This is a genomic window from Streptomyces sp. JJ66, from assembly GCF_019303495.1.
In the GTDB taxonomy this organism is placed as follows: Bacteria; Actinomycetota; Actinomycetes; order Streptomycetales; family Streptomycetaceae; genus Streptomyces.
Window position 1 is genome coordinate 172,009 of sequence record NZ_JAEVFI010000005.1, and the last position, 113,959, is coordinate 285,967.

A 113,959-nucleotide genomic window follows, 5' to 3' on the forward strand; every position below is an offset into this window, starting at 1 on the left:
GGCGTCACCGTCGTCGTCACCGGCACCCTGGAGCAGTACACGCGGGACGGCGCGAAGGAGGCGCTGCAAGAGCGCGGCGCGAAGGTGACCGGCTCGGTGTCGAAGAAGACCGGCTTCGTCGTCGTCGGCGACAACCCCGGCTCCAAGTACGACAAGGCCGTTCAGCTGAGGGTGCCGGTCCTGGACGACGCCGGGTTCGCCGTGCTGCTGGAGCAGGGCCCGGACGCCGCCCGGGAGGTCGCCGTCAACCCGCCGGAGGACACGCCCGCGGACGCGGGCTGAGGCGTCCCGGGCGGGCATGGCCGACGGGAGCCGCCGGAGGCCGGGCGGGACCAGCGAGGCGGGACCAGCGAGGCGGGACCGGCGGGGTGAGGCGAGGCCCGAGGGGGTGGGGGCGGCGGGGCTGGCGCGCTGCCGACCGGTTACCCGACGCACCGTCCGAACGACCGTACGAGGTAGGAATCCCTTCGGTAACCGCCCGTTCCTGCACGGTAGGTGACGGACAATTAGCCAACCTGGCGGCTAACCGTGGTCGATCGGTGCCCCTGACACCGTTTCACGCCTACTGTGGAAGACGGGCGCCTGCCGTGGCGCGGTGCACCGACGGCCGTGAGAGGGACGCGCATGCAGCAGACACCCGAAGACCGTGGCGGCGGCCAGAGCCGTCCGCCCCGGCCCCCGGCCGCGCCCGCCCTCCCCGCCGTACCGTCGCCCGGCCCCTCCGGCCCCGCCCCGGTCCGCGCCGAGCTCCGCCGCAGCGAGCTGACCCGCACCGGGCAGTGCCCCGGTACCGGCCGGAGTAGCCCGGCCGAGCACGGCTCGTGGATGCGGCGTGCCCTGCTGGCCCGGGTGCCCGGCCTGCCCGGTGCCGTGCTCCTGGCCGCGGGTCTCGTGCTGGTGCTGTGCGGCTACCAGGCCGGGCGCGGGGACGCCCTCTTCCCCGGCTCCCGCGCCGGCTGGGCGCTGGCGGTGCTCAGCGGCCTCGTCGTGGCCCACCTGGTGCTGGTCGGCCGGGCCCGCTGGTGGGGCGGCACCGGTTCCGGCGCCGCCCTCACCCTCGCGATCCTGCTGCTGTATGGGTGGATGCCCGCGGTGCTGGTCAGCGTCGCCGTCGTCTTCGTCGCCGGTCTGGCCCGGCACCGCCGCCCGGGGCAGGCCGCCCTGCACGGCGCCGTGGACATCCTCGGCCTCGCCGCCGCCGCGCTCGTCATGGCCGCCTTCGGCCACCACACCTCGGTGGACCGGCCGTGGACCCCGGACACCTGGCACTGGGCCGCCGTGCCCGAGATGACGGCCATCGCCTGCACCTACCTCCTGGTCACCCGGGCCCTGCAGTGGTACAGCGTGAACCCGCGCCCCGCGCTGCCCAGCGCCGCCCGCACCGCCCTCCTGCGGCACGGCCTGACCTGTGTCGCGCTGATGGGCATCTCGCCGCTGATCGTCGTCGTCGCCCACGCCCGGCCGGTGGTGCTGCCGCTGTTCGCCGTCCCCTTAATCGCGCTGGACTCCACCTTGCGGATCGCCCGCGTCCGGGCCGAGGAGCAGCTGCGTGACCCGCTGACCGGCCTGCCCAACCGGCTGTGGCTGATGGAACGCACCTGGTCCGCCCTGCACGATGCCGACCGGGCCGGTGCCCGCGCCGCGCTCGTCCTGATCGACCTCGACCGCTTCCGCTCCGTCAACGACACCCTCGGCCACCTCGCCGGGGACCGGCTGCTGCTCCAGGTCGCCGACCGGCTGCGCAGCGCCCTGCCGCGCGGCGCGGAGGTGGCCCGGCTTGGCGGGGACGAGTTCGCGGTGCTGCTGCCGCTGGCGGTCTCCACCACCAGCGCCCAGCGCGCCGCCCGCACCGTCGTCAGCGCGCTCAGCTCACCGCTGCACCTGGACGGGCACAGCCTGGTGCTGGAGGCCAGCGCGGGCGTCGCCGTCTTCCCCGACCACGCCCGCGAGGCCGAGGGCCTGCTGCGCCGCGCCGACGTGGCGATGTACGAGGCCAAGCGGGACCGCAGCGGCGTCGAGGTCTACGACGTCACGCGCGACGGCAACACCGTGGACCGCCTCGGCCTCCTCGGCGACCTGCGGCGCGCGCTGGAGGTGGGCGAGGTGGAGCTGCACTACCAGCCGAAGGTCCGCTTCGACGGGCAGGTCACGGGGCTGGAGGCACTGGTGCGCTGGAACCACCCCGAGCGCGGCCGGGTCGCCCCGGACACCTTCATCGCCATCGCCGAGAGCTCCGGCCTGATGCCGCGCCTGACCGAACACGTGCTGGAGACCGCGCTCGGGCAGGTCGCGCGGTGGCGGGCGGCCGGGCTCACCGTGCCCGTCGCCGTCAACGTCTCCCCGCGCGACGTCCACACCCCGGGGTTCGCCGGGGCGGTGGCCGCCCGGCTGGCCCGGCACGGCGTGCCCGCGTCCGCGCTCCAGCTGGAGATCACCGAGCACGTGCTACTGGAGGAGCCCCGGCAGGCCGCCGACACCCTGGCCGGGCTGGCCGGGCACGGGGTGAAGATGTCGCTGGACGACTTCGGCACCGGCTACTCCTCGCTGGTCCACCTGCGCAGACTGCCCGTCAGCGAGCTGAAGATCGACCGCTCGTTCGTGGCCCGCCTCGCCGTGGACAGCCAGGACGCCGAGATCGTGCGCTGCACCGTCGATCTCGCCCACTCCCTCGGCCTGCTCGTCGTCGCCGAGGGCGTGGAGGACGACGAGACCTGGGAACGCCTGCGGGACCTGGGCTGCGACGCGGTGCAGGGCTGGCTGGTGGCCGCGGCGATGCCTCCGGCGGAGACCACGGCCTGGCTGCGCGCCCGCGAGGTGGCGCCCACGGCCACCGACGCCCACCCCTCACGCCCTTCCCGTCCCGCGGGCCTCACCACCCATGCCAAGGGGACCACGGCGTAGCGGCAGCCCCCGCCCGGGGACGGGCGCCGCGCGGTGCGCACGATCCCGGTCAGCCCGCCTGGCCTCCCACGCTGCTGTCGGCGTCCCGGGCCAAGCGGCACCGCGCATAGGATTGGGGCGCAAGCTCATGCCCGTAACCCCTTAAGGAACCGCCGCATGCCTGGCATCACCCGCGAGGAGGTCGCCCACCTCGCGAAGCTGGCGCGCCTAGAGCTGAGCGCCGAAGAGCTCGAACACTTCGCCGGTCAGCTGGACGACATCATCGGAGCGGTCGCCGCCGTCTCCGAGGTCGCAGGCGAGGACGTGCCGCCGACCTCCCACCCGCTGCCGCTGACCAACGTCATGCGCCCGGACGAGGTCCGTCCGGGCCTGACGCCCGAGCAGGCGCTCTCCGGCGCGCCCGCGCAGGAGCAGCAGCGCTTCAAGGTGCCGCAGATCCTGGGTGAGGAGTGAGCGAGATGACCGATCTGACCAAGCTCACCGCGGCGCAGACCGCCGAGCGCGTCGCCAGCGGCGAGAACACCGCCGTCGAGGTGACCGAAGCCCACCTGGCCCGCATCGAGGCCGTGGACGAGAAGGTGCACGCCTTCCTGCACGTGGACCGCGAAGGCGCGCTGGCCGCCGCCCGCCGCGTGGACGACAAGCGCGCCGCGGGCGAGCGGCTGGGTCCGCTGGCCGGGGTGCCCCTGGCGCTGAAGGACATCTTCACCACCGAGGGCATGCCCACCACCGTCGGCTCCAAGATCCTCGAAGGCTGGCTCCCGCCCTACGACGCGACGCTCACCCGGCGCCTGCGGGACGCCGACGTCGTCATCCTGGGCAAGACCAACATGGACGAGTTCGCCATGGGCTCCTCCACCGAGAACAGCGCCTACGGCCCCACCGGCAACCCGTGGGACCTCACCCGTATCCCGGGCGGCTCCGGCGGCGGTTCCTCGGCCGCGCTGGCCTCCTTCCAGGCGCCGCTGGCCGTCGGCACCGATACCGGCGGCTCGATCCGCCAGCCCGCCGCCGTCACCGGCACCGTGGGTGTCAAGCCGACCTACGGCGGCGTCTCCCGCTACGGCATGGTCGCCTTCTCCTCCTCCCTCGACCAGGGCGGCCCCTGCGCGCGCACCGTGCTGGACGCCGCGCTGCTGCACGAGGTGATCGCCGGGCACGACCCGCTGGACTCCACCTCCATCGACGCGCCCGTCCCGGCCGTGGTCGAGGCCGCCCGCTCCGGTGACGTGCGCGGGCTGCGCGTCGGCGTCGTCACGGAGTTCTCCGGTGAGGGCTACCAGGCCGGGGTGATGCGGCGGTTCACCGAATCGGTGGACCTGCTGCGCGAACTGGGCGCCGAGGTGGTGGAGATCTCCTGCCCCTCGTTCACCAAGGCGCTCGCCGCCTACTACCTCATCGCGCCGAGTGAGTGCTCCTCCAACCTGGCCCGCTTCGACGCCATGCGCTACGGCCTGCGCGTCGGCGACGACGGCACCCGCTCCGCGGAGGAGGTCACCGCGATCACCCGCGCGGAGGGCTTCGGCGCCGAGGTCAAGCGCCGCATCATGCTGGGCACCTACGCGCTCAGCTCCGGCTACTACGACGCCTACTACGGCTCCGCGCAGAAGGTGCGCACGCTGATCACCCGCGACTTCCAGCGGGCGTTCGAGTCCGTGGACGTCCTGGTGTCCCCGACGACGCCGACGACCGCGTTCCCGATCGGCGAGCGCGCCGATGACCCGATGGCGATGTATCTCGCCGACCTGTGCACCATCCCGTCCAACCTGGCCGGCAACGCCGCCATGTCGCTGCCCTGCGGCCTGGCCCCGGAGGACGGGCTTCCGGTGGGCCTGCAGATCATCGCGCCCGCCATGGCTGATGACCGTCTCTACCGGGTAGGCGCCGCCGTCGAAGCCGCCTTCCACACCCGGTGGGGGCACCCGCTGCTTGAGGAGGCACCCGTCCTGTGAACGCCATCAAGAAGGCCCGCCGCTACAAGAAGTCCAAGGCTGGCACCTACATCTCCATCGGCACCTCGCTGTTCGGCGCGATCAGCGTCGCCAAGCAGGTCAAGCAGGCGCGCAGCGACAAGGACACGCTCGTGCTCGCCGACGCCGTCATCTCGGCCGCGGCCATCACCACCGGTGTGCTGATCCTGCTGCGCGAGCTGCGCAACTGGAACAGCGACGACATCCTCACCGGCGACTGACCCGGAAAGGCTCCACCACCGTGACCGTCACCGACCTGGTGTCGTACGAGGACGCCCTGGCCTCCTACGACCCCGTCATGGGCCTGGAGGTCCATGTTGAACTCGGCACCCGTACCAAGATGTTCTGCGGCTGCGCCACCGCCCTCGGCGCCCCGGCCAACGCGCAGACCTGCCCCACCTGCCTCGGCCTGCCCGGTTCGCTGCCCGTGGTCAACGCCACGGCCGTCGAGTCCGCCGTGCGCATCGGCCTGGCGCTGAACTGCTCGATCGCGCAGTGGTGCCGCTTCGCCCGGAAGAACTACTTCTATCCGGACATGCCGAAGAACTTCCAGACCTCCCAGTACGACGAGCCCATCGCCTTCGACGGCTACCTCGACGTGCAGCTGGAGGACGGCGAGGTCTTCCGCGTCGGCATCGAACGCGCGCACATGGAGGAGGACACCGGCAAGTCGACGCACATCGGCGGCGCGACGGGCCGCATCCACGGCGCCTCGCACTCGCTGCTCGACTACAACCGGGCCGGTATCCCGCTCATCGAGATCGTCACCAAGCCGATCACCGGCGCGGGGGAGCGGGCGCCACAGGTCGCGCGTGCCTACGTCGCCGAGCTGCGGGAGCTGATCCGGGCGCTGGGCGTGTCCGAGGCCCGCATGGAGATGGGCCAGCTGCGCTGCGACGTCAACCTGTCGCTGATGCCCAAGGGCGCGGAGCGCTTCGGCACCCGCAGCGAGACCAAGAACGTCAACTCGCTGCGCAGCGTCGAGCGCGCCGCCCGCTACGAGATCCAGCGGCACGCCGCCGTCCTCGGCGGCGGCGGCGTCATCGTGCAGGAGACACGCCACTTCCACGAGGACGACGGCAGCACCACCTCCGGCCGGGTCAAGGAGGAAGCGGAGGACTACCGCTACTTCCCCGAGCCCGACCTCGTGCCCGTCGCGCCGTCACCCGAGTGGGTGCTGAAGCTCAAGGGCGGCCTGCCCGAGCTGCCCCGGCTGCGCCGCAACCGGCTGCGGGAGGAGTGGGGCATCTCCGAGCACGAGATGCAGTCCGTGCTCAACGCCGGTGCGCTGGATGCGATCCTGGCCTCCATCGCCGCCGGTGCCCCCGCCGACCAGGCCCGCAAGTGGTGGATGGGCGAACTGGCCCGGCGCGCCAACGAGGACGGCACCGAGCTGTCCGCGCTGCCCATCACACCCGAGCAGGTCGCCCGGGTGTGCGCGCTGGTGGCCGAGGGCTCGCTCAACGACAAGCTGGCGCGGCAGACCATCGAGGGCGTCCTCGCCGGTGAGGGCGACCCCGACCAGGTGGTCGAGGCGCGCGGGCTGAAGGTCGTCTCGGACGAGGGCGCGCTCGGCACCGCCGTGGACGAGGCGATCGCGGGCAACCCGGCGATCGCCGACAAGATCCGCGGCGGCAAGGTCGCGGCAGCCGGGGCGCTGGTGGGCGCGGTCATGAAGGCCACCCGGGGCCAGGCCGACGCCGCCCGCGTCCGCGAGCTGATCCTGGAGAAACTGGGCGCCCAGGGCTGACCGGCACGCACCCCTGGAACACCGGACGGGCTGGACCGCTGGGTCCAGCCCGTCCGGCGTGCGCGGAGCCGCCCCGCCGCCCGCCGGGCGCCACCCCGGCAGTGCCGCGTCAGTCAGGGTTTGCCCGTTAAGGAGCGGCGTCCGGTGCGGTGCATCGCAAGGCGCCGGATCGGCCTCGTAGTGGGCCTACTCGGTCGATTCGGCAACGCCGCGAGGCGCCGTGCCGGGCGTCGCGACGGGGCGAACCTTGGCTGACGCGGCACTAAGACCTAAGGCACGCCGCCGCCTCACCTAAGGCGTCCTGGGCACCAAGATCGGGCAGTCACCCGATCCGCCGTGGCTACCTCAGAGCGCAGTCTTGACGGTGTCACACCGCAAGCCTGACGAGGGGGAGCCACCATGTATCAGGAGATCCTGGCCCACCAAGCCCGCATCGCCCAGCTGCGTGCCGAGGCCGAACAGCAGCGTCTGATCAACACCGTACGGCGGCAGCGCAAGGACACGGCACGGCAGGAGAGCCTCGCCGCGCGCCTGCGCGAGCGCTGGACCAAGGCCGCCTGAGCGCTCCGCCCGGCGCGAAAACCCTTGCCCCGATGTCCGCGCCCTATGCGATGCTCGGCGACGTGCACGCCTCCAGCATCAGCCCCGTGTTCGTCGGCCGAGACGCCGAACTGACCCAGCTCACCGACGCGCTCGCCCGCGCTGCCGCGGGCGAGCCGCAGGTGCTGGTGGTAGGCGGCGAGGCCGGGGTGGGCAAGACGCGGCTGCTGGAGGAGTTCTTCACCGCCGCCCGCCGCACCGGCGCCGTCACCGCGCTCGGCGGCTGCATCGAGATCGGTGCCGACGGGCTGCCGTTCGCCCCCGTCTCCACCGTGCTGCGCTCGCTGCACCGCGGGCTGGGCGACGAGCTGACGGCCGCCGCGGCCGGGCAAGAGGGCGAGCTGGCCCGGCTGCTGCCCGAAGTGGGCGAACCCACCCACCAGTTCCACGACGAGGACGGACGCGCCCGCCTCTTCGAGCTGACCGCCCGGCTGCTGGAGTCCCTCTCCCGCGAGCGCACCCTCGTGCTCGCGGTGGAAGACCTGCACTGGGCCGACCGCTCCACCCGCGAGCTGCTGGCCTACCTCTTCCGCTCCCTGCACCACGCCCGCCTGGTGCTCGTCGCCAGCTACCGCTCCGACGACATTCACCGCCGCCACCCGCTGCGCCCGTTCCTGGCCGAGGTGGACCGCCTGCGCACCGTGCGGCGCCTGGAGCTGCCCCGGCTGAACAAGGAGGAGGTGCGCGGCCAGATAGCGGGCATCCAGGGCGTGCCGGAGCCGCCCCGCGAGCTGGTGGACCAGATCTTCCAGCGCTCGGAGGGCAACCCGTTCTTCGTCGAGGAGCTGACCGCCACCTGCGCCAGCTGCGACATCAGCGACTCGCTGCGCGACCTGCTGCTCGTGCCGCCGGGAAGATACGCCCTTGAGGCTGTTGACCAGCTTGGACACGGCGGCCTTCGGCGGGAAGTTCACGAGCAGGCGGACGTGGTTGTTTCGCCGTTGAACTCGACCAGCTCGGCCTCGAAGTCCTTGCACACGGCTCGCATGATCTCCTCACACCGCGTCAGGTGCCGGGCGGTGAAAACCTTGTGCCGGTACTTCGTCACCAAACCAAGTGGACATGCATGCGGAAGACACAATGACGACTAGCACGAACGTTCTCATCAGTACCCATAAACCAATTGTGTAGCGTGATCCGTGTGCAGCTTCGGTACAGCTTCCGCTTGTACCCGAGCGCCGGTCAGTGCACGGCGCTGGCGAGGGCGTTCGGGTGTGTGCGGGTGGTCTACAACGACGCGCTTCGCGCTCGGGAGACCGCTCGCAGCGAAGGCATGCCGTTCCCGAAGACCGGGGACCTGTCGAAGCAGCTCATCACAGAGGCGAAGAACACCCCGGAACGGGCGTGGCTCGGCGAGGTCTCGGCGGTCGTCCTCCAGCAGTCGCTGCGCGACCTGGATACGGCGTACCGGAACTTCTTCGACGGGCTGAAGGGCAAGCGCCCCCGCATGGGCGCACCCCGGTACAAGTCGAAGCGGGACACCCGGCAGTCGGTCCGGTTCACGGCGAACGCCCGCTGGTCGGTCACGCCGGGCGGGAAGCTGCGCCTGCCGAAGATCGGCGACGTCAAGGTGAAGTGGTCGCGGACGCTGCCCTCCGTGCCGTCTACGGTGACGGTGGTCAAGGACAGCGCGGGCCGGTACTTCGCGAGCTTCGTCGTGGAGACCGGCCGGGAGGAAGTTCTTCCCGAGGTCGCGCCCGAGGTGGGTATCGATCTCGGGCTCGGGCACTTCGTGGTCCTCTCGGACGGGACGAAGATCGACAGCCCGCGCTTCTGGCGCCGGGCCGAGAAGCGCTTGAAGAAGGCCCAGCGTTCCCTCTCCCGCAAGGAGAAGGGCAGCAAGAACCAGAACAAGGCCCGGCTGAAGGTCGCCCGCGCTCATGCGAAGGCGGCCGACGCACGCCGCGAGTTCCACCACCAGCTCTCCACCCGGCTGACCCGCGAGAACCAAGCGGTCGCTGTGGAGGACCTGGCGGTGAAGGGACTCGCGCGTACACGTCTGGCCAAGTCCGTGCACGACGCCGGATGGTCGGCGTTCGTGTCGATGTTGGAGTACAAGGCCGCCCGGTACGGGCGCACCTTCGTGAAGATCGGCCGGTTCGAGCCGACTTCCCAGGTGTGCTCGCGGTGCGGCAGGAAGGACGGCCCCAAGCCGCTGAACGTCCGTGTGTGGACGTGTGGGGCGTGCGGGGCGGTCCTGGACCGGGACATCAACGCGGCGGTCAACGTCGCCAAGGCGGCCGGACTGGCCGTGACAGCCTGTGGAGCGCAGGTAAGACCGGGACTCCTCCCGGCACCGCGCAGGGAAGCAGGAACCCACCCGACACCGCAGCCTTCAACGGCGCGGTAGGCGGGAATCGCCGCCCCTCAGGGCGGCGAGGATGTCAACTGGACGTGATCGAGGTAGCGAGGTAGCGAGGCACTGCCGACGCTGCGCATGCTCCGCTTCCCCGCCGGGCGGCCCTCCCCGAGGGAGCCGGAACCCGGCCCCGCGCGGGGGCACGCGGGCCGCTACCCGCGCGGCAGGACGGTGGACAGTACGGCGGGCAGTGACGTCCAGTCGGTGCTGGCGATCGTGGCGTGCGCCCCGGCCAGCTGGGCCACCCGGGACTGGGCCGCCTGCCGGTCCGGCTGACGTGGGTCCAGCGCGGGCGGCACCGCGTGGGCGTCCGTCATCACCAGCAGGTAGCCCCGGTCGGCGTACCAGCCGGTGTCGATGGAACCGGTGGTGTAGGCGGTGGCGTCGCCGTCGAAGACGACGAACCAGGGCCGCAGCGACGCGTCCTCGTACCGGGCCCGGGGGTCACCGGCGGTGGCCCGGTGCACGGCGGGGAACGCCGTCGCCGACCCGGCGGTGCCGTTCGCGGCCAGGGAGCGCAGGTGCCGGGCGTACTCGACGTCGGTCCACAGCGAGTCGAACGGGTTGGCCTGCTCCACCGTGCCCGGTATCAGGTGGATGAGGAACTTCCCCGCCAGCGCGTCCCGCGTGGGCCAGGCACCGGCCCGCGCCGCCGCGTCCAGCGTGGCGTGCTCGCCCAGCAGGTCGCCGGGGCGGAACAGCGCGTCGCCCAGTTCCCGGTCCACCAGCGCGTCGAACGCGGCCGGGCCGCGCCCCGCCAGGCCGTTGAAGCCGTCCTTGAGCTCCACCTTGAGCAGCACCGGACGGTGCCCGGGGTTCGCCTCGTGCCAGGCGCGCAGGTCGGACAGGCAGCCGCCCAGGTTCTGGTCGCGGGCCTTGCTCCGCAGCTCGGCGGCGGTGTCGGCGTCCACGCAGTTGTTGTTGTTCCACAGCGGCGCGGCGTGCGAGACGCGCCAGCCCGGGCCGAAGCTGTTGGTCCACACGTCCAGTTCGAGCATCGCCGCGCCCGAGTCCAGGGCGTCGGCGAAGTAGGGGTAGCGGTCCTCCTCGTACGGGTTGTGCACGCCGACGCCGGTGGTCTGCGCGTAGGGCAGGGCGCCCGGGTCCGTCGTCCGTGGCGCGGCGTGCGCCGGGACGGCGGTGCCGGTAACGGTCAGCGCGGCCCCGAGCGCCGCTGCGGCCAGGGGGAGGGACGTACGCACGTATCTGCCGCCTTCGCTGTCGGTCCACGGGCCGTCGCGCTGCGAAGCGACCCAAAACAGCGTCAGGCTAAGCCAGTTGCCGTGAACGGGGGAGAGCGCCCCCGGGAACCTCCCCCGGAAACCCCACGGAACCCCCGGAAGTTCGCGCGGGGAACAGGGGTGTGGCACGTCCGTGCCCGCACCGAACGCCGGTCAGCCGAAGGTGGGTTGCCGGTGGACGCCGGGCGGCCCGGGTGCTCCCGCCCGCTGCCGGTGGCCGGTCAGGCCGCGCTCAGGGCGTCCTGCGGGGCCGGGAGGCGTACGCCCAGGTCGCGGCAGACCGCGTCCGCCGCGCGGGCCGCCGAGCGCAGGGCGCCCTGCGGTGTCCCGGTGTCCCGGTGGTCACCGCACAGGTACAGGCCGGTCAGGACCCGCACCGCGCGCCGGGCGTCGAATGGCGCGGGCATCGCCGGTACCGCGTCCGCCTGGTGCCGGGCCGCCAGCAGCTCCCAGCGCTCGGCGTCCACCCCGTGCAGCGCCGACAGCTGCCCACGCGCGGCCTTGTCCAGCACGCTGGGCGGGTCTTCGGCGTGCTGTCCCAGCACCACCGACGTCACCAGCGTGCGGCCCGGCCGCGCCCGCGAGGGGTCCACGGCCGAGGCCACCATGGTGTGCGCCACCGGGCCGCGCCGCTCGCCGTCCAGTACCAGGGAGGGGTCGGCGGGCGGCGGGGCGGCGTCCGCGGCGTGGTGCAGCACGGTCACCGGGTGGTAGGACGGCACCCACACGCCCGGCAGCAGCCGCGCCGCGTCACGCGCGCCGGTCGCGATGACCACCGCGCGGCACCCGAGCCGCCCGTGCGCCTCGGTCTCCACCGCGTTCGCCGACACTCCCACCGCGCGGACCGAGGTGCGCACCGTGCCCGGCGGCAGGCCCGCCGCCAGCCGCAGGGGCACCGCCGCCGCGCCCCCGGCGGGCAGGCACAGGCCGCGCCGGGCGAAGCCGCGCAGCGCCAGGTCCGTCACTCTGCTGGAGGTGGCCAGCTCCGGGTCGCCCAGCAGCGCGGCCACCAGCGGGCGCAGCAGGGTGTCCACCGTGCGCGCCGGTATGCCGCGCGCCGCGAGCGCGCGCGCGGCCGGAAGCTCCGGGCGCGCCCGCAGCCGCTGCGGCTCGGTGGCCGCCAGCCGGGCCAGCTGGCCGCGCAGCCGGGCGGCGTCCAGTGCTGTGCCCAGGGCGCGCGCCGGGTGCCGTGCGGCGACGCCGTTGCCCCCGTCCGGACGCACGGCCCGTGCCCCGCTGATCCGCACCGTGCGCTCGCCGCCCCGGATGACGACGCCGGGCGCGAACGGGCGCAGCGCCAGCCCCGCCAGCCCCGGGCAGGCGCGCAGCTCCGGCCAGTCCGCGCACAGCAGGTGGCTGCCGCCGTCCAGCCGGTAGCCGCCGGTGTGCTCGGTGTGCATGCGCCCGCCGACCCGTTCGGCGGCCTCCAGCACCGCGACCGCCAGCCCCGCCCCGGCCAGGTGCCGGGCGACGGCCAGCCCGGCCAGACCGGCTCCGATGACGACGACGTCCACGTCGTCCGTGCGAGGTGTGGGTGCGGTGCCGAACACGTGCCCTCCCGAGGTCGAAAGCCGTACCGGAGCTGTTCGAAACGGTGGCGCTTGCCCTGCTCATGCCCCCGACAAGGCGTGGCCAAAGCTTCCCCCGGGCCTCGACCCTACGAAGGGCGCGGGACCACCGGACACGCGCACGCCCAGTGCACGGGCGCACACCGGTCGCACGCCTGTGCGCCCCACCCGCGCACCGCGCGCCCCCCGCCGCGCCCGCTCGGGTACGGGTGCCGCCCGGTTCCGCCATCACCCCGCCCCGGGGGCGTGCGCCTCGCCCGGCAGCTGGCTCAGCCGCGCGCGGCGGCGGCGCGCACCGCGTCCTCGATGCCCGGGAAGGCGAAGACGAACCCGGTGTCCAGCAGGCGCCGGGGCAGGACGCGGGTGCTGGTCAGCACCTCCTCGGCGAAGTCACCAAGGACCAGGCGCAGGGCGGGCGCCGGTGCCGTCGCCAGGGTGGGGCGGCGCAGGACGCGGCCCATCGTCGCCGTCACCTCGCGGTTGGTGACCGGCTCCGGCCCGGTGAGATTGACCGGCCCGCTCAGCTCGGGCACCTCCAGTACGTGGCGCAGCGCCGCGACGTGGTCGTGCAGCGCGATGAAGCTCCAGTACTGCCGCCCGTCACCCAGCCGCCCGCCGAGCCCCGCCCGGAACAGCGGCAGCAGGCGCTTGCCCCAGGCGCCGCCCGTGCCGGAGACGACCATCCCGGTGCGCGCGTGCACGGTGCGCACCCCGGCCTGCCGCGCCGGTTCCGCCGCCGCCTCCCACTCCTGGCAGACGTCCGCCAGGAACCCGGTGCCCGGTGGGGCGCTCTCGTCCACCGCGTGCTCGCCGGTGTCGCCGTAGTAGCTGATGCCGCTGGAGCACACCAGCACGCCCGGCGGGGCGTCCAGCGAGGCGATGGCCTTCGCCAGCGTCCGCGTCCCCAGCACCCGGCTGTCGCGGATCTCGCGTTTGTAGGCCGCCGTCCACCGCCGGTCGCCGATGCCCGCGCCCGCCAGGTGCACCACGGCCTCGACGCCGACGAGCCCGGCGGCGTCCACGTCACCGCGCCCGGGCTGCCACTCCACCTCGTCACCCGCCTCGGCCGGACGGCGCACGAGGCGCAGCACCTCGTGGCCGTCGCGGCGCAGCGAGTGCAGCAGAGCGGAACCGATGAGACCGGACGACCCGGTGATGGCGACGCGCATGCACCCATCCTGCGCGCTGGGTGCCGGTGGCGGAAGCAGGTCCGGGGCGTTGACGGCGTGGCGTGGCGTTGACGGCGTGGCGTTGCGTCGGGCTCCGGGCTCCGGTGGCGCGCGGCCCGGCCTGACCTGTCCTCACCTCACCCCACGGAGCGCGGCATCAGGTGCGGAAGCGTGCCCACAGCTGGGGGAAGCGGGCGGCGAGCGCCCGTTCGTCCTCGAAGTCCAGTGGCGTGCCCTCCGGCTCGGGCGGGGGTTCCGCGAGGCCCAGCTCCGGCAGCTCGGTGCCCAGCAGCTCCTCGTACGCCTCGTCGGCCGCGTAGCCCAGGTCTTCGGCGTCGCCGTCCACGTCGGGGTCGAAGTCCTCCAGGAGTTCGGCGAGGGCGTCGGGGTCGCGGTGCAGAACCCCTTCGAACACCGCGCGGCCCTGGCCGATGAGCCAGCACCGGAACGCGTCGAAGACGTCGTCGCTGGCACCGTCGAGCAGGACCCAGGCCGCGCCCCACACGTCCCAGCGGTAGGCACGCTGGTAGCGGGCCTCGAAGTGGCGGGCGAAGTCGGTGACGGTCTCCGGATCGAGCTGGGTCAGCCGCTCGACGAGCAGCTCCGCGTGGTCGTCCGGGTCGCCCTCGGCCGCCTCGCGGGTGCTGTCGATCAGCTCCCAGAACTCGTCCTCGTGCAGCGTCACGGGACCAGCATCCGCCCCGCCCGGCCGCGTCGCACGCGGAATGCCCCGGACGGATCAGTCGCGTCAATACCCGACAGCAGATGTCCGCTTTCGGTGCGAGGGTGTCACCGAGACACTGACGAGGGAGCGGAGCCGTACATGACGACGCAGGACCACACCGAGGACGCGGGGACGCGGGAGGAGCAGCCACTCGCGGGCAAGGTGGCGCTGGTGGCCGGGGCCACCCGGGGCGCCGGGCGGGCGATGGCGGTGGAACTCGCCCGGGCCGGGGCCACCGTCTACGCCAGCGGACGCACCACGCGCGAGCGGGTCAGCGAGATCGGCCGGAGCAGCGAGACGATCGAGGGGACCGCCGAACTGGCGGACGACGCGGGCGGCGGCACCGGCACGGGCATCGCCGTACCGACCGACCACCTGGAGCCCGACCAGGTAGCCGCCCTGGTCGCCCGTATCGACCGGGAGCAGGGCAGGCTCGACATCCTCGTCAACGACATCTGGGGCGGCGATCACCTGATCGAGTGGGACCAACCCATGTGGGAGCACGACCTGGCCGCCGGCCTGCGCGCGGTGCGGCTCGGCGTCGAGACACACGTGATCACCAGTCACTACGCCATCCCGCTGCTCATCCGCCACCCGGGCGGGCTGGTGGTGGAGGTGACCGACGGCACCACGGAGTACAACCGCACCTACCGCAAGCCGCTCTACTACGACCTGGCCAAGAACGGTCCGCTGCGCGTGGCCTACGCCCTGGGCGAGGAACTCGCGGCGCACGGCGCGACCGCGCTCGCCCTCACCCCCGGCTGGCTCCGCTCGGAGACCATGCTCGACACGTACCACAAGGTGACGGAGGAGACCTGGCGCGACGCCCTCGCGGCGACCCCGGAGTTCGGCATCTCCGAGTCCCCGGTCTACGTGGGCCGCGCGCTGGTGGCGCTCGCCGCCGACCCCGGCGTCGCGCGGTTCAACGGGCGCTCCGTGTCCAGCGGCTGGCTCGCGCGCGAGTACGGGTTCACCGACGCGGACGGTTCCCGGCCCGACGCGTGGGGCTACCTCCGGGACAAGGCGGCAGGCCGCGCGGGCGCTCCCCTGGACTACCGCTGAGCCGCGCGAGGGCCAGCCCCTGACCGGGCGGGCTGACCAGGCAGCCCGCCCGGGGGCCTCCCCACGGCAGCTGGGAGTGAAGGCTGGCGCCGGAGGCGGGCCACCCGCGTGGCGGGAGGCCCGACGCGGGGTGGCTGCCAGCCACCCGGCTCGCGAAGAAGGCGGGTTTCCCGGTCGGGGCTGGGGAAAGCTCAGGGGCCTTGGCGCTCCGTGTAGCGGGCCGCCATCGCCCGGGACGCGGCCGCGAACCGGGCCCGCAGCGCGGGCGGCGCCAGCACCTCCGCTTCCGGCCCCAGCGCCAGGAGCTGCGAGAACGCCACGTCGTGGGACTCCACTGGCAGCGTGACCGTTACCGTGCCGTTCGCGTCGGCGGGCGCCCGCGCCAGCGCCTCGTCGGCCGCCGCCCGGTCCCCGGTGACGTACCGCAGGCGACGCGCACCAGCCGCCGTCAGCCGGACGACGACCTCCTCGCGCAGGATCGAACGGGCGAAGGCGGCGGCCTGCTGTGCCCAGAACGCGGGCAGGTCGAACCCGGCCACCCGGGTGAACGGTGCGCCCGGTTCGGCGGACGCGACCCGGTCCACCCGGTAGACCCGGAAGGCGCCCTCGACGCGGGCGGCCAGATACCACACGCCCGCCTTGAGCACGAGCCCGTACGGCTCCAGTTCGCGCACCACCGGGCCGCTTGAGCGCCGGTAGGTGACGGTGACGCGGCGGTCGTCCCACACCGCCTGCGCCAGCTCGGGCAGCAGCGCCGGCACCGTCGGCTCCTGCCACCAGCCGGGGGCGTCCAGGTGGAAGCGCTGGGCCACGCTGCGCTGCGCGTCGGCCAGCTCGGGCCGCAGCGCCGCCAGCACCTTCAGCCCGGCCGCGGACGCCGCGTCCGCCAGCCCCAGGTCGTGCAGCACCGACGGCACGCCGGACAGGAACAGGGCCTCGGCCTCGCTGCGTCCCAGCCCGGTCAGCCGGGTGCGGTAGCCCCCGAGCAACCGGTAGCCACCCGTACGGCCCCGGTCGGCGTACACCGGTACCCCGGCCTCTGCCAGCGCGGCGACGTCCCGCGTCACGGTCCGCTCCGAGACCTCCAGCTCCGTGGCCAACTCGGCCGCCGTCATGGCCTGTCGGTTCTGCAGGAGCAGCACCAGCCGGATCAGTCTCGCCGCGCGCATGGCCGCATTGTGCCCCGGCGTCAGCCGTGCCGCGCAGGCCGGGGCCTGGTGTCTCGTCAGGGCGTCCCGCGCTCGGTGAGCGGCCCGCGGAATCCGCTGTTAGCGTGCGAAAGTGCCACATTCGTCTCCCCGCACCAAGGGATTCCGACTATGAGCGATCAACCCCGCGAGCAGTGGGGCACTCGGGCGGGCTTCATCATGGCCGCGATCGGTTCCGCGATCGGGCTGGGCAACATCTGGCGCTTCCCGGCCGAGGCGTACCGAAACGGCGGCGGCGCGTTCCTGCTGCCCTATCTCATCGCCCTGCTGACGGCCGGTCTGCCGCTGCTGATCATGGAGTACACGATCGGGCGGCGCTACCGTGGCTCGGCCCCCGCGTCCTTCCGCCGACTGGGCAAACCGGCCCAGTTCATCGGCTGGTGGCAGGTGCTGATCTGCTTCGTCATCGCCACCTACTACGCCCTCATCCTGTCCTGGGCCGTGCGCTACGTCGGCTTCTCGGTGGGGCAGCAGTGGGGGGACGACGCCGAGACCTTCCTGTTCGTGGACTTCCTGCGCGTCGGCGACACCCCCGGCGACCTGGGCGGATACATCGGCGGCGTGTTCTGGCCGCTGCTGGCCGTGTGGATGATCGTGCTCGGCATCCTCGCCCTGGGCGTCCGGCGCGGCATCGAGAGAGCCAACCGGATCTTCATCCCGCTGCTGGTGGTCTTCTTCATCGTCCTCGTCATCCGGGCCCTCACCCTGGACGGCGCCGCGCTCGGCCTGGACGCCTTCTTCACCCCGGACTGGGACGCGCTCACGGACGGCGATGTCTGGGTCGCCGCCTACGGGCAGATCTTCTTCTCCCTGTCCGTCGGCTTCGGCATCATGATCACCTACGCGTCCTACCTGGGCCGCCGCTCCGACCTCAGCGGCTCCGCGCTTGTGGCCGGTTTCGCCAACAGCTCCTTCGAGATCCTGGCGGGCATCGGCGTCTTCGCCACCCTCGGCTTCCTCGCCTCGGCAGCCGGTGGCGGGGTGTTCGAGACCGAGGGCGGCCTCGGCCTGGCCTTCGTCGCCTTCCCGACGATCATCTCGCAGATGCCCTGGGGCGCCTTCTTCGGCGTGCTGTTCTTCGGCTCACTGGTCATCGCCGGGCTCACGTCCCTCATCAGCATCGTCCAGGTCATCGTCTCGGCGGTGCAGGACCGGCTGAACCTGGCCCGGGTCCCGGCCGTGCTGCTCGTGGGCGGCGTGGTCGCCCTTGCCTCGGTGCTGCTCTACCCCACCGAAGGCGGCCTGTACCTGCTGGACGCCGCCGACCGCTTCATCAACCGCTACGGCATCGCCCTGGCCGCCCTGGCCTCCGTCATCATGGTCGCCTGGGTGCTGCGCAAGCTCCCCGTCCTGCAACGGGACGCCGACGCCACCTCAGCCATCCGGCTCGGCCGCTGGTGGAAGGTGACCCTGGGCATCATCACGCCCGTCATGCTCGGGCTGATGCTGATCGACGCGCTCGCCCAGGAGCTGAGCGAGAACTACGCGGGCTACCCGACCAGCTTCCTGCTGTGGGCGGGCTGGGGCGTGGCGGCCGGAGCGCTGCTCCTCGCCATCCTGCTGTCCCTGCTGCCGTGGCGCCGCGAGGATGCCGGGGCCCCGCAGGACCTCGGTGAGAAGAGGAGTGAGTGATGTCCGCCAGCGCCATCGTGATGCTGATCGTGTCGATCGTCGTCGTCTGGGGCGGCCTGGCCCTGGCCATCCTGCGCCTGCGCGCCCACCCGGAGGTGCGGGTACCGCCGGACACCCCGGAGGACCACTCGATCTGACGCCCCCTGAGAACCTCCCGGCACGACGCCCCCGAGGCCCGGAGTCCGTCCCGCACGAAGGGGGGCCGGGCCAGCTCTGCCCTCGTGGTCGGTGCGGGCAGGCTACGGCGAGTAGACCGTCTCACCCTTCTGCCCGGCCCCACGAGGGCCGGGCAGAAGGGTGCCTGGCGTTACTCCTGGGACGCGGCGTGCGCCACTGGGGCGACACGGGCACCCGAGAGGGCCTGTGTAAAAATCCGTTAAGGAAGTTTGACCATCCGAAGGCCAGGGCTCCCCCTCTGGACCAACACAAGGAATATTTTGAAGCGCAAGAACATAGCCATGGCCACCGCTACGGTGGTCGCTGGCTCCTCCATCCTGCTGGCCGCCCCCGCGACGGCTCAGGACCGTACGGCCGTCGTCTCTCCCCGAGGGGCGGTCAGCGAAGTTTCCCTCATCGAGGGACCGACCCCTTCAGTGGATCTCCCCACCGCGATCCGGCCCGGAGATTCGGCTGAGGTCTCGGTCGTCTTCGACAATACCGACGGCGCTGACATCACCAACTGGAACAGTGGCTTGACCTTTGACTCCACCACGGGTGAGCTGGAAGGGTCGCACATCACGCTGGAGCAGCGGGACAGCGAGGGTAACTGGCAGTCCCTGTCCCTGCGCAACATCCAGTTCACCTCCAGCTACACCGCCGATTTCACCGGGCCGACGGCGATCGCGGCAGGCGAGCGCCTCACCCTCGACCTGCGGATCGGCTTCACCAGTGAGGCTCCCGAGACGCGGGCGGAGATCATCTTGTCCGGTGCGGGTGACAGTGCGGCCGGTGCCGTCGGCACACCCGCCACCTCCTTCTACACGTCCATCGACTCCACGGGCGACGCGGACGAGGTTCCCGATGAGGAGGACCCGGATGGCGCCCCCGCACCGGAGGTGACGCTTGCCGGGGTTCCCGCCGCCGGGTTTGTCGCCGGTGGTGACTGGCAGGGGATCACCCTGCGTGTGGACAATTCCGGCTTGGGCGCCTTCGACGCCTACGACCTGGGGGTCAATCTGGGACGCGGGCTGGATAAGGGTGAGTTCCTGACCCAGGACCAGATCATGATGGAGGTCCAGGGTCTGGGCGGGGACTCCAAGAGCTGGTCCGCGCTGGAGCTCGACGGCTCCGAAGAGCTCCACAGCGCCTACATCGGCACCATCTCGCTGGCCGCTGACGAACAGCGCGAGATCCGTCTGCGGCTGCGTTTCGCCGAGGACACCCCCACCGGCCCCCTTTCCCTGGCCACCGTGGGCTGGGCCCCGGACTCCGAGGTGAGCGCGGCCGCCGAGCCCCACGTATACCGGACCGAGATCCTGGCCGCCGGTACCGGTGAGAGCACCGGCGCCACGGCTGGGACCGGAGGCTCCCGGGAGGACGGCTCGGCCAGCGCCGGGGATAAGGGTGCGGAAAGTTCCCTGGGCGGTGCGGGCTCCCAGAGTGGCAACGACCCCGCCCCGAACGGCGGTGGCAAGGACACCACGCTGGCGGTGACCGGCAGCAACGCCGCCACCCCCTGGATCGCCGGCGCCGCCGGGATCGTGCTGGCGATGGGCACAGCCATGCTGACCTTCACCATCCGCCGCCGGAGCACCACCGCGTAACCCACGCGAAACCGCCAGCCGGGGCCCGCGCGCATCACTTGCGCGCGGGCCCCGCGCTTGTGCGCCCATGCTGGGCGCACACGGCGTCGGCCCCGGACCGCGCAGTCCGGGGCCGACGCCACGTCAGGGGCAGGCAGGTGGGGTCAGGCCAGGCCGTACTTTTCGGCGGCCTGGTGTACCGTTTCGCGCTTTACCTCGCCACGGCGGGCGAGCTGGGCTAGGGCGGCGACGGTGATGGACTGGGCGTCCACGCCGAAGTGACGGCGGGCGTTCTCGCGGGTGTCGGACAGGCCGAACCCGTCGGTGCCCAGCGAGGAGTAGTCCTGCGGCACCCACTGGCTGATCTGGTCCGGCACCTGCCGCATCCAGTCGCTGACGGCCAGCACCGGCCCGGGGGCGTCCTTCAGCACCCGGGTGACGTAGGGCTCCCGGTCCTCGCCGCGCAGGGCAGCCGCTTCGCAGTCCAGTGCGTCCCGGCGCAGCTCGCCCCATGACGTCGCCGACCACACGTCGGCCGCCACGCCCCACTCCTCGGCGAGTAGCTTCTGCGCGTCCAGCACCCAGTGGATCGCGGTACCGGAGGCGAGCAGCTGGAGGCGCGGCGCGTCCGCGTCGCCTGTCACCTCGCCCTCGTTGAACCGGTACAGGCCCTTGACGATGCCCTCCTCGGCGCCCTCGGGCATCGCGGGCTGCGGCATGGGCTCGTTGTAGACGGTCAGGTAGTAGAAGACGTCCTCGGGGTTCTCCCCATACATCCGGCGCAGCCCGTCCTTGACGATGACGCCGATCTCGTAGGCGAACGCCGGGTCGTAGGACAGCGCGGCCGGGTTGGTGGCGGCGATGAGCAGCGAGTGCCCGTCGGCGTGTTGCAGGCCTTCGCCGGTCAGCGTCGTGCGACCGGCCGTCGCGCCGACGACGAAGCCCCGGCCGAGCTGGTCACCGAGCGCCCAGAACTGGTCGGCGGTGCGCTGCCAGCCGAACATCGAGTAGAAGATGTAGAACGGGATCATCGGCTCGCCGTGCGTGGCGTATGCCGTCGCGGCGGCGGTGAAGTCCGCCATGGCACCCGCCTCGGTGATCCCCTCGTTGAGGATCTGCCCGTCCCTGGCCTCCTTGTAGTACATCAACTGGTCGCGATCGACCGGCTCGTACGTCTGGCCCAGCGGCGAGTAGATACCGGCGGAGGGGAACAGCGCCTCCATGCCGAACGTACGGGCCTCGTCCGGGACGATCGGCACCCAGCGCTTGCCGGTCTCCTTGTCCCGCATCAGGTCCTTCACTAGGCGCACGAACGCCATGGTGGTCGCGATCGACTGGTTGCCGCTGCCCTTGGCCAGCGCGGCGAACGGACGCTGGCCGGGCTGGGGCAGCGCGACCGGGTGCACCCGGCGGGCCGGGGCGGGGCCGCCCAGCTCCGCGCGGCGCTCGGTGAGGTAGCGCACCTCGGGGGAGTCGGCGCCCGGGTGGGCGTAGGGGACCAGCTCCTCGTCCAGCTTGGCGTCCGGGATCGGCAGCTCCAGCAGGTCGCGCATGGCGCGGAACTCCTTGCCGGAGAGCTTCTTCATCTGGTGGTTGGCGTTGCGCGACTCAAAGCCCGGGCCCAGCGTCCAGCCCTTGACCGTCTGCGCCAGGATCACCGTCGGCGCGCCCCGGTGCGCCACGGCCGCCTGGTACGCGGCGTACACCTTGCGTGGCTCGTGCCCGGCGCGCGAGGTGTGGAAGCACTCGGCGATCTTGGCGTCGCTCAGCAGCTTGGCCAGCTCCACCAGCGCCGGGTCGGCGCCGAAGAAGTGCTCGCGGATGTAGGCGGCGTCGCGGGTGGCGTACGTCTGGAACTGGGCGTCCGGCACCTCGCGCAGGCGGCGCAGCAGCGCGCCGGTGGTGTCGAGCTGGATCAGCTCGTCCCAGGCGGTGCCCCACAGCGACTTCACCACGTTCCAGCCAGCCGCGCGGAACTGCGCCTCCAGCTCCTGCACGATCTTGAAGTTCGCGCGGACGGGGCCGTCCAGCCGCTGGAGGTTGCAGTTGATGACGAAGGTGAGGTTGTCCAGCTGTTCGCGGGCGGCGAGGGCGAGTGCGGCGGTGGACTCCGGCTCGTCCATCTCGCCGTCACCCAGGAACGCCCACACGCGCGAGGTGCTGGTGTCCTTGATGCCCCGGTGGTGCAGGTAGCGGTTGAAACGCGCCTGGTAGACGGCCGACAGCGGGCCGAGGCCCATCGAGACCGTGGGGAACTCCCACATCCACGGCAGGCGCCTGGGGTGCGGGTAGGACGGGATGCCCTGGCCGCCGGCCTCCTGGCGGAAGTGGTCGAGGTGGTCTTCGCTGAGGCGGCCTTCGAGGTAGGCGCGGGCGTAGATGCCGGGGGAGGCGTGCCCCTGGATGTAGAGCTGGTCGCCGGAGCCGTGCCGCTCCGGGTCCTGTTTGCCCCGGAAGAAGTGCTGGAAGCCGATCTCGTAGAGCCAGGCCGCCGAGGCGTAGGTGGCGATGTGGCCGCCGACGCCGTACCGGCTGCCCCGGGTGACCATCGCGGCGGCGTTCCACCGGTTCCACGCGGTGATCCGGCGCTCCAGCTCCGGGTCGCCGGGCAGCTGGGGCTCGGCGGCGGTCGGGAAGGTGTTGACGTATTCCGTCTCCAGCAGCCCGGGGACGGCGAGCCCGCTGTCGCGTGCGTGCTCGACGGTCCGGCGCACCAGGTAGGCGGCGCGCTGCGGCCCGGCGGCGTCGGCGACCGCGTCCAGGGACTCACGCCACTCGGCGGTCTCCTGCGGGTCACGGTCCGGGAGCCGGTCCAGCTCGCTCGGCAGGGTGGAGTCGGTCATCAGGCCGCCTTCCGGGATGGGGACGGTGGGGTGGTGCGGGGGCCAGCGGGTGCTGGTGGATCGGTGCGGGCAGGACAGGGTGAGCCCGCGCGAATGACGATAAGCCTCGATCGATGATCGATCAAAGCTTCGTAAGGAAATACTTCTTTCACGAGCCAAAATCGGCATTCCGTGCCACGAAATTTGACACGCCGTGCCGCGTGCGAGGGCCTGCTGGGGTGCTCTCCGCCCGGGCGGTGGGCGTTCTCCGCCCGGACGCCCGCGTGCGGGCACCGCCCGACCCGCTCAGCCGACGCTCAGCCGCGACCCGGCGGCGGCCCCGGGCAGGCCAGCGGGCCTACTCCGTCGGCGCGGGCGCGCAGCCCAGCACGTGGTCCTTCACCAGCTGCGCCACGTTCGGGTCACGGCGGCGGAACGCCTCGATGACCGCCTCGTGCTCCTCCGCGTACGACTGCTGCACCGTGCCCAGCCAGCGGATCGACAGCGCCGTCCACACCTCGATGCCCAGCGACTCCCAGGTGTGCAGCAGCACGCTGTTGCCCGAGGCACGCACCAACTCCCGGTGAAAGCCCACGGTGTGCCGCACCTGCGCCTCGCCGTCCCCGGCCCGGTCGGCCTCGTACAGCGCCGCCACGTGCGGTTCCAGCGCGGAGACGTCGTCGGCCAGGCGCGGCGCGGCCAGCTCGGCGGCCATCTGCTCCAGCCCGGCGCGCACCGGGTAGATCTCCTCCAGGTCGGCCGCCGACAAATCCCGCACCCGCACGCCCTTGTTCGGCGCCGACTCGATCAGCCGCAGCGCCTCCAGCTCGCGCAGCGCCTCCCGTACCGGCGTCTGGCTGACCTGCAACTCTACCGCGATGCGCCGCTCGACGATGCGCTCACCCGGGTTCCAGCGACCGCTGACGATCCCCTCCACGAGGTGTTCGCGGATCTGCTCGCGCAGCGAGTGCACGACGGGCGGTGCCATGGGAGCTCCTAACTGTCACCACCGACTCTACGGCGCCCGGTCCTCACGTTACTCATCGGTCACCCGTCGCCGCGTAGCCTCCGGCAGCCCTCCCACGGTCCAGGCCGCGCGCCCTCCCCGGCCCTGCCGCCCGCGCTGGCCGTCCCGTAGGGTCGTCCCGTGCCAGAGATCACCCAGCTGTCCGCCGCCGATCTGCTGCGTGCGGCCGACGCACTGGCCGAGCTGCTCCTCGACGTCGTGGACGGGGGCGACTCCCTCGGCTTCCTGTCGCCGCTGACCCACGCCGAGGCCCGCGCCTGGTGGACCTCCCGCGCGGACGCGCTGGAGGTCGGGCACGCACTGCTGTGGGCCGCCCACACCGGCGGCCAGCTGACCGGCACCGTGACCCTCCTTCCCGCGCCTATGCCCAACGGACGCCACCGCGCGGACGTGGCCAAGCTCATGGTCCACCGCGCCGCCCGTGGGCGCGGCGTGGCGCGCGCCCTGCTGGACGCCGCCGAGCGGGCCGCCGCCGACGCGGGCCTCACCCTGCTCGTGCTCGACACCCAGTCCGACACCGCCGCCGTGGACTTCTACCGCGCCACCGGCTGGACGGAGGCCGGCACCATCCCCGGCTACGCCACCGACACCACGGGCACCCCGCGTCCCACCACGTACTTCTACAAACAGCTCGCGGCATGAGCGGCGCGCTGGAACTGGTGGCCATCGCGGCGGCCGGGGTCGCCGCGGGCGGCATCAACGCCGTCGTCGGCTCCGGCACGCTGATCACCTTTCCCACGCTCCTCGCCTTCGGCTACCCGCCCGTGCTGGCCAACGTCTCGAACAACATCGGCCTCGTCCCCGGCACGCTCAGCGCCGCCTACGGCTACCGCCGCGAACTGCGCGGCCAGCGCCGCCGCCTGCTGCGCTTCGGCACCGGCTCCCTGCTCGGCGGCCTCATCGGGTCGCTGCTGCTGCTCACCCTCCCGGCGGAGACGTTCGCCGCCGTCGTGCCGGTGCTGATCCTGGCCGCCTGCGTCCTCGTCCTCCTCCAGCCGCGCCTGAACCGCTGGCTCACCCGCCGCCGCCCGCACGACGACGGCCGCGACGGCGGGGTGCCCATGTGGCTCGGCGTGCTCGGCACCGGCGTGTACGGCGGCTACTTCGGCGCCGCCCAAGGCGTGCTGCTCATGGGCCTGTTCGGCAGCTTCCTGCGCGACGACCTGCAACGCCTCAACGCCGTCAAGAACGTGCTCGCCGCCATCGTCAACGGGGTCGCCGCCGTCATCTTCATCGCCGTCACCCACGTGGACTGGGCCGCCGCCGGGGCCATCGCCGCCGGGGCCACGCTCGGCGGCCTCCTCGGCGCCCGCGTCGGCCGCCGCCTGCCGCCCACCGCGCTGCGCGCCGTCATCCTCGTTGTCGGCGTCACCGCCTCGGTGACGCTGCTGCTCGGCTGACGGCGATGCTGGGCTGACGGTGCTGCCGAGCTGACGCCGCTCAGCGCAGCGGCTTGCGGCTGCGCGCGTTGAGCTCCGCCACGTGGGCGCGCAGCAGCTCACCCCGGCTCAGGGGCACCAGGTGGGCCGGGTCGGCGTCCCACTCCCGGCCGCCCAGCAGGGGGCGCAGGAAGGCGAGGGCTCCCTCGTAGGCCATCACGATGCCCACCCGGTTGGACACGGTGTCCCGCGCGGCGGTGCCGGTCTGCGGCGGCTGGCCGTCCGCCGTCACCGTTCGGCTCCCCGCGAGATGACCTCAGCCAGCAGGTGGGCGACGGGGGCCGAGCACACCCCGAGCTGGATCAGCGCGTACCGCGCCGAGCCCTCGCGCTCGTCGGCCCACGGCGTGCGGACGTCCATCGCCGGAAGCTGGATGCCCGCCCGCCGCAGCGCGTCGGCCAGGGCGTAGCGGGCGGTCAGCGCCTCTTTCACCTTGGCGCGGCGGGCGGCGGTTTCGGCGTCGGGCCGTGAAGTCTTCGCCATCTGCGATTCCTTTCATATGACTTATGCACATTTGTCTGGCACATTCGCCCCACCGGAAATACGGTGGGTAGCACGGGCATTACGAGAATGGGGCCTGAGGAGGGCTGACGGGGCGTCACGGGGGCTTGGCTTCCCGCCTCGACGCACTGTTTCCACACCTTCCACGGGCTGTGACCACACGTCCTCAACGGAGAGGAACACTCATGCCGCAGCGTCGCGTTATCACCGGGCGGAGCCAGAACCCGCGCCAACGGTTCGCCGAGGAGCTGCGCAGGCTCCGCGTGCAGCGGGGCAAGAGTCTGCGCCAGCTCGGCGAACACCTCGGCTGGGACTGGTCGTTGTTCGGCAAGATGGAGAAGGGAGAGACCATCGGCAGCCCCGAGGTAGCCGAGGCGCTGGACCAGTACTACGGCACCCCCGGCCTGCTCCTGGCCCTGTGGGAGCTGGCCGCCGGGGACAAGAGCCAGTTCCGCGAGCGCTACCAGCGGTACATGACGCTGGAGGCCAAGGCGGTCAGCCTGTGGCACTTCGCCGTCAGCGTCCTGCCCGGTCTGCTGCAAACCCCCGGCTACGCCCGCGAAGTCCTGGCCGCCGGAGGGCTCAAGGGCCGCGAGCTGGACCAGCAAGTCGCCGCCCGCACCGGCCGGTGCGCCCTGCTGGACGGCACCAAGGCCCCGCCGTTCCGCACGATCCTCTCCGAAGCGGTCCTGCGCACCCCGCTGCGCGACCCGCAGGAGTGGCGCGACCAACTCCAGCACCTCGTCACGATGGCGGAGCGCCAGAGCGTGGTGCTCCAGGTGTTGCCGTTCTCGGTGGGCATGCACGGGCTGGTCAGCACAGCCCTCATGTTCCTGCGGCTTCCGAACGGGCGGACGGCGGCCTACCGGGAGAGCGCTCATCAGGGCGAACTCATCGAGGAAGACGCCCAAGTCGAGCGCTTGCAGCGTGTATACGATGGCATGCGCGACTTGGCGCTCTCTCCGGCCGAGTCCTTGCAGTTCGTCCTGCCCTTCTTGGAGGAAGCCTCGTGCGAGCCATCGACCTGAGCGCCGTGTCCTGGCGTAAGAGCAGCTACAGCAACCCCGACGGGGGCGAGTGTGTTGAGGTCGCCGAGGGCCTTGCCGCCGTGGTGCCGGTGCGGGACAGCAAGATGCCCGGTGGGCCGGTGCTGGTGTTTCCCACTGCGGGTTGGGGTTCCTTCGTCAATGCGGTGAAGTCCGCTCACCCGAGCGCCTGACGGGCAAGCTGCCGCAAGGCCCCTGAGACCACCCGGTCTTGGGGGCCTTGCGCTGCCCGGCTGCCCCGTGCCTCACTAATCAGTGGAGCCCGCGTCTCACCTCGGAGGAGTCCCCGTGCGATCCATCGACCCGAGTGCCGTGTCCTGGCGTAAGAGCAGCTACAGCAACCCCGACGGGGGCCAGTGTGTGGAGGTCGCCGAGGGCCTTGCCGCCGTGGTGCCGGTGCGGGACAGCAAGGTGCCCGGTGGGCCGGTGCTGGTGTTTCCCGCTGCGGGGTGGGGCTCCTTCGTCAACGCGGTGAAGTCCGCTCACCCGGGTGCCTGACCGTAGTCACAACTCCGGCGTGCGGTAGAGCGGATATGCCGTACCCAGGTCGGGAATCTCCAGCACCGGTACCGGGCTTCCCTCCCAGTCCCCGCTGGCCCGGGACTCTCCAGCGCACGGAGACCCGGATATCCCCTGGTCGAAGGCGCTGGGCCGTGCCAAGCTGCTGCGATGACGGCGCGCGAGCGGGGCGCGGGCCGGAGACTTGGCATCCGAGAAAGGGAGCTTGCGTGCTGGAGATCACCGGGCCGGTGAAGACGGAACGGCTGATATTGCGTGCGTTCAAAGCCGGGGACGAGGAGGACGCCTACGCCTTCGAGTCACGAGCGGACGTGGCCCGGTACCTCTACAACGAGCCGCGCACGCGAGAAGAGATCACCAGGCTGATGACCGAGCGGTCCGCGCAGACGGTGCTGCGGCGCGAGGGCGACAACATCCAGCTCGCCGTCGAAGGGGACGGCACCGTCATCGGATACGTCCTGCTGACCTGGGTCAGCGAGCGGCACCAGCAGGGCGAGTTCGGATACGTGCTGCACCCCGACTACCACGGCCGTGGGTTCGCCACGGAGGCCGCCGTCGAGATGCTGCGTCTGGGCTTTGACCGGCTCGGCCTGCACTGGATCACCGCCCGCTGCGACGCCCGCAACACCGCCTCGGCCCGTGTGATGGAACGCCTCGGCATGCGCCAGGAAGCCCACTTCATCGAGTCGGAGTGGGTCAAGGGCGAGTGGACCAGCGAACTCCACTACGCCCTACTCGCCCCCGAGTGGCGCGCTTCCCGCTGGGCGAGCAATCCCTGAGCCGAGCGGGTGGCCACCCCTGCGGCTCCGGGCCAGCACACTTCTGACGAGCGACACTGCGGACGGGCTGGAGCGCCAGCAGAAAGGTGCAGGCCGGTTGTGAAGGCGTGTGACAGGGTAGGCTCTTCTGGCAGTCGCCAGGTCAACTTCACTTGGCTTAAGGAAGATTGACGCAGCATGAGGTTGTCAAAGAAGATCGCCATCGCCGCCGCCACGGTCATCACGGCAGCCCCCGGGACCCTCGTTGCTGCGGAACCTGCCACCGCCGCGCCGGAGCCCTTGATCTCCACTGCCCCCGGGTCCCAGGCTCCTCCAGCGGTGCTCACCGGCCCGAACGGCGAGCAGCCGACGCAGTGGGGGGTGGCTGTGGTTCCGGTCGCCTCATCCAGGGGCGCGATGACGCCTCTGGCCACGAAGAAGGTCGGGGGAGGGACATGGAACTACGGGACGAGGGCTGCCGGGCTGGACGGGAGCACCTGCTACTCCAACTACATACACCCGTCTAAGAAGCACACGGCTACCGTCATCAAGGCCGGGTACACCTATAAGGACTACGCCAACCCGGACGTATGGGCGAAGGCCAAGATAACTGCTGGTGCGGCCTACACGTGCTATACGTATTGGGGTGTCTACTAGAACTCCGGAGGCGAAAGGCCACCTTTCACTAGTCAGCGCAACCTTGCTGCCCCAAGCACCTCACCTGTGTGGCCAGAAGTTCGGCATACTTGAACGCATCCTCTCTGCAGCGGCGGTGATCATGCACATGCCTCAACGAACGTGCTAAACATCATAGGCAGTAGTCAGAAAAGTCACCTTGCTGCGGACTCTCGGGCCGTTACGTATATGTGCGCCCTAGGGGCAGGTGCTCTCCTGGGGATCAGTGTCCCCTTGCTCCTATCGGCGGATGGGCAACTCGGACAGGTGGCGCACTTGGTATTGAGTGCGGGATGGGCGTGGGCCGCCCTCGCCTTTTTCCTTGGAATGCTCAGCACGTCAAAGCCGCGTTCTGCCAGCACGGGAGCCACTGCATTGATCAGTGCGGTGTCCGCCTATTATCTGACGAAGGCGACTCAGGGTGAGTACGTCGCGGTGGATTATGCCGACCTTTCGGGCCAGTCCACCTATTTCGATTGGAGTGCGTTTCTTGCGAAGATGCTGCTGTGGTGCTTCTTCGGAATTCTTTTCGGGCCACTTCTAGGAATCTGTGGCAACATTTCGCGTAATGGTCCTTACCCTCTCCTAGGCCGAGTCGTTGTACCCCTCGTTGCCTTGGTCGAAACTTCTATGCGGCTCCATACTGAAGCAGGGGTAGGGAGTTCGCTTGCTGCAACAACGTGGACCACTCTCCGATGGGTAGCAGTCGCACTTCTGGCCTATTCTCTGCTGTCGGCAATGTTCGGCAGTTGGCGCCAGCGAACTGGTGGAAAATTTTACCGCTATTAGTTGCTGACATGGCGCGGAGCCTCCTCGTGATTCCTTCCAGTCACGTCTTTGACGGGCTTACGTCAAAGTTCGCCTTCGCTTCTTCTTACAAGATGATGGGATGCTTCCAGCCGCTCCTCAACTGTTGCCTGATGCGGACCAGAAGTCAGACTCTGCGTTCGGGGCAGGGGCAGGACCGGTGTCTTCCTTGGGGTCAGTGACGTCGGATTGCTCGGCGCACGGCGTCGATGCCTGGAGGAGAGCCTGCCCCTTCGCGCCGAACATCAGTCTGATGCGGAAGCCTTCTGGAGTTTCCGCGTACACGGCAGGGTGGGTGGCGCTGTCGCGTACCGCGATGATCTCGTATCCGCTCTTTTTCCAGAAATCCTCGACGCCGCCGAGAAAGTTTCCCCGACGCTCCTTGGAGATGATGGTGGTGACGGCACGGCGGCGAGACACCGCTCCGGTCTCTGTCTCCTCGTTTTTCCAATCCGTGCACGCTTGGCTCGTCGTTTCGCCATAAACCCACTCGACCTCAGGCTTAATCGCCTTCAGAGTCATGTCCAACACAGTATCCGCGCGGTTGGCCGCTTCTTGCATGTTCACATTCGGTACATTCTCGGTCGAATTATTTTCGCTGCTCTCGCCCAGCATTCCACAGGCGGAAAGGGGTAGAATGAGTAGCAGTGCTGTCATGGTGCGGAGCCTCACCGTGGTGCCTCCGAGATCACGTCTTCGGGTTTTCCGGCAACGATGGCGGCGACGTTGTCCGCCGATAGCTGGTCCTTCTCAGGGTTGAAATAGTTCGAGTGTGCAGGCATCGGCCCTTCACCATCGATATATGGGCGAGGTCCATCGTCAACGGCAAAGCGGTTGGCGCCGAACGCCCCGCTTGCTGGGTCCTTTCCGAACCAGATGTCGTCGTCGCCGATATCGGCGAGCTCATACCAAAGGTATGCTGTAATTGGGTTAGTTGACGTAAATCCCTCGATCGCGCCATCGATTTCTGCTTTCGAAGGAAGTTTGGTCACCGGATCGTTCTCTGCAGCGCCAACGTATACGTGGTCACTATCGACCCCAAGCTCAGACGCGTGCTCAGCGCTTACCCCCGGACTCCCCAGCAGGATAATGTCATCTGCGCCCGGAATTCCGCCTGGGCGTTGAGCTGCCAAGCCGACTGTAAGAGATCCATAAGAATGGCCGATCGCTGTGATATGCGGGTCGGTGTGCTCGTTAGTGGCTCCGAGGCCTTCGATGAATGCATTGTATGTCGGTGCGCCAGCCGTAGCATGAATTTCGGTCATCACAGCTGCGTTGTTGATGACCTTATCAGTTCCCATTTGGGGCGCGTCGTATCCCAGCCAAACGATCGAAGCGCTAGAGGGGTCGTGATCTTGTGCGCCGAGGGCGGTGTGGCGGGCACGTTCGAGGTCGTTCTTGGCAAACGCCTCATCCAGAGCTGTTCCCAGGCCCGGGACGTAGGCGGAGACGTTGCGGGAGGTGTCGGGGTTGCCGTAGCTGACGATGGCACGGCCGTTGCCTTCGTCGCCGATGCCCAAGAGGTACATGGGCGGGACACTGCCCTTCTGAAGCTTCTCCTCGATGACTACCAGGCCCGCGAGTTTGGTGCGGGCGTCCTCCGTGTCCTCTCCCTCCAGTTTGCCCATCAGTAGGGGGAGGTAGGTGCGGTTGGCTTCGTCGCGGGCGGCGGCGGGGATGCCGTCGAGGTTGCCGATGAGATCGGGGTGGAGGGTGAGGTGTTGGGCGCGTTCGCCCGCCGAGAGTCCGTCCCACCATTCCTTGCGTTCGGCGGCGGAGAGGTCCGTGGGGATGTCGCTGGCGTCGAGGTAGCCGTAGGCGGCTTCGCGGACGGCGGTGGAGTCCTCGTGGGCGTCGGTCCACATCGCGTCGGTGACGTCGAGGCCGGGCTTGGTGGTCAGCTTGCTGAGCGCTTCCGCGTAGCTGTCGTCGATCTCGCGGGCGTCCTTGGCGGCGCGGTAGAGGCGGTCGGCGATGTCCTGGGCCTCGTGCCGGTTGGGGTTGGGGTCCAGGAGGGGGTTTGGCACCAGGGGCTGGGAGACGAGCCATTCGCCCGTCAGGAGCGTGCTGGCCGTGACGGTGCCGCCCGGGGCCGGTGAGCCGTCCAGGAGTTCACCCTTGGCCGGGTAGGTGACGGCTCCGTCGGCTCCCACGGTGAACTTCAGCGACTCCGCGTCGTCCAGGGCGTTGTTCACCGCCTTCTGGTGGGGTAGCAGTTCCTCTGCCAGGCCGGTCAGCGCGGTGTTGATCAGTCCGCACTCCGTGTAGATGTACTGGTAGTTCTCACTGAGCGTGGTCAAGCGTGTGACAGCGGCCTTCGTGGCCTCTCCTTCCTCGGTGTCGTCCAGCGCGGCGGTTCGCTGGTTGAGGGTCTGCCGGGCGGCGTGGGCGCGGTCGCGGACCCCGGCCCAGCCGCTCGCGGCGGCGTGCAGGCCGCTCAGGTCGAGATCGCGGAGTTCGGACCAGGTGAGGGTACTGGGCATGGGTCAGCGGCCGCCTTCCGCCCCGGTGGGCGCCTGGGCGCCCTTGAACGTGGACGTGGTGGCCGCCTCGTTCTCGCCGTGCTCCTTGGCTACCGCGCGCAGCTTGGGCGCCAGGTTCTCGCATTCCTCGCGGGCGGACTCCAGCCGTTCCACCCAGGTTTCGCGCACCTTGGTGAGCTTGCTGACGCTGGCCAGGCCCGCCCCCTCGGCGGCGATGTTCTCGTGGGAGGTCTCCAGCTTGTTCTTGGCCTGCGCCAGCACGTTCGCCATGCCGTCTACCGAGTTGCTCGCCGAGGTCCAGGGGCCTGCGCTGTGCCGGAGCTTGCCGCCTTCCGGGGCGCCGCCGTCTGCTGAGGCGAGGGCCAGCAGGGGGCTGGGGCTGGTGCCGTCTGGGCTGCTGGCGGGGCTGGCGCTTGGGGGCCGCTGCTCGGCCAGAGCGAAGAGCTGCTGCCATACCTCTGGCGTGGCGTCAGGCGACATACGGTCTCCGGGTGGTGCGGGTGGGAGGTGGCCCGTCAGCTCCGCCAGGCTACGGCGACAACAGACATGGTCAGGTGGCACACCGGCGGCCACCTGGGGCATTCTGCCGGAGCGGAGGGGCGGGGATCATGAGTACGCGTACTCAGATCCGCTGGCCCCGGACGCAGCGGTGCCCCGCGCCCGGCGGCTGGCCGGGGGCGGGGCACCGTGGGGTACCGGCAGGCGTCAGAGGCCGAGTTCGCCCTCGAACTCGGCGGCCTCCAGGCGGGCCTTGACGTCCGCGAGGTAGCGGGCGGCGTCGGCGCCGTCCACCAGCTGGTGGTCGTAGGAGAGGGTCAGGTAGGTCATGTCGCGGATCGCGATGGTCTCGCCCAGCTCCGGGTGGTCGATGACGACCGGGCGGCGCACGGTGGCACCGATGCCCAGCTCGGCGACCTGCGGGTAGTTCACGATGATCGTGTCGAACAGCGCACCGCGCGAGCCGGTATTGCTGATCGTGAACGTGCCGCCGGACATGTCGTCCGGGCTGAGCCCGCCGCCGCGTACCTTGCCCGCCAGCTCGGCGGTGCGCTTGGCGATGCCCGCCAGGCTCAGGTCGCCCGCGCCCTTGATGACGGGGACCATCAGGCCCTTCTCCGAGTCCACCGCGATGCCGACGTTCTCGACGTCGTGGTAGGTCACGGTGCCGTCGTCGTTAATCTTGGCGTTGACGGCCGGGTGGACCTTCAGCGCCTCGGCGGCGGCCTTGACGAAGAACGGCATCGGCGAGAGCTTCACGCCCTCCCGGGCCAGGAAGGACTCCTTGGCCCGGGCGCGGAGCTTCATGACCCGGGTGACATCGACCTCAACCACGGTGGAGAGCTGCGCCTGGTTGTGCAGCGCCTTCATCATGTTCTCGGCGATGACCTTGCGGATGCGGGACATCTTCACCGTCTGCCCGCGCAGCTCGGACGGCTGGGCCGCCTGGGCCTTCGGGGCGGACGGTGCGGCGGCGGCCGGAGCCGGGGTCTTGGCGGCCTCGGCGGCGGCCAGGACGTCCTGCTTGCGGATGCGGCCGCCGACGCCGGTGCCCTTCACCGTGGACAGGTCCACGTCGTTCTCGCCCGCGAGCTTGCGGACCAGCGGGGTGACGTAGGCGCCCTCACCACCGGCCGGGGACGCGGCGGGCTGCTGGGCCTGCGCGGCCGGAGCCGGGGCCTGCTGCGCCGGGGCGGCAGGCTGCTGGGCCTCCTGCTTCGGCGCCGGGGCGGGCTCGGGCTTCGGCTCGGGCTTCGGCTCCGGCTTCGCCTCGGCCTGCGGCTCGGGCTGGGCCTGCGGCTCCGGCTCGGGCTCCGGCTGCGCGGGCTTCGCCGCTGGGGCCGCGCCCTTCTCGCCGATGACGGCCAGCTTCGCGCCGACCTCGGCCGTCTCGTCCTCACCGACGAGGACCTCCAGCAGCGTGCCCGCCGCCGGGGCCGGGATCTCGGTGTCCACCTTGTCGGTGGAGACCTCCAGCAGCGGCTCGTCGGCCTCGACCTCGTCGCCGACCTCCTTCAGCCACCGCGTCACGGTGCCCTCGGTGACGGACTCACCGAGCGCGGGCAGCACCACATCGGTGCCGGACGCGCCACCGGAGGACGCCTGCGCGCCCGCGCCCTGCGGCTCGGGCTGCGCCTGCTCCTGCTGCGGCGCCTGCTCGGCCGGGGCGGGCTCGGGGGCCTGCTCCTGCTGCGCGGGCTCCGGCTCCGGCTCGGCCTGCTGCGGCTGCTCCTGCGCGGCCGGGGCGGACTCGCCGCCGCCGGAGCCATCGTCGATGACGGCCAGCTCCGCGCCGACCTCCACCGTCTCGTCCTCGGCGACCTTGATGGAGGACAGGACGCCCCCGGCCGGTGCCGGGATCTCGGTATCGACCTTGTCGGTGGAGACCTCAAGCAACGGCTCGTCGGCCTCGACAGTCTCACCCTCGGCCTTGAGCCAGCGGGTGACGGTGCCCTCGGTGACGCTCTCGCCAAGCGCGGGCAGGGTTACGGAAACCGCCATGGTTTCGGTTGCTCCTTAACGAATGTACGGATGGGGTCGCGCCCGGCGCGCTCAGTCGTGGGAGTGCAGCGGCTTCCCGGCCAGCGCCAGGTGCGCCTCGCCGAGGGCCTCGTTCTGCGTGGGGTGGGCGTGGATGAGCTGCGCGACCTCCGCGGGCAGGGCCTCCCAGTTGTAGATGAGCTGGGCCTCGCCGACCTGCTCACCCATCCGGTCACCGACCATGTGCACGCCGACCACGGCACCGTCGCGCACCTGGACGAGCTTGATCTCGCCCTGCGTCTTGAGGATCTTGCTCCGGCCGTTGCCGCCCAGGTTGTACTTCAGCGTGACGACCGCGTCCGCGCCGTACTGCTCCTTGGCCTTCGCCTCGGTCAGCCCGACGGAGGCGACCTCGGGGTGGCTGTAGGTGACGCGGGGAACGCCGTCGTAGTCGATCGGGACGACCTTCTGCCCGGCCAGCCGCTCCGCGACGAGGATGCCCTCGGCGAAGCCGACGTGCGCGAGCTGCAGCGTCGGGATCAGGTCACCCACGGCGGAGATCGTCGGCACGCTCGTCTGGCAGTACTCGTCCACGACGACGTACCCACGGTCCAGCTCGACGCCCGCCTCCTCGTAGCCCAGGCCCTGCGAGACCGGGCCCCGGCCGATGGCGACGAGCAGCAGCTCGGCCTCGAACTCCTTGCCGTTGGCCAGGGAGACCTTCACCCCGCCGTCGGTGTACTCGGCCTTCTCGAAGAACGAGCCGAGGGAGAACGTGATGCCACGCTTGCGGAACGCGCGCTCCAGCAGCTTGGAGCTGTTCTCGTCCTCCAGCGGCACCAGGTGCGGCAGGCCCTCGACGATGGTGACGTCCGTCCCGAAGGACTTCCACGCCGAGGCGAACTCGGAGCCGATGACCCCGCCGCCCAGGATGATCGCGGACTTCGGGACGCGGTCCAGGGTCAGCGCGTGGTCCGAGGAGATGATGCGCTCCCCGTCGATGTTCAGCCCCGGCAGGGACTTCGGCACCGAACCGGTGGCCAGCAGGATGTGGCGGCCCTCGTAGCGCTGGCCGTTCACGTCCACCGAGGTGGGGGAGGACAGGCGTCCCTCGCCCTCCACGTAGGTGATCTTGCGCGAGGCGATCAGGCCCTGGAGGCCCTTGTACAGGCCGGCGATCACGCCGTCCTTGTACTTGTGCACGCCCGCCATGTCGATGCCCTCAAGCGTGGTCTTGACACCGAACTCGGCGCCCTCGCGGGCCTGGTCGGCCAGCTCACCGGCGTGCAGCAGAGCCTTCGTGGGGATGCAACCGTAGTGCAGGCAGGTTCCGCCGACCTTGTCCTTCTCGATCAGGGCAACGTCCAGACCCAGCTGTGAAGCGCGCAGGGCAGCGGCGTATCCGCCGCTACCGCCGCCGAGAATCACTAGGTCGAAAACGGTGCTGGCGTCGTTCGCCACGTCACGTCCTCCATGCATGGGTGCGCCGGAGCCGGTCGGCTGTGACCGGGCGGCTGTGCGTTCGGCCGCTTGTGTTGCTTCGGCCCTGTGGGTTTAGCGGGCCCCTGTCCTGCCGAGACAACATCTTCGCATTTGTCGACGCCGAACGGGACGCCGGGCCGGTGTGTGAGACGTTGCACTCGTCCCCACGGGGGTCTACCGACGGGTAGGGACGGCCCGGACCCAGCGTGCGCGCCGCCTGCGGGCCGGCCAGCAGAAACACCGAAACACCGAAACACCGTAACGCCGCAACGCCGCGACCCGGCCCGGCGGAGTCAGCAACCCCCGCCGGGCCGGGTCAGTGGCGTGCGTCAGCCCAGCTCACCCGAGGCCGTGCGCTCCGCGAGCCGCAGCAGCGTGCGCACCGACGACCCCGTGCCGCCCTTCGGCGTGTAGCCGGAGGGCGCGGACTCGTTGAACGCCGGACCCGCGATGTCCAGGTGCGCCCACGGCGTGCCCTCGCTGACGAACTCCTGGAGGAACAGCCCGGCCGTCAGACCGCCGCCCATGCGCTCACCCATGTTGGAGATGTCCGCGATCGTGGAGTCCAGCCCCTTGCGCAGCCCCGGCGGCAGCGGCATCGGCCACGACAGCTCGCCCGCCTCCTGGGCCGTCTCGTGCACCTGGGTGCGGAACGCCTCGTCGTTGGACATGATCCCGAACGTGCTGTTGCCTAGCGCCATCACCATCGCACCGGTCAGCGTCGCGACGTTGACGATGGCGTCCGGCGACTCCTCGCCCGCCCGGGTGAGCGCGTCGGCCAGCACCAGCCGCCCCTCGGCGTCGGTGTTGAGCACCTCGACCGTCTTGCCGCTGTACATGGTCAGCACGTCGCCGGGGCGCAGCGCCCCGCCCGAGGGCATGTTCTCGGCCAGCGCCAGCCAGCCGGTGACGTTGACCGGCAGCTTCAGCCGCGCGGCGGCGACGACGGCGGCGAACACGGCGGCCGCGCCGCTCATGTCGCACTTCATCGTCTCGTTGTGGCCGGGGGGCTTCAGCGAGATGCCGCCGGAGTCGTAGGTGATGCCCTTGCCGACGAGGGCGAGGGTCTTCTTGGCCTTCGCGTGCGTGTAGCTGAGCCGCACCAGGCGCGGCGCGTGGTGCGAGCCCTGGCCGACGCCCATGATGCCGCCGTAGCCGCCCTTGACGAGCGCCTTCTCGTCCAGCACCTCGATCTTCAGGCCGTGCTCCTTGGCGGCGGCCTGCGCCTGCGCGGCGAACGAGGCGGGGTAGAGGTCGTTCGGCGGCATGTTGATCAGGTCGCGGGCCCGGGCGACCTCCTCGGCGAGCACCGCGGCCCGCTCGACGGCGGCCTTGTGCGCCTTGTCGCGCGGCTTGGCGCCCAGCAGCGCGGCCTCGGCCAGCGGCGCGCGCGCGTCGTCCCGCGCCCCCTTGCGCCCGCCCTTAGCGGCCTTCGCGCCCTTGGCCCCGGCCTTCTGGCCGTTCCCGGCGGCGCCGTCCGCGCCCCGGTACGCGGTGTAGGCGTAGGCGCCGAGCAGCACGCCCTCGCCGACGGCGGCCACGGACTCCACGCCGTCAGCCACCGGCAGCGCGAACGCCGCCTTGGCGGTCCCGGCCAGCGCCCGCGCGGCGGCACCGGCGGCCCGGCGCAGCGTCTCGGGGTCGTACGCCTCTCCGGCGGCGGGGGCCGCGCCGAGGCCCACGGCCAGTACGAGCGGCGCCTTCAGCTTGTCCGGCGCGGGCAGCTTGGTGATCTCGCCCTCGCCGCCCGTCGCGCCGAGCGTCTCCAGGACGGCGGCGAGCCGCCCGCCGAGGGCCTTGTCCACCGTCTCGGCGCCCGGTGCCACCACCGGGGTGCCGGAGTCGCCGGAGCCCTTGGCGACACCGATGACGATGGCGTCCACCCGCGTCGTTGCGGGGGACGAGGTACTGAGGGTCAGAGCAGTCACGGTCCTGGCGATCCTGTTCGTCGGAGGTTCGTGGAACATCCCTGAGGGTGGGTGAGCCCGAGCCTACGCCCCACCGCGCCCCACCGGACGGGCGGTGGCCCGGCGCATCCGCCAGGCGCCCCGCCTCACCCCACCGCGAGCGGCAACAGGCATCCCAGCGCCGCCACTTCGGCGACGGCGCCGAACACGTCACCGGTGACGCCACCCAGCCGCCGCACGCACCGCCGCAGCAGCAGCTCCGCCGCGCCGACGCCCACCACCACGGCGGCCACTCCCTGAAGGGCGGCCCCGGGCAGCCCGGACGCGTCCACCAGTACGCCCCCGGCGGCGGCCACGAGCGCCACCCCGGCGCCCACCGCCCACGCCCCCGGCCCCGGCACCGTCTGGGCCACCACCGCCCCCAGCCCCTCCGGACGCGCCGCCGGTACGCCGCGCCGCGCGGCGAACGTCAACGCCGTCCGGGACGCGAGGGCCGCCACCGCACACCCCCACGCCCCCACCGCCCAGCCGCGCGCGAACAGCCCGTCGAGCACCGCGACCTGGGCCAGCAGGACCAGTACGAGCGTCACCACGCCGAACGGCCCGATGTCGGAGCGCTTCATCACGGCGAGCGCCCCGGCGGCGTCCTTGCCGCTGCCCAGCCCGTCGGCGACGTCGGCCAGTCCGTCCAGGTGCAGCCCCCGGGTGAGCACGGCCGCAACCGCGACGGCCGCGACCGCCGCCGTCAGCGAACCGGCGCCGAGCAGGAGCAGCACCGCGCCGACGGCACCGGCCGCCAGCCCGACCACCGCTCCGGCGAGCGGCGCGCACAGCATGCCCGCGCGCGCCGCCTGCCGGTCCCACCGGCGCACCCGCACCGGCAGCACCGTCAGCGTCCCGAAGGCGAACCGCAGGCCGGGCCCGACGCGGCTCACCGGCCCGCCGCCCGTGGCGGGCGCCGCGTCGTTCCCGGCGGGCAGGGGCGGGCCGGCCGGGTCAGGTGCGGGAACCGCGTCCGTGGGACGCGCCGGTGTGTCGCTCATGGCCGCTCAGGCTAACCGTGCCGCCCGCCGCGCCCTGACCGCTGGGCGGCGGGGTGGCCCGAAGGGCGCGTGACGCGGGCGGGTGGGGGCGGGGCAAGCCGGTTACGTGACGTCCACGGCCTCCGAGCGGCCCCCAGCCGTGCCCGTCTCACTGGGCACCTCGGGCACCACCTCGGGCAGCTCGGCGGCGAGCGCGGCCGCCGCCCGCACCAGCGGCAGCGCCAGCAGTGCCCCGGCGCCCCCGCCCACACAGACACCGTGCTCGACCAGCGGGTCGAGACCCATGCGGTCCAGCGCCCTGGCCTGCCCCGGCTCGCCGCTGCGGTGACCGGCCAGCCACCAGTCCGGTGCCCGGAACGCCACCCGCTGGGCCACCAGCGCGGCGGCGGCCGACACCACACCGTCCAGCACCACCGGGGTGCGCCGCACCGCGCACTGGAGCAGGAAACCCGTCATCGCCGCGAGATCGGCGCCGCCCGAGGTGGCCAGCAGCCCCATCTGGTCGCCGAGGACCGGCCGGGCGCGCCGCAGCCCGTCGCGGATGGCGGCGCACTTGCGCATCCAGGTCAGGTCGTCGATGCCGGTGCCGCCACGGCCGGTGACCACCGAGGCGTCGGTGCCGCACAGCGCGGCGATGAGGATGCCCGCCGTCGTCGTCCCGCCGACGCTGAGGTCCCCGAGGGCGACGACGTCGGTGCCCGCGTCGGCCTCCTCGTCGGCCACCGCCATGCCCGCGCGGAACGCCCGCTCGGCCTCCTCGGTGCTCAGCGCGTCCTCGATGTCCACCCGCCCGCTGGAGCGCCGGACCCGGTGCCGGGTGACGTCGGCGGGCAGCTCGCCCGCGTCGCAGTCCACCGCGACGTCCACCACGCGCAGCGGCACCCCGGCGCGCCGGGCCAGCACGGCGGCCGGGCTCGCGCCCTCCAGCGCCGCCCGGACCAGGGCGGCCGTCGAACCCGGGGGCCGCCCGGAGACGTCCAGCCGCGCGATGCCGTGGTCGGCGGCGAAGACCACCAGCCGGGGCCGCTCCACCGGCGTCACCGGTACCCGGCCCTGCGCGGCGGCCAGCCACCCGCCCAGCTCGTCCAGCTGGCCCAGCGCCCCGCGCGCCAGCCCGGTGCGGGCCCTGCGCTCCTCGGCGTCGCGGCGCACATTGCCGTCGGGCCGCTCGACGCGGTCCCCGAACTCGTCCAGGTCCAGGCGGGGTTCGCCCTCGTGGTGGGCTTCGCCACCTGCGCGGTCTTCGCTCTCGGCGCTCATGGGGGCGAGGCTACCCGGCGTCCGCCGGCCGGCTAAGCCCTCACCCCTGGAACGGCTCCCGCGCCCCGCGCAGCGGCAGCGCGTGCCCGGCGACGACGAGCAGCACGTGCTCACACTCCGCCGCGACAGCCGCGTTGAGCTGCCCCAGCGCGTCCCGGAACCGGCGTCCGGCCGCCGTCGCGGGGACGATGCCCGCGCCCACCTCGTTGCTGACGGCCACCACCGTGCGGCCCGTGGCGCGCACCGCCGCCACCAGTTCGCCCACCCGCTCGCCCAGCTCCCGCTCGGCGCCCCGTACCCATGCCTCGTCCGACCAGGCGTCCACCGCGTCCATGGTGTGCGTGAGCCACAGCGCGAGGCAGTCGATGAGCAGCGGCGGCCCCGCGGGCTCGGCCAGCAGCGGCACCAGGTCACAGGTCTCGGCGGTGCGCCAGGTGGCCGGGCGCCGCTCGCGGTGGGCGCCGATCCGGGCGGCCCACTCGTGGTCACCGTCCCGGGAGCCGCCCGTCGCCACGTACAGCACCTCGGGGAACGCGGCGAGCCGCCGCTCGGCCTCCGCCGACTTGCCCGAGCGCGCGCCGCCCAGCACCAGCGTGCGCCGGGGCACGTCCGGGACGTCGCGGAAGTCGCCGGCGGACAGCGAGGTGCCGTCGGCCACGGCGCGGGCACCGGCGGCGGCGAGCCTGCGGTGCAGCTCGGCACCGGGCGGCTGGGTGTGGTCGATGTGCACGGCCAGCACGTCCGTCGTCGCCCCGACCGCCTGCGTGCCGCGCAGCTTGGCCAGCGCCTCCGGGCGGCCCAGCACGTCCAGCAGCACGGTGTCGTAGGGCGTCTCGGTGTCGCGGGCCCCGGCCGGGGAGGCGCCGGGCGGCAGGTAGAGCAGGCGCTGCCCGTCCGGGCCGGTCACCGCGTAACCGGTGCCCGGGGTGTCCAGCGCGACCGCCTCCACCCGGTGGCCGCTGATCAGCACCAGTTCTTGCCCGTCCGGCACCCGCACCGGCGCGGGCAGCCCGGGGGGCACCTCCAGCGCCGGACCGTCCTGCGGGTGGGACAGCAGCACCTGCCGCACCCCGTGGAGCGACTGTCCCGCCCGGGCGGCGGCCAGCGCCGGGCCCGGGGTGAGGTCGATGAGCAGTGTGCCGTCCACCAGCAGCGCGGTAGCGGCCCGCGCCCGCGCTCCGGTCGAGTCGGCGCACACCGCGCAGGGGCAGTCGGGGCGGGGGAGTCCGGCCGGAGCGCCGGTGCCGAGCAGAGTCACGTCCACGCACCGATGGTCTCGCGTCCCGCCCCGGACGGCGCGGGGACCCGGCCGGAGGCGCCCGCGAGTACCCTTCCGGCAGTGATGCCGATGATCTCCCAGGAGGCCAACGTGGCGTGGACGTGGCAGTTCGAGCAGACGGACGGTACGCGGGTGGAGCCCTCCGTCCCGGTGGAGGACTTCTCCACGCAGGGGGACGCGGAGTCCTGGATCGGCGAGCACTGGCGCGCGCTGCGGGAGGGCGGCGCGGATCAGGTGCGCCTGCTGGAGGACGGCACGGAGGTCTACGGGCCGATGTCGCTGCACGCGTCCGATGGCTGACGCGGACCCGCGCTAAACGCTTCCGTCGTGAGCGTCCCCGGTGACGTCACCACGGAAGCGCCGGTGGGCTGGAAGCCGGCGCCCAGCACCGTGCGTACGGTGACGCCGAGCGCGGCCTGGTCCGCGTCCACCACCTTGCCGTGCTCGATCATCTGCCCGGCCAGGTCGCGAACCGTCACGGCCGGGATGGCGAAGCCGATGCCCGGAGCGGGCGCGGCACCGGACTGCGGGTCGCGCGCCGCCAGGGTCGGGATGCCGATGACGTGGCCGTCGAGGTTCACCAGCGCGCCACCGCTGTTGCCCGGGTTGATCGCGGCCGAGGTCTGCACCATGTTCCCGATCGTCGCCGCGCCCTGCCCCTCGCTGACCGAGCGGCCCACGGCCGAGACGATGCCCTGGGTGACGCTGGAGGACAGCCCGAGCGGGTTCCCCATGGCCAGCACGATCTGGCCCACCTCCACGTCGGAGGAGTCGCCGAAGACGGCGGGGCGAAGATCCCGGGGCGGATCGGCCAGTCGGATGACCGCGAGGTCCTGGTCCTCGTACGCGGCCACCCGCTTCGCCGTCAGCGGCTGCCCGCCCGTCGCGAGCGTCACCTCGAAGGTCTCGGCATCCCCGACGACGTGCGCGTTGGTGACGATGTGGCCCCGGCCGTCGTAGACGACGCCCGAGCCGAGATCCTCGTCGGTCTCGATCTGCACGACGGACGGCAGCACCGCGCGCACCACTTCCTGGTACCGCCCCTGGAGCTCGCCGGGCTCGGCACCGGGCTCGGCGGGGTCGGCACCGGGCTCGGGGGGCGCCGAGGCACTGGGCGAGCGCCCCGCCTGCGAGGCGGCGCCCTCCACACCCGCACAGCCGCCGAGCGCCACGACGGCGCCCACGGCCACCACTGAGACGACACTGTGGCCACGCAGTTCCATGCCGGAAGTGTCCCTGTCGCGCCCCGGTGCCGCATCACCGCCGTGCACGCCGGGGGGAGCCCGCCGCGCCCACACAGCTCGCGGTGGGCGCGGCAGGTGCCGCCCGTCACGACGCGCCGGGTGCCTCCCGTGCCGCGCGGCAGGCGGCTCGCGTCACGCCGGGGGGAACAGACCGTCGTCGGTCAGCATCGCCCGTACCTCGTCGATCGTGGCGTCGCGCTCCGGCAGGATCAGCTCCGAGGGCTCCAGCGCGTCGTCCGGCAGCGGTGTGCCCAGCCGGTGCACGGCATCCAGCAACTCCTCGAGCGTGCGGCGGAAACCGCTCTCGTCGCCGCCGTCCAGCTCGGCCTGCAGGGCGTCGTCCAGCTTGTCCAGCTCGGCGAAGTGGCTGTCGTCCAGCTTCACCTGGCCTTCCCCCATGATCCGTACGATCACGTCGCGCTCCTTCTCGCGGGGCTGACAGCCGTGGCCGTCACTGCTTGTCGAACCTCGTGCCAGATCCCTGATCGAACGGGGCGGACTCCTGCTGGGCGTGCTGCCCCGGCTGCTCCGCGCCGCCGCCCTCGATGGCCTGCTGGCCGCCGCCGGAGCCGCCCGCCAGCTCGGCCTTCATGCGCTGGAGTTCCAGCTCGACGTCGGAGCCGCCGGAGATCCGGTCCAGCTCGGCCGTCAGGTCATCCTTGGCCGTGCCCGTCGGGTCGTCCAGCGCACCCGAGGCGAGCAGCTCGTCGATCGCGCCCGCGCGGGCCTGGAGCTGCGCGGTGCGGTCCTCGGCGCGCTGCACGGCAAGGCCGACATCGCCCATTTCCTCGGAGATGCCGGAGAACGCCTCCCCGATGCGGGTCTGCGCCTGCGCGGCGGTGTAGGTGGCCTTGATCGTCTCCTTCTTGGTGCGGAAGGCATCGACCTTGGCCTGGAGCCGCTGGGCGGCGAGCGTCAGCTTCTCCTCCTCACCCTGGAGGGTCTGGTGCTGGGTCTCCAGATCGGTGACCTGCTGCTGGAGGGCGGACCTGCGGGTCAGCGCCTCGCGGGCCAGGTCCTCCCGGCCGAGCGCCAGCGCCTTCCGGCTCTGCTCCTCCAGCTTTCCCGACTGCTGGTTCAGCTGATTGAGCTGCAGTTCGAGACGCTTGCGCGAGGTGGCCACGTCCGCGACGCCGCGCCGCACCTTCTGCAGCAGCTCCAGCTGCTTCTGGTACGAGTAGTCAAGCGTCTCGCGCGGGTCCTCGGCCCGGTCCAGGGCCTTGTTGGCCTTAGCGCGGAACAGCATCCCCATCCGCTTCATGACACCGCTCATGGGCCTCGCGCGCCCCCTTCGTAACGGACTGTTCGAGCCGAAGCATCCCTACGGAACCCACAGTACGGGGCCTGACTCCATTAGCGCACCGATGCGGCCCTGAAGTGCTCCTTCTCCAGGACGATCGTGAGGCCGCCCGCCTCCGGCGAGGGGAGTAGACGCCACTCCCGGTGTGCCCAATCCCGGCAGCCACCCGCCGGTCAACGTTGCCGGATCGTTCCCCGTCCGGGTGAACGCCACACCCGCGACGCCGTAGGCTGGGGGCGTGTTCCGAAGCCGTTCCAAGGATGAGCAGGCCCCGCCCCGCGAGCCGGTCGCCGACCTGACCACACAGCCGCGCGACCCGCAGGCACCCAAGGGCCGTCCCACGCCCAAGCGCCGGGAGGCCCAGGCCCAGCGCCGCCAGATCTCCAAGGCCCCCTCCAGCCGCAAGGAGGCCGCCAAGCGTGCCCGCGAGGCCCGCCGCGCCGACCTCGCCAAGCAGCGCCAGGCCCTGGCCACCGGTGACGAGCGCTACCTGCCGCTGCGCGACCGTGGCCCGGTCCGGCGCTTCGCGCGCGACTTCGTGGACGCCAAGTGGCACATCGCGGAGTACTTTCTGCCGATCGCCGTCGGCATCCTGATCCTCAGCATTGTCCCCAGCGTGCAGGCGAAGAACATCTCCATGCTGCTGTGGCTGGGCGTGATCGTGATGATCGTCGTCGACTCGTTCCTCACCGGCCGCCGCCTGAAGAAGGCGCTGCGCGAGCGGTTCCCGGACGAGAACCTGCGCGGCGTCACCATGTACGCGCTCATGCGCACCCTCCAGATGCGCCGCATGCGGCTGCCGAAGCCGCAGGTCGCCCGGGGCGAGGCGCCGCGCCGCTGAGGCAGCCTGCCCGGGGCGCTCAGCGGCCCGGGCAGTTCCCAGACGGCATCGCCGGTTACGGCAGGGCCAGCATGCGGTCCAGGGCCAGCTTGGCGAACTTCTCCGTCTCCGGGTCCACCTGGATGCGGCCCACGACCGTCCCGCTGGCCAGGGACTCCAGCGCCCAGACCAGGTGCGGCAGGTCGATGCGGTTCATCGTCGAGCAGAAGCAGACCGTCTTGTCGAGGAAGGCGATCTCCTTGCCCTCGGCGGCGTAACGGTTCGCCAGCCGCCGGACCAGGTTCAGCTCGGTGCCGATGGCCCACTTCGAGCCTGCCGGAGCGGCGTCGAGGGTCTTGATGATGTACTCCGTGGAGCCCACGTAGTCCGCCGCCGCGATGACCTCGTGCTTGCACTCGGGGTGGACGAGCACGTTGACGCCGGGCATCCGCTGCCGCACGTCGCTGACCGACTCCAGCGAGAAGCGGCCGTGCACGGAGCAGTGCCCGCGCCACAGGATCATCTTCGCCGCCCGCAGCTCGTCGGCGGTCAGCCCGCCGTTCGGCTTGTGCGGGTTGTAGACAACGCAGTCCTCCAGCGACATGCCCATGTCGCGCACGGCGGTGTTGCGCCCGAGGTGCTGGTCGGGCAGGAACAGCACCTTCTCGCCCTGCTCGAACGCCCAGTCCAGCGCGCGGCGCGCGTTGGAGGAGGTGCAGATGGTGCCACCGTGCCGCCCGGTGAACGCCTTGATGTCGGCGGAGGAGTTCATGTACGACACCGGCACGGTGACCTCGGCTATGCCCGCCTCGGCCAGCACGTCCCAGCACTCGGCGACCTGTTCGGCCGTGGCCATGTCGGCCATCGAGCACCCGGCGGCCAGGTCCGGCAGCACGACTTGCTGGGCGTCGGAGGTGAGGATGTCGGCGGACTCGGCCATGAAGTGCACGCCGCAGAAGACGATGTACTCCGCCTGCGGGCGGGCCGCGGCGTCCCGGGCCAGCTTGAAGGAGTCACCGGTGACGTCGGCGAACTGGATGACCTCATCCCGCTGGTAGTGGTGGCCGAGGACGAAGACGCGGTCGCCGAGCTTCGCCTTGGCCGCCCGCGCGCGCTCCACGAGGTCCGGGTCCGAGGGCGCCGGGAGATCACCGGGGCACTCCACGCCGCGCTCGGACTTCGGGTCGGCCTCCCGGCCGAGCAGCAGCAGGGCCAGCGGCGTGGGCTGGACGTCCAGGGGCTGGGCGGGGTTCACGTTGTCCACTCCTCCGGGTGAATCCTGGGCACCTCAAAAGCCTGCGGTACGCACCCTGATTCAAGGGCCGCCCAGCGCGCGGACGCGGGATGCGCGACCCTTTTTCGTCTATCTGACGCTATCCATGATAGCCGCTTCGCGTCATGGTGACGATGCCGGTCCCGCGATGTGACGCACTCCCCTCCCGTGCTGGCGTTCCGGGTACCGCGAACCGTGCCCCCGCGGTGCGAGGTGTGCGAGCATGGCAGACGGAAAGAGACGTGCCAGGACCGGAATGAATCCGGGAGGCCGCCTGTTCCCCAGGTGGCAGAGCAGTCCGAACAACCCGGGAGAGAAGCAGATGTCCGTATCGGACGAGACCGCTACGACGACTGACGGCATCATCCTGTCCGACGCTGCGGCGTCGAAGGTCAAGAGCCTGCTGGAGCAGGAGGGCCGGGACGACTTGGCGCTGCGCGTCGCCGTTCAGCCGGGCGGCTGCTCCGGCCTGCGTTACCAGCTCTTCTTCGACGAGCGCTCGCTCGACGGGGACGTCGTCAAGGACTTTGACGGGGTCAAGGTCGTCACCGACCGCATGAGCGCCCCCTACCTGGGCGGCGCCTCGATCGACTTCGTCGACACCATCGAGAAGCAGGGCTTCACCATCGACAACCCGAACGCCACGGGTTCCTGCGCCTGCGGCGACTCCTTCAGCTGAGCCGCCGTCCCGTAGGGGATACCTGCGAAAGGGTCCGCGACCTCGTAAGGTCGCGGACCCTTTCGCATGCCCCGGCCGTAGCCCCTCGCCCCGCAGGGCGTGGCCGCGTCCTGGCTGGGCCGCCCGTTCCGGCTGGGGTGGCCCGCTGTGGGTGCCGGGCGGGTCAGCGCTGGGGGATGGGATCGCCCTCGGCGTCGGTCACCGTGCGGTCGCCCAGGGGGCGGTCCAGAAAGACCCGCGTCGTCATCTCCTTGGCGATCATGATGCACGGCCGTCCCGGCTCGCGGACGTGCTCCGCGAGGGTGACGCGCAGCTTGTCGCCCACCGGTTGCGTCGTCGCCCGGTAGTCGCTGCACACGCCACCGGTGAAGTGCAGCGTCAGCTCCTTGTCCGTGGCGCTGTAGGCGTCCACCTCGACGCCGAGGTTCGGGGGCCCGGCGGGGTCGTCGGGGTCAGCCGGGGGCATGGTGCCGGGCTGCGGGCCGGTGCCGTCCTTCTGCGGCGGGTTCGTGGGCAGGGGAGCGGCGGTGGGCTCGTCGCCAGGGGGCTCGACCGGGAAGGGTGGCACGAGCGGCACGTCCGCACCGGAGCTCGGGGCCACGCCCGGCGCGGCGGCCCCCGGCGTGATGAAGCGCGGTTCCACGGCCGGGAATGCCACGGTGCCCCCCTCGCCGCCGTCCATCTCGAACAGCCAGGACGGCACGAGCAGCGCCTCGCCCCCGGACGGGAATGCGCTGAGCCCGAATGCGGCGCCGGTCACCCGGCGCTCCCCGTCCCGCACGGCGGCAGGCGGATCGCAGGGTGTCTGGAAGCAGGCGACCACGCCCTGGCCCCGGCGCGCGGTCAACTCCCGCAGCGTCTCTTCGGCGCTGAGCACCGGATACATCGTGCCCTCGCGGGGCTGCCCGAGGTACCCGTCCGCCCGCACGAGCTGGCCGTCGGCGCCCACGGTGACGGACGTGCGCCAGCCGTGCGTGGGCAGCCCAGCCACCTGCGGCGCCGCCTCCACTTCGCGCAGCGCACCGGCCGTGCGGGCCGCGTCTACCTCCGCGTCCGCCAGACCGGCGGCTTCCAGCACCGGCGCGGCGATCTCCCGCGCCTCCTCGGCCGATACCGGCGGGGTGATCGGCTGGGCCGGGCCCGTGCCGGGGCGCTTGCCGTCGTCCGGGCGCACGTAGCGGGTGAACATCCAGCTGTTGCCGTCGGCGAGGTTGACCGTGAGCGTGGGGCCGCTGCCGTCGTTGCCGTCAGCGGCGCGCCAGCGGTCCCCGGACTTCTCCGGCTGCGCGGCGATGCCCAGCGCCCGGGCCAGCGCCGTCACCGTCTCCTCGTCCACCGGCCCAGGTGTTCCCACGGGCGCTTCCGCAGGTCCGTCCGGCAGCTCGCCCGAGGCGCGGTACTCCTCCGCCCGCGCGCTGCCCTGTCCGGCCGCCTCGGACGAGCCATAGCCGTCCAACAGCAGCGGCGGTGGCGGAGGGCCGGGCGAATCGGACAGCGCGATCGGCAACTCGCCGTCACCGGGGCCTGGATTGCCACCGGGGGCGATCCACAGCGCGCCGCCGCCCGCGAGCAGCACAGCCGCGGTGACCGCCGTGGCCACCAGCCGTCCACGGCCCCGCCGGGCCGGTTCACCGTCGGGGTGTGATCCCGTGCGCACCGTGCTCACCGCATCGCTCCTTGAAGCTCGCGTGGTCCTGACGCGGATGTGACGGACGCGGCGGGCTCCCGGTTCCCCGGGGTGCTACGGGGCGGGGCCAGAGGCGGCGGGCGGGTCAGTCGCCGTAGTCGGACATGCCCTCCAGCAGGCGGCTGGAGCCGGCGGGGACGCGCACGCCGTGCAGCGGCCTGGGCGCGGTGGCGGTGCGGGCGGCGGGCGCGGGGCCGCGCCAGCGCGCGTCCATCCGGGCGCCGTCGCCGCGCAGCTCGTCCAGCGACTCCGGCTCCGGGCGCGCGCCGGGGTCGGAGTAGGGGGCAGGGGAGGGGGAGGTGTCCTTGGCCATGGTCCGACGTTACGCGCGGAAAGGCCGCCGGGTAAGCCCTACTTTCGGGTAGTAACCGCCAGTAGGTTGGGCTGCCGGGACGCGGGCGGCGACGGTAGCGTGAGGTGTCCGCCCGCCAGCCGCCTGACAGGAGCAGTCCGTCGTGCGCATCGCCGTCTCCGGCTCCATCGCCACCGACCACCTCATGACGTTCCCCGGTCGCTTCGCCGACCAGCTCGTCGCCGACCAGCTGCACACCGTCTCGCTCTCCTTCCTCGTGGACGCACTCGAAGTGCGGCGCGGGGGTGTCGCCGCCAACATCTGCTTCGGGATGGGCCAGCTCGGCGCCCGTCCGGTGCTCGTCGGCGCGGCGGGCGGCGACTTCGCGGAGTACCGGGGCTGGCTGGACCGGCACGGCGTGGACACCGGCTCCGTGCGCATCTCCGACGTCGCGCACACTGCCCGCTTCGTGTGCACCACCGACGCCGACCACAACCAGATCGGCTCCTTCTACACCGGCGCGATGAGCGAGGCCCGGCTGATCGAACTCCAGTCGGTGGTGAGCCGGGTCGGGGACCTCGACCTCGTGCACATCGGCGCCGACGACCCCGAGGCGATGATGCGCCACACCGAGGAGTGCCGCAGCCGGAACATCCCGTTCGCCGCCGACTACTCCCAGCAGCTCGCGCGGATGGACGGCTCGGAGATCCGCATGCTGACCGAGGGCGCGGCCTACCTCTTCGCCAACGAGTACGAGACGGCGCTGATCGAGTCCAAGACCGGCTGGTCCGCCGACGAGGTACTGAAGAAGGTCGGCACCCGCGTGATCACGCTCGGCGCACGCGGCGTACGCATCGAGCGGGCCGGGCAGCCGGTGATCGAGGTGGGCTGCCCACAGGAGGAGCGCAAGACCGACCCCACCGGCGTCGGCGACGCGTTCCGCGCCGGTTTCCTCTCCGGCCTCGCGTGGGGCGTCAGCCTGGAGCGGGCCGCCCAGGTGGGCTGCATGCTGGCGACACTGGTCATCGAGACCGTCGGCACCCAGGAGTACGAACTGCGCCGGGCCCACTTCATGGAGCGCTTCACCAAAGCCTACGGCGCCGACGCCGCCGCCGAGGTCCACTCCCACATCGGCTCCTGACTCTCCCCGCCGGGCCAGCCGCCCGCTCAGGGCTCATCGGTGCCCGGGCGCAGCCTGTGTTCATTGCAGCGGGGTTCCCAGCGGGTAACCGTTGGGAACCCCGCGGAGCGTGCGAGAGAGGGCAACCGCTTCCGTCACCACAGCCTCAGGCCAGCGCCCGCCGCAAATGGGGGGCCTAGCGGGACGTGGGGGCAGTCGGCTGAGAAAAATCAAGGCAGGTTGCTTGACGTGTCAGTCCGTCAAGGAACCTGCCTTGACGCCGTAGATGAAGGCATCCCAGCCGAGTGGTGAGGAGGTGAACGCTCCCCGGGTCCGGTCCTTGCTGTCTCCGACGGCCCAGAGCCCGTCGTCTGTCAGCTGGACTTCCACGCACTGACCACCGTTGTCAGCGCTGTATGACGACGTGCGCCACTGGTCTTCGGGCAGGTTGTGCCGGATCATTTCGATGCCTCTGACTAACTGTTCAGGTCTCGCGCGAGCCGCGAGATCAGGTCGATCGACTGCTGCGACGATAGGGCCGAAGCCCGGAGCTGATCAAAGGCCCGGCGGTACTTCTCCACACTCGCATCCTCCTCCAGGTAGAGGGCGCCGTCCAGGTAGTCCACGCTCACCACATCAAGGTCCAGCGGATCGGGGTAGGAGTAGACGCTGAACGCACCGTCCAGGCCAGCGTGCCATCCCTGGGCGAAGGGGATGACCTGGATGGTCAGCTCCGGTGGGCTGTTGACCTCCACGAGCCTGCCGAGCTGGGCCGCGAGCGTGCCACGGCTCCCTACCTCGCGCCGCAACACGGCCTCGTCGAGTACGCAGACGAACTGAGGCGGGGTGGGGCGCTTGAAGATTTCCTGCCGGGCCATCCTCATGTCCACCCACTTGGCTACCTCTTCAGCGGTGGCAGCCTTCTCGACGCGTTGAATCACCTCCTTCGCGTACTCGGGCGTCTGCAAGAGGCCCGGAACGAGCAGGGGTTGGTAGGTGTGGATGCGTGCCGCGTCGTCTTCGAGGTCAAGCCGTTCCTGGAAGTCCGGGTCGAGCTCCCCGCTGTACTGCTGCCACCACCCCTTCTTGCGGGTTTGGCGCGACAGAGTGGTGAGCGCGTTGACCGTCTGCGCATCGGTGACCCCGTAGAGCTCCAGCAGGGCTTCGACCTCCAGCCGCTTCGCGCTCATGCGGCCGTTCTCGATGCGGGAAATCTTGGGCTTGTCACCATCGATGCGCTGTGCCGCTTCCTCCATGGACACGTTGGCGTTGCGACGAAGGCGCCGCAGCACTGCGCCAAGCCGCTTCGGTCGGACCGTAGGCCGAGGCTTGCTGGGCACGCGGGATCTCCCTCCGGGGTGTGGCCTCACCGGCTGGAATGAGCCTGTGAGCTGCGATGACCCTAGCAAGCTTCACTCCGCCGATGCATTCCAACAACGTTGTTCTGTCTGGGGGTTGTAAATCTGACGCGTTGTCTGCACACTGGAGTCAGTGACGTTGAGCACATGTCGCGTCGCGGACCGTTGTGTCGGCTTGCTAGGGGCGCTCTGCGTACCCGTCCTGGGAGGACACCATGAGCGTCACCATGCGGCGGACCTTGGATCAACAGCGCATGTACGCCTGGAACATGGCAGTGCGAGGAGCCGAGTTGGAGCAGCAGCGCCGCAGGGTGGCACGCGCGGTCGCCAGACTTGGCGGAGACTCGAAAGCCGTTGAGGTGGCAAGGCTTGGGGCGTCTGAACTCTTGGCCAACGTCATCGCGCATGCTGGAGACGCCCGGTGTCGAATCGCTGTGGCAGACGGAGGCTCGGATATCTCCATCCGGGTGTACGACACTTCGTGCTGCGTCCCGGCGATCACTACGCCTGACTGGGACGCCGAATCGGGACGCGGGCTGTGGTTGCTCGGGCAGATGGCGACGGGTCAGGGCTATGTGTTGGTCGATGAACCACCGTGGCGGAAGTGGGTCTGGTTTGGCGTGCCCAAAGTGTGCCCCATCGAGGACCTGGAGTGAGCCCGGCTGACGCCTTCTGGGAGTCAAGCCGGGTATGCCGCAGGGGGCCACCGTCAGCTCCGCCGGGTATGAACCTCTCAGGGGCAGGTCGCCCGCGCGGAGGGCCGGCGTGACCGGCCTGGTCACGCCATCCTCGCCCCGAGACCTCGGGGCGGTGAACAAGGTGAGTCAGGGGGAGCCGATGAGCGCACGCGCGCCTCCTCAGCCCTACCTCGAAAAGTACGGCCGGTCCCTGCGCGCAACCAGCGTGCTCAGCCCGTGGCTCCTGTCGTGGGTGGACCGTGGAAGGCAGAAAACACAGAAAACACAGCAACGAGAGGACCCTCATGGAAACCGAACTTCTCACGCCTCTGCTCTACCCGCACTCCTCTCCACCCGCCACGCAGCAGGGCGACGGGGGTCCGGCGGTGCCGTTCGGGATCACCCAAGCTCTTCCCTTCGTACCCGAAACGGTCGGCGTACGGGAGGAGTTGTACCTGTGTCCGGAGCGGCAAATCTCGGTCACCGCCGAGGGCAAGCCGTTCATCAGCGAGCCCTCCATGGGTTCCCAGGTCCAGACGGTCACCCAGACCCAGGAGGACATGCAGCTCTTCACCGATAACCACGGCACCGACACCGACTGAACTGAGAGGTAGGACCCGTGACGGTTCTGGTGCTGACCCGTCCGTACATGGATGCGGTAGCGGACATGGTGATTGAGGAACTCAACAACCGGAAGGTTCCTGTCGTGCGGCTCGACACAGGCGACTTTCCGACGCGCCTCACCCTGTCGGCTCGTCTGGACCCCGGCCAGGACTCGTGGTGTGGCCTATGGCGTGGCGAGCACCGGAACCTGGACCTGGGCAGCGTCCGGGCCGTGTACTACCGGCGGCCCGGACGCTTCCGCCTGGACCCCCGTATGGCAGCCGACAGCGTCCGCTGGGCAGACAGCGAAGCCCGTGCCGGGCTCGGGGGAGTGCTGGCTTCCTTACGCTGCGCCTGGGTCAACCATCCCTGGAGGAGCGCCCTTGCCGAGTTCTCCCCCTATGCTCTCGCGACGGCGGCCAGGTGCGGGCTACTCATCCCCCCGACCTTGATCACTTCTGACCCGGAGGAGGCCCGGGCCTTCGTGGCGTCCATGCCCGGACAGGTGGCTGCCTACAAGGCCATCGGCACCGCTCCCGCAGGAGACTACGAGGGGAACCGCGTGGCCCTGTGGACGACGAAGATCCGCCCAGAAAAGATCACGGATGCCGTCAGCCTTACGGCGCACCAGTTTCAGCAGTGGATCGCCAAGAAGCATGAAGTGCGGCTGACGGTGGTCGGGGACAAGCTGTTCGCCGGAGAAATCCATGCCGGATCGGCAGCCTCAAGGATTGACTTCCGCCGTGACTACAACTCGCTCACCTATCGGGTGTGTGATGTGCCTGAACCGATAGTCGCCGGGGTCAAAACGTTGATGTCTGTCATGGGGCTGCGCTACGTTGCATTGGATTTCCTCGTCAGTGGTGATGACAGGTGGTATCTGGTAGATGTCAACCCCAATGGTCAATGGGGTTTCATTCCGGCTCTTCGTGCACCCATCACCCAAGCACTCGCCGACCTCTTGGAGGCTACGCAGTGAGCAGCATGCTGGAATCCGCTCGGAACGTGATGACCGAAAGATTGATCAGGGAAGGGGCGCTTCGTTCTCCGCACTGGAAATCTGCCTTCCTGGATGTCTCCCGCGAAACCTTCGTCCCTCGCTTCACCATCGGCTACGGTTCAGCTTCCCGCGTCTTCGAGAACACGGACGCCGACTATTCCGAAGCCGTTTATGCAGACACCTCACTCGTGACCGAGTGGGACGCTGCTGGGACGCCGGTCAGCTCTTCCAGCGCCCCCTCTCTGATGGCCCGGATGCTTGACGCGTTCGCGGTGGACGAGGGTCCCGTCCTGGAAGTTGGCACGGGCACAGGCTACAACTGTGCCCTGCTGTGCCACCACTTCGGTGACAGTCACGTGGTGAGCGTGGATGTAGACCCTGCTCTGGCTAGGGCCGCACGTGACAAGCTACGAAAACACGGCTACACCCCCGCCATTATTACTGGGGACGGAACGCGGGGATGGTCGCACCAGGCCCCATATCGTGGAATCCTTGCCACCTGCGGAGTAGACCGCATTCCTCCTGCCTGGCTTGGTCAGGTAACCCCAGGGGGGCTCATCGTCACCAATATCGGGACGGGCATCGCCCAGCTCACCGTCAATGAAGGTGGCGGCGCAGAGGGTGGATTCCTGTCCGAAGCGGCGTCCTTTATGCGAGCCCGTCCCGCGCCGGGTTATGTGGCTGAGACGGCTCCTCGGTACAGCAAGACGATTATCAATGGCGCGGGGCGCAAGCGCACCTATGATCTGCCCGGACAGGACGAGGGGGAGGGGTTTCTCGGTGATCTCATTCTTGCTGAGTCCCTGGAAATCTCGATGGTGCAGCATGACGTGCTGGCCATGTCTCTTCTGGTGTCTGAAGAAGAGACCGTTCACGGGCTCGTTCAACCTGCCTCTGGTTCTTGGGCGCGGGTGACGTCCCTTGGCGGGACGGCCGTACACGTGGTGTCCAGTGGCCCCCGGGACCTGTGGGCAGACCGCCTCCGTCTCTTCACCGAATGGGTGGATGCATGGCGCCCACAGCCCGGTGCGTACCGTCTCCGTGTCACCCCAGAAGGTGACCACACTCTTATGCGAGGAGCCCAGGCGTGGCACCTGCCCAACTGAGGCGACAGTGACCCGGGCCATGCCTGTCGCCTGCCGAGGGCGGAGCGGGTACGGCTGGGTTGCCCGGGCCGGGGCGTCACTGGGCGCGGCGGATGCGGTAGGTCGTGCCGTCGGCGCCGAGGTACGCGTGGCCGCGCATGTCGCACCAGGCCGGGATGTCCAGGCGGGCCGCTTCGTCGTCGGCGAGGACGGTGATGACGCCGCCGACCGGTACGTCGTCGATGACCTTCGCCAGTTCGATCACCGGCAGCGGGCACAGCGTGCCGAGCGCGTCCACGGTGACGCCCTCGCCGTCGGGCACGGCGGCAGGTTCGGCAGAGCCCGCGCTGATGCGCTCGCGCACCGAGCCGACCGCGTCCGGCAGCACCGTCAAGAACGCGTCCACCTCCTGTGGCGTCGTCCCCCGGGGGAGTGAAACCCGCACGTTGCCCTCGGACAGCACGCCCATCGCCCGCAGCACGTGCGAGGGGGTCAGCGTGCTGGAGGTGCACGAGGAGCCGGAGGAGACGGAGAACCCGGCGGCGTCCAGCGCGTGCAGCAGCGCCTCCCCGTCGGCGTACAGGCAGGAGAAGGTGACGATGTGCGGCAGCCGCCGCAGCGGGTCGCCGACGACCTCGGTGTCGGTGACGAGCGAGGGCACCGCCTGCCGCACCCGGTCCACCAGTGGACGCAGCCGCTCGGCGTCGGCGGCCGCCTCCGCCTGTACCGCGCGCAGGGACGCGGCGGCGGCCACGATCGCGGGCAGGTTCTCGAAGCCCGGCATGCGCCCGGCCTCCCGCTCGTCCGCCGGGCCGCGCGGCGCGAACCGGACGCCCTTGCGTACCACCAGCAGGCCGACGCCGCTGGGCCCGCCCCACTTGTGCGCGCTGGCCGCCAGCAGCGACCACCCCCCGCCGACCTGGCCCCAGCCGAGCGACTGCGCGGCGTCCACCAGCAGCGGCACCCCGGCCTCCCGGCACGCCTCGGCGGCCTCGGCCACCGGCTGCACCGTGCCCACCTCGTGATTGGCCGACTGCAAACATGCCAGCGCCGTCCCCGAAGCCGGGTCCGTGCCCGCCCCGTCACCCGGACGCAGCAGCGCCGCGAACTCCTCCGGGACGACACGCCCGCCCCGGTCCACCGGCGCCCGCACCACCGTGCCGCCCGCGGCCTCGTGCGCCTCGCCCGCGTGCAGCACCGCCGAGTGCTCGACGGCGGAGATCACCAGGCGCCGGCCCGCCCGGCGGCGTCCGGCCAGCGCACCGGCCACCCCGGCGTGCAGCGCGTGCGTGCCGGAGGGCGCGAAGACCAGCTCGTCCGGGCGGCAGCCCACCGCTTCGGCGGCCGTCTGACGGGCGGCGTCCAGCAGCATCCGGGCGCGTCGCCCCTCGCGGTGCAGCCGCGCGGGGTCGGCCCACCCCTCGTCCAGCGCGGCGAGCAGTGCCTGGCGGGCGACGGGGTGGAGGGGCGCGGCGGAGGCGGCGTCGAAGTAGGGCACACCTGAACGCTAGCGCGCGCGGCGTGCGTGCCCCGGGCGACGCTGTCCGGACTTCCCCTGACCCGCGCTGTTCAGGCTCCGGACGGGGGCATTCCACCCCATCGGAGGGACCGGCGGCGCGTTACCCACCCTCCCCGCACAGCCCCAGATCGTGTCCAGTAGGGTTTGGTCCGCATAAACATCAAACCCTGCCCGCGCCAGGGCCGAGCGCCCCGATCACCAGGTCCGCGCCGGCCGAGCGGGCGAGACTCTCGGGAAGGCGCTACGTGAGTCCCAACGGCTCCGACCTCCCCCACGAGCGCCTGGAGGCGCCCGCGGGTGGTACCCCCTCGTCGCGGCGCCCGATGCGGCGGATGCTGCCGCCGGTGCTGGGCGCGGCCCTGGTCCTGGCGACCGCCACCGGTTGCACATCGGAGGACCTCCCCCGCCTCGGTATGCCCACCCCGGTCACCGAGGAGGCGCCGCGCATCCTCTCCCTGTGGCAGGGCTCCTGGATCGCCGCGCTCGCCGTGGGCCTGCTCGTGTGGGGCCTGATCCTGTGGAGCGTGATCTTCCACCGGCGGTCCCGCACCAAGGTGGAGGTTCCGGTCCAGACCCGGTACAACATGCCCATCGAGGCGCTGTACACCGTGGTCCCCCTCGTCATGGTGTCGGTCCTGTTCTACTTCACCGCGCGGGATGAGTCCGCGCTGCTGGAGACCTCCGACCGGCCCGACCACGTCGTCAACGTCGTGGGCTTCCAGTGGAGCTGGGGCTTCAACTACCTGGAGGACGTGGACGGCGACCCGGCCACGGACAACCGGGACGCGCCCGAGCTGGAGGGCATCCCGGACCGGATGCTGGAGGCGGTGCCGGAGGGCGCCGAGGGCGTCTACACGCTCGGCACCCCGGCGGACGAGAACCCCCAGACCGGCAACCCCGGCCCCACGCTGTGGTTGCCCAAGGGTGAGAGCGTCCAGTTCATCCTGACCTCCCGGGACGTCATCCACTCCTTCTGGGTGGTGCCGTTCCTGATGAAGCAGGACGTGATCCCCGGTCACACCAACCGCTTCGAGGTCACCCCCACCCAGGAGGGCACCTTCCTCGGCAAGTGCGCCGAGCTGTGCGGCACGGACCACGCCCGGATGCTGTTCAACGTCAAGGTCGTTTCTCCCGAGCGCTACCAGCAGTACCTGGAGGAGCTGGCCGACCAGGGCAACACCGGCTACCTGCCCGCGGCCATCGACCAGACGGACGCGGCCCAGAATGCGGAGACGAACAACCCGTGAGCATCCTCAACGAACCCCAGGGTGCCGCGGCGGCAGAGGACTCGTACGAGGACGAGCTGCCGGTGCGGCGCAAGGAGCCCGGCAACGTCGTGGTGAAGTGGATGACGACCACTGACCACAAGACGATCGGCACGCTCTACCTCATCACGTCGTTCGCGTTCTTCGTGATCGGCGGCGTCATGGCGCTCGTCATGCGCGCCGAACTCGCCCGCCCCGGCACCCAGCTCGTGTCGAACGAGCAGTTCAACCAGCTGTTCACCATGCACGGCACGGTGATGCTGCTGATGTTCGCCACCCCGCTGTTCGCGGGCTTCGCGAACTGGATCATGCCGCTCCAGATCGGCGCGCCCGACGTGGCGTTCCCGCGCCTGAACATGCTGGCCTACTGGCTGTACCTGTTCGGTTCGCTGATCGCCCTCGCCGGCTTCCTGACGCCCAACGGCGCCGCCAGCTTCGGCTGGTTCGCCTACACCCCGCTGTCCAGCGTGGAGCACTCTCCGGGCATCGGCGCGGACATGTGGATCATGGGCCTGGCGATGTCCGGCTTCGGCACGATCCTCGGCGCGGTCAACTTCATCACCACGATCATCTGCATGCGTGCCCCGGGACTGACGATGTTCCGCATGCCGATCTTCACCTGGAACGTGCTGCTCACCGGTGTGCTGGTGCTGCTGGCCTTCCCGGTGCTGGCCGCCGCGCTGTTCGCCCTGGAGGCGGACCGCCAGTTCGGCGCGCACATCTTCGACCCGGCCAACGGCGGCGCGCTGCTGTGGCAGCACCTGTTCTGGTTCTTCGGGCACCCCGAGGTGTACATCATCGCGCTGCCGTTCTTCGGCATCGTCTCCGAGGTCATCCCGGTCTTCTCCCGCAAGCCGCTGTTCGGCTACGTCGGCCTCATCGCGGCGACGATCGCCATCGCGGGCCTGTCCGTGACGGTGTGGGCGCACCACATGTACGTCACCGGCGGGGTGCTGCTGCCGTTCTTCTCCTTCATGACGTTCCTCATCGCCGTCCCGACCGGCGTGAAGTTCTTCAACTGGATCGGCACGATGTGGAAGGGGTCGCTGAGCTTCGAGACGCCGATGCTGTGGACGGTCGGCTTCCTCATCACCTTCCTCTTCGGTGGCCTCACCGGCGTCATCCTGGCCTCCCCGCCGATGGACTTCCACGTCTCGGACTCCTACTTCGTGGTGGCCCACTTCCACTACGTGGTGTTCGGCACCGTGGTGTTCGCGATGTTCGCCGGGTTCCACTTCTGGTGGCCCAAGTTCACCGGCAAGATGCTGGACGAGCGGCTCGGCAAGATCACGTTCTGGACGCTGTTCATCGGCTTCCACGGCACCTTCCTGGTGCAGCACTGGCTGGGCGCCGAGGGCATGCCGCGCCGGTACGCCGACTACCTGGCGGCCGACGGCTTCACCGCGCTGAACACGGTCTCCACGATCAGCTCGTTCCTGCTCGGCGCCTCGCTGCTGCCGTTCTTCTACAACGTCTGGAAGACGGCGAAGTACGGCAAGAAGATCGAGGTGGACGACCCGTGGGGTTACGGCCGTTCGCTGGAGTGGGCGACGTCCTGCCCGCCGCCGCGGCACAACTTCCTCACCCTGCCGCGCATCCGCTCCGAATCCCCGGCGTTCGACCTGCACCACCCGGAGATCGCCGCGCTGGACCAGCTGGAGAACCACGCCTCTGAGGAGGCGGCCCTCGTGGGCGCCGGCAGCGAGTCCGTCACCCAGGACGAGAAGGAGACGGGCAAGTGAAGGTCCAGGGCAAGATTTTCATCTGGCTGTCGGCGTTCCTCCTGGCGATGGCCGCCGTCTACGGCCTGTGGTCCAAGGAGCCGGTCGGCACCACCGCGCTGTTCCTCGCGTTCGGCCTCTCGCTCATGGTCGGCTACTACCTCGCGTTCACCGCGCGGCGGGTGGACACCGGGGCGCAGGACCGGGAGGACGCCGACGTCGCCGATGACGCGGGCGAGCTGGGCTTCTTCAGCCCGCACAGCTGGCAGCCCCTCGCCCTCGCGGCGGGCACCTCCCTGGCCTTCATGGGCGTCATCTTCGGCTGGTGGCTGATGTGGTTCTCCGCGCCGGTCATCCTGCTCGGCCTGTTCGGCTGGGTGTTCGAGTACTACCACGGCGAGAACCAGAACCAGTAAGGCCAATCCGCGGGCACGCCCCGCACCGCAAGTCAAGGGTCATCCCCGGGGCGCGCCCCGGGGATGACCCGTTTGTACGTATCCAACGCGCCCGTAGAGCCCACTTTTCATACTTTTTAGGGCATGAGGCACGGCACGTATGGATCGAAACGAAACGCGCAGGGCTGCGCCCTGCTGGTGGCCTCGGCCATAGCCCTGACCGCCTGCGGCGACTCCGACCCGCTCGCCAAGAAGCCCTACGACGCGGCCGACCATGTCGCCGTCAGCGCCGGCGAGGGGTCGAAGCCGGTGCCCGCCGAGAAGCCCCTGGAGATCACCGCCACCGGGGGCGAGAGCCGCATCACCGATGTCGTCGTGACGGACCGGGCCGGACGCCAGGTCCGGGGCGAGCTCTCCGCCGACGGCGCGCGCTGGCGCAGCACCAGCCCGCTCGCCGCCGAGGCCACCTACACGGTGAAGGTCAGCACCGAGGACGAGGACGGCCACCGCGGCCGCACGTCCGCCACCTTCCAGACCCGCCCCGTGCCCGAGAGCAAGCAGCTCGGCGTGGAGTTCGGGCCCGAGGCGGGCACCTACGGCGTCGGCCAGCCCATCACGGCCGAACTGACCAAAGAGGTCAAGGATCCCGACCAGCGCCGCATCGTCGAACGCGCCCTGGTGGTGAACTCCACCCCCGAGGTCACCGGCGCCTGGCACTGGGTGGACGGCAAGAAGCTGCACTACCGCCCCAAGGAGTACTGGCCGGTGAACGCCTCCATCACCGTGGAGTCGAAGCTCCGGGGCCTGCACATCCGCGACGGGCTGTACGGGGCGGCGACCAAGGCGCTGAAGCTCACGACGGGCGACCGGGTGGAGGCCGTCGCCGACGCGCAGAGCCTCCAGATGACCGTCAAGCGCAACGGCGAGGTGGTGAACACCTTCCCCATCACCACCGGCAAGGCGGGCTTCCGCACCCGCAACGGCACCAAGGTGGTGCTCGGGCAGCAGTCCTTCGTCCGGATGCGCAGCACCAGTATCGGGATCGGCCCCGGCAGCGCCGAGTACTACGACCTGCCGGTGCACTGGGCCACCCGGCTGACGTGGAGCGGTGAATTCGTGCACGCGGCGCCCTGGTCGGTCGGCTCGCAGGGGTACGCCAACGTCAGCCACGGCTGCACGGGCATGTCCATGGCCAACGCGCGCTGGTTCTTCCAGAACGTCCGCCCCGGTGACCTGGTTACCCACGTCAACACTGAGGGCACGCAGATGCCCGCCTTCGGCAACGGTTTCGGCGACTGGAACCTGTCGTGGGAGGAGTGGCTGGAGGGCAGCGCGCTGGCCGCCGAAGACGGCGACCGGGCCGACCGGAGCACGCTGCGGCCGTCAGCCTGAGGGCTTGCCCCAGCCCCGCGTGGCGGAAAGCGGCACGAGGCGCTGGGGTATCAGCCCATCGGGTTACGCCGCCGCGCCAGCCGCGCCGCGCAGGAGGCTCGCGAGGGCGTCCGCCAGGGCCGCCGGGTCCACCGGGTGGGCGACCACCGCGTCGGCCCGGCTCCACGTCGCCAGCCACGCGTCCTGCGCGCGCCCGATCAGCAGCAGCACCGGCGGGCACTGGTAGATCTCGTCCTTGATCTGGCGGCTCACGCCCATGCCGCCGGCCGGAACGGCCTCGCCGTCCAGCACGCAGACGTCGATGCCGCCCGCCTCCAGGGCGCTCAGCACCGCCGGCAGCGTGGCGCATTCGAGGTACGTCACGGACGGGCCATCCGCGGCCGGACGGCGGCCCGCTGCCAGCCGGACCTGCTCGCGGGTGCCCGCGTCGTCGCTGTAGACCAGCACCGTGGCGGTCGGCTGCATCGTTCCTCCGTGTGCTTCATCGGACAGGGATGGACCAGTGGTGCGCGTACAGCCCGGATGCTACTCCTCCGGGCCGTCCCGGGGCAGCTCCCGATCACCCCAAAGGACCCCGTTTGAGCTGGACACCCGGGGTCGGACACACCGAACGGGACCCCCGAAGTGAGGACGGAATAAGGGACCGACATAATGTCGGTCGTGGCGACAGCAACAGCAGTAGAAACCGGGCACGCGCACCCATCGGTCAACCGGCCGAACCTCACCAGCGTCGGAACCATCATCTGGCTGAGTTCCGAGCTGATGTTCTTCGCGGCCCTCTTCGCGATGTACTTCACCGCTCGGTCGGTCATGGGCGCCGAGTTCTGGACCGAGAAGGCGGACTCACTCAATCTGCCCTTCGCGCTGGGCAACACGACGATCCTCGTGCTCTCCTCCCTCACCTGCCAGCTGGGCGTGTTCGCCGCCGAGCGCGGTGACGTGAAGAAGCTCCGCTCGTGGTTCGTGGTCACCTTCATCATGGGCGCCGTCTTCATCGGCGGGCAGATCGTGGAGTACGTGGAGCTGGTCAAGCACGAGGGCCTGTCGCTCTCGTCCGACGCCTACGGATCGGTGTTCTACCTGACCACCGGCTTCCACGGCCTCCACGTCACCGGTGGTCTGATCGCGTTCCTGTTCGTCCTCGGCAGGACGTACATGGCGCGCCGGTTCACCCACCACCAGGCGACCGCGGCCATCGTCGTGTCCTACTACTGGCACTTCGTCGATGTCGTCTGGATCGGCCTCTTCGCCACGATCTACCTGATCAAGTAGTCCGGGCTAGGCCGGACCGCAGAGCCATACGCATCGACGCAGAAGATCCTGACACCGGGGTAATCCGTGAAAAAGCTCTCCGCACGACGGCGCCATCCGCTGGCGGCGATCGTCGTACTCATCTTCGCGCTGGCGGCCACCGGGGGGCTGTACGCCGCGTTCGCTCCCGCCGGTGAGGCGCAGGCCGGTGAGACGGCCGCCGCCCAGTCCCTTGCCATCGAGGAGGGCAAGAAGCTCTACGCCGTCGGCTGCTCCAGCTGCCACGGCACCGGCGGTCAGGGCACCTCCGACGGCCCCAGCCTCGTCGGCGTCGGCGCCGCGGCGGTGGACTTCCAGGTCGGTACCGGCCGCATGCCCATGCAGGCTCCCGGCGCCCAGGCGCCCAAGAAGCCGGTGATGTACTCGCAGGCCGAGATCGACCAGATGGCCGCCTACATCGCCTCCCTGGGCCCCGGCCCCGCCATCCCGACCGAGGAGCAGTACGGCACCGAGGGCGTCAGCGACGAGGAGATGGCCGAGGGCGGTGTCCTCTTCCGCACCAACTGCGCGCAGTGCCACAACTTCACCGGTGAGGGCGGCGCCCTGACCAGGGGCAAGTACGCCCCGGACCTGACGGACGTCTCGGCCAAGCACATCTACGAGGCCATGCAGACCGGGCCGCAGAACATGCCCGCCTTCCCCGACACCGTGCTGCCGGAGGAGGAGAAGCGGGCGATCACGGCCTACCTGCAGCAGGTCAACTCCTCCGAGGCCAACACCCCCGGCGGCTTCAAGCTCGGCGGCTACGGCCCCGTGGCCGAGGGTCTGTTCGCCTGGGTCATCGGCCTCCCGATCCTGGTCGGCGTCACGGTCTGGATCGCGGCCCGCAACGCGAAGGCCAAGAAGTCATGAGTAGCGAGACTGGACCACACGAGACCGTGTCTGACGAGAACCTTCCCGCCGAGGGCTCCGCGCCCGGCACCGCAGCGGAGAAGGCGGACGGCAACCCGTTCGCCGACCCGGGGCTGCCCCCCCACGACGACCGCATCCAGGACATCGACGAGCGGGCCGCCAAGCGCTCCGAGCGCACCGTCGCCCTGCTCTTCCTCGTGTCCATGCTGGCGACTGTCGCCTTCATCGCGTCCTACGTGATCATCCCGGTCGACAGGTACGTCTACCTCTTCCCGCTCGGGCACATCCAGGCGCTGAACTTCGCGCTCGGCCTCACCCTCGGCGTCGCCCTGTTCTGCATCGGCGCTGGCGCCGTGCACTGGTCGCGCACCCTGATGAGCGGCCACGAGATGGTGCAGGACCGCCACCCGATCGGGGCGGACGAGGACACCAAGGCCGGGGCGTTCGCCGCCTTCGCCGACGGCGCCCGGGACTCGCAGTTCGGCCGCCGCAAGCTGATCCGCAACACGATGTACGGCGCGCTGGCCCTGGTGCCGCTGTCCGGCGTCGTCCTGCTGCGCGACCTCGGCCCGCTGCCCGAGGACAAGCTGCGCCACACCATGTGGGAGCGCGGCCTGCGGCTGATCAACGAGAACACCATGGAGCCGCTGCGGCCCGAGGACGTCACGATCGGCTCCCTGTCCTTCGCGATGCCCGAGGGGCTGAGCCCCGAGGGCCACGAGTTCCACACGGAGATCGCCAAGGCCGCCCTGATGCTGGTGCGCCTGGCGCCCGAGGACATCAAGGACCCCCAGGAGCTGGACTGGTCCTACGACGGCATCGTGGCGTACTCCAAGATCTGCACGCACGTCGGCTGCCCCGTCAGCCTCTACGAGCAGCAGACGCACCATGTCCTGTGCCCCTGCCACCAGTCCACCTTTGACCTGGCCGACGGCGCCCGCGTCATCTTCGGCCCGGCCGGCCACCCGCTGCCGCAGCTGCGCATCGGCGTGGACGACGAGGGTTACCTGATGGCGCTGGGCGACTTCGCCGAGCCGGTCGGCCCGAGCTTCTGGGAGCGCGGATGAGTAACACCGAGCAGAACCCGCGTTCCCGCGCCAAGGCGCCCGCGGGCGAACGCGTCGCCGACTGGGCGGACGGCCGCCTGGGCATCTACGGGGCGGCGAAGAAGAACCTGCGCAAGGTCTTCCCCGACCACTGGTCGTTCCTGCTGGGCGAGATCGCGCTCTACTCGTTCGTCATCATCCTGCTGACCGGCGTCTACCTGACGCTGTTCTTCAAGCCCAGCATGGCCGAGGTGCACTACCACGGCTCCTACGCGCCGATGCAGGGCGTGGTGATGTCCGAGGCGTACGCGTCCACGCTGGACATCAGCTTCGACGTGCGCGGCGGTCTGCTCGTGCGGCAGATCCACCACTGGGCGGCGCTGATCTTCCTGGTGTCGATGTTCGTGCACATGCTGCGCGTCTTCTTCACCGGCGCGTTCCGCAAGCCGCGCGAGCTGAACTGGCTGTTCGGCTTCCTGCTGCTGGTGCTGGGCATGTTCACCGGCTTCACCGGCTACTCCCTGCCGGACGACCTGCTCTCCGGCACCGGTGTCCGGTTCATGGAGGGCGCGATCCTCTCGGTGCCCGTCGTCGGCACCTACCTGGCGATGTTCCTGTACGGCGGGGAGTTCCCCGGCACGGACATCATTCCGCGCTTCTTCGCGCTGCACGTGCTGCTGCTGCCCGGCCTGATGCTGGGGCTGGTGGTCGCCCACCTGATCCTGGTCTTCTACCACAAGCACACCCAGTACCCCGGGCCCGGCCGGACCAACAAGAACGTCGTGGGCTTCCCGCTCATGCCGGTCTACATGGCCAAGGCAGGCGGCTTCTTCTTCCTGGTCTTCGGCGTGATCGCGGTCATGTCGGCGGCGTTCCAGATCAACCCGGTGTGGGTGATCGGTCCCTACCGGCCGGATCAGGTGTCCACCAACGCGCAGCCCGACTGGTACATGGGCTTCTCCGAGGGCCTGATCCGCATCATGCCGGGCTGGGAGTGGGTCATCCCCGGCGGCTACACGCTCAACTTCGGCGTGTTCGTGCCGCTGATGGTCTTCCCGCTGGTGCTGGCCGTCATGGCGCTCTACCCGTTCTTCGAGTCCTGGGTGACCAAGGACAAGCGGGAGCACCACCTGCTGGACCGGCCGCGCAACGCCCCGACGCGCACCGGTATCGGTGCCGCCTGGATCAGCTGGTACTTCGTGATGCTGGTCGGCGGTGGCAACGACCTGTGGGCGATCTTCTTCGACATGTCGATCAACTCGATCACGTGGTTCGCCCGCATTGGGTTCTTCCTCGTGCCGGTGCTGACGTTCCTCGTCACCCGCCGCATCTGCCTCGGCCTCCAGCGCCGGGACCGGGACAAGGTGCTGCACGGCCGGGAGACGGGCATCATCAAGCGCCTGCCGCACGGCGAGTTCGTCGAGGTCCACGAGCCGCTGCCGCAGGACCAGCTGCACCTGCTCACCCAGCACGAGCAGCGCACGCCCGCCGAGCTGCCGCCCGCCACCGACGCGAACGGCGTGCGGCGCAAGGTCGGCCCGGTGGAGAAGCTGCGGGTGCGCATCAACCGCGGCTACTACGGCCCGAAGGCACAGATTCCCAAGCCGACGGCCCGCGAGTACGAGGAGATCTCCAGCGGTCACGGCCACCACTGAGCGGGCGCTGACCGCGCCGCGAAGCTGACCGCACCGCAAAAGGGGTCGGCCCCGTACCACCGTCCGGTGTCCGGACGGTGGTACGGGGCTTCGCGGTGTGAGCGGGGCCGATAGGGTTTCCGGTGCGGGAGCGCGATCCAGCCCCCGTGCACAGAACACAGCACCCCCAGGAGCGTGCCCATGAGCGCTGCGACCCCCGCCGGAGGCGACACCCTGGCGGACCGCTCCTGGCCGGACGTGCTGAGCACGCTGCTCAGCGGGCAGCACCTCACCGCCGGGGACACCGCCTGGGCGATGGACCGCATCATGCGCGGTGAGGCCACCGACGCCCAGATCGCCGGGTTCGCGGTGGCGCTGCGGGCCAAGGGCGAGACCGTCCAAGAGATGACGGGCCTGGTGCGGGCGATGTACGACCACGCCCACACCATCGACATCCCCGGCCCGACCGTGGACATCGTCGGGACCGGTGGCGACCGCGCGAAGACGGTGAACATCTCCACCATGTCCGCCATCGTCGTCGCCGGTACCGGCGCGAAGGTCGTCAAGCACGGCAACCGGGCCTCCTCCTCGGCGAGTGGCGCCTCGGACGTGCTGGAAAAGCTCGGCGTCAACCTGGAGCTGACGCCACAGCGCGTGGTCGAGGTCGCCGGGGAAGCGGGCATCACCTTCTGCTTCGCGGTGAAGTTCCACCCCGCGCTGCGGCACGTCGCGGCGGCCCGGCGCGAGCTGGGCGTGGCGACGCCGTTCAACTTCCTCGGCCCGCTGACGAATCCGGCCCGGGTCCGGGCGCAGGCCACCGGCGTCGCCGACGCCCGCATGGCGCCGATCCTGGCCGGGGTGCTCGCCGAACGCGGCACTTCCGCCCTGGTGTTCCGTGGCGACGACGGTCTGGACGAGCTGACGGTGACCTCGACGTCCACGGTGTACGTGGTGCGCAACGGCGCGGTGCGGCAGGAGACGTTCGACCCGCGTGACGTCGGCGTGGAGCTGGTACCGATCGAGGCGCTGCGGGGGGCGGACGCGGCGCACAATGCGGAGGTCGCGCGCCGCCTGCTGGCCGGCGAGCGCGGTCCGGTGCGGGACGCGGTGCTGCTCAACTCCGCCGCCGCGCTGGTCGCCCTGGCACCCGGTGACGGGGCGCTGACCGAGCAGCTGGCGGCGGCCATGGAACGCGCCGCGCACTCCATCGACTCCGGCGCGGCACGCGGCGCGCTGGAGCGCTGGGCAGCGGCCACCCACCGGTGACGCCGCGCCCGCCGCCCCGGTTCCTTCCGGCCGTAAGGCGGGGCCGGGCCGGTGCGACCCGCCCGCCTGGCTGGACCCGCCGCGTCCCCCAGCACACGGTCCGCCTGCTGGGGGACGCCCTGCGGTCCGCCCGGCTCAGCCCTCCAGGCCGATGGCGAACGCGGCCTCCAGGTCGTGCTGGGAGTAGGTGCGGAAGGCGATGTGCGTCTCGGTGGACAGCACGCCCGGCACCTTGCTGATGTGCCCGGGGATGACGTCGGCCAGGTCGTCATGGCGGGGCACGCGGACCATGGCGATCAGGTTGTGCGCGCCGGTGACCGAGTAGACCTCACTGACGCCCTCCAGCGCCGCGATCCGCTCGGCCACCTCCGGAATCGAGTCGGTGCTGGTCTTGATGAGCACGATCGAGGTGATCACGGCCTCGTCACTCCTTCCGGTCGCCTGACGGGCCCGCTCACTTTAGCCCCAGCCACCGCCCTCGGCCCGGCGGCCCACGGCGGGGAGCCGAGGGGGAGGGGCGGGGCGCAGGTGACGGCTCGGCCACGGCGTGCCCCGCGCCACACGCCGGTCCCGGTCCAGGTCGTAGGGTTGCGGGTAGACACGCCCCGGGGGGCACCCTGCCCCGACCCGGTGGCACCCGACAGAAGAGGACGAACCATGCCGGTTCCTCAGCCCACGGCCGACACGCGCTGGCGCTGCACGCTGTGCGGGAACCTGACGCGCTTCGACGTCACCCGCAGCAGCAAGGTGGTGGAGTACGTGCACCTGGACCTGGCCGGGGAGCCGAAGGTGGAGGAGAGCGAGGTGCTGACCGAGGCGATCGAGTCGGTGCGCTGCCGCTGGTGCAACGCGCTGGACCAGATCGAGCTGGTCGCCCGCCCCGACGCGCGGGGCTGAGGGCGGACGCGGGCAGGCGAGCGGGAGTCGAGTCGTGGAGCAGACGCCAGGCGGTGAGCCGCACGCGGAGCCGGCGCGCGCCGCCGAGGCGCTGGACCGTCCGCTGCCGGAACGGGTGCGGCACAAGGTCATCACTCTCACCGGTGACGCGATCGGTGCGCTGACCGTCGCCGAACTTCCCCCGCCCCTGCGCCAGTACGCCCGCTTCACCCCCGCGCGCCGGGTGAAGTTCGGCGGCAACGCCATGGCCGCCGCGCTGGAGAGCGACGTCGCCTTCCGGCAGCGCATCGCCGCGCGGCTGCGGGAGGCGTTCTCCGAGCTGACCGAGGCGCTGGACACCGGTACCCCGCCCGCCGCCGCCGACCCGGTAGATGTCGCCGCCCTCGCCTACGTGACGCGGCCCGAGGGCTGGGTCAAGCTGGTGGCCGCAGCCGGGGAGGAGGCGCAGCGGGCGCAGGCGGAGAAGGCCGGTGCGGAGGCCGAGCGGGAACTGGCCCGGCTGCGTGCCGAGCTGGCCGAGGCCCGGGAGGCCGGGCGCGACGGCAGCGAGAAGCACCGCGCCGAGCTGGAGGCCACCCGGCGCGAGATGGACGGTCTCAGCCGGCGGCTGCGCAGCGCGCTCAGCGACGTCAAGCGCGGGGAGGCGGCGCTGCGCAAGATGCGCGCCGAGCTGGAGGAGGCGCGGGCCCAGGCGGCGGCGCAGAAGGCGGCGTCCGACGGCGAGGTGCGGCGGCTGCGGGCGCGGGCGGCCGAGGCGGAGTCCGCGCTGGAGGCGGACAAGCGGGCGGCGCGCGAGGGCCGCAGCGTCGCGGACATGCGGGTGCGGCTGCTGCTGGACACCGTGCTGGACGCCGCGCAGGGGCTGCGCCGCGAGCTGGCGCTGCCGCCCACCGCGCACCACCCGGCCGACACCGTGGAGGCGGTGGAGCCGGGCCGGATGAGCCCGAAGGACATCGCCCACCGCGCGCTGTCCGAGGAGGACCCGGCGCTGCTGGACCAACTGCTCGCGCTGCCGCAGGTGCACTTGCTGGTGGACGGCTACAACGTCACCAAGACCGGCTACCCGACGATGCCGCTGGAGAAGCAGCGCCTGCGCCTGCTGGGCGGGCTGGCGGTGCTGGCGGCCCAGTCCGGCGCCGAGGTGACGTGCGTGTTCGACGGTGCCGACCTGGCGTCCCCGGTGCTGCTCGCGCCGCCGCGCGGGGTGCGGGTGCTGTTCAGCAAACCCGGGCAGACCGCCGACGAGTTGATCCGCCGCCTGGTGCGCGCCGAGCCGGACGGGCGTCCGGTGGTGGTGGTCTCCACCGACCGCGAGGTGGCCGACGGCGTCGCCGAGGCAGGCGCTCGCCCGGTGGCGTCGGCGCTGCTGCTGCGGCGACTTGCCCGTACCTGAGCCCCGCGTCCCAGGCGCCCGGTTTCGCCCGCTCGTCCGTTGCGTCCCGACGTGGGGCCTACGCAGCGTCAAGTGGCCGTTGCTTCAGGTGTGGTGTTGGTAAAGGATGGTCGTGGGGTAAGAGATTTTGACCGCGAAGATTTGAAGCGGGCTTCCCCACCTGGCTAATCTCAGGCCCGAACCTTCGCACGGTCGATCACCCACCCGGGGTGGCGGCGAAGGAACCGCCGACTCCGCGGCCCGACGCGGAACCGGGTCGCACAGGTGCGCGGCGCGGCAGGCGGCTGAGGCAAAGGAGCTCGCCCCCGTGGCGTCCCACCGTCGTCCCAAGCAGCCGGGGAGAACCCGCACGAGTGTTCTCACCGCGACCGCTGCGGCAGCCGTCGCCCTGTCCACCAACTCCGCTTACGCCGACCCGGCGCCCGATCCCGACGCGCGCGGTGTGCAGGCCGAGATCGACCGGCTGCACGAGGAAGCGGCCAAGGCCACCGAGAAGTACAACGGCGCCGAGGAGAAGGCCGACAAGCTCCAGGACCAGGTTGACAGCATCCAGGACTCCGTGGCGCGCGGTCAGGACGAGCTCAACGACCTGCGCGACGGCCTGGGTTCGGCGGCCACCGCGCAGTACCGCAACGGCGGCCTGGACCCCTCGGTGCAACTGCTGCTGTCCTCCGACCCGGACGACTACCTGGAGCGCGCCTCCGCCCTCGACCAGCTCAGCGGCACGCAGGTCGCCGCGATCGAGCGCATCCAGGACAAGCAGCGCAACCTGGAGCAGCAGCGCGACAGCGCCGCCGAGAAGCTCGACGACCTCGCGGACACCCGGGAGGAGCTGGCCGACCAGAAGGACAAGGTCCAGAGCAAGCTCGCCAAGGCGCGGGAGCTGCTCAACTCGCTGACCGAGAAAGAGCGCGAGGAGCGGCGGGAGCGCGAGGAGCGGGCCAGCCGCGCCTCCACTGAGCGCGCCGAGCGGGGCACGGAAGCCGCGCCGCCCACCGGACGCGCCGCCTCCGCCTACGAGGCGGCCGCCACCCGCGTCGGCATGCCCTACGCGTGGGGCGCCGAGGGCCCCAACTCCTTCGACTGCTCGGGGCTGGTGGTGTGGGCCTACAAGCAGGCCGGGATATCCGTGCCGCGCACCTCGCAGGCGCAGGCCAGCGCCGGTACGCGCATCAACTCGATGAGCGACCTGCGCGTGGGTGACCTGGTGATCCTGCGCAACGACCTGGGCCACGTCGGGTTCTACGCCGGCAACGGCCAGATGCTGCACGCGCCCTACCCCGGTGTGTCGGTCCGCTACGAGTCCATCTCCGGCTCGGGCATGCCGTTCATGTGGGGCGTGCGCATCTAAGCTGCCCCCGCTGCCCCGTCACCCCGGCGTCAACCGCGTGCCAGTTAATCCCTTCTTACGAGTGGTCTCGGGGAGCGGCCGGGTGCCGGGCGCCGCGTGCTGAGCTGGGAATTGTGCCGGTTCCGGGCCTGCAGGAGGCTCGCCGGGCGTTGGACGGCCGGTGAGCGGGCCGTTACTGTGCGGGCGCCGTTCAGCGGCAGCCAGCCCCTGCGGGGGAACACGCACACCGAACGCGGAGCAGTCGTGGGTTCGCACCGACACACCCCACCCCCCGGCTTCGGCAGGGGCGCCCGGGTCACCGTTTTGACGGCGGCCGCCGCCTCAGCCGCCGCGATGACCGCCCTCCCCGCGGGCGCCGACCCCAGGGAGCCGACAGCGGCTTCCGTGAGCGAGCGCGTGGACCGCCTGTACACGCAGGCGGAGCAGGCCACGGAGCAGTACAACGCGACCGCTGAGACCGTCGCCGACCTGCGCGAGCAGGTGGACCAGGCGCAGGACCAGGTGGCACGGGGCCAGGAGAAGGTCAACCGGTTGCGCGGCGCGCTCGGTTCCCTGGCCGGGGCGCAGTACCGCTCGGCCGGGGTGGACCCGGCGGTGACCCTCCTGCTGGCCACCGACCCGGACGGCTATCTGGACAAGGCCGCCACGCTGAACCGCATCGGCAGCCGCCAGATCGGGGAGCTGCGCGACCTGCGCACCGCCCAGCGCCTGCTGAACACCCGCCGGGACCGCGCTACCGACCGGCTGGCGGAGCTGGAGGACGAGCGCGAGAAGCTGAGCAAGCACCGCAAGACGGTGCAGGGCAAGCTCGCCGCGGCGCAGCGGCTGCTGAACACCATGTCGGCCCAGGAGCGCCGGGAGCGCGAGGAGCGGGAGCGCGCGTCGCGCCAGGCGGCCCGGCCCGCTGCGACCGCGACGGGGGTGGCCGCCGGAGCCTCCGGGCGCGCGGGCGCCGCGCTGGCGGCAGCTCAGACGGCGGTGGGCAGCCCCTACGGCTGGGGCCAGGCGGGGCCGCACGCGTTCGACTGCTCGGGCCTGACGCAGTGGGCCTACGGGCGGGCCGGGGTCTCCATCCCGCGCACCTCGCAGGCGCAGGCGCACGCCGGGCAGCGGGTGCCGCTGGCCCAGGCCCGCCCGGGGGATCTGGTGCTCTACCGGGGCGACGCCAGCCACGTGGCGATCTACGCGGGCGGCGGCCAGGTCATCCACGCGCCCTACCCGGGTGCCCAGGTGCGCTACGACCCGGTGAACATGATGCCGGTCAGTGCCGTGACCCGGCCCTGAGCGCACCGCCCCCGGCACCCTCGCCGGGCGCGCCCACCGCACCTCCGCCGGGCGCACCCCCGGCACCGGCCCGGTGGACGCCGACACCGGCCGCGTCCCGTGCTCCCGCCGCCCCGCTCACCGTCGTCCGCCACAGCCCGGCGCAGGACAGCACCGCCGCCGCCACCAGCAGCCCGTTGCGCACCACCAGCAGCGCCACACCCAGCGGCTGGCTGGTGACGACGGCGTCGAAGAACACCGGGAACTCCAGCAGCGTCACCGGCACGGCCGCCGCCACCAGCAGCGCGGGCCACCGCTGGTGCCGCGAGCGCAGCGTCAGGCAGACGGCCGCCAGACCCACCAGCCACACCAGGTACTGCGGGCTGAGCACCCGGCTGGTGACGGTGAACAGCAGCACCGCCGCCAGCGCCGCGTCCGCGAGGGTGGACGGGCCCCAGGTGTGCGCGCGCAGCCGCCACCACACCAGCCAGCCGAACGCCGCCACCGTCAGCAGCAGCGACCCGGTGGCCACCATGTCCACCTGCGGCCCCAGGAACTCCATCGAGCCGTAGTGCAGCCGCACCTCGCCCGGCCAGCCGAACCCCCGCGCCACGTGGAGGACCAGCGCCCCCAGGGACTCCACCTCCACCCCCCGGTCCCGCTGGGCGGTCAGGAAGTCCCAGCCGCCGGGCCGCGCGAGCGACAGCACCGCCGCGCACCCGGCCGCCGCGACGACGGCCGACCCCGCCAGCCGCGCCCCCCACCGGTCCCAGCGGGCACCGGCGAGCAGCAGCACGGGCCACACCTTGACCAGCGCGCCGAGCCCGGCCAGTGCCCCGGCCAGCCGGGGGCGGCGGACGGCGGCCAGCAGCGCGCCGACAGCCAGCGCGGTCACCATGAGGTCGTAGCGGGCGTATACGGTCGGCCCCAGGAGCGGCACCCCGGCTACCCACAGCCACGCCCCGGCCAGGCTGCTCCCCCTGCGCGCTCGTCCTCGTACGGCCCGCAGCAGCAGGGCGAGGACGAGCGCGTCGGTGGCGCAGGCCAGGACGAAGAACGCCGCCGGGTAGGCGAGGAAGGGCAGCAGATCAGGCGCGAGGACGGGCAGGGCGGCGCCCGGCGGGTACTGCCAGGAGACGTCGTCCAGCGGGTAGCTGCCGCCGCGCAGCACCTGGGCCCAGCCCTGGTAGATCACCGACACGTCCGAGGTGACGTCCGGGCCGCGCAGCCGCCACACCCCGAAGACGGTCAGCAGCAGCACGGCGCGGGTGAGCACCCAGGTGAGCAGCGGCAGACGCATACCGTGACCGTACGCGGTGCGACGCCCCGGCCGGTACCGGCGGCGCCGCGCCCACCCGGTACTGTCGTCGCCGATGCACCCGCCCATGCCCAAGACGCTGATCGTCACCAACGATTTCCCGCCCCGCCCCGGCGGTATCCAGGCGTTCCTGCACAGCATGGCGCTGCGCCTGGACCCAGACCGCCTCGTCGTCTACGCCTCCACCTGGAACCGCAGCGCCGAGGGCCGCGAGGCGACGGCACGGTTCGACGCGGAGCAGCCCTTCCCCGTCGTCCGCGACCGCACCACCATGCTGCTGCCCACCCCGCGCGTCACCCGGCGCGCGAGCGAGCTGCTGCGCGAACACGGCTGCACCTCGGTGTGGTTCGGCGCCGCCGCGCCGCTGGGCCTGATGGCACCGGCGCTGCGGGCGGCGGGCGCGCGGCGGCTGGTGGCCACCACGCACGGGCACGAGGCGGGCTGGGCCCAGCTGCCCGCCGCACGGCAACTGCTGCGGCGTATCGGCGAGTCCACCGACACGATCACCTACCTCGGTGAGTACACTCGCGCCCGCATCGCCCGCGCCCTCACCGAGCAGGCCGCCGCCCGCATGGTCCAGCTGCCGCCGGGCGTGGACGAGAAGACCTTCCACCCCGGCTCCGGCGGCGACGCGGTCCGCGCCCGCCTGGGCCTGACCGACCGCCCGGTGATCGTGTGCGTCTCCCGGCTGGTGCGGCGCAAAGGCCAGGACACCCTCATCGAGGCCATGCCGCGCATTCTGGCGCAGGTGCCAAACGCGGTGCTCCTCATCGTCGGCGGCGGCCCCTACGAGGCAAACCTGCGCCAGCTCGCGCAGGCCACCGGCGTCGCCGGCGCGGTGCGCTTCACCGGCGCCGTGCCCTGGGAGGAGCTGCCCGCCCACTACGGCGCCGGGGACGTGTTCGCCATGCCGTGCCGCACCCGGCGCGGCGGGCTGGACGTGGAGGGCCTGGGCATCGTCTACCTGGAGGCGTCCGCGACCGGCCTGCCCGTGGTGGCCGGAGACTCCGGTGGCGCGCCCGACGCCGTGCTGCCCGGCGAGACGGGCTGGGTGGTGCGCGGTGGCGACGCGGCGCAGACCGCCGAACGCGTCACCGCCGCGCTGAAGGACCCCGGGCTGCGCCGCCGCCTGGGGCAGGGGGGCCGGGCCTGGGTCGAGGAGCGGTGGCGCTGGGATCTGCTCGCGGACCGGCTGCGGGAACTGCTGTAACGCGCGGGGACGCCGCCCGCGTTTGCGGCCGGTGCGCAGGCCCAGCACGCTGGAGGCGATGGACCCCGTCGCGGCGCTGGACCGGATCGCGTACCTGCTGGAGCGGGCCCAGGCGCCCACCTACCGGGTGCGGGCCTTCCGCAGGGCGTCGGGCGTGCTGGCCGGGCTGCCGCCCGGCGAGGTGGAGCGCCGCGCCCGCGACGGCACGCTGACGCGGCTCAAAGGGCTGGGGGAGACGACGGCCACGGTCGCCCGCGAGGCGCTGGCCGGTACGGTGCCGGGATACCTGGCGAAGCTGGAGGAGCAGGCGGCGGCGCCCGAGCGGCTGCCGGAGGCCGCCGAGCGGCTGTGCGCGGCCCTGCGCGGCGACTGCCACACCCACTCCGACTGGTCCGACGGCGGCAGCCCCATCGACGTCATGGCCCGCGCCGCCCGGGACCTGGGACACGAGTGGGCCGTGCTGAGCGACCACTCGCCCCGGCTGACCGTCGCGCGCGGCCTGTCTCCGCAGCGGCTGCGCGAACAGCTGGACGTGGTCGCCGCACTGAACGAGGAGCTGGCTCCGTTCCGGCTGCTGACCGGCATCGAATGCGACATCCTCAGTGACGGCTCGCTGGACCAGGAAGCCGGGCTGCTGGACCGGCTCGACGTGGTGGTGGCCTCCGTCCACTCCGAACTGCGCATGCCCGCCGCCGCGATGACGCGCCGCATGGAACGGGCCGTGCGCAGCCCGCTCGTGGACGTGCTGGGGCACTGCACCGGGCGGCTGCTGGGCGGGCGGCGGGGGCGCCCGGAATCGCAGTTCGACGCGGCCCGGGTCTTCGCCGCCTGCGCCGAGTCCGGTACCGCCGTGGAGATCAACTGCCGCCCCGAGCGGCTGGACCCGCCGCTGCGGCTGCTGCGCCATGCGGTGTCCGAGGGCTGCCACTTCGCGATCGACACCGACGCGCACGCGCCCGGTCAGCTGGACTGGCAGCCGCACGGGTGCGTCCGCGCCGCCGAGTGCGACGTGCCCGCCGAACGCGTCGTCACCACCTGGGACGCCGACACCCTGCTGGCGTGGACACGCTGAGCCGCGCAGCGGGACGCCCGGCGGGCGGGCCGTAGGCCCTGGGACGCGGACGCCGGGCGGGCGCCGTCGGCCCCGCGCGCTGGCCGGGTGCCGTCAGCCGTACAGGGCCTCGATCTCGTGCGCGAAGTCCTTGGCGACGACGTTGCGCTTGAGTTTCAGCGACGGCGTGACGTGCCCGGAGTCCTCGGTGAACTGGGTCGGCAGCAGCCGGAACCTGCGCACCGACTCCGCGCGCGAGACGGCCGCGTTGCCGTCGTCCACGGCCTCCTGTACCGCGGCCAGCAGCTCCGGGTCGGCCAGCAGGTCGGTGCGGTTCAGCCCGCCCTTGCCGTGCTCCTCGGCCCAGCGCGGCAGGAACTCCTCGTCCAGCGTGATCAGCGCGCTGATGTAGGGGCGTCCGTCGCCGACCACCATGCACTCGGCGACCAGCGCGTGCGCGCGGATGCGGTCTTCGATGACGGCCGGGGCGACGTTCTTGCCGCCCGCCGTCACCAGGATCTCCTTCTTGCGCCCGGTGATGCTCAGGTAGCCGTCGGCGTCGAGGGTGCCGAGGTCGCCGGTGTGGAACCAGCCGTCCGCCATCGCCTCCGTGGTGGCCGCATCGTTGTTCCAGTACCCGGCGAACAGGTGCTCACCGTGCAGCAGGACCTCGCCGTCCTCGGCGATGCGCACCACCGACCCGGGCAGCGGCTGGCCCACGGTGCCGATCTTCTGCCGGTCCCACGGGTTGAACGCCGTCGCCGCGCACGACTCGGTCAGCCCGTAGCCCTCCAGCACGGTGAAGCCGATCCCACGGTAGAAGTGGCCCAGCCGCGAACCGAGCGCCGCCCCGCCGGAGATGGCGTGCGTGGCGCGCCCGCCGAGCACCGAGCGCAGCTTGCTGTAGACGAGCCGGTCGAACACCTTGTGCTTGAGCCTGACCCCCAGCGAAGGCCCGCCCGGGGTGCTCAGCCCCTCGCTGTAGGCGATCGCGGCGGCGGCGGCCTTGTCGAAGATCTTGCCCTTGCCGTCGCCCTCGGCCTTCGCCCGCGCCGAGTTGTAGACCTTCTCGAACACCCGGGGCACGCCGAGCACGATCGTGGGCTTGAAGGACGCCAGTTCGTCGGTGAGCGTCTTGATGTCCGGCACCAGCCCGAGCCGGATCGGCGCCATCACGGCCGCGAGCTGCACCATGCGCCCGAACACGTGCGCTGCCGGAAGAAACAGCAGCACCGAGCCCTCACCCGGCCGGAACAGCGGCTTCAGCCGCTCCACGATGTTGCCGCACTCGGCCAGGAACGACCGGTGCGTCAGCACGCATCCCTTGGGGCGGCCCATGGTCCCCGAGGTGTAGACGATCGTCGCCGGGTCGTCCGCGCACGCGGTGCGGCTGCGCTGGTCCACCGCCTCGTCCGGGACGTCGGCACCGGCGGCGGTCAGCTCGGCGACGCCACCCTCGTCGATCGTCCACACCTCGCGCAGCTCCGGCAGCCGGTCGCGGACGCCGCCGACGGTCCGCGCGTGCCCGGGGCTCTCCACGACGACGCCGACGGCACCGGAGTCACCGAGTATCCAGGCGATCTGCTCCGGGCTGCTCGTCTCGTACACCGGGACGGTCACCCCGCCCGCCGCCCAGATCGCGAAGTCCAGCAGCGTCCACTCGTAGCGGGTGCGCGACATCAGCGCGACGCGGTCGCCCGGCTCGACACCGGCGGCCATCAGCCCCTTGGCGACGGCGTTGACCTCCGCCAGGAAGGCCGTCGCGGTCAGGTCCTCCCACCGGGCCGCATCGCGCGGGTCCTTTCTGGCGATCACCGCGAGGTCCGGGTACTGGGCCGCGTTGCGACGGATCAGATCGGTGAGGTTTCCGTCCGCGGGGACCTCGTACAGAGCCGGAAGGCTGAACTCGCGCAAGACTGCTGCTCCTCGTCGGCACCGCCGCGAGACCGGGGGTGACCTCGCGTTGCTGGACGGCATAAGACGGCATGGACAGCGCGGACGTTACCCATCGGTAGAGGGACGGGTACAGACCCGCCAGTCAGATGTTCGCTGTGTCACACCCCGCGCGGCCAGCCTGCGGCGACACTAACACCGGCGCCGGTATTGCTCGCCTTTCCGCCTCCCCGCCCGGCTCAGGTGGCGAGGCCCGCACGCTGGACCACCGCACCCCGCGCGGGCCTCGCACCGGGCCGGAACCCCGGCCCACGCCGGGAACCCCGGGCCGACGGCGCCGTAGGGTGAGGCGCATGCGGATTCACGTGGTCAGCGACGTGCACGGGAACAGCGGGGATCTGGCACACGCGGGCGAGGGCGCCGACGTCACCCTGTGCCTGGGCGACCTCCTCCTCTTCCTGGACTACGCCGACTACCGCCGTGGCATCCTCCCGGAGCTGTTCGGCCCGGAGGCCACCGCCCGCTACGTGGAGCTGCGCACCGCACGGCGCTACGCCGAGGCCCGCACCTACGCCCGCGAGCTGTGGGACACAGTAGGCACCGTAGACGCTGTAGACATGGCCGCCGCCGTGGAGCCCGCCGTGCGCCGCCAGTACGCGGAACTGTTCGCCGCGATGCCCACCCCCACCTACGCCACCTACGGCAACGTGGACCTCCCCAAACTGTGGCCGGAGTACGCGCGGCCGGGCACCACCGTGCTGGACGGGCAGACCGCGCGGATCGGCGGGCTGACCGTCGGTTTCGTCGGCGGCGGCCTGCGCACACCGATGAACACCCCCTACGAGCTGGAACCGGACGTCTACGCGGAGAAGGTCGCCGCGCTCGGCACCGTGGACGTGCTGTGCTCGCACATTCCGCCGGAGGTGCCGGAACTGTGCTACGACACCGTCGCCCGCCGCTTCGAGCGGGGCAGCGCCGCCCTGCTGGAGGCGATCCACCAGATACGTCCCCGCTACGCCCTGTTCGGCCACGTCCACCAGCCGCTGGTGCGGCGCATGCGGATCGGCGCGACCGAGTGCGTCAACGTCGGCCACTTCAACGCCACCGGCAAGCCGTTCGTCCTGCGGTGGTGACGCGGGTGAGGTGAGCGCACCCCGCCCGCGATAGCCTGCCTGCGCAGACGGCGCGGCACGACTTGGCGCACACGGACTCAACGGCCACCCCGGAGGACCACAGCGATGGCGGAACACACCAGGTCGAGCATCACCATCGAGGCGGCCCCGGCCGACGTGATGGACGTGATCGCCGACTTCCCCCGCTACCCGCAGTGGACCGGCGAGGTCAAGGTGGCCGAGGTGCTGGCCACCGACGAGCAGGGCCGCGCGGAGAAGGTACGCCTGGTCCTGGACGCCGGCGCCATCCGCGACGAACACACCCTCGCCTACACCTGGCACTCCGGGCACGAGGTCAGCTGGACGCTGGTGAAGTCGCAGATGATGCGCGCGCTCGACGGGTCCTACCTGCTCACCCCGCTCGGCCCCGGCCGCACCGAGGTGACGTACCAGCTCACCGTGGACGTCAAGATCCCCATGCTCGGCATGATCAAGCGCAAGGCGGAGAAGGTCATCACCGACCGCGCGCTCGCCGGGCTGAAGCAGCGAGTGGAGTCCGGCGGCGCCACCCCCGGCCCCAGCGAGAGCTGACGTGCGCCGCACCGTCCTGGTCACCGGCGCGGGCGGTGCGGGGCGCACCACCGTGGCCGCCGCCACCGCGCTGGCCGCCGCCCGCGCGGGCCACCGCACCCTGCTCCTCAGCGCCGACCCGCTCGCCGCCGCCGCCACGGCAGACGCCGACGGCCCGCGCCTGGTGACCGCCGCCCCCGGCCCCTGCTCCCGCGCCGCCCTGCTCACCCTCCAGCAGCGCGGCCGGGCCGCCCTGGACCTGCTGGGCGCCCAGCCGCTGGAGGAGGACGAGCTGACCGAACTCCCCGGCGCCGCCTCCTTCGCCGTCCTGCACGCCCTGCACACCGCGCACGCCGAACCGGACGGCGCCTGGGACGTGCTGGTCGCCGACCTGCCGCCGGTGCCCGACGCCGTGCACCTGCTCGCCCTGCCCGGCCAGCTCGCCCGCTGCCTGCGCCGCCTGCTGCCGCCCGAGCGGCAGGCCGCCCGCGCCCTGCGCCCGCTGCTGGCCCAGCTCGCCGGGGTCCCGATGCCCGCCGAGTGGCTGTACGACGCCGCCGGGCGCGGGCAGGCGGTGCTCGCCGGTATCGTGCGGGTCCTGCGCGCGCCCGGCACCTCCGCACACCTCGTCGTCACCCCGGAACCCGGCGCACCCGACGCCGTCCGGGAGACGCGGGCCGGGCTGGCCCTGCACGGGGTGCCGCTCGACGGCGTCACCGTGAACCGCCTGCTGCCCGCCGAGTCCCCAGACCCCTACCTGCGCGGCCTGGGCACGGCCCAGCGCGAGGTCGTCCAGACGCTGCGGGGCGGCGCCGACACCGTGCCGGTGCGCGAGCTGCCGTGGCGGCCCGAAGCTCCGCGCACCGCCGACGGGCTGCGCGCACTGGACGTGCCCGCTCCCACGACGCCGGGTCCCGCACCCGGCCCGTACGTCGAGGACCACCGGGCGGTAGACGGCCTGCTGGTGTGGCGGCTGCCGCTGCCCGGTGCCACCAAGGCCCGCACGGAACTGCTGCGGCGCGGCGACGAGATCATCGTCACCACCGGCCCGTACCGGCGCGCCCTGCCGCTGGAGGGCGCGCTCACCCGGTGCACCGTCGCCGGAGCCCGGCTGGCGGACGGCGAGCTGACCGTCCGGTTCCGCCCCGACCCCGCACTGTGGCCCCGGGGCCGCTGACGGGTAGGGTCGAAACCCCGGGATTCCCCGGATAACCCGGGAGCCCGAGGTGCCCGAGGTGCCCGGGCCGACGAGCAAGCCGAGGACGCCCGGCACCCCCAGCAGCCCGGGAGTCAACCGAATAGCCCGAGCAACCCAGGTAGTTCCGAGAACCACGCGACGCAGCAGGAGCCGGGAGCCCGTGATGAGCGATGCCCGAGGACGCGAGCCGCACGGCCAGGACGACGCAGGCCCCACCCCCACCGGTACCGGCGGGGACGCCGACGCCTGGGCGGACGCCTGCGCGGAGGATCTGGCGGCCGAGCGGGCCCGCCGCCGCGCGCGGTACGCGCAGGAGCCCGGCAGCGCGGCCGAGGAGCTGCGGCGGCTGGCGGAGACGGTCGCCGGGAAGCTGGCCGGGCTGACCGGCGGCAGCGCGGCGCAGGGCCAGGACTGGGCCCGGCAGGTCGTGGAGGGCGCGCGGGCGGCCGTGGAGCCCGTCGTCCGGCGCAACCCGCAGGTTTTCGAGCACCTGTCGGCGGCGGGGAACGAGCTGCTGGCCGCCTACCGTTCGGCGGTGTCCGGCCAGGAGCAGCGCTGGACCCGTGGCGCGCAGGACTCCATCATCCCGGAGGCCGCCCAGGCCCGGGACGCCGACCGCGCACCCGCTGACAGCGACACCCCCGCCCCCCGAAGCGACCGCCGCGACGCCCCTGAGGCCCGTGACGGCCACGACGCCCGGGACGACCACCGCGACGGCCCCGACGACCCGCCCGGCACCGAGCGCATCGACCTCGACTGACCCCCGGCTGCCACCGGCAGCAGCCACCGGGCACCGCCCGCCGGCAAACCCCAGCTCCGGTAACGTTGAGTACAGCGGGGCTCTACCGGATAACTGAGGGACTTATGGGACTCACCATTGGCGTCGACATCGGCGGTACCAAGGTCGCGGCCGGGGTGGTTGACGAGGACGGCAACATCCTGGAGACCAGCCGGGTGCCGACCCCGCAGACGGCCGAGGGCGTCATCGACGCCATCGCTGACGCGGTGCGGGAGGCCAGCGCCCACCACCAGGTGGAGGCCGTCGGCATCGGCGCGCCCGGCTACGTGGACGACAAGCGGGCCACCGTCCTGTTCACGCCCAACCTGAGCTGGCGCCACGAGCCGCTGAAGGACAAGGTGGAGCAGCGCGTCGGGGTGCCCGTCGTGATCGAGAACGACGCCAACGCGGCGGCCTGGGGCGAGTACCGGTTCGGCGCGGGCCAGGGCCACGAGGACGTCGTCTGCATCACCCTGGGCACGGGGCTGGGCGGCGGCGTCATCATCGGCGGCAAGCTGGTGCGCGGCCGGTACGGCGTCGCCGCCGAGTTCGGCCACATCCGCATGGTGCCCGACGGGCTGCTGTGCGGCTGCGGTAACCAGGGCTGCTGGGAGCAGTACGCCTCCGGCAGCGCACTCGTCCGCTACGCCCGGCAGCGCGCGGCGGCCACCCCGGAGAACGCGGGCACGCTGCTGGGCCTGGGCGACGGCACGCCCGGCGGCGTCCAGGGCAAGCACGTCAGCCAGGCGGCCCGCGAGGGCTGTCCGGTGGCCATCGACTCCTTCCGGGAGCTGGCCCGTTGGGCCGGTGCCGGGCTCGCCGACCTCGCCTCGCTGTTCGACCCGGCGGCGTTCATCGTCGGCGGCGGCGTCTCCGACGAGGGGGACCTGGTGCTGGAGCCCATCCGCAAGTCCTACCGGCGCTGGCTGGTCGGGGCCCAGTGGCGCCCGCACGCCCAGGTGCTGGCGGCACGACTCGGCGGCAAGGCCGGGCTGGTGGGCGTCGCCGACCTGGCCCGCCAGGGCTGACCGGCCGGGCGGGTCCGACGGGGCTGACGAGCCGGGCGGGCAAGCCAGGGCTGACGGACCACAGGCGATGACGGGGGATGCGCGGCGCTGAGCCGCCCGCGCTCCGCACGGCGCACGCCGTACGGTGAGGGTATGACCAGGCCCCGGGACCTGCCCGCGTCCGCCACCCGCGCCGACGGCTCCGCCGTGATCCGCCTGCTCAGCTACAACGTCCGCTCGATGCGGGACGACGCGGGGGCGCTGGCCCGGGTGATCCGGGCCAGCGCCCCCGATGTCGTCTGCGTGCAGGAGGCGCCGCGCTTCTTCCGCTGGCGCAAGGCCGTCGCCCGCCTCGCCCGCGCCACCGGGCTGACCTACGTCACCGGCGGCGCCACCGCCTGCGGGCCGATGATCCTGGCCGCGCTGCGGGCCACCGTCGAGCACACCGAGGATGTGCTGCTGCCGCGCACACCGGGCCTGCACCAGCGCGGTTTCGCCACCGCCGTGCTGCGCTTCGGCCAGCACGCGCGGCTGAGCGTCGTCAGCTGCCACCTCAGCCTCCAGCGCGAGGAGCGGTACGCTCAGGCCGGGCTGCTGCTCGACCGGCTCGCGGCCACCGAGCCGCTCCCGGCCGTCGCCGCCGGTGACCTCAACGAGCGTCCCAACGGCCGCGCCTTTAGGCGGCTGACGGCGCGGCTGGACGACGGCTGGGCGCTGCGCCCGTGGGGCGGCGAGCACACCTCGCCCGCCCGCGACCCCTACCAGCGCATCGACGCGGTGCTCAGTCACGGCGTCGAGGTGCTGGGCTGCGGCGTGCCCAGCGGCCTGCCCGGGATCAGCGATGCCGCGCTGCGGGCCGCCAGCGACCATCTCCCGGTGCTCGCCGCGCTGCGCGTACCGGCCGCGCGGGCCGACGCGCGGCCTCGCGCCGCAGCAGATAGTTGACGAACACCCCGGTCAGCAGTGCCACGGCACTGAAGACGAACAGCAGGCTCAGCATGTGTGTCCCCCAAGTCACCTGAGCGGGCCGTCCCCCTCGTCCGGCCCCACGACCGAGACTAGTGGACGCCGCCCGGGTGGGTACGGCAGCACCGCGCGCGGGCTCAGACCACGGCGCCGCGCCCCGGATCGTCCCAGTCGTCCTCGTCGCCGTCCCGCAGCCGGGTCACCAGCGTGGCGAAGCCGCCCAGGAAGCCGCCGACGCCGAGCACGGAGATCCACCAGGTGAAGTCCCACTGGAGCAGCACGGCGGCCAGCAGCAGCGCCGGACCGCCCAGCACGGCCAGCCAGGCGAACTTGGTGGTGGTGTCCGGCCGGGGCAGCGGCGGCGGCTCGGGCGGAATGAAGTGGTCCTCGTCGGCGGAGGGTTCGGCCGCCTTCCAGTCGCGCGGGCCCGCCCCGGGCGAGTAGACGGTGAAGCTGCGTACCGGAGCGTCGTCGGCGGCGCCCGCGCCCTCGCGCCCGCCGGGGGCCGACCCCTCCCGCTCCTCGCGCCCGCCTGGGGCCGCTCCGTCCCGCTCCTCGCGCCCGTCCTCGTGCCGCCCCGGCTCCGGCTGCGGCTCGCGGGCTTCGCCGGTCCCGTGCCCCTCGCGGCCCTCCGCGGCGTCCTCCCGGCCCGGCTCGCGCGGCTCGTCCCCGTCCCGGCCCGTGCGGGACTCCGGCTTCGCCCACACACCCGGCGGGTCCGGCGGCTCGGCGCCGTAGCCCGCCACGATCTGCGCCCAGGCGGCTTCCTCGTCCAGGGGCTCCCTGCCCTCGCCCTGGCCCTGCTCACGCCCCGTCACGTGCCGCCTTCCTCGCTGCCAGCCGGGTGATGAACGCGTAGGAGTCGGCGAAGATCCTCTCCGCGTCGTGGTCCAGTGTGGCCACGTGGTAGCTGTCCTCCAAAACGGTCTCCGTCACCTCGGTGGAGGAGACGGCGCTGAGGATCACCGCCGTGTCGCTGGGCGGCACCACGTGGTCCACGCGGCTGTGCAGGACCAGCAGCGGCTGGGTCACCTGGGGCAGCTCACCCCGGGTCAGCTTCAGCAGCTCCCGCAGCGAGTGCGCGGCGTGCAGCGGCACCCGGGTGTAGCCGAGCTCCTCGGGGCCCTCCTTGCGGATGTCGCTGGTGATGCCCTTCGTGGTGCGGACCAGGTGGCGCACCACAGGCAGCGCGTACCCGGACAGGCGCGGGAACGTCATCGCCGGGTTGACGACGGCGATACCGCTGACCGCGTCCCCGTGCTTGGCCGCCAGGCGCAGCGCGAGCGCCCCGCCCATCGACATCCCGGCCACGAACACGTGGCGGCAGCGCTGGCGCAGTGCGTGCAGCTCCCGGTCGAGCGTCGCGTACCAGTCCTGCCAGCCGGTGACGGCCAGGTCCTCCCAGCGGGTGCCGTGCCCGGGCAGCAGCGGCACGCTCACGCTCAGCCCCTGGTCCGCCAGATACTGACCCCACGGTTTCACGGACTGCGGCGAGCCGGTGAAGCCGTGGCTGACCAGGACGCCGATCTCGGCTGAGCCGTCGTGCCGCATCGGCTCGCACCCGGGAAGCAGCTGCACGTGGGATCTCCGTTCGGCACGGGGAGGCGGGTCCTGTCACCCTACGCGCGTGCGGCGAGGCCGGGTAGCCCGGTAGGCCCGCCGGGCCAGACGGTGGGTCGGGATAGGGTGCGCAACGTCAGACACAGGAGGTTCAGGGGTGCTGTACGGCGCGATGAAGGTCTCGATCGGCGGGTCGCTCAAACTCGCCTTCCGCCCGTGGGTGGAGGGGGCCGAGCATGTTCCCGCGTCGGGTCCGGCGATCCTGGCGAGCAACCACCTGTCCTTCTCCGATTCCTTCTTCCTGCCCGCCGTCCTCGACCGCAAGGTCACCTTCGTCGCCAAGGCGGAGTACTTCACCACCCCGGGGGTCAAGGGCAGGCTGACGGCGGCGTTCTTCAAGGGCGTCGGCCAGCTGCCGGTGGACCGCTCCGGGGCACGCGGCGCCGCCGAGGCCGCGATCAACAGCGGCATCAAGGTGCTGGAGGAAGGCGGCCTGTTCGGTATCTACCCCGAGGGCACCCGCTCGCCCGACGGGCGCCTGTACCGGGGCAAGCCCGGCGGGCTGGCGCGCATCGTGCTGGCCACCGGCGTGCCGGTCATCCCGGTGGCGATGATCGACACCGAGAAGATCCAGCCGCCGGGCAAGGTGGTGCCCAAGCTGATGCGCCCCGGCATCCGGATCGGCCGCCCGCTGGACTTCAGCCGCTACGAGGGCATGGACGGCGACCGCTTCATCCAGCGCTCGCTGACCGACGAGGTCATGTACGAGATCATGAAGCTCTCGGGCCAGGAGTACGTGGACATGTACGCCACCGCGGCCAAGCGGCGGATCGCGGAGGCGGAGAAGGCCGCGAGGGCGGCCGAGAAGGCGGCGGAGAAAGCGGAGAAGGACGCCGCGAAGAACGCCGCGAAGGACGCGGCCAAAGCCGCCGCGAAGGAGCAAGACGACGACCAGGCCGCCTGAGCGCGGGGTTTCCTCCGGGGGGAGTGACGATGACCGGCACACACGACGCGACCCGCCCCAGCGGCGCGGGCCAACCCTGCCACCCGGCCCACCACGCCGACGCGCCGGACCGCGCTGACGCGGCCGAACCCGGCGAGGCGGCCAGCGCCGCGGACGCGCCTGCTGGCGGCGGCGGTGCGGTGCGCACCGGTGCGCGGGCGCCGCGCCGGGTGCCGCTGGCGCGGTTCGCGGGGCGGCTCAGGGTGACGCGGATGTCCGTCGAACAGCCGTTGTGGCGCGCGCTGGCCGGGTACCGCGTGCTGACCGCCGCCTACGCCGTCGCCGTGTTCAGCTACAACATCGACGCCTACACCCGCGACCTGATCGGCGTGGCCTTCCTGACCGTGCTGTCGGTGTGGACGCTGGCCACGCTGCCGAAGGTCTCCTCAGCCGCGCGCTGCACCCCGCGCTTCCTCGCCGCCGACCTGGTGCTCGCGCTCACCGGGATACTCATCACCCCGCTCGCCGACACCCGGGCCCTCGTCGGGCCGACGCTGCCCTCGGTCTGGGTGGCCGGAGCGGTGCTGGCGTTCGCCATCAAGGGCGGCTGGCGGTGGGCGGCGGGCGCGTCGCTGATCATCGGCGCGGCCAACATCGTCGAACGCGGCGCGCTGGGCGGGGACACGATCCACAACATCCTGCTCGTGACCGTGGCCAGCATCGGCATCGGCTACGTCGTGGAGGTGGCCCGCTCCTCCGAGCGCGCGCTCGCCGAGGCGCTGCGCATCGAGGCGGCCACCCGGGAGCGCGAGCGGCTGGCGCGCGACATCCACGACAGCGTGCTCCAGGTGCTGGCCATGGTGCAGCGGCGCGGTTCCGCGCTGGGCGGTGAGGCCGCGGAGCTGGGCCGGATGGCGGGGGAGCAGGAGGTGGCGCTGCGCGCGCTGGTCTCCAGCGGCATCGACGTCCGTGGCTCCGGCGCCCCTGGCCTGGGCACGCCCCGCCCTGGCGTCCCCGGTTCCGGCGTCCGCGACCCCGGCGGCGGCCCCGGAGGCATCCAGACCCCGTACCCGCTCCCGCCCCCGGACGGCGCCGAGCCCACCGACCTGCGCCCCCTGATCGCCCCGCACGCGGGCCGCCGGGTCACCATCGCCGACCCGGGCGCGCCGGTGCTGCTGCCGCCCGCCGCCGCCCGCAACGTCGCGCAGGCGGTGGGCGCGGCACTGGACAACGTGTGGCGGCACGCCGGGGAAGCGGCGCACGCCTGGATTCTGCTGGAGGACGAGCCCGACGCCGTCGTGGTGACGGTGCGCGACGACGGCCCCGGCATCCCGGCGGGACGGCTGGCGGCGGCCGAGGCGGAAGGGCGCCTGGGCGTGTCACTGTCGATCCGGGGGCGGCTGCGCGAGATCGGCGGCAGCGCGGACATCGTCTCGACGACCGGCCAGGGTACGGAGGTTGAGCTGAAGGTGCCGAAACATGACTGAGATCGCTGACAGCCCCCACCCCGCCGTGGAGCCGCGCGTCACGGTGATGGTCGTCGATGACCATCCGATGTGGCGGGACGCGGTGGCGCGCGACCTGGCGGCGGCCGGGTTCGAGGTGGTGGCCACCGCCGGGGACGGGCCGCAGGCCGTGCGCCGCGCCGAGGCCGCCCGTCCCGACGTCCTCGTACTCGACCTCAACCTCCCCGGGCTGCCCGGGGTCGAGGTCTGCAAGCGCCTGGTGTGCGAGGGCTCCTCGCTGCGGGTGCTGGTGCTCTCGGCCAGCGGTGAGCACGCGGACGTGCTGGAGGCCGTCAAGTCCGGGGCGACCGGGTACCTGATGAAGTCGGCCGGGCCCGGGGAACTGATCGAGGCGGTGCGCCGCACAGCCGCCGGTGACCCGGTGTTCACCCCCGGTCTGGCCGGGCTCGTCCTGGGCGAATACCGGCGGCTGGCCGGGGAAGCCGGGGCGGCGGGCACCTCGCGCGAGGCGGGCGGCTCCAATGCCCCGGCGCTGACCGAGCGGGAGACAGAGGTGCTGCGGCTGGTCGCCAAGGGGCTGTCGTACAAGCAGATCGCCGAGCGGCTGGTGATCAGCCACCGCACGGTGCAGAACCACGTGCAGAACACCCTGGGCAAGCTCCAGTTGCACAACCGCGTCGAGCTGGTGCGGTACGCGATCGAGGCTGGTCTGGACGAAGGGTGACCACACGGTGACGTAACGTCTACGCACGACGTGAGCTTCAGGAGGCGACACCATGCGGGTCGGAGTGCTGACCGGCGGCAGCGACTGCCCCGGCCTCAACGCGGTCATCCGCGCGATCGTCCGCAAGGGCGTACAGGAGTACGGCGACACCTTCACCGGCTTCCGCGACGGCTGGCGCGGCGTGCTGGAGAACGACACCATCGCGCTGGGCATCCCCCAGGTACGCGGCACCCTGCCGCGCGGCGGCACCGTGCTCGGCTCCTCCCGTACCGATCCGCTGGCCGGTGCCGACGGTCCGGCCCGCGTCCGCGCCACCCTCGAAGCGCACCGCCTGGACGCGCTCATCGTCATCGGCGGTATCCACACCCTCACCGCCGCCGCCTCCCTGACCGAGGAGCACGGCATTCCCTGTGTGGGCGTGCCCAAGACCATCGACAACGACATCGCGGGCACCGACTACACCGTCGGCTTCGACACCGCCGTCACCGTCGCGACCGAGACCATCGACCGGCTGCACACCACCGCCGAGTCCCACAAACGGGTGCTCGTGGTGGAGGTGATGGGCCGCAACAGCGGCTGGATCGCGGTGCACGCCGGGCTCGCCGGCGGCGCGAACGGCGTGCTGATCCCCGAGCGCCCCTTCGACCTGGACCGGGTCTGCGGCTGGGTGCAGTCCCGGTTCGGGGCCAGTTACGCCCCGATCGTCGTCGTCGCCGACAACGCCCGCCCCGCCGGCTATCCGGTGCGGCTGGGCGGCCTGTCCGGCATCGGGGAGTGGCTGGGCCACGAGATCGAACGCCGCACCGGTCACGAGGCCCGCGCCACCGTACTCGGCCACATCCAGCGCGGCGGCACCCCCACCCCGTTCGACCGCTGGCTGGCCACCCGCTTCGGCCTGCACGCCATCGACGCGGTACACGCCGGGGCGTGGGGCCAGCTGGTCGCCCTGCACGGCACCGACATCACCCGCGTCCCCCTGTCCACCGCCCTCGCCACCACCAAGACGGTCGATCCCTCCCGCTACGCCGAGAACGAGATCTTCTTCGGCTGAGCCGAGCGGTGGGGCGCCGCATCCCGGCACCCCACCGCGCCCTGCCCCGCCCCGCCCCCGAACGGCCGTACCACACCGTGGCGTTCACCTCCACCCGCCGGACGGGCGGCCCGGCGGGTGACGCCGGAACCGCGGCTCGCTCCCGGCCGCGCGGGGGCTACCGAGCCCGGTCGCCCGGCGTCTGGATGGCTGCCAGCAGGTTGGCCAGAACGCGGGTGCCCTCCAGGGTCAGCACCGACTCCGGGTGGAACTGGACACCCGCCGCCCCCGGCGCGCGCAGCGCGTGGACATCGCCGCTGGCCGGGTCGCGGGCGAGGTCCACGCCGGACCGTGCCAGCCGGTCGGCGGTGGCGGCGTCGCAACGGGCGGTGAAGGAGTTGTAGAAGCCGACCGTGTGTGCCTCACCGAACAGGTCGATGCGCTCCTGGGCGCCCTGAAACGGCTGGTCCTTGCGCACCAGCGGCAACCCGAGCTCGGCCGCCAGGAGTTCGTTTCCCAGGCACACGCCCAGCAGGCCGTGCCGGTGGCCGCGCAGCAGCTCGGCGGTCAGCGCGCGCAGGCCGCGCAGCCTGGGATCGTGCGCGTCGCGCGGATCGCCGGGACCGGGACCGAGTACCACCGGTCCGGGGTGTGCGCGCACGACCCGGCGCAGGCCCGGCGCGTCGTACCGGCGGACGGTCACGGGAACCTCCGAGGATGCCCCGGCCTTCAGGCCGGGGAGGAATCGGACTCCTGCGGAGCAGGGCAGGGAAAGCCGAATCGCCGTCAGGGCGATTCGGTGTCCGCCCCGGCGGCGTCGCGCTCGACCTCCAGCCGGTAGACGATCTCGGAGTTGAGGGACCTGCGGGCGGACTTGGCCTGAGCGACAAGCCATTCGTGCAGGTGGGCGGGCAGGCGGAGCGTGATGCGCTTCTCTTCATCCATGACCCCAGAGTAGTGGATTTTGAGTGGTCGGCCAGTGGTAGAGTGGTGTCGTGACGACGCGAAAGAAGGTTCCGGAGGATGTCGGGCACGCCCGGTACACCTATCGGCTTCGCGTGTCGTCCACCGCCCGCACCGGCCTCCTCGCCGAGTGGGCGCGCTGCCGCTGGGTGTGGAACGAGTGCGTGGCCATGTCCCGCAAGGTCCACACCGCGAACCGCGACACCCCGGACGACAAGGTGACGTGCGGCCCGGCGCAGCTCGACAAGATGCTGACCGAGGCCCGCACCGCCATGTCGTGGCTGCGTGAAGGCGCGTCGGTGCCGCAGCAGCAGATCATCCGCGACTTCGCCAAGTCCCGCGCCAGGGCACTCAAGGACATCAAGGCGAAGCTGCCCCTCCGGCAGCGCGCGGGCATGCCCCGCATCAAGCGCAAGCGTGACGCGTTGCCCACCATGAACTACACCCAGCGCGGATTCCGCCTGAAGGACGGTCGCCTGCACATCGCGGGCGGCATCGTGCTGACGGTGGTGTGGTCCCGTGATCTGCCGGCCGACCCGAGCAGTGTGCGCGTCTACCAGGACAGTCTGGGGCACTGGTACGCCTCGTTCGTCCTGGCCGCCGCATCTCAGCCGCTCCCGTCCACGGGGCGGGTGCTGGGGGTGGACTGGGGTGTGAAGGAGATTGCTACCACCACCTCCGACGCTCACGATCTTCCCCACCCGCAGTATGGCAAGAATGCGGCGCGGGGTCTGGCTCGCTATCAGCGGATGATGGCCCGCCGTAAGCCCGCGCGGGGGCAGGCGGCGTCGAAGGGGTACCGCCGGGCGCGGCGGCAGGCTGCGAAGGTGCACAAGAAGGTGGCGCGGCAGCGGCAGGACACCGGCCGCAAGTGGGCCAAGTCCGTGGTCCGGGATCATGACGCGATCGCGGTGGAGGACTTTCGGCCCAGGTTCCTGGCGAAGTCCACTCTGGCGCGTAAGGCGGCTGACGCGGCGATCGGGGCCACGAAGGCGGCTCTGGTGGAGATGGGCCGTAAGCATGGGCGGGATGTGCGGCTGGTGCATCCCGCGCACACCACGATGGACTGCGCGGAGTGCGGAGCGAGAACCAAGCACGCACTGCCTCTTTCGGAACGTACCTACACCTGCACCGCGTGCGGAGTCGTATCCCCCAGGGACAAGAACTCCGCCCGCGTGATGCTCGTCCGGGCTGGTCTCAACCCGGCTGGTGCTGATCGTGTAAGAGCTGGCGGACCGCTGGTCCCCAGCCAACGTGAGCCAGGAATCCCCGTCCTTTAGGGCGGGGAGGATTCAACTCAAGTCCGGTGGAGCGCACGCACGTGCGCGAGCATCGCGGTGAAGGTGTCCTCGGCGTCCACCACCAGGGCGTGACCGCGCAGCGGGCCGCGACCGGCCGCCGGGCGCAGTCGCAGCCAGAACGGCGCCAGGCCCGCGCGCCGGGCGTCCAGGGCGGCCCGCACGCGCGGATCGGCGGCCAGCTCCGGGCGCGAGGCCGACGTCGCAGGACGGCCCGGGCGTACGCCGAGCGCGGTGAGCACCCCGGCCGCCTTGGCGTGCGTCTCGGCGACCTCCCCGGCCGGGTCGGAGTCACGCACCAGTGTCGCGCCGACCGGGACGCGAAGCCGCCCGGACGCGGTGTCGATGTCGGCGGTGCGGATGAGGATGGGGGAGTCCAGGCACTGGGCGCCGCCCGCGTCCCGCCCGAGCAGCGCCAGCGCGCCCGCGTAGTAGCCACGTCCGGTGGCCTCGTGCCGCCGGATCACCCGGCAGGCGTTCTCCACCGGGCTGCCGGTGACCGTCGCCGCGAACATCGTCTCGCGCAGCACCTCGCGGGCGTCCAGCGTGGTGCGTCCGCGCAGCTCGTACTCGGTGTGCGCGAGGTGCGCCATCTCCTTCAGCCGGGGCCCGACGACGACACCGCCCCGGTCGCCGACGGTGCACATCATCTTCAGCTCCTCGTCCACGACCATCGACAGCTCCGCCGACTCCTTGGCGTCGTCCAGGAAACGCAGCAACCCCTCGGTGCTCGGCCCCTGCGGCGGATAGCGGTAGGTGCCGCTGATCGGGTTCATCACCACCGTGCCGCCGGTCATCCGCACGTGTACTTCCGGGCTCGCGCCGACCAGGGTGCGCGCTCCGGTGTGCACGACGAACGTCCAGTACGCACCGCGTTCACCAGCGAGCAGACGGCGGAACAGGGCGAGCCCGTCGCGCGGGGTGTAGCCGTCGATCACGCCCTCGAAGACACGGCGGATGACGAAGTTGGCGCCCTCCCCGGCGCCGATCTCCTCCCGTACGACGCGGCGCACCAGGCCTTCGTAGGCGGCGTCGTCCACGTCGAACGCGCCGCCAGTGACGCCCACCTGATGCGCGGGCAGCGCGGCCAGCACCTCCGCTACAGCAAGCTCATGCCGCTCGCCCGGGACCAGCACCGTCAGCGGGGTGCCATCGTCGGTGACGTCGAAACCGCGCTCCCTCAGCTGCCGGAACGGCACCAGCGCGAGCGCGCCGAGCCGACCGCCGTCCGGCAGCTCCGCCAGCGACGCGACGTCCCGCACCTCGCCGACGAGTACCTCCACCACGCCGTGGTCGCGGCCCGGCGTGCGTCGGCGCACCAGGGCGAAGGGCGGGGGCGTGTGGGCTGAGCAAGCGTTCCAGGAGGGTGGCGGCGGGGGCAAGGGACACGGCGTCTTCCTTCCGTCGGTGAGTGCCGGGAGAGGAAGCGGCCCGCCGCGCGTGCTGCGCCTACGCAAGAAGGCCGCCTCTCGGGCGGCCTTCGCGTGGTATGTCCGGGGTACGCGCAGTCAGTGGGCCGCCGAAGGAGCGGTCCACCACCAGGAGCTGGCAAGCATCTGCACGAACACACCCCGCACCTTACCCGCCCCCTGCACCAGCGCACACCCTCCTCCCGCCCCGGGCGACTCCACACCGCCCCCGGCCACCCGCCACCCTCAGGCAAAGATGCTCTCTATGAGAGCAGCCATTGTATGGATGTGTCAGCCCGGCAGAAGCAAAGAAATGATCCCTCATTTATGAGCCACAACGCCCATTGGCAGGAGCTCACGAGTGGGGGGGTAATTTCACGCAGTGAAGCCGCAGATTTCGATGCAGTCCAGCGGGTCACTTCTTTGTTCTAGTTCTTCCGCAACACGGAGAAGAATTTCCTCCCTGCTAAGGTTCCATGGCTCGATGAGGCGGTCTTCGCGATGACTCAGCGGCCCCACTCTGACACCCCGGTCGGTCAGCGCGCCGATCAGCTCCAGTGTGACCTCTCGAACCCGCACGAGCGGCGCGGACTTGCCTGCCAAACTCTCCGCCGAGTCCCATAGTGGAACAAAATAGAGGAGACCTATCTTAGCGTACTCATACAGATAGTCTATCTCCTCTTCCATGGCCGTAGGTTCAATCGATTCAGACACTATTCGACTCCAGCGCGGAACGCGCCAAGCGCGCCACCCACATCTGTGAGACGCGGAGAAAAATCTTACCTAGTTGCACCTTGTTCTCATGTGCTACTCGGCCCCAGCGCGAAACGCCCGCAGCCGTGCTACCCGGACCTCCGAGGCGTGTAGCGAGAATTTTGCCTGTGGTTGCACTGCTTCAAAACTGGTCGAGGCGTCAACGTTTTGACGCATGCTGACATGACATGCATCACCCATCACGAATCCACTCATAGAGACTTCATGCACTGGTGTGAAATGCAGCCAAAATTCAACAGTATTCGCACCCGACCGAACCCACTCCTCCGGTGGATTATCCGGCATAGCATTCAATACGAACTCCATGGTGAGTGAAGCCCCTTCGTCTTCACTGCTGAAGTGCACAGTCGTCAAGGGCCGGCCGCTCAATTCAGGAGCCTCGTCGTAGAGGACCGTGAGCCCTCCGTCCGATGAGAGGAGCGTGCGCCAGTCGTCCTTACCCATAGAAGGTCCTTTCCGTAGGCTCAGGTACAGAAGTGCCGAGCCTTATGCGATCCACAGGACTAGCGTAATAGTGTGGCTGAGGTTCGGTGTCGCTTTCTGAGAAGGCACTGAGGTGGCTTACCTTGAGCGAATCACTACTCGTAAATCGTAGCCGGAGTTTTTCACCTTCGATATGCACCCGAAGTCGCCTCTTGGGCTCCTCGGTAAATGTGAAATGTGCCTTGCCTGGACCTCTCCAATGATCGATTACCAAATCTCCTACAGCTAGAAACTCAATATTGGCCTGGAGTCGATCACATTTTGCTGTCAGCCACTCTGGACGTGCTTTGTCTGGAAACCCATTCAGGTCTGCTCTGGTTTTCAGACTTGGACCTAGGCTCAAATTTACTGATCGGACAAAGATAGGCTTGAGCAATGACGTATCCTCGAATAGATCTGCGAGAACATTTCGATTAACGAGTTGATCAACCCAGTTTAGGGTCATAGTAATAATACTCCTCGCAGCCCGGAATCTTGCCATTTCTGGTGTCATCGAACGGGCGAACATATACGGCGGCAGTGAGCCCGCAGGTAGCCCTAAGCCGTTACTCGAAGTGAAGCAAGGGGGCTACGTAGCGTCGTAAATTACTCACCACGGGAGGAGTACGGGTGCCCGGTCCCACAACCAGTCTGGCAGCCGATCTCTCACCGGCCGAAGCCATGGGTCGATCCGCTCCACCTTTTCAGGGTCTGTCGTCGTGTGGCTCAAAAATAGCTGGTCGAGTTCATGGACAAGGCGAACGATTGATGGAGGCATATTCAGTGAAGTCGCAACCACTCTGTCCTCGATGTTTGCTCGCACATCCAGGGCAAAAAGATAGTCGTCGATCGTCACCTGATGGGATGCCCAACCAGACGAGACAGCCCGAACCAGCAACTCCCACTCTCTGAGCATGCTCCCCACTGAGTGAACAGGGTGAGTCATCTTAGCTGCAATCTCTGGGCTTTTTTGTTCCTTCTCGATGGCTAGTCTTCTGTTGTCGATCTTGGAGATCAGGTCTCTCTCTAGTTTGGTTAGCGAGTCGAAAACTCCATCAGTTCTCGGCGTGTTCGAACTAGGTGTCGTGATTCGTTGACTCATTCCCTAACCTGTTTCAAGAAGTATTCATATCCGTCACTTGGCTGCATGAATGTACCTTGGTCTCCTTCGCGAATTATCATTGTGCCGGTCCCGTGATCCCACCATGCCCACCGTGGAATTCCGGTCGGGGTATCTCGAAGGCGTATCCCTGGCTCTGACAACATGACATCTTCAATGTGTTGTGCCACATCCAGGTCATCGACGCCCGGAATCCCCCGATGGGTAGCGTGTGCCGCGATGGTATCCGCAACGAGATAAATCTCTCCGGATTGGCTCGCCACGTCTCGTTGACCTGTTTCAGCCTCGGGGCAGCCGAAGAGGCCCAGGGGGTCGGTCCAGGTGTGGGGGTTGTGGACGTAGGTGGTGGGGTTGGGGGCGGGGGTGAGGCCGAGGGGGTCGGGGGTGGTGTAGCGGGCGGTTTCGGGGTCGTAGTAGCGGTGGAGGTTGTAGTGGAGGCCGGTTTCGGGGTCGTGGTACTGGCCGGGGAAGCGGAGGGGGGTGTGGGTGGTGGCGTCGCGGTTCCAGGTGGTGGTGCCCCACAGGGTGGTGCGGGTGTGCCAGGCGATGTGGCCGGTTTCGTCGACGAGTTCGGTGGGGGTACCGACCAGGTCGGTGACGATCGCGAAGAAGCGGCGGTCGATCTCGGCCTGGGTGGTGGCGTCGGTGAGGCGTTCGGTCTGGGCGATGGGGTGGAGGCCGTCGTGGTCCCAGGTGAGGGTGACGGGGTGGGGGAGGCCGGGTGAGGTGGTGGTCTGTTCGACCAGTGTGGCGCTGTCCCAGGTGAAGTGCACCTCTTCGACCACCGCGCCGTCGGCTGACAGGCGTTGCTTCGCCGTGCGGCGGCCCAGTACGTCGTAGCGGTACCGCCAGCGGGTGCCGTCGGGGGTGGTGACGGCGGTGAGGCGGTCTTCGGCGTCCCAGGTGTAGTGCCAGGTGTCCGGCTTGCGGGACAGGCGGGTCTTCTGGCGCAGCGTGAGGCGTCCGGCCGCGTCGTGTTCGTAGCGCACGGCCCCCGCGCGGGTGATCCGGGTGCCGGTGTAGGCGCGGGGGCCGGTGGCTTCCGTTCCGGGGTGCTCGGCGGGCCAGGCGGCGTGGGCCTGGTTGCCGGACTCGTCGTAGGCGTACGTCTCCGTCCAGCCGTGCGCGTGGACGGCGGTGACGCGTCCGGCGGCGTCGAGGTCGAAGCTGCGGGCGCCGGTGCGGGCGTCGTGGACGCCGGTGAGGTAGCCGTCGGCACGGTAGGTGTAGGCGCGGTGGGTGACGGTGTGCTGGTCCTGGGCGGTGAGGGACTGTTCCGTCAGGCGTCCCACCGGGTCCCAGGCCAGGGCGAGGGACAGCTCCTCGCCCACGTGCCGGGCGGTGACGTGGCCTGCCGCGTCGTGGTCGAACGTCAGCGTGCGGCCACCCGCCGTCATGCCGGTGCGGCGTCCGGCCGCGTCGTAGCGCCAGGTGGTGACGGCGCCCATCGGCGTGGTGCGGCGCACGCGTCGGCTGAGGGCGTCGTAGGCGTAGGACGTGGTGTGGCCGTCCACGGTCTCGGACTTCACCCGGCCGTAGCGGTCGCGGTGGTAGCGCAGCTCGCTGTCCGGTCCGGTGGCGTGCAGCAGCCGTCCGGCCGCGTCGTAGCTGAAGTCGGTGACGGCGCCGTCCGCGTCCTTGCGGACGATCTCGTCCAGCTCGCCGTGCTGGAAACCGATCGTCTGGCCGAGGGCGTTGGTGCGTGCGGTGAGACGGCCCGCCGCGTCGTGGGTGTAGTGCAGGGTGCGGCCGTCGAAGTCGGTTTCGGAGGTCAGGCGCCCGGCCGCGTCGTAGGTGTACTGCCAGGGCTGGCCCTGCGGTCCGGTGACCGTGCGCAGTCGCAGTTCGGTGTCGTGTTCGAAGGTGTAGCGCACCCCGTCCGGGCCGGTGCGGGCGGTGAGCACGTCGAAGTGCCCGTACGCGTACGTCGTGACGCCGCCGGCGGGGTCGGTGTGGGAGGTGCGGTTGCCCTCACCGTCGTAGGTCCACTGCTCCTCGGTGCCGTCGGGCGCGACGCGCCGGAGCAGCTTGCCTTCCGGGTTCCAGGTCAGCCGGGTGGTCGCGCCGAGCGGGTCCACGACCACCGTTACCCGGCCGAAGGCGTCCCGCCCGTAGGAGGTGACGCCGCCGAGCGGATCGGTGACGCGCACGGGCAGCCCCGCCGCGTCGCACTCCACCCGGGTGACGGCTCCCAGCGGATCGGTGACGGCTGAGAGGTGTCCGGCGGCGTCGTAGGCGTACCGGGTCACCGCGCCTGCCGGGTCGGTGACCTCGGTGCGGTTGCCGCGTGCGTCGTAGCCGTACCGCCAGGTGGTGCCGTCGAGGCCGGTGACGGTCACCGGGCGGCCCAGCGGCCCGTACTCCACCTCGGTGCGGCGGCCGTCGGAGAGGGTGACGCTGGTGGGGCGGCCCTCGGCGTCGCGCTCCAGCCGGGTAGTGCGGCCGAGCGCGTCGGTGTGGGCGAGGAGCCGGCCGCGCGCGTCGTGCTCGGTGCGCACGGTGTGGCCCAGGGGGTCGGTGACGGCGACGGGGTGGCCGTCGCGGTCGAAGACGTGCCGCGTGGTGTGGCCGCCGGAGGTGGTGAGCGTGGTCGTGTGGTGGCCGGTGCGCTCGTCCGGCGGCCCGTAGGACAGGCGGACGGCCAGGTGCCCTTCGGTGCCGCCCTCGGCTATGCAGCGGTCGCGGTGGTCGTAGACGTAGTCGTAGCGGCGGTCGTTGGTGTCGGTCCAGGCGATGACCCGGCGCTCGTCGTCGTACGCGAAGCGCAGCGCCAGCCCGGAGGAACCGGTGACGGAGGTGAGGTTGCCGTCGGTGTAGCCGTACTCCGCGATGCGCACGGGTTCCCCACCCGCACCGAGCAGGTGCAGCGCGGTGATCCGCCCGCCCTCCGTCGTCAGGCGCAGCCGGTAGCCGCCGGAGTGGGTGATGGCGGCCGGGGTGCCCGCGTCGTCGTACTCGAAGGTGAGGGTGTGGCCGCCTCGGTCGCGTAGCGACTCCAGCGGGGCGACGCCGTCCCCGCCGCCCTCGGGGCCGGTGAAGCGGCGCACGTGGCCGGTGTCGGGGTCGGTCACCGTGTAGTCGCCGTCCGGTTCCCGCTCCAGCGGCCAGCGCGGCCCGTGCGAGGCCAGGGTGGGCACCCCGGGCGCCGGGTGCGGGTAGTCCAGGAGCAGGCCGTCCTCGGTGACGAAGACGACGCCCGTCGCGTCGATCTCCAGGCGCTGGTCGGCGGTGCTGGACCACGACGGCCCGAACCACCGGCCCGCGCCGTAGCCCGACTCGACCCGGCGCACGAAGGCCAGCGGCAGGCTGCCGGGCAGGCGCACGTCCGTCTGGGGCAGGTACATCTTCCCGGTGGCCAGGTCGATGGGGTCGGTGCCGCCGGAGGACTTGCGCGAGTCCGGCGTGCTGTGCTGCTGCGCCCCGTCCCGGTCCAGGTGGGGCCGGGCGGACGGAGGCGAGCCGCCGGGCCGCAGCTTGGCGGCGCTGCCCGCCAGCCGCGTGCCCTTGGAGCCGACGAGTTCGGGCAGGAGACGGCCCGTTCCCTCCGCCGGGTCCTTCTGAAACGTCTCCCACGCTCCCTGCAGCGCGGGGAGCGGGTCGCGGACGGTCTGCACCAGCCCGTGCGCCGTGGAGTTGAGGTTGAGGACGAATTCCTCGGGATGCGTCAGGTTGTAGGGGTGGAGGACGTTGTGCTGGGAAGCGAAGGTCAGGATGCCGGCGGTGCCCTTGACGAACCCCGAGGCGAGGTGACTGGCCTCCAGCTGGAAGTCGTCGATACCGGCTGCCAACTGCGTGGCGTACGAGGGCTTCTCCGGCGCCAGGTCCCGTGCGCCGCCCACGGCCTTCTCCGCTGCGTCGCGCGCGGAGTTCCGCTGCCGCCGCGCCTCCGCGAGCTTTTCCTCGGCCGCTTCCCGGTCGGCCGCTCCCGGGTCGGAGAACGTGCCGGGCTTCGTCGGGACGACGCACCGCGCCCGCTCGTCAGCCGGTCTGGCGTTGTAGGACTCGGCGGCCTTGTTGTAGGCGGCGACATCCTCGTTGTACGCGGTGCGCGCCGTCTCGGTGGCGTTCTCGCCGCGCTGGTACTGCTTGATGGCGTCCCCGGCCTGGTCCTGGGCCCACGCCACCGTGTCGGCGAAGTCCCGCAGGGCCGTCGCCGCCGTCTCGCACGCGTCGGCCGCCTCGTACCACTTCTTCGGTTCCAGCGCGGCCTTCTCCCGGAACGCGTCGGCCGCCTCGCCCTTGAGCGAGCTGGAGTCGAGAGCCTTCAGCCCGTCGCCGAACAGGGTGAACGCCTTCTGGAAGTCGTCCAGATGACCGGCGGTCGAGCGGAGCTTCGTGGCGCTGCCGTGGATGAGCTTCTTCGCGTCCTCGCTCTCGCCGAGCTGAGCCTCGTCCACGTCGGCGCCGAGCCAGTTCGCGGCCGAGTCGGACTGCTCGCGGGTCCAGTCGGCGACGCCATCCCAGCCGACGCGGTCGAACTTGTCGGCCGTCCAGTCACCGACCGCGTCAATACCCTGGCCCACGTCCTCAGCGCGGTCTTCGAGCCAGTCCCCGAAGCCCATCAGCGGTCACCCTCCGGCGTGCCCGGACCCTCGGTGGCCTGCGGGCCGGTCCACGTGTTCTTGATGTCCTCGCCCACCTGCATCCAGTCCATGTCGTAGTCGGGAGTCTTCGGGGCGAGAAGCTGGCCGTAGTCCTGCTGAGCGATCTCCTCCTCCGTCAGGTGGGGATTGCCGGTGGGCGAGATCGCGTTCGCGGCGATCTTCCAGGTGGTGGACCAATACTCGTCTTCCGCATGGACCATGCCAGCGGCGAGGTTGAGACGTTCGGCGAGGGCGTTGGCGTCCTGGATGAGGGCGCGCACGCCCCATTCCCAGCGCTCGCAGAAGTCCTCGAACACCTCGGCCAGGGCGCCGCCCCCGGCCTCCATCCCGGACATGGCCAGGTTCTCGAAACCCGCCCCCTGCAAGGCGTCCGTGGCGGAGCCGATCTCCCGCAGCTCGTCCTGGGCCGCCGTGAGCCCCCGGGTCAGGGCCGCGACCGTCTCGGGATCGACGCTCAGGTCGCTCGACTCGCCGCTCACCGGGACGCCTCCCCGCGCGGGGCGGTCACCGCTGAGGCGTCCACCGCTGGAACGTCCACCGCTGAGGCGTCCGGGACGATGCCGCTGACGGGCGGGAACAGCATGGAGTGGTGCTCGTCGGCCACGTCGAGCGCGACCCCGGCCGGTTCGCCCAGCGCCGGGATGACGACGTCCAGCAGCCGGGCGCCGAGTACCGTCCGGTACTCCCACGGCTGGTGCGGCGCGGAGCCCGTCGCCTGCGTGAAACGGGACAGGGCGGGCTCGTCGCTGAACGCGTAGAGCCAGCGGATGCCGCCGTACACGGTCGTCATGAAGCCGTCGTCCAGCACCGGCGCGAGGACGGGCGTGCGGCGGAACTCCCCCAGCATGGCCCGGGGATCACCCCCGCCCGCGCGCACCGCTGCCACGTGTTCCGTCAGGTGCACCCCTGGCCCCCACTTCCCCGTTTCCGCCCCTGGTCGGCGAACACCGTAGCGATCTGACGCGCGCGGTCACAACAGCGATCGGGTTGGGATTGGCGCGCTCCCACTCGGTGTGTCACCGAGCGTGACGTGCCTCGGTCAGCCGGTGAGTTCCGGGGTGACCAGGAGTAGGCGGGTGGTGAGCTGGGCAGGAAGAAACAGGGTGAGGTCCATCACGGTGGGTTACGGGAGACTGGGGGGTCGGATCGGCTTAAACACGGGCTAAACGGGGCCTCGGGGGCGTGTCACGCAGGTCCGGCAGGGGCGCCGGTTGGCCGCATCGTTATCGCGCTGGGCGGGGACCGGGGTGCATATCGACGTAACGTAGCGAGACGGGCCGTGGCGTTGCGGGCAGGCGCGTGACGTATCACCTGACGGACAGGCCGCAGCCACGCTCGGTTACCCCGGCGGCGCGCAGAAGCGTCGTTGTCGATTGCCAGCGCAGCCGACGGCACAGGCCGCGGCCGAGGGAAGGACGAGGATGAAGGACGTCACGTCCGGCGGAGTGCCGGATTCGGCGGATCAGCTCAGCAAACCCGGCAGGCCCACCACGGACCGGGTGATCTTCGGGGTCACCGCGGCCCTGGCGCTCGCCTTCGTGCTGTGGGGAGCGGGGGACACCGAAGGGCTGGGCGACCTGACCAGCTCGCTGCTCGGTGACCTCGTGCACACCGGCGGCTGGGCGTTCGTCCTCGTCGCCTCGGGCTTCGTCATCTTCGCCCTGTGGCTCGCGGGCAGCCGGTACGGCAAGATCACGCTCGGCCGGGAGGGTGAGGAGCCGGAGTTCCGCACCGTCTCGTGGATCGCGATGATGTTCAGCGCCGGAATGGGCATCGGCCTGATGTTCTTCGGCGTGAGCGAGCCGCTGTCGCACTTCACCGACCCGCCGCCGGGCACCGACCCGGCCGACGCGGCGCAGGCCATGGAAACGGCGATGACGACCACGCTGTTCCACTGGACGCTGCACCCGTGGGCGATCTACGCCGTCGTGGGCCTGGCCATCGCCTACAGCACCTTCCGCAAGGGCCGCCGCCAGCTCATCAGCGCCGTCTTCACCCCGCTGATCGGGGAGCGCCGGGCGAACGGCTGGGGCGGCAAGCTGATCGACATACTCGCGATCTTCGCCACCCTCTTCGGCTCCGCCGCCTCCCTCGGCCTGGGCGCGCTCCAGATCAGCAGCGGCGTCACCGAGGTCGGCTGGCGGGACAGCGTCGGCACCGGCATCCTGGTGGCGATCATCGCGTTCCTGACGGTGGCGTTCGTCGTCTCCGCCGTCTCCGGCATCGCGCGCGGCATCCAGTGGCTGTCCAACATCAACATGGTGCTCGCGCTGATCCTGGCCGTGTTCGTCTTCGTCGCCGGGCCGACGATCCTGATCCTGGACCTGCTGCCCACCTCCGTCTCCGGCTACATCGGTGACCTGCCGCAGCTGGCCGGGCGCACCGAAGCCTCCAGCGGTGACAACATCGCCGCCTGGCTGTCGGGCTGGACGGTCTTCTACTGGGCCTGGTGGATCTCCTGGACGCCGTTCGTCGGCATGTTCATCGCGCGCATCAGCCGGGGCCGCACCATCCGCCAGTTCGTCGGCGGCGTCATCCTCGTGCCCAGCACCGTCAGCCTGATCTGGTTCGCGATCTTCGGCGGCTCGGCGATGCAGCTCCAGGACCAGGGGCGGCTCTCCGGCGAGGCCACCACCGAGGGCCAGCTGTTCGACGTGCTTGCCCAGTACCCGCTCGCGGCGGTGACTGGCCTGCTGGTGATGATCCTCGTCGGCATCTTCTTCGTCTCCGGCGCGGACGCCGCGTCCGTGGTCATGGGCACCCTCTCCCAGCGCGGCTCGCTCGCGCCCACCCGGCCCGTCGTGGTGTTCTGGGGCGTCCTGACCGGTGCCGTCGCCGCGATCATGCTGCTCATCGGCGGCGGTGAGGGCGACGCGCTCACCGGCTTGCAGAACCTCACGATCCTGGTCGCCGCACCGTTCACGCTGGTCATGGTCGGCCTGTGCTTCGCGCTCATGCGCGACCTGCGCCGTGATCCGCTGATCCTGCGCGAGCGCAAGGGCGAGGAGGTCATCGAGTCGGCCGTCGTCAGCGGTCACGAGATGTACGACGGCGACTTCGAGATCCGCATCGGCCCCGCCGAACCCAGCGACAACGGCGCTGCCGCGCCCAGCGACAACGGCTCCGGCCCGAGCCAGGAGAAGGCAGCCGCACCGGTACTGGAGAAGTAACCCGGGCTGACCGCCTAGCGCTGAGCGCCGCCGCGTCGGACACCTCCGCCGCGACGGCGCTCAGCTGTCTCCGCGCCCGGCCAGCCGCACGGCGCCCGGCCAGCAACACGGCGCCCGGCCAGCAACACGACGTCCCGCCGGTTCGCGGTGCCTGCGCTGCGGTGTTCCCGCGCTGCGGTGTTCCCGCATCCGGCGCGGTCCTGCCACGGGCGGGCACGCCTCTGCCGTCCTGCCACGGCTGGTGTGGTGTACGGCTCCAGGTGTCCTGATGTCATGGGCGCGGTGACTGGGCCGTTCGGGGGTGCCGGGTGTCCTCATTTCGGGTGAGCCCGTCCGCGTCTCCCTCATCGGCGACATGCCTGCTGACCAGTGTGTTCGCCGCTGGCTGCGGGCTCGATCGCCGCAGACGCGCGGTTTCGGCGCTCACGGTGCCCGGCAGCCGGACAGTGGTTGTCTGCGAGCGCGCCCGGTGACCTCACCTGGCGCGGCGCCCGTCGCGGACGGGTGTCCGAGTCTCGGACGAGCCGCCTGTGCCCGCTGTGTCGCGGTGCCAGCCCGCATCGGCCGGAGCTCTCGCCTCCTTCGTGACATCGGTGTGCTGGAGGCCGGGCCCGTCCTTGCGTGGAACCGGCAGGCGGCCACCGGGAGATGAGGACCGCTTGACCAGGAAGACCCGCCGTACCCACCGCAGCCGCCTGGCCGGGCGCTCGCTGGCCGGGCTGGGCGCGACCGCGCTGGCGGCGTCCGTCGCCAGCGCCGGGCTCGCCCCCGGCGTCAGCTCGGCGTCCAGCCACCGCGAGGCGCCGCTGATCGCCGGTGACCCCCGCGCGGACAACACGGACCTGTACGCGTTCACCAGCCCCGACCAGCCGGACACCGTGACCTTCGTCGCGAACTGGATTCCCTTCGAGGAGCCGGACGGCGGCCCGAACTTCTACCAGTTCGCGGACGGCGACCAGGCCCGCTACAACATCAAGATCGACCGCAACGGGGACGGCCGCGCCGACCTCACCTACACCTGGAAGTTCCGCACCGACATCCGCGACGCCGCGGGCCAGTTCCTGTACAACACCGGCCCGGTGACGTCCCTGGACGACCCGGATCTGAACATCCGGCAGACGTACGACCTGACCGTCACCGACGACCGGGGAAGGAAGCACACGCTGTTGCGCGAGGCGCCCGTCGCGCCGTCCCGCGTCGGCGACGCCTCCATGCCCAACTACGCCGCCCTGCGGGACGAAGCGGTCGTGGACGCCGCGGGCGATGTCCGCAGCTTCGCCGGACAGGCCGAGGACGCGTTCTTCGCCGACCTGCGCGTGTTCGACCTCCTTTACGGTGGCGACCTGAGCAAGCGCGGCAAGGACACCTTCGCCGGGTACAACGTCAACACCGTCGCCCTCCAGGTGCCCAAGAAGGCGCTGGCGCTGAACGGCAGCGTCAAGCGCAACCCGGTTATCGGCGTGTGGTCCACCACCGACCGCAAGGGTGCCGACGTCACCGGTAAGGGCTCCGATGAGTGGCGTCAGGTCTCGCGGCTGGGCAACCCGCTGGTCAACGAGGTCGTCGTCCCGCTGAAGTTCAAGGACGCGTTCAACACGCTGGAGCCGTTCCAGGACCGCACGGTCCAGCCGGTCGTGGACGCGGTCCTCGACCCGATCCTGGCCCGGCTGATCGAGCAGGTCTACGGCATCCCCGCACCGCCCACGCCGCGCGAGGACCTGTTCGAGATCTTCCTCACCGGTATCTGCACCGAGTGCGGCCCGATCGACGCCGACCTCAACTCGCACCGGCTCAACCGCGACGCCGGGCGGGATGAGATCGTCCCGGCCGAGGAGCTGCGGCTGAACATGGGCGTACCGGTGACCAAGCACCCGCAGCGCCTGGGCGTCCTCGCCGGGGACCTCCAGGGCTGGCCGAACGGCCGCCGCCTGGCCGACGACGTCATCGACATCGCGCTCCAGGCCGTCGAAGGCGCGGCGCAGACCGGTGAACTGGTCGAGGCGCTGGCCGAGGGCGACAAGGTTGACCGCAACGACGTCCGGTTCGGCAAGCGGTTCCCCTACGTCGCGCTGCCCTTCCACGGCTCGACGCCGGACGGCCGCGCGCTGAAGTCGTCCGCGCCGGGTGCCGACGCGCCGGGTGCCGAGGCGAACGCGGCGAACACCCCCGCGCACGCCCAGCGGGCGCTGACCCCCGCCGTCCCCGCGGGTCTGGCGGTGGCTGGTGTGGCCCTGCTCGGCTTCGGCGGCCGGCGGATGTGGCGGGACCGCACCAGCGAGCGGACCGGCGAGCGGACCGGCGAGCGGACCGGCGAGCGGACCGGAACCGGCTCCGACCGCCACTGAGCCGCCCACGGTGACCGGTTGGCGGGCCGGGCCCGAGCAGTCACGTCCTGCTTGACCCCGGCCCGTCCCGGGCCGCGGCTCCGGGCGGCGCCCGCCCCGCTCCGGCGCACCTGCCGTGCGCGGCAGGTGCCACGTGCCGCCGGTGCCGCGCTGACGTGCGCGTCCTCGCCTGCGGTGCGAGCACCACACCCGAAACGAAGGGCCGACCCTTGAAAGACTGGCTCCGGCGCTCCCGGCGCCTGCCCCGCCCCCGGCTCGCGCTGACCGCCTGCGTGCTGGGCCTGGCGTCGGCACTGTTCGCCGCCGGTGCCGTCCTGCTGCCGCCCGGGGGCGCCCAGACGCCGGTCTCCGGCCCGTCCGGCGACGGCGCTCCGGGCGACCGGAGGGCAGACGGCGGCCCCGGGGAGGCCGGTGACGCCGCGATCCGCGCGCTCCAGGAACGTCTGCGCCGCCTGCCGTCCGACCACACCGGCTGGGCCGAACTCGGCATCCGCTACGTCCAGCGCGCCCAGGCCACCGCCGATCCGCAGTTCTACGCCAAGGCCGAACAGGCGCTCCAGCGCTCCCGGAAGCTGGCCGGCGCGGACGACCACCTGACCGCCATGGGCCTCGGCGCGCTCGCCGCCGCCCGGCACGACTTCGCCACCGCGCTGGACCACGCGCGCGACGCCGTCCACGCCAACCCCCACCACGCCCCCTCCTACGGCGTGCTGTCCGACGCCTACCTCCAGCTCGGCCGGTACGACGAGGCGTTCGAAGCCGTCCAGACGATGGTCAACCTCCAGCCCGCCACCCCGTCCCTGGCCCGCGCCTCCTACACCTGGGAACTGCGCGGCGACACCGAGCGGGCGAGCACGCTGATGCGCCGCGCCCTGGACGCCGCCGCCAGCGGACACGACGCGGTCTTCACCCGACACCTCCTGGCCGTGCTCGCCCTGGACGACGGCCGCCCCCGGGACGCGCTCGCGCACGCCGAACGCGGCCTGCGCTCCGCCCCCGACGAGCCGACGCTGCTCACCGCGCGCGCCCGCGCCCACGCCGCGCTGGGCCACGAGAAGCAGGCGGTCGCCGACTACCGCGCGGCGCTCGCCCGTGTCCCGCAGCCCGCGTCGCTGCTGGCTTTCGGTGAACTGCTGGAGTCGCTGGGGCGCACCGAGGAGGCCGGGGAGCAGTACGCGCTGTTCCGCACCACGACGCGTCTGTTCCGCTCGGCCGGGGTGGCCCCGGAAGCGGAAGCCGTCTTGTTCGAGGCCGACCACGGCGACGTCCAGCAAGCGCTGGAGTTGGGCCGCGAAGCCGCCGGGCAGCGGCCGTTCCTCACCTCGCTGGACGCCTACGCCTGGGCCCTGCACCGTGCCGGACGCTCCGCCGAAGCCCTCGCCTGGTCCGACCGTGCCCTCGAACTGGGCACGCGCAGCGCACTGTTCCACTACCACCGAGGCATGATCCACCGCGCGAACGGGAACAACGCCGCCGCCCGCGACGACCTCACCCGCGCGCTCGCCATCGACCCGCACTTCCACCCGCTGCACGCCCCGCGCGCCCGCGCGGCCCTCGACGAGATCGGCCCCGCCTCATGACAACCGGCCACCACCGCCGCCTGTCCGTGGTGTGCGCGCTGCTCGCCGCGCTGTGCGCAGGCACGCTCGCCACCGCCTGGCCCGCTACCGCCCACCCGCTGGGCAACTTCACCGTCAACCACTACCTCGGCCTGCGCGCGCACCCGGAAGGCGTCGAAACCACGCTCGTGGTGGACAGCGCGGAGATCGCGGCAGCCCAGGAACGCGGCACGGTGGACGCCGACGGCGACGGCACCGTCAGCGCCGCCGAACGCACGCGGTACGCCACCGGACAGTGCGCCGCCCGCGCCCGCGACCTCCACGTCACCGTCAACGGCGAGCGGCGCCCCACCCGCGTGGCGGACAGCTCCTTCAGCTACCGGCCCGGCGAGGCGGGCCTGCGCACCAGCCGACTGGAGTGCGCACTGCGAACCCCGGCGGACCTCGCCGCCCCGGCCCAGGTCTCGGTCACCGACACCCACTCCGCGCCGCGCATCGGCTGGCACGAGCTGACGGCCACCGGCGACGGCGTCACCCTCACCGACTCCACCGCTCCGGCCACGTCCCTCACCGACGAGCTGCGGCAGTACCCCGACGACCTGCTCGCCGAACCGCTGGACCTCCGCACAGCCGAACTCCGCACGACCCCGGGCGCCTCGGCCAGCGGCGCCCCTGGCACCGCTCCGACCGTCGCGTCGGCCGGCCCCTTCAGCTCCGCGTTCGCCGCGCTCAGCGACCGGTTCACCGGCCTGGTGGGCGAACGCGAACTGACCGTGCCCATCGGCCTGCTGGCACTCACGCTCGCCGTGGTGCTCGGCGCCTCGCACGCCGTGCTGCCGGGGCACGGGAAGACGATCATGGCCGCCTACCTGGCCGGACGCCAGGGCCGGGTCCGCGACGCCGTCACGGTCGGCGCGACGGTGACCCTCACCCACACCGCGGGCGTCCTCGTCGTCGGCCTGCTGCTCCCCCTCGTCACGACGGTGGCGGGAGAGACCGTACTCGGCTGGCTGACCCTGGTCAGCGGCGCGCTGGTGACGGTCATCGGCCTCAGCCTGCTCCGCGCCGCCCTCCGCGGCCACACCGTGGACCACCACCATCACCACGCCCCCGGGCACGGTCACCACGGCCACGGGCGTCACGAGCACCACCACGGTCCCGGGCACCACCACGGCCGTCACAAGCCCAAAGACGGCCACCACCAAGGGCACGAGGACAGGCACCACCCTCACCACCCCGGGCACGGCGCTCACCCCGCCCACGAGCACCCGAGCCCGGACACCCGCCCACACTCTCACCCCCACGAGCACGCGCCCTCCACCTCCCTGCCCGTGCCGCACAGCCGCAAGCCGGTCGCACCGGCCGCAGCACCCTCCACGGTCGCGGTGCTCACCGAGCAGCCGGAGCCCCCGGCGCGACCGGACGCGGCGGCCCACACCCCATCCGCCGCCCCCGAGGAGAGCCGCCAAGGCACCGGCCGCCGTGGGCTCATCGGCATCGGCATCGCGGGCGGCCTGGTGCCCAGCCCCTCCGCGCTCGTCGTGCTGCTCGGCGCCGTCGCGCTCGGCCGTACCCCGTTCGGCGTCCTGCTCGTCCTCGGCTACGGCGTCGGCATGGCCGCCACCCTCACCGCCGCAGGCGTGCTGCTCGTCCGCTTCCGGGACCACGCGGTGACCACGTGGAGCACCCGCCTGCCCCAGACCGGCTTCGTGCGCCGCGTGAGCCGACTCGGCGCCCCCCTCACCGCCGCTTTCGTCGTCCTCGTGGGCCTAGCCCTCACCCTCCGCGCCCTCACCACCCCCTGGTAACGAGCGGCGCCACAACCCCCGCACGCGAGAACAGGCGTCGCGGGCCTGCGCTGTGATCAGCACAAGGGACCATCCCCGCGTGTGCGGGGAGCAGGTCACCCCCACCGCGCCGACAGCCGTGCGGAGGGGGCCATCCCCGCGTGTGCGGGGAGCAGCCGGACACAGACGAACAGCCCCAGGCGCACAGGGGGCCATCCCCGCGTGTGCGGGGAGCAGAGGGCGTGACCTGGGGGTTTATCCCGGGGAGTTCGCGTTTTCATTCACTTGCGCTGACTCCGGCAAAACGCCCATAGCTGCCCTAGCTTGGTGTGCTGATGGGTGTTCGGCTGTGAAGCCCCGGGGTGGCGGGGTTACCCAGGCTGGGAGCGGTTCGACGGTCATGTTCAGCGGGTGTGGGGGTGTAGTGCTGCGTCTGCGGTGGCGCGGGTGAAGGCGGTGAAGGCGGCGGGGGAGACGGTGAACGCCGGGCCGTCCGGGCGCTTGGAGTCTCGGACGGCGATCCGGTGGGGGAGGTCCGCCACCTCGACGCATGCGCCGCCGTCATCACCGCTGTGGCTCGACTTCCGCCACTCGGCGCCGTGGATTGCTGCGCACTCGACGCATTCGCCGCTCTCGTCGTCGCTGTAGCTGGACTTACGCCAGATCGTCGCCTTCGGGGCCAGGTCCATAGCGCTGCTCCATGATGTGGGAGATGAACTCCGCCGACTTGTCGGGCGGCAAGCCAGCCGCCTGCAAAAGATCGTAGCGAAGGAAGCGGTCTCTGCACTTGACTGGATCGATGGTTGCCAAACCCTCGCCGTACACCTCGGAGTACACCAGGTCCGGCTGGTCGTCGTAGGTGAAGAGAGTGAAGGCTCCCATGCCGCCAGCATGCATGCCAGCGGTGAACGGCAGGACTTGAATGTGCACGTTGCGACGCTTCTGAAAACTCAACAGGTGGCTCAGTTGGGTCCGCATCGTCTCCTTTCCGCCAACCTCCTGACGAAGAACGCCTTCGCCGAGAATCATCCAGCACAGGGGCGGTTCCTCCTTGCCCAGGATGTGCTGACGCCGTAGGCGTCCTTCAATCCGGCTCTGCAGGTCTTCCTCATGCATGACGGACAGCACGGCGTGGGCGTACGCCTCGGTTTGCAGCAAGCCGGGAACGAGGATTGGCTGGAAGGCCAAGATGCGCTTGGCGTTTGCCTCTAGCTCGGCAACTTGTTGCAGCTTGATGGGCAGCCTGCTCCGCTCGACCAGTTCCCAGAGTCGGATCAGGGCGCCGTCCGCGCCCAGGGCCGCGTCGAAGCGGGGGACGTGTTCGGACTTGGGGGTCTTCGTCGCTGTCTCCACCTGGCCGATCATGGAGCCGGTGAGGAAGACGATGGCGCCGAGTTGGTCGAGGGTCAGGCCGGCTTCCTCGCGCAGGCGGCGGAGTTCGGAGCCGAAGTAGTGGAGTGGGGAGGCGCCTGGGTCGAGGCGCTTGATGTTGGGCATACGGACTCACCCCGTTTGGGAGTTGTGTTCACGCCGTAGCCCAGGGTAGTGGAGTCGGGGCAATCTCGGTATGTGAACGTGATTCTCGAATACTTCGACTTCCCGCCGCAGCAGTACCGGATGGAGCTGACGGTTGGTGATCATTCACCGCGTCATGTGCGGCGCATCGTGCGGACGTACCTGCGGACGTGGGGCATGGCCGACGTGCGGGACGCCGTGGAGCTGGCCGTGAGCGAACTGCTGACGAACGTGCACCGGCACGTCGCGGACCGCTGGTGCCGGGTGACCGTCGTCAAGCTGCACCAGGGGGTGCGGGTGGAGGTGCACGACCGCGAGGCCGCGCACCCGGTGGCGCGGGAGGCGGGAGCTGAGGATGAGACCGGGCGCGGCCTGGCGATCGTCGCCCTCGTCACCGACCGGCACGGCGTGACCCCCGGGGCCGAAGGCAAGACGGTGTGGTTCGAGTGCGGCAAGGGGGTGAGGGGCGTGGTGGGGTAGGCGCCGCGTGGCGCGGGCCACGTCGGGGATGCGTATACGGGGGCGGTGCCCTTGCCCCCGTGACGCGTCCCCCGGGACCGCTACCCGTGAGTATGCGGCTTCTGCCAGCCGCCTTGCGTGCCGGGTGCGCGGTGGACGGCCCCGCCCCGGCCGCGTCTCCGGCCCCGCCCCGGCCGGAGCAGGGGAGGCCCGGGGCGCTTCGGCGGGCGCGGGCGGCCCGGAACCGGATGCGCCTTCGACGGACGTCCGGGCGCGAGATATCTTGATGTCGAGCAATGTTGCAGACGTGGAGCGGAGAGCACCCGGTGACAGACTCGACCATCATCTACACGCACACCGACGAGGCCCCGGCGCTGGCGACGTACTCGCTGCTGCCGGTGGTCCGGGCGTACGCCGCGACGGCCGGGGTCCGGGTGGAGACCCGCGACATCTCCCTCGCCGGACGGATCATCGCCAGCTTCCCCGAGTACCTCACCGAGGAGCAGCGCATCGAGGACGCGCTCGCGGCGCTCGGTGAGCTGGCGAAGACCCCGCAGGCGAACATCATCAAGCTGCCGAACATCTCGGCGTCGATCCCGCAGCTGAAGGCCGCGATCGCCGAGCTGCGGGAGCAGGGCTACGCGCTGCCCGCCTACCCGGACGAGCCGAAGACCGACGAGGAGCGCGAGATCCGCGCCCGCTACGACAAGGTCAAGGGCAGCGCCGTCAACCCGGTGCTGCGCGAGGGCAACTCCGACCGCCGCGCCCCGGCGTCGGTGAAGAACTACGCCCGCAAGCACCCGCACCGCATGGGCGCGTGGTCGGCCGACTCCAAGACCAACGTCGCGCACATGAGCGGTGACGACTTCCGCTCCACCGAGAAGTCGGCGGTCATCAAGGACGCCGGTGCGCTGCGCATCGAGCTGCACGGTGACGACGGTTCCACCACCGTGCTGCGTGAGTCGGTACCGGTGCAGGCGGGCGAGATCGTGGACGCCGCCGTGCTGCGCGTCGCCGTGCTGCGCGAGTTCCTGACCGAGCAGGTGGCCCGGGCGAAGGCCGAGGGGGTGCTGTTCTCGGTGCACCTGAAGGCCACGATGATGAAGGTCTCGGACCCGATCATCTTCGGTCACGTCGTGCGCGCGTTCTTCCCCAAGACGTTCGCCGCCCACGGGGAGACGCTGGCCAAGGCCGGGCTGACGCCGAACGACGGACTCGGCGGCATCCTCAAGGGGCTGGAGGACCTGCCCGAGGGCCAGCAGATCAAGGAGTCCTTCGAGGCCGAGCTGGCCGAGGGGCCTGAGCTGGCCATGGTGGACTCCGACCGGGGCATCACCAACCTGCACGTGCCCAGCGACGTCATCGTGGACGCGTCGATGCCCGCGATGATCCGCACCTCCGGCCACATGTGGGGTCCGGACGGCGACGAGCACGACACGCTGGCCGTCATCCCGGACAGCAGCTACGCGGGCATCTACCAGGTCGTCGTGGACGACTGCCGGGCCAACGGCGCCTACGACCCGGCCACCATGGGCTCGGTGCCCAACGTCGGCCTGATGGCGCAGAAGGCCGAGGAGTACGGCAGCCACGACAAGACGTTCGAGATCCCGGTCACCGGCACCGTCCGCGTCACCGACGACTCGGGCGCCTGTGTGCTGGAGCACACCGTCAGCGAGGGCGACATCTGGCGCATGTGCCAGACCAAGGACGTCCCCGTGCGGGACTGGGTCAAGCTCGCCGTCACCCGCGCCCGCGCCACCGGTGACCCGGCCGTGTTCTGGCTGGACGAGGGCCGCGCACACGACGCGAACCTGATCGGGAAGGTCAGGCAGTACCTCCCGGAGCACGACACCGAGGGCCTGCGCATCGAGATCATGAAGCCGGTCGACGCGATCGCCTTCTCGCTGGAGCGCATCCGGCGTGGCGAGAACACCATCTCCGTCACCGGCAACGTGCTGCGCGACTACCTCACCGACCTGTTCCCGATCCTGGAGCTGGGCACCAGCGCCAAGATGCTCTCCGTCGTCCCGCTGATCAACGGCGGCGGCCTGTTCGAGACGGGCGCGGGCGGCTCGGCCCCCAAGCACGTCCAGCAGCTGGTGAAGGAGAACTACCTGCGCTGGGACAGCCTGGGTGAGTTCCTGGCGCTGGCCGTCAGCTTCGAGCACCTGGCGCAGACGACGGACAACGCCCGCGCCCAGATCCTGGCCGACACCCTCGACCGGGCGACAGCCACGTTCCTGGACGAGAACAAGTCGCCCTCGCGCAAGCTCGGCGGGATCGACAACCGGGGCAGCCACTTCTACCTCGCCCTGTACTGGGCCCGGGAGCTGGCCCAGCAGACGGCCGATGCCCAGCTCGCCGAGGCGTTCTCCGGGCTCGCCCGCACGCTGGCCGAGCAGGAGCAGGCGATCGTGGACGAGCTGGTCGCGGTGCAGGGCTCCCCGGCCGACATCGGCGGCTACTACCACCCGGACGACGCCAAGGCGTCCACCGTCATGCGCCCGTCGCAGACGCTGAACACCGCGTTGTCCGCACTCGGCTGACGCGGCCCGGCGCGGCCCCGCGCTGACCCGGCCCGGCGCGCCGCGCTGACCCGGCCCCGCGCGGCTGCGCGGACCCCGCCCCGGCAGGCCCCGGCCCGCCGGGGCGGACCCGTGTCCGCGGCCGGGACAGGCTGTCTCAGCCAGCGGGCACCCGGCGGGGAGGGCGCGGCGCACACCGTACTCTGGGTGCCGTGACCGTGAACGCTGAGAGCAGCACCCCCATCGCCGACACCTGGCGAGACCTTCCCGCGGCGCAGCAGCCTGACTACCCGGACGCCAAGGCTCTGCGCGATGTGATCGCCGAGCTGGAGTCCTATCCTCCGCTGGTCTTCGCCGGTGAGTGCGACCAGCTCAAGGAGCGGCTGGCTGCCGTCGCGCGGGGTGAGGCGTTCCTGCTCCAGGGCGGCGACTGCGCCGAGGCGTTCGACGCGGTGTCCGCCGAGCACATCCGCAACAAGCTGAAGACGCTGCTCCAGATGGGCGCGGTGCTGACGTACGCGGGCTCGGTGCCCGTCGTCAAGGTCGGGCGGATCGCCGGTCAGTACAGCAAGCCGCGCTCCAAGCCGACGGAGACGCGCGACGGTGTGACGCTGCCCACCTACCGGGGTGACTCGGTCAACGGGTTCGAGTTCACCCCCGAGGCCCGCACCCCGGACCCGCAGCGGCTCAAGCGCATGTACCAGGCGTCGGCCTCCACGCTGAACCTGGTGCGCGCCTTCACCACCGGCGGCTACGCCGACCTGCGCCAGGTGCACGCCTGGAACCAGGACTTCGTCAAGAGCTCGCCGTCCGGGCAGCGCTACGAGGCCGTGGCCCGCGAGATCGACCGCGCGATGAACTTCATGCACGCCTGCGGGGTGGACCCGGAGGAGTTCCGCACGGTGGAGTTCTACGCCTCCCACGAGGCGCTGCTGCTGGACTACGAGGCCGCGCTCACCCGCGTGGACTCCCGCACCGGCCAGCTGTACGACGTCTCCGGGCACATGGTGTGGATCGGTGAGCGCACCCGCCAGCTGGACGGGGCGCACATCGAGTTCGCGTCGAAGATCCGCAACCCGATCGGCGTCAAGCTCGGCCCGACGACGACGCCTGAGGACGCGCTCGCGCTGATCGAGAAGCTGGACCCGGAGCGCGAGCCCGGCCGCCTGACGTTCATCGCCCGCATGGGCGCGGACAAGGTGCGCGACCGGCTGCCCACCCTGGTGGAGAAGGTGACGGCCTCCGGCG

General features: G+C 71.4%; 103 protein-coding genes and 3 pseudogenes (2 of these 106 running past the window's edge). 61 read left to right on the forward strand and 45 right to left on the reverse strand.

The genetic code is table 11. From position 1 onward, the window contains the following. The 8 genes and pseudogenes from ligA to JJV70_RS05575 all read left to right on the forward strand — a co-directional run. On the forward strand, positions 1 to 282 hold the 3' end of the coding sequence (gene ligA, locus JJV70_RS05540; protein ID WP_219046572.1) for an NAD-dependent DNA ligase LigA. It extends 1,920 nt beyond the left edge of the window; only the last 282 of its 2,202 coding nucleotides appear in the window; its start codon lies off the left edge, out of view; it ends in the stop codon at positions 280 to 282. 342 nt (positions 283 to 624) lie between these two features. After that, positions 625 to 2,901, forward strand: coding sequence for a putative bifunctional diguanylate cyclase/phosphodiesterase (locus tag JJV70_RS05545; protein WP_374227250.1), 2,277 nt, complete (start codon positions 625 to 627; stop codon positions 2,899 to 2,901). Between the two features lie 156 nt (positions 2,902 to 3,057). After that, positions 3,058 to 3,354 carry an Asp-tRNA(Asn)/Glu-tRNA(Gln) amidotransferase subunit GatC gene (gene gatC, locus JJV70_RS05550; RefSeq protein ID WP_219046573.1) on the forward strand — a complete coding sequence of 99 codons (297 nt, stop codon included), beginning with the start codon at positions 3,058 to 3,060 and terminating at the stop codon, positions 3,352 to 3,354. Positions 3,355 to 3,359: 5 nt separating this feature from the next. Further along, the gene (gatA, locus tag JJV70_RS05555) at positions 3,360 to 4,853 is read left to right on the forward strand and encodes an Asp-tRNA(Asn)/Glu-tRNA(Gln) amidotransferase subunit GatA (RefSeq protein WP_219046574.1); all 1,494 of its coding nucleotides are present in this window, start codon (positions 3,360 to 3,362) and stop codon (positions 4,851 to 4,853) included. Further along, positions 4,850 to 5,092 carry a hypothetical protein gene (locus JJV70_RS05560; protein ID WP_219046575.1) on the forward strand — a complete coding sequence of 81 codons (243 nt, stop codon included), beginning with the start codon at positions 4,850 to 4,852 and terminating at the stop codon, positions 5,090 to 5,092. The genes gatA and JJV70_RS05560 overlap by 4 nt, the downstream gene beginning before the upstream one ends. Before the next feature lie 20 nt (positions 5,093 to 5,112). Continuing rightward, on the forward strand, positions 5,113 to 6,621 hold the full coding sequence (gene gatB / locus JJV70_RS05565) for an Asp-tRNA(Asn)/Glu-tRNA(Gln) amidotransferase subunit GatB (protein WP_219046576.1): 1,509 nt from the start codon (positions 5,113 to 5,115) through the stop codon (positions 6,619 to 6,621). A gap of 399 nt (positions 6,622 to 7,020) precedes the next feature. After that, a complete protein-coding gene (locus JJV70_RS05570) occupies positions 7,021 to 7,182 on the forward strand; it encodes a hypothetical protein (protein ID WP_219046577.1) in 162 nt (53 codons plus the stop codon). 50 nt (positions 7,183 to 7,232) lie between these two features. Continuing rightward, positions 7,233 to 8,066: pseudogene (locus JJV70_RS05575) on the forward strand (AAA family ATPase); the annotation flags it as partial. A gap of 3 nt (positions 8,067 to 8,069) precedes the next feature. On the opposite strand, the pseudogene tnpA reads toward JJV70_RS05575, so the two are convergent. After that, positions 8,070 to 8,337: pseudogene (gene tnpA, locus JJV70_RS05580) on the reverse strand (IS200/IS605 family transposase); the annotation flags it as partial. Between the two features lie 25 nt (positions 8,338 to 8,362). On the opposite strand from tnpA, the gene JJV70_RS05585 reads away from it, so the two are divergent. Then, on the forward strand, positions 8,363 to 9,571 hold the full coding sequence (locus JJV70_RS05585; protein WP_219046578.1) for an RNA-guided endonuclease TnpB family protein: 1,209 nt from the start codon (positions 8,363 to 8,365) through the stop codon (positions 9,569 to 9,571). Positions 9,572 to 9,732: 161 nt separating this feature from the next. Here the strand turns inward: JJV70_RS05585 and JJV70_RS05590 are convergent, their stop codons facing one another. The 4 genes from JJV70_RS05590 to JJV70_RS05605 all read right to left on the reverse strand — a co-directional run bounded on the left by JJV70_RS05590 (position 9,733) and on the right by JJV70_RS05605 (position 14,237). Further along, complete coding sequence (locus JJV70_RS05590) at positions 9,733 to 10,782, reverse strand: phosphatidylinositol-specific phospholipase C domain-containing protein (protein ID WP_219046579.1); 1,050 nt, start codon at positions 10,780 to 10,782, stop codon at positions 9,733 to 9,735. A gap of 260 nt (positions 10,783 to 11,042) precedes the next feature. Next, complete coding sequence (locus JJV70_RS05595; RefSeq protein ID WP_219046580.1) at positions 11,043 to 12,371, reverse strand: NAD(P)/FAD-dependent oxidoreductase; 1,329 nt, start codon at positions 12,369 to 12,371, stop codon at positions 11,043 to 11,045. A gap of 287 nt (positions 12,372 to 12,658) precedes the next feature. Then, positions 12,659 to 13,558 carry a TIGR01777 family oxidoreductase gene (locus JJV70_RS05600; RefSeq protein WP_219046581.1) on the reverse strand — a complete coding sequence of 300 codons (900 nt, stop codon included), beginning with the start codon at positions 13,556 to 13,558 and terminating at the stop codon, positions 12,659 to 12,661. Positions 13,559 to 13,715: 157 nt separating this feature from the next. Next, positions 13,716 to 14,237, reverse strand: a complete 522-nt coding sequence (locus JJV70_RS05605) for a DUF4240 domain-containing protein (protein ID WP_219046680.1) — start codon at positions 14,235 to 14,237, stop codon at positions 13,716 to 13,718. Positions 14,238 to 14,381: 144 nt separating this feature from the next. Between JJV70_RS05605 and JJV70_RS05610 the strand changes: the two genes are divergently transcribed. Next, complete coding sequence (locus tag JJV70_RS05610; RefSeq protein WP_219046582.1) at positions 14,382 to 15,344, forward strand: SDR family oxidoreductase; 963 nt, start codon at positions 14,382 to 14,384, stop codon at positions 15,342 to 15,344. A 191-nt stretch (positions 15,345 to 15,535) separates the two neighbouring features. Here the strand turns inward: JJV70_RS05610 and JJV70_RS05615 are convergent, their stop codons facing one another. Beyond that, positions 15,536 to 16,513: a YafY family protein gene (locus tag JJV70_RS05615; protein WP_219046583.1), complete on the reverse strand. Its 978-nt coding sequence runs from the start codon at positions 16,511 to 16,513 to the stop codon at positions 15,536 to 15,538. 150 nt (positions 16,514 to 16,663) lie between these two features. Between JJV70_RS05615 and JJV70_RS05620 the strand changes: the two genes are divergently transcribed. The 3 genes from JJV70_RS05620 to JJV70_RS05630 all read left to right on the forward strand — a co-directional run bounded on the left by JJV70_RS05620 (position 16,664) and on the right by JJV70_RS05630 (position 19,947). Beyond that, a complete protein-coding gene (locus JJV70_RS05620) occupies positions 16,664 to 18,184 on the forward strand; it encodes a sodium-dependent transporter (RefSeq protein ID WP_219046584.1) in 1,521 nt (506 codons plus the stop codon). Then, positions 18,184 to 18,321, forward strand: a complete 138-nt coding sequence (locus JJV70_RS05625; protein WP_219046585.1) for a methionine/alanine import family NSS transporter small subunit — start codon at positions 18,184 to 18,186, stop codon at positions 18,319 to 18,321. Before JJV70_RS05620 ends, JJV70_RS05625 begins: the two co-directional genes overlap by 1 nt. 300 nt (positions 18,322 to 18,621) lie before the next feature. Then, entirely contained in the window at positions 18,622 to 19,947 is a 1,326-nt protein-coding gene (locus JJV70_RS05630; protein ID WP_219046586.1) for a hypothetical protein, read from the forward strand. A gap of 143 nt (positions 19,948 to 20,090) precedes the next feature. Here JJV70_RS05630 and aceE read toward each other — a convergent pair whose 3' ends face one another. Both aceE and JJV70_RS05640 read right to left on the reverse strand, forming a co-directional pair. Continuing rightward, the gene (aceE, locus tag JJV70_RS05635) at positions 20,091 to 22,769 is read right to left on the reverse strand and encodes a pyruvate dehydrogenase (acetyl-transferring), homodimeric type (protein WP_219046587.1); all 2,679 of its coding nucleotides are present in this window, start codon (positions 22,767 to 22,769) and stop codon (positions 20,091 to 20,093) included. Positions 22,770 to 23,106: 337 nt separating this feature from the next. Beyond that, entirely contained in the window at positions 23,107 to 23,736 is a 630-nt protein-coding gene (locus JJV70_RS05640) for a GntR family transcriptional regulator (RefSeq protein ID WP_219046588.1), read from the reverse strand. 159 nt (positions 23,737 to 23,895) lie between these two features. Here JJV70_RS05640 and JJV70_RS05645 point away from each other — a divergent pair, with 159 nt between their 5' ends. Continuing rightward, positions 23,896 to 24,417, forward strand: a complete 522-nt coding sequence (locus JJV70_RS05645) for a GNAT family N-acetyltransferase (protein WP_219046589.1) — start codon at positions 23,896 to 23,898, stop codon at positions 24,415 to 24,417. Beyond that, on the forward strand, positions 24,414 to 25,175 hold the full coding sequence (locus JJV70_RS05650; protein ID WP_219046590.1) for a sulfite exporter TauE/SafE family protein: 762 nt from the start codon (positions 24,414 to 24,416) through the stop codon (positions 25,173 to 25,175). The genes JJV70_RS05645 and JJV70_RS05650 overlap by 4 nt, the downstream gene beginning before the upstream one ends. Before the next feature lie 40 nt (positions 25,176 to 25,215). Here JJV70_RS05650 and JJV70_RS05655 read toward each other — a convergent pair whose 3' ends face one another. Together JJV70_RS05655 and JJV70_RS05660 are read right to left on the reverse strand one after the other, a co-directional pair. After that, positions 25,216 to 25,446 carry a hypothetical protein gene (locus JJV70_RS05655; RefSeq protein ID WP_219046591.1) on the reverse strand — a complete coding sequence of 77 codons (231 nt, stop codon included), beginning with the start codon at positions 25,444 to 25,446 and terminating at the stop codon, positions 25,216 to 25,218. Then, on the reverse strand, positions 25,443 to 25,697 hold the full coding sequence (locus JJV70_RS05660) for a hypothetical protein (protein ID WP_219046592.1): 255 nt from the start codon (positions 25,695 to 25,697) through the stop codon (positions 25,443 to 25,445). The genes JJV70_RS05655 and JJV70_RS05660 overlap by 4 nt, the downstream gene beginning before the upstream one ends. A gap of 203 nt (positions 25,698 to 25,900) precedes the next feature. Here JJV70_RS05660 and JJV70_RS05665 point away from each other — a divergent pair, with 203 nt between their 5' ends. The 5 genes from JJV70_RS05665 (at position 25,901) to JJV70_RS05685 (ending at position 28,695) form a co-directional block, all read left to right on the forward strand. Then, on the forward strand, positions 25,901 to 26,743 hold the full coding sequence (locus tag JJV70_RS05665; protein WP_219046593.1) for a helix-turn-helix transcriptional regulator: 843 nt from the start codon (positions 25,901 to 25,903) through the stop codon (positions 26,741 to 26,743). Beyond that, entirely contained in the window at positions 26,725 to 26,934 is a 210-nt protein-coding gene (locus JJV70_RS05670) for a DUF397 domain-containing protein (RefSeq protein WP_219046594.1), read from the forward strand. Before JJV70_RS05665 ends, JJV70_RS05670 begins: the two co-directional genes overlap by 19 nt. Positions 26,935 to 27,049: 115 nt before the next feature. After that, positions 27,050 to 27,259, forward strand: coding sequence for a DUF397 domain-containing protein (locus tag JJV70_RS05675; protein ID WP_219046595.1), 210 nt, complete (start codon positions 27,050 to 27,052; stop codon positions 27,257 to 27,259). A gap of 230 nt (positions 27,260 to 27,489) precedes the next feature. Further along, positions 27,490 to 28,059: a GNAT family N-acetyltransferase gene (locus tag JJV70_RS05680; RefSeq protein WP_219046596.1), complete on the forward strand. Its 570-nt coding sequence runs from the start codon at positions 27,490 to 27,492 to the stop codon at positions 28,057 to 28,059. A 183-nt stretch (positions 28,060 to 28,242) separates the two neighbouring features. After that, positions 28,243 to 28,695 carry a lactococcin 972 family bacteriocin gene (locus JJV70_RS05685; RefSeq protein ID WP_257573429.1) on the forward strand — a complete coding sequence of 151 codons (453 nt, stop codon included), beginning with the start codon at positions 28,243 to 28,245 and terminating at the stop codon, positions 28,693 to 28,695. A 924-nt stretch (positions 28,696 to 29,619) separates the two neighbouring features. Here JJV70_RS05685 and JJV70_RS05690 read toward each other — a convergent pair. The 9 genes from JJV70_RS05690 to JJV70_RS05730 form a co-directional block, all read right to left on the reverse strand. Continuing rightward, positions 29,620 to 30,177 (reverse strand): hypothetical protein, encoded by a 558-nt coding sequence (locus tag JJV70_RS05690; RefSeq protein WP_257573431.1) that lies wholly within the window; start codon positions 30,175 to 30,177, stop codon positions 29,620 to 29,622. Positions 30,178 to 30,188: 11 nt separating this feature from the next. Next, complete coding sequence (locus tag JJV70_RS05695; protein WP_219046598.1) at positions 30,189 to 32,003, reverse strand: alpha/beta hydrolase; 1,815 nt, start codon at positions 32,001 to 32,003, stop codon at positions 30,189 to 30,191. 3 nt (positions 32,004 to 32,006) lie between these two features. Then, positions 32,007 to 32,483, reverse strand: a complete 477-nt coding sequence (locus JJV70_RS05700; protein WP_219046599.1) for a hypothetical protein — start codon at positions 32,481 to 32,483, stop codon at positions 32,007 to 32,009. A 225-nt stretch (positions 32,484 to 32,708) separates the two neighbouring features. Continuing rightward, positions 32,709 to 34,502, reverse strand: a complete 1,794-nt coding sequence (sucB, locus tag JJV70_RS05705) for a 2-oxoglutarate dehydrogenase, E2 component, dihydrolipoamide succinyltransferase (protein ID WP_219046600.1) — start codon at positions 34,500 to 34,502, stop codon at positions 32,709 to 32,711. 51 nt (positions 34,503 to 34,553) lie between these two features. Next, positions 34,554 to 35,942, reverse strand: a complete 1,389-nt coding sequence (gene lpdA / locus JJV70_RS05710; protein ID WP_219046601.1) for a dihydrolipoyl dehydrogenase — start codon at positions 35,940 to 35,942, stop codon at positions 34,554 to 34,556. Positions 35,943 to 36,292: 350 nt separating this feature from the next. Then, positions 36,293 to 37,891 (reverse strand): leucyl aminopeptidase, encoded by a 1,599-nt coding sequence (locus tag JJV70_RS05715; protein WP_219046602.1) that lies wholly within the window; start codon positions 37,889 to 37,891, stop codon positions 36,293 to 36,295. A 125-nt stretch (positions 37,892 to 38,016) separates the two neighbouring features. Next, the gene (locus tag JJV70_RS05720) at positions 38,017 to 38,913 is read right to left on the reverse strand and encodes an adenosylcobinamide-GDP ribazoletransferase (protein WP_219046603.1); all 897 of its coding nucleotides are present in this window, start codon (positions 38,911 to 38,913) and stop codon (positions 38,017 to 38,019) included. A 102-nt stretch (positions 38,914 to 39,015) separates the two neighbouring features. Continuing rightward, positions 39,016 to 40,173: a nicotinate-nucleotide--dimethylbenzimidazole phosphoribosyltransferase gene (locus JJV70_RS05725; RefSeq protein WP_219046604.1), complete on the reverse strand. Its 1,158-nt coding sequence runs from the start codon at positions 40,171 to 40,173 to the stop codon at positions 39,016 to 39,018. 40 nt (positions 40,174 to 40,213) lie between these two features. Then, the gene (locus JJV70_RS05730; RefSeq protein WP_219046605.1) at positions 40,214 to 41,437 is read right to left on the reverse strand and encodes a bifunctional adenosylcobinamide kinase/adenosylcobinamide-phosphate guanylyltransferase; all 1,224 of its coding nucleotides are present in this window, start codon (positions 41,435 to 41,437) and stop codon (positions 40,214 to 40,216) included. Between the two features lie 78 nt (positions 41,438 to 41,515). Between JJV70_RS05730 and JJV70_RS05735 the strand changes: the two genes are divergently transcribed. Further along, complete coding sequence (locus JJV70_RS05735; RefSeq protein ID WP_257573433.1) at positions 41,516 to 41,752, forward strand: hypothetical protein; 237 nt, start codon at positions 41,516 to 41,518, stop codon at positions 41,750 to 41,752. Here the strand turns inward: JJV70_RS05735 and JJV70_RS05740 are convergent. The 3 genes from JJV70_RS05740 to JJV70_RS05750 form a co-directional block, all read right to left on the reverse strand. After that, positions 41,716 to 42,675, reverse strand: a complete 960-nt coding sequence (locus JJV70_RS05740) for a S1C family serine protease (RefSeq protein ID WP_219046606.1) — start codon at positions 42,673 to 42,675, stop codon at positions 41,716 to 41,718. The two genes, JJV70_RS05735 and JJV70_RS05740, sit on opposite strands and share 37 nt — an antisense overlap. A gap of 153 nt (positions 42,676 to 42,828) precedes the next feature. Continuing rightward, on the reverse strand, positions 42,829 to 43,110 hold the full coding sequence (locus JJV70_RS05745; RefSeq protein WP_219046607.1) for a hypothetical protein: 282 nt from the start codon (positions 43,108 to 43,110) through the stop codon (positions 42,829 to 42,831). Positions 43,111 to 43,147: 37 nt separating this feature from the next. Beyond that, positions 43,148 to 43,957, reverse strand: coding sequence for a PspA/IM30 family protein (locus JJV70_RS05750; RefSeq protein WP_219046683.1), 810 nt, complete (start codon positions 43,955 to 43,957; stop codon positions 43,148 to 43,150). A 277-nt stretch (positions 43,958 to 44,234) separates the two neighbouring features. On the opposite strand from JJV70_RS05750, the gene JJV70_RS05755 reads away from it, so the two are divergent. Further along, on the forward strand, positions 44,235 to 44,837 hold the full coding sequence (locus JJV70_RS05755; protein WP_219046608.1) for a DUF3043 domain-containing protein: 603 nt from the start codon (positions 44,235 to 44,237) through the stop codon (positions 44,835 to 44,837). A gap of 55 nt (positions 44,838 to 44,892) precedes the next feature. Here JJV70_RS05755 and nadA read toward each other — a convergent pair whose 3' ends face one another. Then, entirely contained in the window at positions 44,893 to 46,071 is a 1,179-nt protein-coding gene (nadA, locus tag JJV70_RS05760) for a quinolinate synthase NadA (RefSeq protein ID WP_219046609.1), read from the reverse strand. Positions 46,072 to 46,411: 340 nt separating this feature from the next. Here nadA and erpA point away from each other — a divergent pair, with 340 nt between their 5' ends. Further along, positions 46,412 to 46,768 carry an iron-sulfur cluster insertion protein ErpA gene (erpA, locus tag JJV70_RS05765; RefSeq protein WP_219046610.1) on the forward strand — a complete coding sequence of 119 codons (357 nt, stop codon included), beginning with the start codon at positions 46,412 to 46,414 and terminating at the stop codon, positions 46,766 to 46,768. 163 nt (positions 46,769 to 46,931) lie between these two features. On the opposite strand, the gene JJV70_RS05770 is transcribed toward erpA, so the two are convergent. Both JJV70_RS05770 and JJV70_RS05775 read right to left on the reverse strand, forming a co-directional pair. Then, positions 46,932 to 48,434 carry a hypothetical protein gene (locus tag JJV70_RS05770; protein ID WP_219046611.1) on the reverse strand — a complete coding sequence of 501 codons (1,503 nt, stop codon included), beginning with the start codon at positions 48,432 to 48,434 and terminating at the stop codon, positions 46,932 to 46,934. Between the two features lie 106 nt (positions 48,435 to 48,540). After that, positions 48,541 to 48,768, reverse strand: a complete 228-nt coding sequence (locus tag JJV70_RS05775) for a hypothetical protein (protein WP_219046695.1) — start codon at positions 48,766 to 48,768, stop codon at positions 48,541 to 48,543. 142 nt (positions 48,769 to 48,910) lie between these two features. On the opposite strand from JJV70_RS05775, the gene JJV70_RS05780 reads away from it, so the two are divergent. Further along, positions 48,911 to 49,888 carry a carbohydrate kinase family protein gene (locus JJV70_RS05780; RefSeq protein WP_219046612.1) on the forward strand — a complete coding sequence of 326 codons (978 nt, stop codon included), beginning with the start codon at positions 48,911 to 48,913 and terminating at the stop codon, positions 49,886 to 49,888. A 231-nt stretch (positions 49,889 to 50,119) separates the two neighbouring features. On the opposite strand, the gene JJV70_RS05785 is transcribed toward JJV70_RS05780, so the two are convergent. Both JJV70_RS05785 and JJV70_RS05790 read right to left on the reverse strand, forming a co-directional pair. Then, positions 50,120 to 50,329: a DUF397 domain-containing protein gene (locus JJV70_RS05785; RefSeq protein ID WP_219046613.1), complete on the reverse strand. Its 210-nt coding sequence runs from the start codon at positions 50,327 to 50,329 to the stop codon at positions 50,120 to 50,122. 14 nt (positions 50,330 to 50,343) lie between these two features. Then, positions 50,344 to 51,237 (reverse strand): helix-turn-helix transcriptional regulator, encoded by an 894-nt coding sequence (locus tag JJV70_RS05790; protein WP_308294691.1) that lies wholly within the window; start codon positions 51,235 to 51,237, stop codon positions 50,344 to 50,346. 203 nt (positions 51,238 to 51,440) lie between these two features. On the opposite strand from JJV70_RS05790, the gene JJV70_RS05795 reads away from it, so the two are divergent. The 4 genes from JJV70_RS05795 (at position 51,441) to JJV70_RS05810 (ending at position 54,611) form a co-directional block, all read left to right on the forward strand. Then, positions 51,441 to 51,881 (forward strand): ATP-binding protein, encoded by a 441-nt coding sequence (locus JJV70_RS05795; protein ID WP_219046615.1) that lies wholly within the window; start codon positions 51,441 to 51,443, stop codon positions 51,879 to 51,881. Positions 51,882 to 52,207: 326 nt separating this feature from the next. After that, entirely contained in the window at positions 52,208 to 52,504 is a 297-nt protein-coding gene (tgmA, locus tag JJV70_RS05800; protein WP_219046616.1) for a putative ATP-grasp-modified RiPP, read from the forward strand. A gap of 17 nt (positions 52,505 to 52,521) precedes the next feature. Further along, entirely contained in the window at positions 52,522 to 53,484 is a 963-nt protein-coding gene (tgmB, locus tag JJV70_RS05805) for an ATP-grasp ribosomal peptide maturase (protein ID WP_219046617.1), read from the forward strand. 5 nt (positions 53,485 to 53,489) lie between these two features. Next, entirely contained in the window at positions 53,490 to 54,611 is a 1,122-nt protein-coding gene (locus JJV70_RS05810; protein WP_257573478.1) for a methyltransferase domain-containing protein, read from the forward strand. 76 nt (positions 54,612 to 54,687) lie between these two features. Here the strand turns inward: JJV70_RS05810 and JJV70_RS05815 are convergent, their stop codons facing one another. Next, positions 54,688 to 56,088: a cysteine desulfurase/sulfurtransferase TusA family protein gene (locus tag JJV70_RS05815; protein ID WP_219046619.1), complete on the reverse strand. Its 1,401-nt coding sequence runs from the start codon at positions 56,086 to 56,088 to the stop codon at positions 54,688 to 54,690. Positions 56,089 to 56,354: 266 nt separating this feature from the next. Between JJV70_RS05815 and coxB the strand changes: the two genes are divergently transcribed. The 4 genes from coxB (at position 56,355) to JJV70_RS05835 (ending at position 60,882) form a co-directional block, all read left to right on the forward strand. Continuing rightward, the gene (gene coxB, locus JJV70_RS05820; RefSeq protein ID WP_219046620.1) at positions 56,355 to 57,356 is read left to right on the forward strand and encodes a cytochrome c oxidase subunit II; all 1,002 of its coding nucleotides are present in this window, start codon (positions 56,355 to 56,357) and stop codon (positions 57,354 to 57,356) included. Then, the gene (gene ctaD, locus JJV70_RS05825) at positions 57,353 to 59,116 is read left to right on the forward strand and encodes a cytochrome c oxidase subunit I (RefSeq protein WP_219046621.1); all 1,764 of its coding nucleotides are present in this window, start codon (positions 57,353 to 57,355) and stop codon (positions 59,114 to 59,116) included. Before coxB ends, ctaD begins: the two co-directional genes overlap by 4 nt. Further along, the gene (locus tag JJV70_RS05830) at positions 59,113 to 59,511 is read left to right on the forward strand and encodes a cytochrome c oxidase subunit 4 (RefSeq protein WP_219046622.1); all 399 of its coding nucleotides are present in this window, start codon (positions 59,113 to 59,115) and stop codon (positions 59,509 to 59,511) included. Before ctaD ends, JJV70_RS05830 begins: the two co-directional genes overlap by 4 nt. A 123-nt stretch (positions 59,512 to 59,634) precedes the next feature. After that, positions 59,635 to 60,882, forward strand: coding sequence for an Ig-like domain-containing protein (locus JJV70_RS05835; RefSeq protein WP_219046623.1), 1,248 nt, complete (start codon positions 59,635 to 59,637; stop codon positions 60,880 to 60,882). Between the two features lie 63 nt (positions 60,883 to 60,945). Here the strand turns inward: JJV70_RS05835 and JJV70_RS05840 are convergent, their stop codons facing one another. Continuing rightward, entirely contained in the window at positions 60,946 to 61,347 is a 402-nt protein-coding gene (locus tag JJV70_RS05840) for a hypothetical protein (RefSeq protein WP_219046624.1), read from the reverse strand. A 186-nt stretch (positions 61,348 to 61,533) separates the two neighbouring features. On the opposite strand from JJV70_RS05840, the gene JJV70_RS05845 reads away from it, so the two are divergent. The 5 genes from JJV70_RS05845 (at position 61,534) to trpD (ending at position 66,991) form a co-directional block, all read left to right on the forward strand. After that, the gene (locus JJV70_RS05845; RefSeq protein ID WP_219046625.1) at positions 61,534 to 62,154 is read left to right on the forward strand and encodes a heme-copper oxidase subunit III; all 621 of its coding nucleotides are present in this window, start codon (positions 61,534 to 61,536) and stop codon (positions 62,152 to 62,154) included. Positions 62,155 to 62,220: 66 nt separating this feature from the next. After that, the gene (locus tag JJV70_RS05850) at positions 62,221 to 63,045 is read left to right on the forward strand and encodes a c-type cytochrome (protein ID WP_219046626.1); all 825 of its coding nucleotides are present in this window, start codon (positions 62,221 to 62,223) and stop codon (positions 63,043 to 63,045) included. Next, on the forward strand, positions 63,042 to 64,112 hold the full coding sequence (locus JJV70_RS05855) for a ubiquinol-cytochrome c reductase iron-sulfur subunit (protein WP_219046627.1): 1,071 nt from the start codon (positions 63,042 to 63,044) through the stop codon (positions 64,110 to 64,112). The genes JJV70_RS05850 and JJV70_RS05855 overlap by 4 nt, the downstream gene beginning before the upstream one ends. Further along, positions 64,109 to 65,746 (forward strand): cytochrome bc complex cytochrome b subunit, encoded by a 1,638-nt coding sequence (locus JJV70_RS05860; RefSeq protein ID WP_219046628.1) that lies wholly within the window; start codon positions 64,109 to 64,111, stop codon positions 65,744 to 65,746. The genes JJV70_RS05855 and JJV70_RS05860 overlap by 4 nt, the downstream gene beginning before the upstream one ends. A 180-nt stretch (positions 65,747 to 65,926) precedes the next feature. Next, positions 65,927 to 66,991 carry an anthranilate phosphoribosyltransferase gene (gene trpD, locus JJV70_RS05865; RefSeq protein WP_219046629.1) on the forward strand — a complete coding sequence of 355 codons (1,065 nt, stop codon included), beginning with the start codon at positions 65,927 to 65,929 and terminating at the stop codon, positions 66,989 to 66,991. Positions 66,992 to 67,126: 135 nt separating this feature from the next. On the opposite strand, the gene JJV70_RS05870 is transcribed toward trpD, so the two are convergent. Then, a complete protein-coding gene (locus JJV70_RS05870) occupies positions 67,127 to 67,408 on the reverse strand; it encodes an Lrp/AsnC family transcriptional regulator (RefSeq protein ID WP_219046630.1) in 282 nt (93 codons plus the stop codon). Between the two features lie 240 nt (positions 67,409 to 67,648). Between JJV70_RS05870 and JJV70_RS05875 the strand changes: the two genes are divergently transcribed. From JJV70_RS05875 to JJV70_RS05890, 4 genes are all read left to right on the forward strand, one after another. Further along, complete coding sequence (locus JJV70_RS05875; RefSeq protein ID WP_219046631.1) at positions 67,649 to 67,888, forward strand: hypothetical protein; 240 nt, start codon at positions 67,649 to 67,651, stop codon at positions 67,886 to 67,888. A 34-nt stretch (positions 67,889 to 67,922) separates the two neighbouring features. Further along, the gene (locus JJV70_RS05880; protein ID WP_219046632.1) at positions 67,923 to 69,281 is read left to right on the forward strand and encodes an NYN domain-containing protein; all 1,359 of its coding nucleotides are present in this window, start codon (positions 67,923 to 67,925) and stop codon (positions 69,279 to 69,281) included. Positions 69,282 to 69,588: 307 nt separating this feature from the next. Further along, positions 69,589 to 70,632, forward strand: a complete 1,044-nt coding sequence (locus tag JJV70_RS05885; RefSeq protein ID WP_219046633.1) for a C40 family peptidase — start codon at positions 69,589 to 69,591, stop codon at positions 70,630 to 70,632. A 243-nt stretch (positions 70,633 to 70,875) separates the two neighbouring features. Continuing rightward, on the forward strand, positions 70,876 to 71,916 hold the full coding sequence (locus JJV70_RS05890) for an NlpC/P60 family protein (protein ID WP_308294692.1): 1,041 nt from the start codon (positions 70,876 to 70,878) through the stop codon (positions 71,914 to 71,916). On the opposite strand, the gene JJV70_RS05895 is transcribed toward JJV70_RS05890, so the two are convergent. Beyond that, a complete protein-coding gene (locus tag JJV70_RS05895) occupies positions 71,894 to 73,195 on the reverse strand; it encodes a glycosyltransferase 87 family protein (protein ID WP_219046634.1) in 1,302 nt (433 codons plus the stop codon). The two genes, JJV70_RS05890 and JJV70_RS05895, sit on opposite strands and share 23 nt — an antisense overlap. Positions 73,196 to 73,280: 85 nt before the next feature. On the opposite strand from JJV70_RS05895, the gene JJV70_RS05900 reads away from it, so the two are divergent. Both JJV70_RS05900 and JJV70_RS05905 read left to right on the forward strand, forming a co-directional pair. Next, positions 73,281 to 74,423, forward strand: a complete 1,143-nt coding sequence (locus JJV70_RS05900) for a glycosyltransferase family 4 protein (protein ID WP_219046685.1) — start codon at positions 73,281 to 73,283, stop codon at positions 74,421 to 74,423. A gap of 58 nt (positions 74,424 to 74,481) precedes the next feature. Then, the gene (locus tag JJV70_RS05905; protein WP_219046635.1) at positions 74,482 to 75,495 is read left to right on the forward strand and encodes a PHP domain-containing protein; all 1,014 of its coding nucleotides are present in this window, start codon (positions 74,482 to 74,484) and stop codon (positions 75,493 to 75,495) included. Between the two features lie 93 nt (positions 75,496 to 75,588). On the opposite strand, the gene JJV70_RS05910 is transcribed toward JJV70_RS05905, so the two are convergent. Then, positions 75,589 to 77,388 carry a long-chain fatty acid--CoA ligase gene (locus JJV70_RS05910; protein WP_219046636.1) on the reverse strand — a complete coding sequence of 600 codons (1,800 nt, stop codon included), beginning with the start codon at positions 77,386 to 77,388 and terminating at the stop codon, positions 75,589 to 75,591. Between the two features lie 332 nt (positions 77,389 to 77,720). Between JJV70_RS05910 and JJV70_RS05915 the strand changes: the two genes are divergently transcribed. The 6 genes from JJV70_RS05915 (at position 77,721) to JJV70_RS05940 (ending at position 82,977) form a co-directional block, all read left to right on the forward strand. After that, positions 77,721 to 78,500 (forward strand): metallophosphoesterase, encoded by a 780-nt coding sequence (locus tag JJV70_RS05915; protein ID WP_219046637.1) that lies wholly within the window; start codon positions 77,721 to 77,723, stop codon positions 78,498 to 78,500. 105 nt (positions 78,501 to 78,605) lie between these two features. Next, positions 78,606 to 79,070 carry an SRPBCC family protein gene (locus tag JJV70_RS05920; protein WP_219046638.1) on the forward strand — a complete coding sequence of 155 codons (465 nt, stop codon included), beginning with the start codon at positions 78,606 to 78,608 and terminating at the stop codon, positions 79,068 to 79,070. A gap of 1 nt (position 79,071) precedes the next feature. After that, positions 79,072 to 80,226, forward strand: coding sequence for an ArsA family ATPase (locus JJV70_RS05925; RefSeq protein ID WP_219046639.1), 1,155 nt, complete (start codon positions 79,072 to 79,074; stop codon positions 80,224 to 80,226). A 184-nt stretch (positions 80,227 to 80,410) separates the two neighbouring features. Continuing rightward, positions 80,411 to 81,007: a DUF5304 family protein gene (locus tag JJV70_RS05930; protein ID WP_219046640.1), complete on the forward strand. Its 597-nt coding sequence runs from the start codon at positions 80,411 to 80,413 to the stop codon at positions 81,005 to 81,007. Positions 81,008 to 81,111: 104 nt separating this feature from the next. Then, positions 81,112 to 82,053, forward strand: a complete 942-nt coding sequence (locus tag JJV70_RS05935; RefSeq protein WP_219046641.1) for an ROK family glucokinase — start codon at positions 81,112 to 81,114, stop codon at positions 82,051 to 82,053. A 132-nt stretch (positions 82,054 to 82,185) separates the two neighbouring features. Next, on the forward strand, positions 82,186 to 82,977 hold the full coding sequence (locus JJV70_RS05940; protein WP_219046642.1) for an endonuclease/exonuclease/phosphatase family protein: 792 nt from the start codon (positions 82,186 to 82,188) through the stop codon (positions 82,975 to 82,977). 158 nt (positions 82,978 to 83,135) lie between these two features. Here JJV70_RS05940 and JJV70_RS05945 read toward each other — a convergent pair whose 3' ends face one another. Then, entirely contained in the window at positions 83,136 to 83,816 is a 681-nt protein-coding gene (locus JJV70_RS05945) for a hypothetical protein (protein ID WP_219046643.1), read from the reverse strand. Further along, complete coding sequence (locus JJV70_RS05950) at positions 83,803 to 84,576, reverse strand: carboxylesterase (RefSeq protein WP_219046644.1); 774 nt, start codon at positions 84,574 to 84,576, stop codon at positions 83,803 to 83,805. The genes JJV70_RS05945 and JJV70_RS05950 overlap by 14 nt, the downstream gene beginning before the upstream one ends. Positions 84,577 to 84,715: 139 nt before the next feature. Here JJV70_RS05950 and JJV70_RS05955 point away from each other — a divergent pair, with 139 nt between their 5' ends. From JJV70_RS05955 to JJV70_RS05970, 4 genes are all read left to right on the forward strand, one after another. Then, positions 84,716 to 85,522: a lysophospholipid acyltransferase family protein gene (locus JJV70_RS05955; protein WP_374227251.1), complete on the forward strand. Its 807-nt coding sequence runs from the start codon at positions 84,716 to 84,718 to the stop codon at positions 85,520 to 85,522. Between the two features lie 251 nt (positions 85,523 to 85,773). Further along, on the forward strand, positions 85,774 to 86,988 hold the full coding sequence (gene macS, locus JJV70_RS05960; RefSeq protein WP_219046687.1) for a MacS family sensor histidine kinase: 1,215 nt from the start codon (positions 85,774 to 85,776) through the stop codon (positions 86,986 to 86,988). After that, the gene (locus JJV70_RS05965) at positions 86,981 to 87,691 is read left to right on the forward strand and encodes a response regulator transcription factor (protein WP_257573435.1); all 711 of its coding nucleotides are present in this window, start codon (positions 86,981 to 86,983) and stop codon (positions 87,689 to 87,691) included. The genes macS and JJV70_RS05965 overlap by 8 nt, the downstream gene beginning before the upstream one ends. Before the next feature lie 52 nt (positions 87,692 to 87,743). After that, complete coding sequence (locus JJV70_RS05970) at positions 87,744 to 88,742, forward strand: ATP-dependent 6-phosphofructokinase (protein WP_219046645.1); 999 nt, start codon at positions 87,744 to 87,746, stop codon at positions 88,740 to 88,742. A 157-nt stretch (positions 88,743 to 88,899) separates the two neighbouring features. Here the strand turns inward: JJV70_RS05970 and JJV70_RS05975 are convergent, their stop codons facing one another. Continuing rightward, positions 88,900 to 89,424, reverse strand: coding sequence for an aminodeoxychorismate/anthranilate synthase component II (locus JJV70_RS05975; RefSeq protein WP_219046696.1), 525 nt, complete (start codon positions 89,422 to 89,424; stop codon positions 88,900 to 88,902). Between the two features lie 83 nt (positions 89,425 to 89,507). Continuing rightward, positions 89,508 to 89,666 (reverse strand): Arc family DNA-binding protein, encoded by a 159-nt coding sequence (locus tag JJV70_RS05980; protein WP_219046646.1) that lies wholly within the window; start codon positions 89,664 to 89,666, stop codon positions 89,508 to 89,510. Positions 89,667 to 89,716: 50 nt separating this feature from the next. Here JJV70_RS05980 and JJV70_RS05985 point away from each other — a divergent pair, with 50 nt between their 5' ends. Next, complete coding sequence (locus tag JJV70_RS05985) at positions 89,717 to 90,964, forward strand: RNA-guided endonuclease TnpB family protein (RefSeq protein WP_219046647.1); 1,248 nt, start codon at positions 89,717 to 89,719, stop codon at positions 90,962 to 90,964. A gap of 1 nt (position 90,965) precedes the next feature. Here JJV70_RS05985 and JJV70_RS05990 read toward each other — a convergent pair. From JJV70_RS05990 to JJV70_RS06020, 7 genes and pseudogenes are all read right to left on the reverse strand, one after another. Continuing rightward, positions 90,966 to 92,364: pseudogene (locus JJV70_RS05990) on the reverse strand (chorismate-binding protein); the annotation flags it as partial. 402 nt (positions 92,365 to 92,766) lie between these two features. Next, positions 92,767 to 93,078 carry a hypothetical protein gene (locus tag JJV70_RS05995; protein ID WP_219046649.1) on the reverse strand — a complete coding sequence of 104 codons (312 nt, stop codon included), beginning with the start codon at positions 93,076 to 93,078 and terminating at the stop codon, positions 92,767 to 92,769. Positions 93,079 to 93,198: 120 nt separating this feature from the next. After that, the gene (locus JJV70_RS06000; RefSeq protein WP_219046650.1) at positions 93,199 to 93,609 is read right to left on the reverse strand and encodes an Imm50 family immunity protein; all 411 of its coding nucleotides are present in this window, start codon (positions 93,607 to 93,609) and stop codon (positions 93,199 to 93,201) included. A 628-nt stretch (positions 93,610 to 94,237) separates the two neighbouring features. Then, positions 94,238 to 94,729, reverse strand: coding sequence for a hypothetical protein (locus JJV70_RS06005; RefSeq protein ID WP_219046651.1), 492 nt, complete (start codon positions 94,727 to 94,729; stop codon positions 94,238 to 94,240). Beyond that, the gene (locus JJV70_RS06010) at positions 94,726 to 99,309 is read right to left on the reverse strand and encodes a putative T7SS-secreted protein (protein WP_219046652.1); all 4,584 of its coding nucleotides are present in this window, start codon (positions 99,307 to 99,309) and stop codon (positions 94,726 to 94,728) included. Before JJV70_RS06010 ends, JJV70_RS06005 begins: the two co-directional genes overlap by 4 nt. After that, a complete protein-coding gene (locus JJV70_RS06015) occupies positions 99,309 to 99,830 on the reverse strand; it encodes a hypothetical protein (RefSeq protein ID WP_219046653.1) in 522 nt (173 codons plus the stop codon). Before JJV70_RS06015 ends, JJV70_RS06010 begins: the two co-directional genes overlap by 1 nt. Beyond that, the gene (locus tag JJV70_RS06020; protein ID WP_219046654.1) at positions 99,827 to 100,255 is read right to left on the reverse strand and encodes a hypothetical protein; all 429 of its coding nucleotides are present in this window, start codon (positions 100,253 to 100,255) and stop codon (positions 99,827 to 99,829) included. Before JJV70_RS06020 ends, JJV70_RS06015 begins: the two co-directional genes overlap by 4 nt. 517 nt (positions 100,256 to 100,772) lie before the next feature. On the opposite strand from JJV70_RS06020, the gene JJV70_RS06025 reads away from it, so the two are divergent. The 4 genes from JJV70_RS06025 to JJV70_RS06040 all read left to right on the forward strand — a co-directional run bounded on the left by JJV70_RS06025 (position 100,773) and on the right by JJV70_RS06040 (position 108,233). Beyond that, positions 100,773 to 102,521: a BCCT family transporter gene (locus JJV70_RS06025; RefSeq protein ID WP_219046655.1), complete on the forward strand. Its 1,749-nt coding sequence runs from the start codon at positions 100,773 to 100,775 to the stop codon at positions 102,519 to 102,521. Between the two features lie 659 nt (positions 102,522 to 103,180). Beyond that, a complete protein-coding gene (locus tag JJV70_RS06030; RefSeq protein ID WP_219046656.1) occupies positions 103,181 to 104,866 on the forward strand; it encodes a DUF4331 domain-containing protein in 1,686 nt (561 codons plus the stop codon). 209 nt (positions 104,867 to 105,075) lie between these two features. Next, positions 105,076 to 106,446, forward strand: a complete 1,371-nt coding sequence (locus JJV70_RS06035; protein ID WP_257573436.1) for a tetratricopeptide repeat protein — start codon at positions 105,076 to 105,078, stop codon at positions 106,444 to 106,446. After that, positions 106,443 to 108,233 carry a nickel transporter gene (locus JJV70_RS06040; protein ID WP_257573437.1) on the forward strand — a complete coding sequence of 597 codons (1,791 nt, stop codon included), beginning with the start codon at positions 106,443 to 106,445 and terminating at the stop codon, positions 108,231 to 108,233. The genes JJV70_RS06035 and JJV70_RS06040 overlap by 4 nt, the downstream gene beginning before the upstream one ends. A gap of 383 nt (positions 108,234 to 108,616) precedes the next feature. On the opposite strand, the gene JJV70_RS06045 is transcribed toward JJV70_RS06040, so the two are convergent. Together JJV70_RS06045 and JJV70_RS06050 are read right to left on the reverse strand one after the other, a co-directional pair. Next, a complete protein-coding gene (locus JJV70_RS06045; RefSeq protein WP_219046657.1) occupies positions 108,617 to 108,901 on the reverse strand; it encodes a DUF397 domain-containing protein in 285 nt (94 codons plus the stop codon). Then, positions 108,867 to 109,709 carry a helix-turn-helix transcriptional regulator gene (locus JJV70_RS06050; RefSeq protein WP_219046658.1) on the reverse strand — a complete coding sequence of 281 codons (843 nt, stop codon included), beginning with the start codon at positions 109,707 to 109,709 and terminating at the stop codon, positions 108,867 to 108,869. The genes JJV70_RS06045 and JJV70_RS06050 overlap by 35 nt, the downstream gene beginning before the upstream one ends. A 72-nt stretch (positions 109,710 to 109,781) precedes the next feature. Here JJV70_RS06050 and JJV70_RS06055 point away from each other — a divergent pair, with 72 nt between their 5' ends. From JJV70_RS06055 to JJV70_RS06065, 3 genes are all read left to right on the forward strand, one after another. Continuing rightward, positions 109,782 to 110,207 (forward strand): ATP-binding protein, encoded by a 426-nt coding sequence (locus JJV70_RS06055; protein ID WP_308294693.1) that lies wholly within the window; start codon positions 109,782 to 109,784, stop codon positions 110,205 to 110,207. Between the two features lie 305 nt (positions 110,208 to 110,512). Then, complete coding sequence (locus JJV70_RS06060) at positions 110,513 to 112,732, forward strand: NADP-dependent isocitrate dehydrogenase (protein ID WP_219046659.1); 2,220 nt, start codon at positions 110,513 to 110,515, stop codon at positions 112,730 to 112,732. A gap of 191 nt (positions 112,733 to 112,923) precedes the next feature. Further along, positions 112,924 to 113,959: the 5' portion of a class II 3-deoxy-7-phosphoheptulonate synthase gene (locus tag JJV70_RS06065; RefSeq protein WP_219046660.1), read on the forward strand. The gene runs 317 nt beyond the window's last position; 1,036 of the gene's 1,353 nt are visible here — the first part of the coding sequence; it begins with the start codon at positions 112,924 to 112,926; the stop codon falls past the right edge of the window.

Coding starts and splice junctions, on each gene's coding strand:
- JJV70_RS05965 (WP_257573435.1), top strand. CDS start 86,981: ATGACTGAGATCGCTGACAGCCCCCACCCCGCCGTGGAGCCGCGCGTC.
- tgmA (WP_219046616.1), top strand. CDS start 52,208: ATGGAAACCGAACTTCTCACGCCTCTGCTCTACCCGCACTCCTCTCCA.
- JJV70_RS05930 (WP_219046640.1), top strand. CDS start 80,411: ATGAGCGATGCCCGAGGACGCGAGCCGCACGGCCAGGACGACGCAGGC.
- gatC (WP_219046573.1), top strand. CDS start 3,058: ATGCCTGGCATCACCCGCGAGGAGGTCGCCCACCTCGCGAAGCTGGCG.
- JJV70_RS05625 (WP_219046585.1), top strand. CDS start 18,184: ATGTCCGCCAGCGCCATCGTGATGCTGATCGTGTCGATCGTCGTCGTC.
- JJV70_RS06005 (WP_219046651.1), bottom strand. CDS start 94,729: ATGAGTCAACGAATCACGACACCTAGTTCGAACACGCCGAGAACTGAT.
- JJV70_RS05835 (WP_219046623.1), top strand. CDS start 59,635: ATGAGGCACGGCACGTATGGATCGAAACGAAACGCGCAGGGCTGCGCC.
- JJV70_RS05875 (WP_219046631.1), top strand. CDS start 67,649: ATGCCGGTTCCTCAGCCCACGGCCGACACGCGCTGGCGCTGCACGCTG.
- JJV70_RS06045 (WP_219046657.1), bottom strand. CDS start 108,901: ATGGACCTGGCCCCGAAGGCGACGATCTGGCGTAAGTCCAGCTACAGC.
- JJV70_RS05690 (WP_257573431.1), bottom strand. CDS start 30,177: ATGACAGCACTGCTACTCATTCTACCCCTTTCCGCCTGTGGAATGCTG.
- JJV70_RS05855 (WP_219046627.1), top strand. CDS start 63,042: ATGAGTAGCGAGACTGGACCACACGAGACCGTGTCTGACGAGAACCTT.
- JJV70_RS05860 (WP_219046628.1), top strand. CDS start 64,109: ATGAGTAACACCGAGCAGAACCCGCGTTCCCGCGCCAAGGCGCCCGCG.
- JJV70_RS05600 (WP_219046581.1), bottom strand. CDS start 13,558: ATGCGCGTCGCCATCACCGGGTCGTCCGGTCTCATCGGTTCCGCTCTG.
- JJV70_RS06040 (WP_257573437.1), top strand. CDS start 106,443: ATGACAACCGGCCACCACCGCCGCCTGTCCGTGGTGTGCGCGCTGCTC.
- JJV70_RS05795 (WP_219046615.1), top strand. CDS start 51,441: ATGAGCGTCACCATGCGGCGGACCTTGGATCAACAGCGCATGTACGCC.
- JJV70_RS05740 (WP_219046606.1), bottom strand. CDS start 42,675: ATGGAACTGCGTGGCCACAGTGTCGTCTCAGTGGTGGCCGTGGGCGCC.
- JJV70_RS05720 (WP_219046603.1), bottom strand. CDS start 38,913: ATGAGCGACACACCGGCGCGTCCCACGGACGCGGTTCCCGCACCTGAC.
- JJV70_RS05700 (WP_219046599.1), bottom strand. CDS start 32,483: ATGTCGCCTGACGCCACGCCAGAGGTATGGCAGCAGCTCTTCGCTCTG.
- JJV70_RS05610 (WP_219046582.1), top strand. CDS start 14,382: ATGACGACGCAGGACCACACCGAGGACGCGGGGACGCGGGAGGAGCAG.
- JJV70_RS05750 (WP_219046683.1), bottom strand. CDS start 43,957: ATGAAGCGGATGGGGATGCTGTTCCGCGCTAAGGCCAACAAGGCCCTG.
- JJV70_RS05545 (WP_374227250.1), top strand. CDS start 625: ATGCAGCAGACACCCGAAGACCGTGGCGGCGGCCAGAGCCGTCCGCCC.
- JJV70_RS05570 (WP_219046577.1), top strand. CDS start 7,021: ATGTATCAGGAGATCCTGGCCCACCAAGCCCGCATCGCCCAGCTGCGT.
- JJV70_RS05935 (WP_219046641.1), top strand. CDS start 81,112: ATGGGACTCACCATTGGCGTCGACATCGGCGGTACCAAGGTCGCGGCC.
- JJV70_RS05695 (WP_219046598.1), bottom strand. CDS start 32,003: ATGCCCAGTACCCTCACCTGGTCCGAACTCCGCGATCTCGACCTGAGC.
- JJV70_RS05920 (WP_219046638.1), top strand. CDS start 78,606: ATGGCGGAACACACCAGGTCGAGCATCACCATCGAGGCGGCCCCGGCC.
- JJV70_RS05840 (WP_219046624.1), bottom strand. CDS start 61,347: ATGCAGCCGACCGCCACGGTGCTGGTCTACAGCGACGACGCGGGCACC.
- JJV70_RS05665 (WP_219046593.1), top strand. CDS start 25,901: ATGCCGCAGCGTCGCGTTATCACCGGGCGGAGCCAGAACCCGCGCCAA.
- JJV70_RS05650 (WP_219046590.1), top strand. CDS start 24,414: ATGAGCGGCGCGCTGGAACTGGTGGCCATCGCGGCGGCCGGGGTCGCC.
- JJV70_RS05845 (WP_219046625.1), top strand. CDS start 61,534: ATGTCGGTCGTGGCGACAGCAACAGCAGTAGAAACCGGGCACGCGCAC.
- erpA (WP_219046610.1), top strand. CDS start 46,412: ATGTCCGTATCGGACGAGACCGCTACGACGACTGACGGCATCATCCTG.
- JJV70_RS06010 (WP_219046652.1), bottom strand. CDS start 99,309: ATGGGCTTCGGGGACTGGCTCGAAGACCGCGCTGAGGACGTGGGCCAG.
- JJV70_RS05905 (WP_219046635.1), top strand. CDS start 74,482: ATGGACCCCGTCGCGGCGCTGGACCGGATCGCGTACCTGCTGGAGCGG.
- JJV70_RS05620 (WP_219046584.1), top strand. CDS start 16,664: ATGAGCGATCAACCCCGCGAGCAGTGGGGCACTCGGGCGGGCTTCATC.
- JJV70_RS05980 (WP_219046646.1), bottom strand. CDS start 89,666: ATGGATGAAGAGAAGCGCATCACGCTCCGCCTGCCCGCCCACCTGCAC.
- JJV70_RS05735 (WP_257573433.1), top strand. CDS start 41,516: ATGCCGATGATCTCCCAGGAGGCCAACGTGGCGTGGACGTGGCAGTTC.
- macS (WP_219046687.1), top strand. CDS start 85,774: ATGTCCGTCGAACAGCCGTTGTGGCGCGCGCTGGCCGGGTACCGCGTG.
- JJV70_RS05915 (WP_219046637.1), top strand. CDS start 77,721: ATGCGGATTCACGTGGTCAGCGACGTGCACGGGAACAGCGGGGATCTG.
- JJV70_RS05640 (WP_219046588.1), bottom strand. CDS start 23,736: ATGGCACCGCCCGTCGTGCACTCGCTGCGCGAGCAGATCCGCGAACAC.
- JJV70_RS05900 (WP_219046685.1), top strand. CDS start 73,281: ATGCCCAAGACGCTGATCGTCACCAACGATTTCCCGCCCCGCCCCGGC.
- JJV70_RS05970 (WP_219046645.1), top strand. CDS start 87,744: ATGCGGGTCGGAGTGCTGACCGGCGGCAGCGACTGCCCCGGCCTCAAC.
- JJV70_RS05775 (WP_219046695.1), bottom strand. CDS start 48,768: ATGGCCAAGGACACCTCCCCCTCCCCTGCCCCCTACTCCGACCCCGGC.
- JJV70_RS05660 (WP_219046592.1), bottom strand. CDS start 25,697: ATGGCGAAGACTTCACGGCCCGACGCCGAAACCGCCGCCCGCCGCGCC.
- JJV70_RS05725 (WP_219046604.1), bottom strand. CDS start 40,173: ATGAGCGCCGAGAGCGAAGACCGCGCAGGTGGCGAAGCCCACCACGAG.
- JJV70_RS05785 (WP_219046613.1), bottom strand. CDS start 50,329: ATGATCCGGCACAACCTGCCCGAAGACCAGTGGCGCACGTCGTCATAC.
- JJV70_RS05995 (WP_219046649.1), bottom strand. CDS start 93,078: ATGGAAGAGGAGATAGACTATCTGTATGAGTACGCTAAGATAGGTCTC.
- JJV70_RS06050 (WP_219046658.1), bottom strand. CDS start 109,709: ATGCCCAACATCAAGCGCCTCGACCCAGGCGCCTCCCCACTCCACTAC.
- trpD (WP_219046629.1), top strand. CDS start 65,927: ATGAGCGCTGCGACCCCCGCCGGAGGCGACACCCTGGCGGACCGCTCC.
- JJV70_RS05940 (WP_219046642.1), top strand. CDS start 82,186: ATGACCAGGCCCCGGGACCTGCCCGCGTCCGCCACCCGCGCCGACGGC.
- aceE (WP_219046587.1), bottom strand. CDS start 22,769: ATGACCGACTCCACCCTGCCGAGCGAGCTGGACCGGCTCCCGGACCGT.
- JJV70_RS05615 (WP_219046583.1), bottom strand. CDS start 16,513: ATGCGCGCGGCGAGACTGATCCGGCTGGTGCTGCTCCTGCAGAACCGA.
- JJV70_RS06025 (WP_219046655.1), top strand. CDS start 100,773: ATGAAGGACGTCACGTCCGGCGGAGTGCCGGATTCGGCGGATCAGCTC.
- JJV70_RS06000 (WP_219046650.1), bottom strand. CDS start 93,609: ATGGGTAAGGACGACTGGCGCACGCTCCTCTCATCGGACGGAGGGCTC.
- JJV70_RS05895 (WP_219046634.1), bottom strand. CDS start 73,195: ATGCGTCTGCCGCTGCTCACCTGGGTGCTCACCCGCGCCGTGCTGCTG.
- JJV70_RS05810 (WP_257573478.1), top strand. CDS start 53,490: ATGCTGGAATCCGCTCGGAACGTGATGACCGAAAGATTGATCAGGGAA.
- sucB (WP_219046600.1), bottom strand. CDS start 34,502: ATGGCGGTTTCCGTAACCCTGCCCGCGCTTGGCGAGAGCGTCACCGAG.
- gatA (WP_219046574.1), top strand. CDS start 3,360: ATGACCGATCTGACCAAGCTCACCGCGGCGCAGACCGCCGAGCGCGTC.